103 protein-coding genes, 2 pseudogenes, 1 riboswitch and 1 other annotated feature (2 of these 107 only partly in view) are annotated in these 112606 nt (G+C 71.2%); of the genes and pseudogenes, 43 read left to right on the top strand and 62 right to left on the bottom strand.

Features of this window, described 5'->3' with window-relative positions; genetic code table 11:
• From ABC766_RS17960 to ABC766_RS17945, 4 genes are all read left to right on the top strand, one after another.
• Positions 1-2288 carry the 3' portion of a putative bifunctional diguanylate cyclase/phosphodiesterase gene (locus tag ABC766_RS17960; RefSeq protein WP_345819158.1) on the top strand. It extends 172 nt beyond the left edge of the window, so only the last 2288 of its 2460 coding nucleotides appear in the window; the start codon falls outside the window, past its left edge; the stop codon is at positions 2286-2288.
• 115 nt (positions 2289-2403) lie between these two features.
• Positions 2404-3345, top strand: a complete 942-nt coding sequence (locus ABC766_RS17955; protein ID WP_043352342.1) for an NAD(P)-dependent oxidoreductase — start codon at positions 2404-2406, stop codon at positions 3343-3345.
• A 98-nt stretch (positions 3346-3443) separates the two neighbouring features.
• The gene (locus tag ABC766_RS17950; RefSeq protein WP_043759524.1) at positions 3444-4652 is read left to right on the top strand and encodes a molybdopterin-dependent oxidoreductase; all 1209 of its coding nucleotides are present in this window, start codon (positions 3444-3446) and stop codon (positions 4650-4652) included.
• Between the two features lie 23 nt (positions 4653-4675).
• Positions 4676-4993, top strand: coding sequence for a sulfite:cytochrome C oxidoreductase subunit B (locus ABC766_RS17945; RefSeq protein WP_043386636.1), 318 nt, complete (start codon positions 4676-4678; stop codon positions 4991-4993).
• Positions 4994-5036: 43 nt separating this feature from the next.
• On the opposite strand, the gene ABC766_RS17940 is transcribed toward ABC766_RS17945, so the two are convergent.
• The 6 genes from ABC766_RS17940 to ABC766_RS17915 form a co-directional block, all read right to left on the bottom strand.
• Positions 5037-5276 (bottom strand): hypothetical protein, encoded by a 240-nt coding sequence (locus tag ABC766_RS17940; protein WP_043386634.1) that lies wholly within the window; start codon positions 5274-5276, stop codon positions 5037-5039.
• A 112-nt stretch (positions 5277-5388) separates the two neighbouring features.
• Complete coding sequence (locus ABC766_RS17935; RefSeq protein ID WP_236961944.1) at positions 5389-6798, bottom strand: adenylate/guanylate cyclase domain-containing protein; 1410 nt, start codon at positions 6796-6798, stop codon at positions 5389-5391.
• A 1-nt stretch (position 6799) separates the two neighbouring features.
• The gene (locus ABC766_RS17930; protein ID WP_075380983.1) at positions 6800-8197 is read right to left on the bottom strand and encodes a TAXI family TRAP transporter solute-binding subunit; all 1398 of its coding nucleotides are present in this window, start codon (positions 8195-8197) and stop codon (positions 6800-6802) included.
• Positions 8198-8209: 12 nt separating this feature from the next.
• The gene (locus ABC766_RS17925; RefSeq protein WP_342142130.1) at positions 8210-9145 is read right to left on the bottom strand and encodes a DMT family transporter; all 936 of its coding nucleotides are present in this window, start codon (positions 9143-9145) and stop codon (positions 8210-8212) included.
• Positions 9146-9175: 30 nt separating this feature from the next.
• Entirely contained in the window at positions 9176-10444 is a 1269-nt protein-coding gene (locus ABC766_RS17920; protein WP_342142132.1) for an arsenic transporter, read from the bottom strand.
• A gap of 67 nt (positions 10445-10511) precedes the next feature.
• Positions 10512-11735, bottom strand: coding sequence for a metallophosphoesterase family protein (locus tag ABC766_RS17915; RefSeq protein WP_043352327.1), 1224 nt, complete (start codon positions 11733-11735; stop codon positions 10512-10514).
• 782 nt (positions 11736-12517) lie between these two features.
• On the opposite strand from ABC766_RS17915, the gene ABC766_RS17910 reads away from it, so the two are divergent.
• From ABC766_RS17910 to ABC766_RS17885, 6 genes are all read left to right on the top strand, one after another.
• Positions 12518-13318: a MetQ/NlpA family ABC transporter substrate-binding protein gene (locus ABC766_RS17910; RefSeq protein WP_342142133.1), complete on the top strand. Its 801-nt coding sequence runs from the start codon at positions 12518-12520 to the stop codon at positions 13316-13318.
• The gene (locus tag ABC766_RS17905) at positions 13318-14487 is read left to right on the top strand and encodes a methionine ABC transporter ATP-binding protein (protein ID WP_342142145.1); all 1170 of its coding nucleotides are present in this window, start codon (positions 13318-13320) and stop codon (positions 14485-14487) included. Before ABC766_RS17910 ends, ABC766_RS17905 begins: the two co-directional genes overlap by 1 nt.
• Before the next feature lie 90 nt (positions 14488-14577).
• Positions 14578-15231, top strand: a complete 654-nt coding sequence (locus tag ABC766_RS17900) for a methionine ABC transporter permease (RefSeq protein WP_043352323.1) — start codon at positions 14578-14580, stop codon at positions 15229-15231.
• 89 nt (positions 15232-15320) lie between these two features.
• Positions 15321-16565 carry an SfnB family sulfur acquisition oxidoreductase gene (locus tag ABC766_RS17895; RefSeq protein WP_342142135.1) on the top strand — a complete coding sequence of 415 codons (1245 nt, stop codon included), beginning with the start codon at positions 15321-15323 and terminating at the stop codon, positions 16563-16565.
• 10 nt (positions 16566-16575) lie between these two features.
• Entirely contained in the window at positions 16576-17814 is a 1239-nt protein-coding gene (locus tag ABC766_RS17890; protein WP_345819157.1) for an SfnB family sulfur acquisition oxidoreductase, read from the top strand.
• The gene (locus tag ABC766_RS17885) at positions 17814-19193 is read left to right on the top strand and encodes an LLM class flavin-dependent oxidoreductase (RefSeq protein WP_043759531.1); all 1380 of its coding nucleotides are present in this window, start codon (positions 17814-17816) and stop codon (positions 19191-19193) included. The genes ABC766_RS17890 and ABC766_RS17885 overlap by 1 nt, the downstream gene beginning before the upstream one ends.
• Here the strand turns inward: ABC766_RS17885 and ABC766_RS17880 are convergent.
• Positions 19181-20395 carry a transporter substrate-binding domain-containing protein gene (locus tag ABC766_RS17880; protein ID WP_043347999.1) on the bottom strand — a complete coding sequence of 405 codons (1215 nt, stop codon included), beginning with the start codon at positions 20393-20395 and terminating at the stop codon, positions 19181-19183. The genes ABC766_RS17885 and ABC766_RS17880 overlap by 13 nt on opposite strands.
• Before the next feature lies 1 nt (position 20396).
• A complete protein-coding gene (locus tag ABC766_RS17875; RefSeq protein WP_236952740.1) occupies positions 20397-21419 on the bottom strand; it encodes a helix-turn-helix domain-containing protein in 1023 nt (340 codons plus the stop codon).
• A 412-nt stretch (positions 21420-21831) separates the two neighbouring features.
• Between ABC766_RS17875 and ABC766_RS17870 the strand changes: the two genes are divergently transcribed.
• Entirely contained in the window at positions 21832-26310 is a 4479-nt protein-coding gene (locus tag ABC766_RS17870) for a S8 family serine peptidase (RefSeq protein ID WP_345819156.1), read from the top strand.
• A 46-nt stretch (positions 26311-26356) separates the two neighbouring features.
• The gene (locus ABC766_RS17865; protein WP_342142137.1) at positions 26357-26554 is read left to right on the top strand and encodes a hypothetical protein; all 198 of its coding nucleotides are present in this window, start codon (positions 26357-26359) and stop codon (positions 26552-26554) included.
• Positions 26555-26743: 189 nt separating this feature from the next.
• Here the strand turns inward: ABC766_RS17865 and ABC766_RS17860 are convergent, their stop codons facing one another.
• The 3 genes from ABC766_RS17860 to ABC766_RS17850 all read right to left on the bottom strand — a co-directional run bounded on the left by ABC766_RS17860 (position 26744) and on the right by ABC766_RS17850 (position 29498).
• Positions 26744-27109 (bottom strand): hypothetical protein, encoded by a 366-nt coding sequence (locus ABC766_RS17860; protein WP_075380990.1) that lies wholly within the window; start codon positions 27107-27109, stop codon positions 26744-26746.
• On the bottom strand, positions 27106-28596 hold the full coding sequence (locus tag ABC766_RS17855) for a sensor histidine kinase (protein ID WP_342142138.1): 1491 nt from the start codon (positions 28594-28596) through the stop codon (positions 27106-27108). The genes ABC766_RS17860 and ABC766_RS17855 overlap by 4 nt, the downstream gene beginning before the upstream one ends.
• Positions 28597-28928: 332 nt before the next feature.
• The gene (locus ABC766_RS17850) at positions 28929-29498 is read right to left on the bottom strand and encodes a DUF3016 domain-containing protein (protein ID WP_342142139.1); all 570 of its coding nucleotides are present in this window, start codon (positions 29496-29498) and stop codon (positions 28929-28931) included.
• Between the two features lie 206 nt (positions 29499-29704).
• Between ABC766_RS17850 and ABC766_RS17845 the strand changes: the two genes are divergently transcribed.
• A complete protein-coding gene (locus ABC766_RS17845; protein WP_257787387.1) occupies positions 29705-29833 on the top strand; it encodes a hypothetical protein in 129 nt (42 codons plus the stop codon).
• Positions 29834-29842: 9 nt separating this feature from the next.
• On the opposite strand, the gene ABC766_RS17840 is transcribed toward ABC766_RS17845, so the two are convergent.
• The 6 genes from ABC766_RS17840 to ABC766_RS17815 form a co-directional block, all read right to left on the bottom strand.
• A complete protein-coding gene (locus ABC766_RS17840; RefSeq protein WP_043348032.1) occupies positions 29843-30121 on the bottom strand; it encodes a hypothetical protein in 279 nt (92 codons plus the stop codon).
• Positions 30122-30150: 29 nt separating this feature from the next.
• On the bottom strand, positions 30151-30492 hold the full coding sequence (locus ABC766_RS17835; protein ID WP_244538979.1) for a DUF6894 family protein: 342 nt from the start codon (positions 30490-30492) through the stop codon (positions 30151-30153).
• A gap of 306 nt (positions 30493-30798) precedes the next feature.
• Positions 30799-31257: a MucR family transcriptional regulator gene (locus tag ABC766_RS17830; protein ID WP_345819155.1), complete on the bottom strand. Its 459-nt coding sequence runs from the start codon at positions 31255-31257 to the stop codon at positions 30799-30801.
• 617 nt (positions 31258-31874) lie between these two features.
• Complete coding sequence (locus ABC766_RS17825; RefSeq protein ID WP_342142140.1) at positions 31875-32480, bottom strand: PAS domain-containing protein; 606 nt, start codon at positions 32478-32480, stop codon at positions 31875-31877.
• 132 nt (positions 32481-32612) lie between these two features.
• On the bottom strand, positions 32613-32762 hold the full coding sequence (locus ABC766_RS17820) for a hypothetical protein (RefSeq protein WP_164706361.1): 150 nt from the start codon (positions 32760-32762) through the stop codon (positions 32613-32615).
• A gap of 104 nt (positions 32763-32866) precedes the next feature.
• Positions 32867-33361, bottom strand: coding sequence for a GAF domain-containing protein (locus ABC766_RS17815; RefSeq protein WP_345819154.1), 495 nt, complete (start codon positions 33359-33361; stop codon positions 32867-32869).
• 428 nt (positions 33362-33789) lie between these two features.
• Here ABC766_RS17815 and ABC766_RS17810 point away from each other — a divergent pair, with 428 nt between their 5' ends.
• Positions 33790-34626 carry an outer membrane protein gene (locus ABC766_RS17810; RefSeq protein WP_083683604.1) on the top strand — a complete coding sequence of 279 codons (837 nt, stop codon included), beginning with the start codon at positions 33790-33792 and terminating at the stop codon, positions 34624-34626.
• A gap of 120 nt (positions 34627-34746) precedes the next feature.
• On the opposite strand, the gene ABC766_RS17805 is transcribed toward ABC766_RS17810, so the two are convergent.
• From ABC766_RS17805 to ABC766_RS17790, 4 genes are all read right to left on the bottom strand, one after another.
• Complete coding sequence (locus tag ABC766_RS17805) at positions 34747-35160, bottom strand: VOC family protein (RefSeq protein ID WP_287090866.1); 414 nt, start codon at positions 35158-35160, stop codon at positions 34747-34749.
• 332 nt (positions 35161-35492) lie between these two features.
• Positions 35493-36803 (bottom strand): MFS transporter, encoded by a 1311-nt coding sequence (locus tag ABC766_RS17800; RefSeq protein WP_043348042.1) that lies wholly within the window; start codon positions 36801-36803, stop codon positions 35493-35495.
• 539 nt (positions 36804-37342) lie between these two features.
• Positions 37343-38914 carry an ABC transporter substrate-binding protein gene (locus tag ABC766_RS17795; protein WP_043348046.1) on the bottom strand — a complete coding sequence of 524 codons (1572 nt, stop codon included), beginning with the start codon at positions 38912-38914 and terminating at the stop codon, positions 37343-37345.
• A gap of 90 nt (positions 38915-39004) precedes the next feature.
• Positions 39005-39325, bottom strand: a complete 321-nt coding sequence (locus tag ABC766_RS17790) for a hypothetical protein (RefSeq protein WP_345819153.1) — start codon at positions 39323-39325, stop codon at positions 39005-39007.
• 166 nt (positions 39326-39491) lie between these two features.
• Between ABC766_RS17790 and ABC766_RS17785 the strand changes: the two genes are divergently transcribed.
• Positions 39492-40100 carry a PAS domain-containing protein gene (locus tag ABC766_RS17785; protein ID WP_287090867.1) on the top strand — a complete coding sequence of 203 codons (609 nt, stop codon included), beginning with the start codon at positions 39492-39494 and terminating at the stop codon, positions 40098-40100.
• Positions 40101-40597: 497 nt separating this feature from the next.
• A complete protein-coding gene (locus ABC766_RS17780) occupies positions 40598-41128 on the top strand; it encodes a hypothetical protein (protein ID WP_345819152.1) in 531 nt (176 codons plus the stop codon).
• Positions 41129-41402: 274 nt separating this feature from the next.
• Here ABC766_RS17780 and ABC766_RS17775 read toward each other — a convergent pair whose 3' ends face one another.
• Positions 41403-41876: a CYTH domain-containing protein gene (locus ABC766_RS17775; protein WP_345819151.1), complete on the bottom strand. Its 474-nt coding sequence runs from the start codon at positions 41874-41876 to the stop codon at positions 41403-41405.
• A gap of 245 nt (positions 41877-42121) precedes the next feature.
• Between ABC766_RS17775 and ABC766_RS17770 the strand changes: the two genes are divergently transcribed.
• The 6 genes from ABC766_RS17770 (at position 42122) to paoC (ending at position 49678) form a co-directional block, all read left to right on the top strand.
• Complete coding sequence (locus ABC766_RS17770) at positions 42122-42589, top strand: NUDIX hydrolase (protein ID WP_051044698.1); 468 nt, start codon at positions 42122-42124, stop codon at positions 42587-42589.
• Between the two features lie 195 nt (positions 42590-42784).
• Positions 42785-45226 (top strand): bifunctional diguanylate cyclase/phosphodiesterase, encoded by a 2442-nt coding sequence (locus ABC766_RS17765; protein ID WP_345819150.1) that lies wholly within the window; start codon positions 42785-42787, stop codon positions 45224-45226.
• A 140-nt stretch (positions 45227-45366) separates the two neighbouring features.
• Complete coding sequence (locus ABC766_RS17760) at positions 45367-45564, top strand: hypothetical protein (RefSeq protein WP_043353828.1); 198 nt, start codon at positions 45367-45369, stop codon at positions 45562-45564.
• Positions 45565-45917: 353 nt separating this feature from the next.
• On the top strand, positions 45918-46508 hold the full coding sequence (gene paoA, locus ABC766_RS17755; RefSeq protein WP_345819149.1) for an aldehyde dehydrogenase iron-sulfur subunit PaoA: 591 nt from the start codon (positions 45918-45920) through the stop codon (positions 46506-46508).
• Positions 46505-47455: an FAD binding domain-containing protein gene (locus ABC766_RS17750; protein WP_043386121.1), complete on the top strand. Its 951-nt coding sequence runs from the start codon at positions 46505-46507 to the stop codon at positions 47453-47455. The genes paoA and ABC766_RS17750 overlap by 4 nt, the downstream gene beginning before the upstream one ends.
• 3 nt (positions 47456-47458) lie before the next feature.
• Positions 47459-49678, top strand: a complete 2220-nt coding sequence (gene paoC, locus ABC766_RS17745; RefSeq protein WP_345819148.1) for an aldehyde oxidoreductase molybdenum-binding subunit PaoC — start codon at positions 47459-47461, stop codon at positions 49676-49678.
• A 169-nt stretch (positions 49679-49847) separates the two neighbouring features.
• On the opposite strand, the gene ABC766_RS17740 is transcribed toward paoC, so the two are convergent.
• The 8 genes from ABC766_RS17740 to ABC766_RS17705 all read right to left on the bottom strand — a co-directional run bounded on the left by ABC766_RS17740 (position 49848) and on the right by ABC766_RS17705 (position 61012).
• Positions 49848-52454, bottom strand: a complete 2607-nt coding sequence (locus ABC766_RS17740) for a TonB-dependent receptor (RefSeq protein WP_345819147.1) — start codon at positions 52452-52454, stop codon at positions 49848-49850.
• A 290-nt stretch (positions 52455-52744) separates the two neighbouring features.
• Entirely contained in the window at positions 52745-53350 is a 606-nt protein-coding gene (locus tag ABC766_RS17735; RefSeq protein ID WP_043759561.1) for an SOUL family heme-binding protein, read from the bottom strand.
• An 89-nt stretch (positions 53351-53439) separates the two neighbouring features.
• The gene (locus ABC766_RS17730; RefSeq protein ID WP_345819146.1) at positions 53440-54570 is read right to left on the bottom strand and encodes an FAD-binding domain-containing protein; all 1131 of its coding nucleotides are present in this window, start codon (positions 54568-54570) and stop codon (positions 53440-53442) included.
• 200 nt (positions 54571-54770) lie between these two features.
• Positions 54771-56498: a hybrid sensor histidine kinase/response regulator gene (locus tag ABC766_RS17725; RefSeq protein WP_345819145.1), complete on the bottom strand. Its 1728-nt coding sequence runs from the start codon at positions 56496-56498 to the stop codon at positions 54771-54773.
• Positions 56495-56956 carry a response regulator gene (locus ABC766_RS17720; protein WP_287090778.1) on the bottom strand — a complete coding sequence of 154 codons (462 nt, stop codon included), beginning with the start codon at positions 56954-56956 and terminating at the stop codon, positions 56495-56497. Before ABC766_RS17720 ends, ABC766_RS17725 begins: the two co-directional genes overlap by 4 nt.
• Position 56957: 1 nt before the next feature.
• Positions 56958-59213, bottom strand: coding sequence for an ATP-binding protein (locus ABC766_RS17715; protein WP_345819144.1), 2256 nt, complete (start codon positions 59211-59213; stop codon positions 56958-56960).
• 213 nt (positions 59214-59426) lie between these two features.
• Entirely contained in the window at positions 59427-60356 is a 930-nt protein-coding gene (locus ABC766_RS17710; RefSeq protein WP_345819143.1) for an AEC family transporter, read from the bottom strand.
• A 77-nt stretch (positions 60357-60433) separates the two neighbouring features.
• Positions 60434-61012: a peroxidase-related enzyme gene (locus ABC766_RS17705; protein ID WP_179697433.1), complete on the bottom strand. Its 579-nt coding sequence runs from the start codon at positions 61010-61012 to the stop codon at positions 60434-60436.
• A 723-nt stretch (positions 61013-61735) separates the two neighbouring features.
• Here ABC766_RS17705 and ABC766_RS17700 point away from each other — a divergent pair.
• Positions 61736-62608 carry a hypothetical protein gene (locus ABC766_RS17700; protein ID WP_345819142.1) on the top strand — a complete coding sequence of 291 codons (873 nt, stop codon included), beginning with the start codon at positions 61736-61738 and terminating at the stop codon, positions 62606-62608.
• A 12-nt stretch (positions 62609-62620) separates the two neighbouring features.
• On the opposite strand, the gene ABC766_RS17695 is transcribed toward ABC766_RS17700, so the two are convergent.
• Positions 62621-63598, bottom strand: a complete 978-nt coding sequence (locus ABC766_RS17695; RefSeq protein ID WP_345819141.1) for a YiiG family protein — start codon at positions 63596-63598, stop codon at positions 62621-62623.
• A gap of 376 nt (positions 63599-63974) precedes the next feature.
• Between ABC766_RS17695 and ABC766_RS17690 the strand changes: the two genes are divergently transcribed.
• Positions 63975-64571 carry a hypothetical protein gene (locus ABC766_RS17690; protein ID WP_345819140.1) on the top strand — a complete coding sequence of 199 codons (597 nt, stop codon included), beginning with the start codon at positions 63975-63977 and terminating at the stop codon, positions 64569-64571.
• A 19-nt stretch (positions 64572-64590) separates the two neighbouring features.
• On the opposite strand, the gene ABC766_RS17685 is transcribed toward ABC766_RS17690, so the two are convergent.
• The 12 genes from ABC766_RS17685 to rho form a co-directional block, all read right to left on the bottom strand.
• Positions 64591-65751: a glutathionylspermidine synthase family protein gene (locus ABC766_RS17685; RefSeq protein WP_075381003.1), complete on the bottom strand. Its 1161-nt coding sequence runs from the start codon at positions 65749-65751 to the stop codon at positions 64591-64593.
• Positions 65751-66452, bottom strand: a complete 702-nt coding sequence (locus ABC766_RS17680; protein WP_236961928.1) for a DUF1190 domain-containing protein — start codon at positions 66450-66452, stop codon at positions 65751-65753. Before ABC766_RS17680 ends, ABC766_RS17685 begins: the two co-directional genes overlap by 1 nt.
• A gap of 7 nt (positions 66453-66459) precedes the next feature.
• Positions 66460-66858, bottom strand: a complete 399-nt coding sequence (locus ABC766_RS17675; protein WP_345819139.1) for a DUF350 domain-containing protein — start codon at positions 66856-66858, stop codon at positions 66460-66462.
• Positions 66859-67078: 220 nt separating this feature from the next.
• On the bottom strand, positions 67079-67975 hold the full coding sequence (locus ABC766_RS17670; protein ID WP_043353860.1) for a TIGR01459 family HAD-type hydrolase: 897 nt from the start codon (positions 67973-67975) through the stop codon (positions 67079-67081).
• A 127-nt stretch (positions 67976-68102) separates the two neighbouring features.
• On the bottom strand, positions 68103-69332 hold the full coding sequence (locus ABC766_RS17665) for an extracellular catalytic domain type 1 short-chain-length polyhydroxyalkanoate depolymerase (protein ID WP_051044910.1): 1230 nt from the start codon (positions 69330-69332) through the stop codon (positions 68103-68105).
• Positions 69333-69533: 201 nt separating this feature from the next.
• Positions 69534-70256, bottom strand: coding sequence for a DNA polymerase III subunit epsilon (dnaQ, locus tag ABC766_RS17660; RefSeq protein WP_345819138.1), 723 nt, complete (start codon positions 70254-70256; stop codon positions 69534-69536).
• A 71-nt stretch (positions 70257-70327) separates the two neighbouring features.
• Positions 70328-70543 (bottom strand): hypothetical protein, encoded by a 216-nt coding sequence (locus ABC766_RS17655; protein ID WP_287090772.1) that lies wholly within the window; start codon positions 70541-70543, stop codon positions 70328-70330.
• Positions 70544-70609: 66 nt separating this feature from the next.
• Positions 70610-71248 carry a dephospho-CoA kinase gene (gene coaE / locus ABC766_RS17650; RefSeq protein WP_345819137.1) on the bottom strand — a complete coding sequence of 213 codons (639 nt, stop codon included), beginning with the start codon at positions 71246-71248 and terminating at the stop codon, positions 70610-70612.
• Positions 71245-72093 carry a shikimate dehydrogenase gene (locus tag ABC766_RS17645; protein WP_345819136.1) on the bottom strand — a complete coding sequence of 283 codons (849 nt, stop codon included), beginning with the start codon at positions 72091-72093 and terminating at the stop codon, positions 71245-71247. The genes coaE and ABC766_RS17645 overlap by 4 nt, the downstream gene beginning before the upstream one ends.
• Entirely contained in the window at positions 72090-73076 is a 987-nt protein-coding gene (locus ABC766_RS17640) for a cation diffusion facilitator family transporter (protein WP_345819135.1), read from the bottom strand. The genes ABC766_RS17645 and ABC766_RS17640 overlap by 4 nt, the downstream gene beginning before the upstream one ends.
• 12 nt (positions 73077-73088) lie before the next feature.
• Positions 73089-73700: a Maf family nucleotide pyrophosphatase gene (locus ABC766_RS17635; protein WP_043386158.1), complete on the bottom strand. Its 612-nt coding sequence runs from the start codon at positions 73698-73700 to the stop codon at positions 73089-73091.
• A 378-nt stretch (positions 73701-74078) separates the two neighbouring features.
• Positions 74079-75428, bottom strand: coding sequence for a transcription termination factor Rho (gene rho, locus ABC766_RS17630; protein WP_043386160.1), 1350 nt, complete (start codon positions 75426-75428; stop codon positions 74079-74081).
• Positions 75429-75834: 406 nt separating this feature from the next.
• Here rho and ABC766_RS17625 point away from each other — a divergent pair, with 406 nt between their 5' ends.
• The 5 genes from ABC766_RS17625 (at position 75835) to hisG (ending at position 80637) form a co-directional block, all read left to right on the top strand.
• Positions 75835-76338 carry a DUF3429 domain-containing protein gene (locus tag ABC766_RS17625; RefSeq protein ID WP_043353871.1) on the top strand — a complete coding sequence of 168 codons (504 nt, stop codon included), beginning with the start codon at positions 75835-75837 and terminating at the stop codon, positions 76336-76338.
• 147 nt (positions 76339-76485) lie between these two features.
• A complete protein-coding gene (hisS, locus tag ABC766_RS17620; protein WP_182592664.1) occupies positions 76486-78033 on the top strand; it encodes a histidine--tRNA ligase in 1548 nt (515 codons plus the stop codon).
• A gap of 78 nt (positions 78034-78111) precedes the next feature.
• Positions 78112-78354, top strand: a complete 243-nt coding sequence (locus ABC766_RS17615) for a hypothetical protein (RefSeq protein ID WP_043353874.1) — start codon at positions 78112-78114, stop codon at positions 78352-78354.
• A 151-nt stretch (positions 78355-78505) separates the two neighbouring features.
• Positions 78506-79648 carry an ATP phosphoribosyltransferase regulatory subunit gene (locus ABC766_RS17610; protein WP_043386166.1) on the top strand — a complete coding sequence of 381 codons (1143 nt, stop codon included), beginning with the start codon at positions 78506-78508 and terminating at the stop codon, positions 79646-79648.
• Positions 79645-80637 carry an ATP phosphoribosyltransferase gene (gene hisG, locus ABC766_RS17605; protein ID WP_043386169.1) on the top strand — a complete coding sequence of 331 codons (993 nt, stop codon included), beginning with the start codon at positions 79645-79647 and terminating at the stop codon, positions 80635-80637. Before ABC766_RS17610 ends, hisG begins: the two co-directional genes overlap by 4 nt.
• A gap of 46 nt (positions 80638-80683) precedes the next feature.
• On the opposite strand, the gene ABC766_RS17600 is transcribed toward hisG, so the two are convergent.
• The 3 genes from ABC766_RS17600 to ABC766_RS17590 form a co-directional block, all read right to left on the bottom strand.
• On the bottom strand, positions 80684-81037 hold the full coding sequence (locus ABC766_RS17600; RefSeq protein WP_043386172.1) for a lysozyme inhibitor LprI family protein: 354 nt from the start codon (positions 81035-81037) through the stop codon (positions 80684-80686).
• Between the two features lie 67 nt (positions 81038-81104).
• The gene (gene hemJ, locus ABC766_RS17595) at positions 81105-81536 is read right to left on the bottom strand and encodes a protoporphyrinogen oxidase HemJ (RefSeq protein ID WP_043346260.1); all 432 of its coding nucleotides are present in this window, start codon (positions 81534-81536) and stop codon (positions 81105-81107) included.
• 10 nt (positions 81537-81546) lie between these two features.
• A complete protein-coding gene (locus ABC766_RS17590; RefSeq protein WP_043346262.1) occupies positions 81547-82698 on the bottom strand; it encodes a uroporphyrinogen decarboxylase in 1152 nt (383 codons plus the stop codon).
• A 463-nt stretch (positions 82699-83161) separates the two neighbouring features.
• On the opposite strand from ABC766_RS17590, the gene ABC766_RS17585 reads away from it, so the two are divergent.
• Positions 83162-83992 (top strand): pyruvate, water dikinase regulatory protein, encoded by an 831-nt coding sequence (locus ABC766_RS17585; protein WP_043346269.1) that lies wholly within the window; start codon positions 83162-83164, stop codon positions 83990-83992.
• Between the two features lie 116 nt (positions 83993-84108).
• Here the strand turns inward: ABC766_RS17585 and crcB are convergent, their stop codons facing one another.
• The 10 genes from crcB to ABC766_RS17535 all read right to left on the bottom strand — a co-directional run bounded on the left by crcB (position 84109) and on the right by ABC766_RS17535 (position 92994).
• Complete coding sequence (crcB, locus tag ABC766_RS17580; RefSeq protein ID WP_091955375.1) at positions 84109-84498, bottom strand: fluoride efflux transporter CrcB; 390 nt, start codon at positions 84496-84498, stop codon at positions 84109-84111.
• An 83-nt stretch (positions 84499-84581) separates the two neighbouring features.
• A riboswitch (Fluoride riboswitch) is annotated at positions 84582-84652 on the bottom strand.
• Between the two features lie 182 nt (positions 84653-84834).
• Positions 84835-85344, bottom strand: coding sequence for a hypothetical protein (locus tag ABC766_RS17575; protein WP_043346263.1), 510 nt, complete (start codon positions 85342-85344; stop codon positions 84835-84837).
• A gap of 179 nt (positions 85345-85523) precedes the next feature.
• Positions 85524-85955, bottom strand: a complete 432-nt coding sequence (locus ABC766_RS17570) for an EF-hand domain-containing protein (protein ID WP_345819134.1) — start codon at positions 85953-85955, stop codon at positions 85524-85526.
• Positions 85956-86046: 91 nt separating this feature from the next.
• Entirely contained in the window at positions 86047-87342 is a 1296-nt protein-coding gene (locus ABC766_RS17565) for a hypothetical protein (RefSeq protein WP_427902245.1), read from the bottom strand.
• Positions 87336-88256: a tetratricopeptide repeat protein gene (locus tag ABC766_RS17560; RefSeq protein ID WP_345819133.1), complete on the bottom strand. Its 921-nt coding sequence runs from the start codon at positions 88254-88256 to the stop codon at positions 87336-87338. Before ABC766_RS17560 ends, ABC766_RS17565 begins: the two co-directional genes overlap by 7 nt.
• Positions 88256-89185, bottom strand: a complete 930-nt coding sequence (locus ABC766_RS17555) for a VWA domain-containing protein (protein ID WP_345819132.1) — start codon at positions 89183-89185, stop codon at positions 88256-88258. The genes ABC766_RS17560 and ABC766_RS17555 overlap by 1 nt, the downstream gene beginning before the upstream one ends.
• Positions 89186-89357: 172 nt before the next feature.
• Positions 89358-90395 (bottom strand): VWA domain-containing protein, encoded by a 1038-nt coding sequence (locus ABC766_RS17550; RefSeq protein ID WP_170861886.1) that lies wholly within the window; start codon positions 90393-90395, stop codon positions 89358-89360.
• On the bottom strand, positions 90392-90865 hold the full coding sequence (locus ABC766_RS17545) for a DUF4381 family protein (protein WP_345819131.1): 474 nt from the start codon (positions 90863-90865) through the stop codon (positions 90392-90394). Before ABC766_RS17545 ends, ABC766_RS17550 begins: the two co-directional genes overlap by 4 nt.
• 24 nt (positions 90866-90889) lie before the next feature.
• Positions 90890-91759: a DUF58 domain-containing protein gene (locus tag ABC766_RS17540; RefSeq protein ID WP_342142175.1), complete on the bottom strand. Its 870-nt coding sequence runs from the start codon at positions 91757-91759 to the stop codon at positions 90890-90892.
• Between the two features lie 233 nt (positions 91760-91992).
• On the bottom strand, positions 91993-92994 hold the full coding sequence (locus ABC766_RS17535) for an AAA family ATPase (protein ID WP_051976195.1): 1002 nt from the start codon (positions 92992-92994) through the stop codon (positions 91993-91995).
• Positions 92995-93245: 251 nt separating this feature from the next.
• On the opposite strand from ABC766_RS17535, the gene ABC766_RS17530 reads away from it, so the two are divergent.
• Positions 93246-93956: an MgtC/SapB family protein gene (locus ABC766_RS17530; protein ID WP_043346286.1), complete on the top strand. Its 711-nt coding sequence runs from the start codon at positions 93246-93248 to the stop codon at positions 93954-93956.
• A gap of 204 nt (positions 93957-94160) precedes the next feature.
• Positions 94161-94216 (top strand) — a sequence feature (sul1 is cis-regulatory element that is thought to sense ions involved in sulfur or methionine metabolism; They are found in Alphaproteobacteria).
• 114 nt (positions 94217-94330) lie between these two features.
• Positions 94331-95812: a SulP family inorganic anion transporter gene (locus ABC766_RS17525; RefSeq protein WP_342142176.1), complete on the top strand. Its 1482-nt coding sequence runs from the start codon at positions 94331-94333 to the stop codon at positions 95810-95812.
• Between the two features lie 245 nt (positions 95813-96057).
• Here ABC766_RS17525 and ABC766_RS17520 read toward each other — a convergent pair whose 3' ends face one another.
• Positions 96058-96435: an ArsR/SmtB family transcription factor gene (locus tag ABC766_RS17520; RefSeq protein WP_043755533.1), complete on the bottom strand. Its 378-nt coding sequence runs from the start codon at positions 96433-96435 to the stop codon at positions 96058-96060.
• Positions 96436-96541: 106 nt separating this feature from the next.
• On the opposite strand from ABC766_RS17520, the gene ABC766_RS17515 reads away from it, so the two are divergent.
• Complete coding sequence (locus ABC766_RS17515) at positions 96542-97288, top strand: glucose 1-dehydrogenase (protein WP_278306182.1); 747 nt, start codon at positions 96542-96544, stop codon at positions 97286-97288.
• A 497-nt stretch (positions 97289-97785) separates the two neighbouring features.
• Positions 97786-97944 (top strand): hypothetical protein, encoded by a 159-nt coding sequence (locus ABC766_RS17510; RefSeq protein ID WP_158498469.1) that lies wholly within the window; start codon positions 97786-97788, stop codon positions 97942-97944.
• A 29-nt stretch (positions 97945-97973) separates the two neighbouring features.
• Here ABC766_RS17510 and ABC766_RS17505 read toward each other — a convergent pair whose 3' ends face one another.
• Positions 97974-99353 (bottom strand): HD-GYP domain-containing protein, encoded by a 1380-nt coding sequence (locus tag ABC766_RS17505; protein ID WP_345819130.1) that lies wholly within the window; start codon positions 99351-99353, stop codon positions 97974-97976.
• Positions 99354-99539: 186 nt separating this feature from the next.
• On the opposite strand from ABC766_RS17505, the pseudogene ABC766_RS17500 reads away from it, so the two are divergent.
• Positions 99540-99875: pseudogene (locus ABC766_RS17500) on the top strand (IS110 family transposase); the annotation flags it as partial.
• A gap of 218 nt (positions 99876-100093) precedes the next feature.
• Here the strand turns inward: ABC766_RS17500 and ABC766_RS17495 are convergent.
• Positions 100094-100174, bottom strand: a pseudogene (locus tag ABC766_RS17495) (IS6 family transposase); the annotation flags it as partial.
• 323 nt (positions 100175-100497) lie between these two features.
• Between ABC766_RS17495 and motA the strand changes: the two are divergent.
• The 4 genes from motA (at position 100498) to ABC766_RS17475 (ending at position 104711) form a co-directional block, all read left to right on the top strand.
• Positions 100498-101361: a flagellar motor stator protein MotA gene (gene motA, locus ABC766_RS17490; protein ID WP_043346294.1), complete on the top strand. Its 864-nt coding sequence runs from the start codon at positions 100498-100500 to the stop codon at positions 101359-101361.
• Positions 101362-101383: 22 nt separating this feature from the next.
• A complete protein-coding gene (locus tag ABC766_RS17485) occupies positions 101384-102244 on the top strand; it encodes a flagellar motor protein MotB (RefSeq protein WP_043346296.1) in 861 nt (286 codons plus the stop codon).
• 705 nt (positions 102245-102949) lie between these two features.
• Positions 102950-103765, top strand: a complete 816-nt coding sequence (locus tag ABC766_RS17480) for a DUF3658 domain-containing protein (protein ID WP_345819129.1) — start codon at positions 102950-102952, stop codon at positions 103763-103765.
• A 259-nt stretch (positions 103766-104024) separates the two neighbouring features.
• Positions 104025-104711, top strand: a complete 687-nt coding sequence (locus tag ABC766_RS17475) for an SDR family oxidoreductase (protein ID WP_043346306.1) — start codon at positions 104025-104027, stop codon at positions 104709-104711.
• A gap of 21 nt (positions 104712-104732) precedes the next feature.
• Here ABC766_RS17475 and ABC766_RS17470 read toward each other — a convergent pair whose 3' ends face one another.
• Positions 104733-105065 (bottom strand): hypothetical protein, encoded by a 333-nt coding sequence (locus ABC766_RS17470; RefSeq protein WP_236952744.1) that lies wholly within the window; start codon positions 105063-105065, stop codon positions 104733-104735.
• A gap of 316 nt (positions 105066-105381) precedes the next feature.
• Between ABC766_RS17470 and ABC766_RS17465 the strand changes: the two genes are divergently transcribed.
• The 4 genes from ABC766_RS17465 (at position 105382) to rnhA (ending at position 109014) form a co-directional block, all read left to right on the top strand.
• On the top strand, positions 105382-106227 hold the full coding sequence (locus ABC766_RS17465) for a C40 family peptidase (protein ID WP_345819128.1): 846 nt from the start codon (positions 105382-105384) through the stop codon (positions 106225-106227).
• Positions 106228-106451: 224 nt separating this feature from the next.
• Complete coding sequence (gene ispH / locus ABC766_RS17460) at positions 106452-107453, top strand: 4-hydroxy-3-methylbut-2-enyl diphosphate reductase (RefSeq protein WP_043346311.1); 1002 nt, start codon at positions 106452-106454, stop codon at positions 107451-107453.
• 102 nt (positions 107454-107555) lie between these two features.
• Positions 107556-108521, top strand: a complete 966-nt coding sequence (locus ABC766_RS17455; protein ID WP_043759606.1) for a homoserine kinase — start codon at positions 107556-107558, stop codon at positions 108519-108521.
• Between the two features lie 7 nt (positions 108522-108528).
• The gene (rnhA, locus tag ABC766_RS17450; RefSeq protein WP_345819127.1) at positions 108529-109014 is read left to right on the top strand and encodes a ribonuclease HI; all 486 of its coding nucleotides are present in this window, start codon (positions 108529-108531) and stop codon (positions 109012-109014) included.
• A gap of 430 nt (positions 109015-109444) precedes the next feature.
• Here the strand turns inward: rnhA and zwf are convergent, their stop codons facing one another.
• Together zwf and ABC766_RS17440 are read right to left on the bottom strand one after the other, a co-directional pair.
• Complete coding sequence (gene zwf, locus ABC766_RS17445; RefSeq protein ID WP_043346314.1) at positions 109445-110971, bottom strand: glucose-6-phosphate dehydrogenase; 1527 nt, start codon at positions 110969-110971, stop codon at positions 109445-109447.
• Positions 110972-111263: 292 nt separating this feature from the next.
• On the bottom strand, positions 111264-112606 hold the 3' portion of the coding sequence (locus tag ABC766_RS17440) for an efflux transporter outer membrane subunit (protein ID WP_425285095.1). The gene runs 208 nt beyond the window's last position; the window shows 1343 of its 1551 coding nt (coding positions 209-1551); the start codon falls outside the window, past its right edge; its stop codon occupies positions 111264-111266.

The following is a 112606-nucleotide window of genomic DNA, read 5'->3' as shown; positions in this document are numbered from 1 at the left end:
CGCTGAAGCTCGCCACCTACTCGGCGGTGACGCACCTGATCATCGCGCTGGCCGTCACGTACTTTTTCTGGGGCTCGGCCTCGCACACCTATCTTCTCGGCCTGCTCGCCGTGGTCGCGGCGCTGATCACGGCAACGACCTACACGACCTGGCTCTACTGGCGCGCCTATGCCGGCACCGCGTCCGAACGCAGCGTCCGGTGGGGCTGCCGGATCTCGGCAGGGCTGGCCTTCGCCCTGGGCCTCGCCTGGGCGACCATGCCGGTCGTGCTGTTCACCCCCTGCAGCAGCGAGGAGCGGCTGCTCGTCGTCGCCATCGTGGCGGGCCTGATCTCGGACGCCTACGTGGTCGGGCCGCTCCTGTCGGTCTCGTACCTGTTCGCGGTCCCGGTCATCGTCGGCAGCTTCGTCGGGCTCGCCCGGTCCGGGGAGCCGATCGCGCTCAGCATCGGTTTCCTGCTCGCCGTCTACGCGGTGTTCGTGGTGACGAGCGTGCGCCGCATGAGCCGCCTGTCCTGCCAGCGCATCCTGGACCGGGTGCGCGTCGAGGATCAGAGCGAGACGATCGGTCTGCTGCTCAACGCCTTCGAGGCGAATGCCAGCGACTGGCTCTGGGAGACGGACGAGACCGGGCAGTTCCAGCACGTCTCCACCCGGATGGCGGATGTCCTGGCCCGCCCGGTGGAGACGCTCCAGCACGCCCGGTTCCAGGCCCTGCTCGCCGGGCGGGGGGAGGCGCCGATCGAGGCCGATCAGAGCGCCGACCTGCTGGAGCGCCTCCGCGGGGGCACCTCCTTCCACCAGCTCCTGATCGCCGTCGACACGCCGGCCGGCCGGCGCTGGCTCCGGCTCAGCGGCAAGCCCTTCCTCGACCAGGGAGGGCGCTTCGCAGGCTTCCGGGGCGTCGGCTCGGACATGACGGAGGCCCGCCGGACGGAAGCGCACATCGCCTTCCTGGCGACGCGGGACCCGATGACGGGCCTGTCGAACCGGGTCATGTTCCACGCGGTCGCATCGGAGGCCTGCGCGGCAGCGGTCGCGCAGGGGCCGGCCCCGGTGGTCAGCCTGCTCTACCTCGACCTCGACGGCTTCAAGACCGTCAACGACAGCATCGGCCACGCCGCCGGCGATGCCCTGCTGGGGCAGGTCGGCGATCGCCTGCGCGCCCTGCTCCCGGCCGACGCGCAGGCGTTCCGCCTCGGGGGCGACGAGTTCGCGATCCTGCAGCGCGGCCGGGATGCCGCGGCGGCGCAGGCCCTGGCCGAAGCCATCATCGGGGCCCTGCGCGAGCCCTACCTCATCGACGGCGTCCGGGCGGAGATCGGCGTCAGTATCGGGATCGCCTGCGCGCCCGCGGACGCGACCGATCCCGAGGATCTGCTCCGGAAGGCGGATCTCGCGCTCTACAGCGCCAAGGAGGCCGGCAAGGGGCGCTGGCGGGACTTCGACAGCGGCCTGGAAGTGCGCGTGCAGCGCCGGCGCGAACTCGACGAGGCGATGCGCCACGCCCTCGCCGACGGTGAGATGACGTTGCACTACCAGCCGCTCGTGAGCCTGCAGGACGGCCACGTGGTGGGCTGCGAGGCGCTGCTGCGCTGGACCCGGCCGGGCCTCGGTCCCGTTTCGCCCGCCGAGCTGATCCCGATCGCCGAGGGAACGGGCTTCGTGGTCACGATCGGGCGCTGGGCCCTGCGGCGGGCCTGCACGGAGGCGCTGACCTGGCCGGCAAGCCTGCGCGTCGCCGTCAACATCTCGTCGGTCCATTTCCGCCGGCCCGACTTCTTCGCCGACGTCGCGGCGGTCCTGGCCGAGACCGGCCTGGCGGCGAACCGCCTCGAGATCGAGATCACCGAGTCGATCTTCCTGGCCAACACGCCGCACGTGCTGGACAATCTCCGCTCCCTGCGGGCGCTCGGGGTGCGGATCGCCCTCGACGATTTCGGGACGGGGTATTCCTCCTTGAGCTACCTGACGCAGTTCCCGGTCGACAAGATCAAGATCGACCGCGCCTTCGTCCGCGACCTGAGCAGCCGCCCCGAATGCCTGACGGTGATCGCGGCCATCATGGTCATCGCCCGCGACCTGGGCATCGACGTCACGGTCGAGGGCGTCGAGACCGAGCAGCAGGCCGAACTGCTCCGGCTGCGGCGCTGCGACAGCGCGCAGGGCTTCCTCTACAGCCCGGCCCGGCCGCCCGGGGAGATCCCCGGCCTGATCGAGCGCATACGGATCGCGTGCGCGCCGCGCACGGCCGCTCCGGCGGAGCAGACCGTCCGCGCGGTCGCCTGAAGGAGCGCCGGAATCGTCCCGGCCGCGTCGCGGGCGGGGACGGATGCGTGTTGCCACGCGCCCGGGAACGGCTCTAGCGGGGGGCGACCACGCGGAACCGGGGAACAGGCGCGCCATGCCCAAGGTCGTCATCAGCGAATTCATGGACCCTGCGGCGATCGCCGCCGACCTGTCGGGCTTCGACACCCTGTACGATCCCGGACTCGTCGACCGGCCCGAGGCACTCGCCGCCGCCGTGGCGGAGGCCGACGCCCTGATCGTGCGCAACCGGACGCAGGTCCGCGGCGCGCTGCTCGCAGGTGCCCGACGCCTCCGGATCGTCGGGCGTCTCGGGGTCGGCCTCGACAACATCGACGTTCCGGCCTGCCGGGCGCGGGGGATCACGGTCCAGCCGGCGACGGGCGCCAATGACGGCGCGGTCGCCGAGTACGTCGTCGCCACCGCGCTGCTGCTGCTGCGCGGGGCCTATGGGGCGAGCGAGGCGGTCGCGGCGGGGACGTGGCCGCGCAACGCCCTGATGGGGCGCGAGATCGCCGGCAAGCGCCTCGGGCTCGTGGGCTTCGGATCGATCGCCCGGGAGACCGCCCGCCGCGCCGCTGCCCTCGGCATGGCGATCGCGGCCCATGACCCGTTCCTGGCCGCCGAGGATCCGGCCTGGACGCCCCCATACGGTCCGGTGCGGCGCCGGGATCTGGAGGCGCTGATCGCGGAGAGCGACGTGCTCTCCCTGCACGTCCCGCTCACCGCGGAGACCCGCGGCCTGATCGACGCGACCGCCCTCGCCCGGATGCCCGCGGGCGCCGTGCTGATCAACGCCGCCCGGGGCGGCATCGTCGACGAGGCCGCGGTGGCGGCCGCCCTGCGGTCCGGGCATCTCGGCGGCGCGGCCCTCGACGTGTTCGACCGCGAGCCCCTCGACGCCGCGGCCGGCGCCCCGTTCGCGGGCGTGCCGAACCTGATCCTCACGCCCCACATCGCCGGGGTGACGCAGGAATCGAACGTCCGGGTCTCGGCCGTCATCGCCGCGGCGGTGCGCCGGCATCTCACGCAGGGCTGAACGCGGGGGGATCTGGGCCTTTCGCCCGGCGCAGGCTATCCCATGGATCCGGCGCCGCGCGACCGAGGCTGTCGGGGCAGACCGGGAGGGAGCAGGGGATGACCGATCCGGCACGACGGGCCTTCCTGAAGAGCGCCGCGCTCGGTGCCCTGGCGGCGGGAAGCGGCCTGCGGCCCGCCTGGGCCGGAGAGGACGCGCAGCTGCCCTTCGGCAACGGCGAGCGTCCGCTCGTCGCCTATCCGGGCAAGCGGCCGCTGCTGCAGACCACCGCCCGGCCGCCCCAGCTGGAGACGCCGTTCGCGGTCTTCGACGAGGGCGCGATCACGCCGAACGACGCCTTCTTCGTCCGCTACCACCTCGCCGACATCCCCCTGGAGATCGACCCGGAGGCGTTCCGGCTGACCGTGGGCGGCCATGTGGAGCGACCCGTCGCGCTGTCGCTGTCGGAGCTGAAGGCGCTGCCGGGCCGGACCGAGATCGTGGCGGTCAACCAGTGCTCGGGCAATTCCCGCGGCTTCTTCGAGCCCCGGATGGCCGGCGGCCAGCTCGGCAACGGCGCCATGGGCTGCGCGCGGTGGACGGGGGTGCCGTTGAGAAGCGTGCTGGACCGGGCCGGCGTGAAGGCCGGGGCCGTACAGGTCGCCTTCAACGGGCTCGACCGGCCTGTGCTGCCCGAGACGCCGGACTTCGCCAAGGCGCTCACCCTCGACCAGGCCGGCGACGGCGCGGTGCTGCTCGCCTGGGGCATGAACGGCGAGGACCTGCCCTGGCTCAACGGCTACCCGCTCCGCCTCGTGGTGCCGGGTTATTACGGCACCTACTGGGTCAAGCACCTCGATACCGTCACGGTGCTGGACAAGCCCTTCGAGGGCTTCTTCATGAAGACCGCCTACCGCATCCCCGACAATCCCTGCGCCTGCACCGAGCCCGGCCAGGCGGCCGCCGCCACGGTGCCGATCGGGCGCCTCAACGTGCGGTCGTTCCTCACGAATCTGGCCGACGGCGCGCGCGTGACCGCCGGGCCGGTCTCACTGCGGGGCATCGCCTTCGACGGCGGCTCCGGCATCCGGACGGTCGCGGTCTCCACCGACGACGGCGCCACCTGGACCGAGGCCGCGCTCGGCCGGGATCTCGGCCCCTACGCGTTCCGGCCCTGGTCGCTCACGGCCGCGCTCACGCCGGGCGCCCACGCGATCCGGGTCCGGGCCACCGCCAACGACGGCAGCAGCCAGCCGACGGCGTCCCGCTGGAACCCGTCCGGCTACATGCGCAACGGCGTCGAGACCACCCGGGTGCAGGCGGCGTGAGCGCGAACGGGAGGACGAACGGGATGCGTATGCTTCTGCTCGGCGCGATGATCGGGGGCCTCACGGCCGGCTCGGCCTGGGCCGCGCCACGGACCTACGCGGTTCCGGACCCGACCGCGCAGCTGCGGCCGCCGAAGGCGGACAGCCTAGCTGCGGGCTACGAGGCGGCCCAGGCCAATTGCCAGACCTGCCACTCGGTGGACTACATCGCCACGCAGCCGCCCGGCCGCGGGAAGGCGTTCTGGGATGCCGAGGTGTCCAAGATGATCAAGGCCTACCACGCCCCGATCGAACAGGCCGATGCCGGCGCGATCGCCGCCTATCTGGCCGATACGTACTGAGAGGCCTGGAACGACGCCCCGGCCGGAAACCCGATCCGGGGTGTCAGCGCAGGGCGAGGGCCTGTGCGGCGTGCGTGGCGACGGCCTGAACGGCCGGAAGATCGTACGCGTAGACGCGACCGGCCAGGATCGCCAGGGCCAGCGTCCAGAACACCGCACCGCCGACGCGACGGGCCGTGCGGTCGCCGGCCGCGGTGGCCGGGCAGGCGCGGGCGACGCCGTCGGCGACGGGCTCGCCGAACGGATCGAAGGCCGGCGACTGGTTTTCGGAGGCGCTGCGCATGATGGCGAATGTCGCGCTCGGCCTGTCCCTTCGCAATGGACGCGTCTTTCGTATTTCTCTGTCCGGGGAGATGCTTGTTCTCTATCCGCCATCGGCGGCAAACAGGTTCTTCTCAGACCGCCGTTCCTGCCGCCGGAAGCGGCACATCTTCGTCTCCACAGGGCGCCGGCGCGGCCGGCCCCGGGCCGGCAGGGGTATGATAGGCCATGCGCTCCCGGCGTCCCCGCAGGGGCTCGCGGCTGACCTCGCGCCACGCCTCAACCGGGGCCCCGGCGGCGCGCCGCGCGGCCTCGGAGACCAGGATCGGGACACCGTGGAGCTTGGTCGCCTGTTCCAGGCGGGCGGCGACGTTGACCGCATCGCCCAGCACCGTGAACTCGTAGCGCGCCTCCTCGCCGATGATCCCGCAGAACACCTCGCCGTAATGGACGCCCACGCCGATGCGCACGGTCCCCGTGGGCCCGGCTCTGTCGGTCCAGCGGGCGATCACCGCGACGAGATCCTGGGCGAAGGCGAGGGCACGGGCGGCATCGTCGGACCTGGGCTCGGGCAGGCCGAACACCACCAGGGCACCGTCGCCGATGAACTTGTCGACCACCCCGCCCCGGAGGCGGGCGAGGCGCGTCACCCGCCGCCGGAAGGCGGACAGGAACTCGGAGAGCCGGTGCGGATCCAGGTTCTCGGCCAGAGTGGTCGAGCCGCGCATGTCGACGAACACGATGGCGGCCTGCTGGCGGCGGCCGGCCTTCAGGCTCCCGTCGCCGTCGGCGAGCCGCAGGACCAGCTCCTGCGGCAGGAACCGCGACAGCCGGTTGCGGCGGGTCGCCTCCCGCAGGGCCGAGACGGCGAACAGCACGAACAGGACGGCGAGGGCACCGACCATGATCCAGAGGGCGAGGGCGATCCGGGACACCGTCGCCTGCCGCCGCTCCATCCTGTCCGCCTCGTACGTCTCCATGCGGCGCACGCGGTCGCGGATCGCGTCCATCACCTGCTTGCCGCGTCCGTCCGCCACCGAGGTGTGGGCCGCGGCGCTGTCGCCGCCGCGCATCAGGGCGACGCTGGCACCGAGTTCGTCGAGCTTCTCGCGGATCAGGGCGGCCAGGGTGTCGAGTTCGGCCCTCTGGTCGGCGTCATCCTGGACGAGGTCGCGCAGCCAATCGAGCTGGCGGTCGACGTTCAGCCGGCCCTCGGTGAAGGGCAGCAGGAAGGCCTCGTCGCCGGTGAGCAGGTAGCCGCGCTGGCCGGTCTCGGCGTCCTGCACCGCCGACAGCACCCGGGCGAGGCGCCCGTCCACCGCCACGGTGTGGCGCACGGCGTCGATGCCGCGCTGCTGGTAGACGAAGGCGCCGAGCGCGATGGCGGTCATCACCAGGATCGTGGCGAAGCCCACCGTCATCCAGGTCACGGTGCGCGAGCGCAGGGATCGCTGCACCCGCGCCTCGACGCGGTCACGGACGGAGGCGACGTCCGGCGCGGCCTCGCTCCGGTCCGGCGCGGGCACGGTGGCGGGACCGGACATGTCAGGCCCCGCCCGCGCCGTGCAGCCGGACGGACCGCCCGATCCGCCCCCCGCCCTCGACCGCCTGCGTCCGGCAATCCGCGATGGTCGCCCGCGCGGTGTCGATGGCGACGGACGCCGCCGACAGGATCCGGGTGTCCGGCTCCCGCTCCCGGGCGTAGCGCACCACGTCCATGGCCAGCGCGTCGACCTCGACGGTGAGCGCCTCGATCGCCGCCGGGTCGCGCAGCGCCCGGGCCTGCCCGGCGATCTCCAGGAGCCGGTCCATGATCTCGTCGATGCGCTCCCGGCGCAGGCTGGCGAGTCGCTTCCGGATCCAGGCGAGCACCGAGACGAGGCCGCCCGCCAGCGCGCCCAGGAGGTAGAGGGTGTCGCCGTAGCGCTCGATGAAGCCGTGCTGGTCGCGCTCGTAATAGTCGATCGCGCCGGGATGGATCGGGATCCGGGCGCTGGTGGCGGCCACGGTCGTGTCGTAGGCCGGGGCCTGGACGTACTCGGCGGCGTCGGTGGAAAGCGCGGCGGCGCTGCGCTTCTCGAAGAGCTGCTGGGTCACGTCGGCCGCCACCACGCGGCTCAGGGAGGCCCGGGCCATCAGCCGGTACGAGGCGCCCACCGTCTTCACGTCGTCGGCCGGCAGCTTCGGGCGGCCGCCGAACAGGCCGCCCGGGACGGTGACCGCCTGGAGCCGCGGGAAGCGCTCGATCACCGCGCCGTCATCCTCAACGGCGACGAACGCCACCTTGCCGCCGCGGGCGACGCCCTGCACGGCCGAGACCAGGGCCAGCGCCTTGGGCGCCGAGGGGGCGATGATGCTGACGAAGGCGTCGATCCGCCTCTCGCGGAAGGCGCCGGCCACCGCCTCCTGATCGACCGGGACCAGCAGGACCGTCGAGTCCCGGGCCGGGCCGGCAGCCTCCTCCAGGGTGAGGCCGTAATAGCCGAGGAGGTTCCGGAGCAGCCAGAGATCGGCGTCCCGGTGCGCCGCGATGCCGAGACGCTTGCCGGCGAGCTTCGGGAAGCTCGTGATCCCGGCCTGCTCGGGCGAGGCGATGACCATCGCCTGGTCGCGCAGGATCGCCAGGGTCAGCCCGTTCGTCGGCAGCAGCACGTCGGGGCGGACCACCGCGAGGTCGGCCCGGCCGTCCTGCAGGGCGGCGGCGCTCTCGCGCACGTCGTCGAAGGACAGGATCTTCAGGCGGACATTCTCGTGGGCGGCCTCGAGCGCGTCCGCGTAGGCCTTGATCAGGCCGGGCTCGGTGCCGTCGCGGGGCGCGACCGCGATGGTCAGGACCGTCGCCTGGAGCAGGACCCACGCCGCGATCCCGCCCGCGCCCAGGAGGGCGGCGCCCGCCAGGAGAAGCATTTCCCGGCGCAGCAACCAGGCGGGCAGGCTCCACATCGGTCCGGATGCTCAGAACAGCGAGATCAGCACGATGCCGGCCACCATCACGGCGGCGCCGATCAGGCGCGGCGGGCCGGCCTTGACCTGCTTCATGCCGAACCAGCCGAAATGGTCCAGGGCCACCGAGGTCAGGAGGTTGGCGGTGATCAGCAGGCCGTTGAACGCCCCGGCCCCGACCTTGTCGACGAAGAGCAGCCCGGCGAACACCGCCACCGCCCCGGTGATCCCGGCGAGCGGCATCCACCAGCGAACGCCCGCGATGTCGTCCCGGGTCGGCAGCGGCGACGGCCGCAGCAGGAATATCAGGGCGAACACGAACACCACGGGCACGAACGACACCGTGGCGGCGAGCCAGGGGTTCTCCAGGGCGCCGCGGAGCTGCGCGTTCCAGACCACGCCGATCGCCATCAGGGCGCCGGCCACGAGGATGAACGGGTAGAGCAGCTTGCCCGACATCCCGTGCCCCTCGCCGTGGCCCTCGCCGCCGTCGCTCCTGCCCCCCGAGCGCGCGATGAAGATCACGCCCACGGCCATCAGCAGGCCGCCGAGCCAGGGCATCGGCTTGAAGCCCGCGGCCTGCAGGCCGAACAGGCCGAGCGCGTCCATCGCCAGGGAGGTGAGGATGTTGGCGGTGAGGGTCAGGCCGTTGAACGGCCCGGCGCCGACCTTGTCGATGAAAGCCAGCCCCCCGAACACCGCCACCGCGCCGGCCAGGCCGCCGAGGGGCGCGTACCAGGGCATCTTGCTCAAGCTGTCGAGGCTCGGCAGCGGCGTCGGCATCGTGAAGAACAGGGTCGTGAACACGAAGACGATCGGCAGGAACGACACCGTCGCGGCGAGCCACGGATTGACCATGCGGCCCCGCAGCTGCGCGTTCATGGCGTTGCCGATGGCCTGCAGCGCGCCCGCCACCAGGATGAAGGGATAGAGGAGGGCAGCCGTCACGCGCGGACCTTCGGGTTGGCGGGGGGAGGATCAGACGAGGAGCAGGCCGGCGAGCGCCAGCGCGAGGGCCGGCGGCATCACCAGCAGGCCGAGCTTGAGGAAGGTCCAGGCGCCGACATCCTGGCCCTCGCGCCGGATGGCGGTGAGCCAGAGGATCGTGGCGAGCGAGCCCGTCACCGACAGGTTCGGCCCGAGATCGACGCCGATCAGGATCGCGCCCGCGACCTTCTCGGGGACGTGGGCGGCCTGCACGGCGGCGCCCGCGATCAGGCCGGCCGGCAGGTTGTTGACGAGGTTGCACAGCACCGCGACCAGGCCGCCCGCCCCCCAGGCGGTGGCCTCCGGAGCGGCGTGGGCGTAGCCCTTGAGGAGGTCCGCCAGCATCGCCAGGACGCCGGTCTTCTCCAGCGCCTCCACCAGCACGAACAGGCCGGCCACCAACGGCAGCACGCTCCACGACACGTCCTTGGCCACCTCGACGAGGCCGCCGCGCTTGAGCAGCAGCACGACGATCGTGGTGGCGAGCCCGGCCACGAAGGTCGGCAGGCCGAGGTCGAGGCCGAGCGCCGAGGCGGCGATCAGCACGCCGCCGGTGGCCACGATGCCGATCCCCGCCACGAGGCCGGTGCGGGACAGCGACACGGCCTCGACGTCGGTGGCGACCTGCTGCCCGCGCAGGGTCTTCGCCTGGGTCAGCCGCAGCACCGCGTAGGTCGTCGCGATGGCCAGCAGCGAGGGCAGGGCGAACAGGCCGAGCCAGCGCACCAGCGGCGGCATGTGCTCGGCGAAGACCACGAGGTTCGCCGGGTTCGAGATCGGCAGCACGAAGCTCGCCGCGTTGGCGATGAAGGCGCAGATGAACAGGTAGGGGAGGGGGTTCTCCACCTTGGCGGCCTTGGTGGCCGCGTAGACGGCGGGCGTCAGCACCACCGCGCAGGCGTCGTTCGACAGGAACACCGTGACCACGGTGCCGACGAGATAGACCAGGGTGAACAGCCGCGTCGCCGAGCCCTTGGCGGCGCGCACGGCGATCGAGGCGAGCCAGTCGAACAGGCCCTCCTTCCGGGCTACCTCCGACATCAGCATCATGCCGACGAGGAACAGGTAGACGTCGGTCCCCTTCAGCACGCCGTCCCAGGCGGTGGCGGGGGCGAGCAGGCCGAGGGCCACGAGGGCGCCGGCGCCGAGCACGGCCCAGATCGCCTCCGGCCACGCGAACGGCCGCAGGATGACGCCGAGGGTGGCGAGCGCGGCGATCGCCCAGGTCGCGATATTGGGGGTCAGCGTCAGCGCGCCCATCGGGTCCGGTGGTCCTCTGGTGGAGTGGATCGTGCGGTGCGGTGTGCCGCGATTCGGGTGAGGCCGGCTACCAGGGCCGGCCGTTGCGGTTCGGGCCGAGCTGGTCGCCCCGAAGCCCCTTCTGCGGCCAGGCGGGAAGCCGGGTGGCGTCGCTGCCGGGGCGATCGGGCGCGGGCGGCGGGACGAAGCTCCGGCCCACGGGCTCGATCACCTCGGTATCGGCCTGCCCCGTGCCGTCCGTGACCGTGACCGCGAGGCGGCGGGCGCCCTCCGGCCAGGGAATGCGGGCATGGACGGTGCGCGGCCCGTCCGGCACCATCGCGTGGGGCCGCCCGTCATCGACGCGCACGCAGCAGCACCAGTCGCCCTGCGGCCTGTCCGACAGCACGAGGGCGCGCACGGAGATCCGGCCGTCCGCCATGGCGAGGGGCGCCGTGGCGAGGCGCCGGTCGGCGGGGCTCGTGATCATCACGAAGGGCAGCGCCCGGTCGAGGGGCTTGAACCGCCAGCTCGTGACCGGCCCGTCGATCGCCGCGACCGCGTAGCCCACCGAGCCGTCCTCGTTCTGGCCGACGGAGCGGGCCGCCGCGTAGAGGGTGCGCCCGTCCGGGGCGAGCTCGTTGTAGTGGGTGTGGCCCATCTCGACGAGGCGCACGCCGTGGTGGCGGATCAGGCCGGCCAGCGCCGCCTTCTCGTCGGGCACGCAGAGATCGTCCGGGTAGGTGTGGGTGAAGACCGCGCAGGGCCGGCCCTCCTCGTCGGCCCGGGCCAGCTCCTCGGCGAGCCAGGCGAGCTGGCAGGGGCCGAGCCGGAAGTCGAGGCCGAACCCCTTCCGGCCGTAGCCGGGGCTGACCATGTCGAGGAACAGGCAGCGCACGCCCGCGAACGTCTCGGCGAAGTAGTAATGCGTGACGGGGGCCGGGTCGTGCGGGCGCGGCAGGTCGTGGCGCCGCGCCGCGTGGCCGCCGCCGCGGGGGCTGCCCGCCACCGCGGCGAACAGGGCGTCGAAATCCGTCATCGTGCCGTGCTGGCGGTCGTGGTCGCCGGCGATCAGGCGCACCGGCAAGTCCGGGTGCCGGTGCAGGGCCTCGCGCAGGACCGCGTATTGCTCCGCCCGCCCGTCCTCGGCGAGATCGCCCGGGAGGTAGGCGAAGTCGAGGAGGCCGTGTCCGTGCAGCCCGTCCACCTCCGCGAGGATCGCCCGCAGGTCGGCGGCATGGGGGTCGGAACTCCGCTCCAGATGGAGATCGCCGACATGCGCGAAGGCGAAGACACCGTGATCTGCGGTCATGGCGCGCCCACGGGGCCGGACACGGCCGCGTGGGCCGCGCGCGCTCTGTCGTTCCCCTGCGCCATCATGCTCCCCGGACAGGCCAGCCCGCCCCGGCCGGGGATCGGCCGCGGTGGTCGCGACCGGCCCGACGTTTCGGACACGGCCGGGTTCCGGATTCGGGATGATGCCCGCGGTGGCGGGAGCCTACATTTTCGTGAGTCAGGGCCGTACGCGCCGTCGAGCCGGGAAAGTGTCGCGAAAACAGACACTCGATGTCTTCTCGCGCGACAGATCTGCGGGGATCGCCGTCGGCCGGGGACGCGGACGTCGGGCGCGGTCCCCAGGCTGTGCCGGCGTCGCCTGGGTGCCGCCCAACGGGGCACGGAATCCTCCCGCGCAGGCTCATCCCCCGGATCCAGGGCTATCGGTCGCGGCCTGTTCGCGGACGAACGCGGTCTTGGATGAGCCACGGTTCGTGCTCGATGACCGGTACGGTCCCGATCCGACGGGCACTGGTCCGGTCTCGTCCGAGACGAGGCTCGAGAGGCGCCGTACGGGATGCACGCAGCATCCGCATCCCCCTGACCGGGCCTTCCGGAGATCTTTCATGTCGCCAAACGATCATCTTTGGAATTTCGGATCGCGTTGAGCTGATCTAGACTTTCTCAAGAAGCTCATCCGGACAAGATTGTGCCTGTCGAATCGAGGGATCGCCCGCGCCTGCGCGTCGGATGTCGACCGTTGTCTCGCGGCTCCACATCCGGAATTGCCCGATCATTGCCCCGCCGGAGTCCTGCCCGATGAAGATCCTGCGTCTCCTCGCCGTCGCGGCGCTCTGCCTCGGCGCATCCTCCGCCGGGGCAGAGGCCCTCCGGATCGGCGTCGTGCCCGGGGCCTACGGCGATGCCGTCACGGTGGCGGCCCGGGAGGCCAAGGCGGAGGGCCTCGACGTGAAGGTGGTCGAGTTCAGCGACTGGACGACGCCCAACGTCGCGCTCGATGCCGGCGACATCGACGTGAACTTCTTCCAGCACCGCCCCTTCATGGAGAACGCGGCCAAGCAGAAGGGCTACGCGTTCGACATCGTCGGGCAGGGGATCCTGTCCAATATCGGCCTGTACTCCCTGAAGCATAAGCGCCTCGACGAGATCCCGGTGGGCGGGTCGGTGGCGCTCGCCAACGATCCGGTGAACCAGGGCCGCGGCCTGCTGCTCCTCCAGAAGGCCGGGCTGGTCAGGCTGAAGGACGGTGTCGGCTTCCTCGGCACCCTCGACGACATCGTCGAGAACCCGAAGACGCTGCGATTCACCGAGATCGAGGGACCGCAGCTCGCGCGGATCACCGGCGATGTCGATCTCGCGCAGGGCTATCCGCATTTCATCGTGGCGGCCGGAAGCTTCGACCCGACCAGCGGGCTGATCTATTCCGGCATCGAGGACAAGCTGTTCACGGTCAGCTTCGTCACCAAGACGGCCCGCAAGGACGACCCGGCGATCCGGAAGTTCGTGACCCTGTTTCAGAATTCAGACGCCGTGAAGCGGCAGATCCGCAAGTCCTTCGCCGACAGCGACAAGCTCTACCTGCTGGCGTGGCAGAACTGATGGTCGGCCTCGTCTTCGACAGCCTGCACACTCCGGGCACGCCGGTCGCGACCGGACGGCGGAGTCCGGGCGCCGCGGCCACCGCCCCAGGTCCGGCCGCAGGTCCGGCCGCAGCGCCCGGCCGGAGACCCGGCACGGTACGGTTCGAGGCGGTCTCCAAGACCTATCCGTCCGCCGCCGGACCGGTCCGCGCGCTCGACAGCGTCGACCTCGCCATTCCGGCGGGGGCGATCTTCGGCATCATCGGCCGCTCGGGGGCGGGCAAGTCGAGCCTCCTGCGCATGGTCAACCGGCTGGAGGCGCCCACCTCCGGCCGGGTTCTGGTCGACGGCGCCCCCGTCGATGCCCTCGACACCGACGGGCTCGTGGCCCTGCGCCGGCGCGTCGGCATGATCTTCCAGCACTTCAACCTGCTGGCGGCCAAGACCGTCCGGCAGAACGTGGCGCTGCCGCTGACGGTCGCGGGCGTCCCCAGAAGCGCGATCGGCCCGCGGGTCGCGGAGGCGCTGCGCCTCGTCGGCCTGGAGGACAAGGCCGACACCTACCCGTCGCGGCTCTCCGGCGGCCAGAAGCAGCGGGTCGGCATCGCCCGGGCCCTCGTGAGCGATCCGGAGATCCTGCTCTGCGACGAGGCGACCTCCGCCCTCGACCCGGAAACCACGCTGGCGATCCTCGACCTGCTGCGCGACATCAACCGGCGCCTGGGGATCACCATCATCCTGATCACCCACGAGATGCAGGTGATCCGCGAGATCTGCAGCGACGTGGTGGTGCTGGAACGGGGCCGGGTGGTCGAGACCGGGCCGGTCTGGCGCGTCTTCGGGGCGCCCGAGCACCCGACCACGCAGGCGCTGCTCGAACCGCTGACCCGCGGCCTGCCGCCGGATCTGGCGGACCGGCTGCAGCCGCTGCCGACACCCGGCGGATCCGCGATCCTGCGGATCACCTGGGCCGGGCAGGGGACGCCGGATCTCTCGGGCCTCGCCATGGCGGCCGGCACGCCGGTGCGCCTGCTCCAGGCCGGCATCGAGCGGATCCAGGGCCACGCGGTCGGCCGGATGCTGGTCGCCGTCCCGGGCGCGGATCCGGACGTGGAGGCGCGCCTGCGGGCGCTCGGCGGGGCCGTCGAGAGGCTCGGCTACGTCGCCCCGGAAGCGGAGGCGGGGTGAGGCGACGATGGGCCGCCTTCCCCGCGGACCCCGGCAGAGACTCCGCCGCGCAAGCGGTTCCCCCTCGAACCCACCGACCCGGAGCCCCGCATGACCCCGCAGATGATCGACCGCCTCTGGCAGGCCTTCCTCGACACCGGGCTCATGGTCGGGGTCTCGGCCGGGATCGCCGTGCTGGCCGGCCTGCCCCTGGCGCTGTTCCTCGTCATTTCCGGGCCCGGCGGCATCGTCCCGGCACCGGCGGCCAACCGGGTGGTCGGGGCCGTGGTCAACGGCTTCCGGGCCGTGCCGTTCATCGTGCTGCTGGTGGCGCTGATCCCGTTCACCCGGCTGGTGGCCGGCACCACCATCGGCGTCTGGGCGGCCATCGTGCCGCTCGCGGTGAGCGCCACCCCGTTCTTCGCCCGGATCGCCGAGGTCTCGCTGCGGGAGGTGGATGCCGGCCTGATCGAGGCCGCCCAGTCCATCGGCTGCCGACGCCGGCACATCCTCGCCCACGTGCTCCTGCCCGAGGCGCTGCCGGGGATCGTCGCGGGCTTCACCATCACGGTGGTGTCGATGATCGGCGCCTCCGCGATGGCCGGGGCGGTGGGCGCGGGCGGCCTCGGCGACGTCGCCATCCGGTACGGCTACCAGCGCTTCGACACCACCGTGATGATGGTGGTGATCGCGATCCTGATCGCCCTCGTGTGCGTGGTCCAGTTCGCGGGCGACACCGCGGTGCGGCGGCTCCGGGCCCGCTGACGGCCCCGCGCCCCGGCACGAGGCGGCCCGCACCCGAGGCCGCATCCCTGAGGCTGAACCCGTAAGCCTGCACCCATGAGCCTGCACCCATGAGCCTGGACATGGACGAATCCGTCGCCGACGGGGCGGCCGAGCCGATGCCCCCGCCGCCGTCGCCCCCGCACCGGATCGGATCCGACGCCGAGGCGATCGCGGCCGCACAGGCCGTGGCCCGGATCTTCGCGGCGGGCGCGGCCGAGCGCGACCGCGACCGGCGCCTGCCCTGGGGGGAGATCGCGGCCTTCACCGACAGCGGGCTCGGCGGCCTCACGGTGCCGCGGGCCCATGGCGGCGCGGAAGTCTCGTACGCGACGCTGGCCGAGGTGTTCACGATCCTGGCCGCCGCCGACGGCTCGGCGGCGCAGATCCCCCAGAACCAGTTCGGCGTCCTGGCGCTGGTCGCGGTCGCCGCCAGCCCCGCCCAGCAGGCGCGGATCTACCGCGACGTCCTCGCCGGCCACCGGATCGGCAATGCCGGCCCCGCCCGCAACGGCAAGGCGATCACCCGCGTGGAGACGCGGCTGACATCCGGGCCGGCGGGCCCGCGCCTGAGCGGCCACCGCTTCTATTCCACCGGCGCGCTCTTCGCCCACTGGATCCCGACCCGCGCGGTCGGCCCCGACGGAGGACCGCTCCTGGTCTTCGTGCGCCGGGACGCCCCGGGCGTGCGGGTCGTGGACGACTGGCAGGGCTTCGGCCAGCGCACCACGGCGAGCGGCAGCGTGATCTTCGAGAACGCCCCCGTCGAGGCGGATCTGACGATCGACCTCGCGCCCCTCGCCGGGCGCCCGGGCCTGTTCGGGCCGATCTCCCAGCTGATCCACGCGGCGATCGATGCCGGCCTCGCCCGGGGCGCGGTCGCCGCCGCCCTCGACTTCCTGCGCACCCGGACGCGGCCCTATCCCTTCACCGCCGAGACCGTCGCGGAGGATCCCCACATCCTCGGCGAGATCGGACGGCTCACGGTCGACCTCCACGCCGCCGAGGCGGTCCTGGCCCGGGCCGGCCGGACCCTGGACCGGATCGCCGCGGCCCCCGTCACCGCCCAGAGCGCGGCCGAGGCCTCGGTGGCGGTGGCGCAGGCGAAGATCCTCACCACCGAGGTCGCCCTGGAGGCCTCCGAGCGGCTGCTCGAACTCGCCGGCGCTTCGGCGACCCGCGACGGGTACAATCTCGGCCGGTTCTGGCGGGATGCCCGGGTCCATACCCTGCACGACCCCGTGCGCTGGAAGTACCACCTCCTCGGCAACCACGCCTTGAACGGCGTGCTGCCGGCCCGCCACCAGTGGAACTGAGGATCGGGCCATGCCGCTCCAGTCCCACGAGACCGCCTTCACGCAGGCGCCCGCACCGCCGCGCCCGGTGCCGGTGATCGCCGACGCCGCGGCGGCGCTGGCCATCGCCGACGCGCTGGCGGCCGCGTTCGCGGAGGCCGCGGTCGCGCGCGATCTCGAGCGGCGCCTGCCGGTCGCCGAGGTCGAGCGCTTCAGCGAATCCGGCCTCTGGGCGATCACGGTGCCGAAGGCCTATGGCGGCCCCGGCCTCGACAGCGCCACGGTCGCGCAGGTGATCGCCCGGATCGCCGCGGCGGACGGGTCCCTCGGCCAGATCCCGCAGAACCATTTCTACGCCCTGGAGGTGCTCCGCAACGGCGGCACCGAGGCCCAGAAGCGCGACCTCTACGGCCGCGTCCTGGCGGGCGAGCGCTTCGGCAACGCGCTGGCCGAGATCGGCGCGCGGGACCACACCCGCCGCACCCGGCTCGTGCGCGATCCGGCCGGCTGGTTCGTCGAGGGCCGCAAGTATTACTGCACCGGCTCGCTCTTCGCCCACCGCATCCCGACGCTGGTCGAGGCCGAGGAGGCGGGCCGCACGGCCACCTACCTGGTCTTCATCCCCCGGGACGCGCCGGGCGTGACCCTGGTGGACGATTGGGACGGGTTCGGCCAGCGGGTCACCGGCTCGGGCTCGGTCCTGTTCGAGCGGGTCGCCGTGGAGCCCCGCTGGGTGGTGCCGTTCCAGGCCTCGCTGGAGCGGCCCACCGCCATCGGCCCCTTCGCGCAGATCCTGCACGCCGGGATCGATCTCGGCATCGGCGAAGGCGCCTTCGCGGCGACGCTGCCCTTCGTGCGGGACCGCGCCCGGCCCTGGATCGATTCCGGCGTCACCCGAGCGAGCGAGGATCCCCTGACCCTCCACGCGCTGGGCGACGTCCAGGTCCGCCTCGCGGCGGCCGACGCCCTGCTGACGCGGGCCGGCCGCTTCGTGGACGCCGCGCAGGACGCCCCCGATGCGGACAACGTCGCGGCGGCCTCCGTGGCGGTGGCGGAGGCCCGGGCGGCGAGCCACCGGGCCGGGCTGCTGGCGTCCAACAGGCTCCTCGAACTCGGCGGCACCTCCGCCACCGACCGGGCCGAGGCGCTGGACCGCTACTGGCGCAACGTCCGCACCCACACCCTGCACGATCCGGTGCGCTGGAAGTACCACTGGATCGGCGCCTACCACCTCGACGGCCGGCTGCCGCCCCGGCACGGAGCGCTCTGATGGCCGCCCAGAAGAAGCAGATCCTGTTGAACGCCTTCAACATGGCCTGCGTGGGCCACATCAATCACGGGCTCTGGACGCACCCGCGCGACCGCTCGTCGGCCTACAACACGCTGGGCTACTGGACCGACCAGGCGAAGCTCCTGGAGCGCGGCCTGTTCGACGGCCTGTTCATCGCCGACATCATCGGCGTCTACGACGTCTACGGCGACGGCATCGACGTGACCGCCCGGGAGGCCGTGCAGCTCCCGGTCAACGACCCGACCGTGATGATCGCCGCCATGGCGGCGGTGACCGAACATCTCGGCTTCGGGGTGACGATCAACGTCCACCAGGAGGCGCCCTACACCTTCGCCCGGCGCCTCTCGACCCTCGACCACCTGACCGGCGGCCGGATCGGCTGGAACATCGTCACCGGCTACCTCGACAGCGCCCACCGCGCCCAGAGCGGCGGCACGTTGCCGGCACACGACCGGCGCTACGACTACGCCGACGAGTATCTGGAGGTTCTCTACCGGCTCTGGGAGGGCAGCTGGGACGACGCCGCCGTGCGCCGCGACCGGGCGGCCCGGGTGTTCAGCGATCCGGCCCATATCCGCAAGGTCGCCCACCGGGGCGAGTTCTTCGCGGTCGACGGCTACCACCTGTCCGAGCCGTCGCCCCAGCGCACGCCCGTCCTCTACCAGGCGGGCGCCTCGGGCCGCGGCCGCGCCTTCGCGGGCCGCCACGCCGAGTGCGTGTTCATCTCGGCCCGCGACACGGCCACCGCCCGCGAGTCCGTCCGCGCCATCCGGGCCGAGGCGGTCGCGGCCGGCCGCAATCCCGACGACGTGAAAGTCTTCGTCGGCCTCGCGGTGATCCCCGGCCGGACCCGGGCGGAGGCCGAGGCCAAGCGGGACGAATACCTGTCCTACGCGAGCCCGGAGGCGGGGCTCGCGCATTTCTCCGCCTCCACGGGGATCGACTTCGCCCGCTACGGCCTCGACGAGGCGATCCCCTACGCGCCGGGCAACGCCATCCAGTCGGCCACGGCGGCGGCGGCCAAGCGCGGGCTGACGAAGCGCGACCTCCTGGCCGAATTGCAGCTCGGCGGCCGCTACCCGGTGCTCACCGGCGACGCGGTCGCCATCGCCGACGAGCTCCAGGCCTGGATCGAGGAGGGCGAGGTCGACGGCTTCAACCTCAGCCGGATCGTCGTGCCGGAGAGCTTTTCCGACTTCATCGACCTCGTGATCCCGGAACTGCAGGATCGCGGCCTCTACAAGACCGCCTATGCCGAGGGTTCGCTGCGGGCGAAGCTCTTCGGCCAGGGCGACCGGCTGCCCGCGCGCCACCCGGCCGAGGCCCACCGCCACCGCGGCGCGCCTCAGCGATCCTGAGCCTCGCCGCTCTCGGAGCCGAACCAGCGGCTGTAGATCTCGTCGTAGCGGCCATCCTCCCTGAGGCCGAGGAGGGCTTGGTTGACGCGCTTGCGCCGGGGGTCGTTCGCCGCGAACAGGATGCCGTAGGCCTGCCGGTTGAAGGCCGGCCCGATCAGGCGCAGCGGCGCGTGGCCGGGCTGCGTCGCGTAGTAGCTCAGGGCGGGGGCATCGTAGACCACCGCGGCGACCGTGCCGGCCTGCAGGGCCGCGCAGGCCTCCTCCAGGCTCGCGAACCCCACCGGCGTGGCGAAGTGGTCCGCCAGATAGGCGACCGACGTGGTGTGGGCGACCGTGCCCACCCGCTTGCCCGGCAGGTCCTGCGGGCCGTTGATCGCGCCGCGCAGGCGCTCCACCGTCGCCGTGCTGGTCAGGCCGGCGGTGAACCACGCCACCAGGGCGATGCAGGTGAACAGCCAGACCACCGTGATGGCCCGCGCGAGGGGGCTGCGCGGCATCTCCTCCGCCTGCGCGGCGAGGCTGCTCAGCGCCCACCAGAGGACATGGGCGAAGCCGTGCGCCGGCCGGGCCCGCGCCGCCATGCCGCCGGGATGGCGGCGTTCGAGCCACCAGATCAGCGCCGCCACCGCGAGGATGAGGGCGGCGAGCCCCAGGAGGACCTGCAGGAAGGTGGCGTCGCTCAGGAGCGCCCGGAGGGCCCGGCCGGTGGCCGAGCCGGTCGCGTCCGGCGCCGCCGGGACGGCGATGCGCAGGCCGGTCTCCAGCATCGTGACCGAGAAGTCGAACCGCCGCTCGCGCTCCGCGGTGATCGACACCGCCGCGATGGCGAGGTCCGCGCGCCCGTCCGAGACCGCCCCGAACAGCGCCGGCAGGTCGTCGACGCGGACGAAGGCGGTCCGGACGCCCAGCTCCCGGGCGATGGCGTTCCAGAGATCGATGCTGAACCCGCGCAGCCGGCCCTCCGCCTCCATGACCAGGGGCGGCACCGGATGCGTCGCGACCCGCCACGTCTCGGGATCGTTCGTGCGGAGCGCGAGGGACGGCCCCTCCGACACGCCCTCGGATGCCGCCCGAGCCGTGTCCCGGGTCTCGGCGCGCAAAGGGTCCGCGGCCACCGGCACGGCGGCCGCGAGGCAGAGGCAGAACGCCACGACGCCCGCAGGCGCGACGGCGCGCCGTCGACCGGTGGACGGGCGCGGCATGTCAGAGGCTCTCGATCCAGTTGCGCAGGACGGCCCCGGGCGCGGGGTCGGGGTGGGCGTCCAGGCGCTGGGACGCATCGCTGGGGATGAAGCCGAACCGGCGCTTGAACGCCCGCCGGAAGGTCCGCTCGTCCGAGAAGCCGACCGCGAAGGCGACCTGCGAGATGCGCAGGGGCTTGGACGCATCGTCGCGCACGAGCATCCGCATCGCCGCCATCAGGCGCCGGTCGCGGATATACGCCACGATGCCGTTGGGGGCGAACAGGCGGTACAGGGTCGAGCGCGACAGGCCGAGCCGCGCCGCGACCAGGGCGGGCGTCAGCTTCGGGTTGCCGAGTTCCGCCTCGACGAGGCGGCGGACGCGGATCCGGACGTCCTGGTTCTGGGACGGGCGCCCCTCCTCCTGGCCGCGCAGCCAGCTGGCGCAGAGCTGGGTGATCGCCGTCGAGGCCGCCAGGGCCTCGCGCCGGTCGAGGAGGTCGCCGCAGGCGACGACGTTGGCGACGAAATTGTGGACCAGCCGCCCGAACGGGTCGCCGTCATGGTCGAGGGGGCGGCCGTGCAGGGCGTCCGGGTGGCAGCCCTGCTTCTCCAGAAGCGCGCGGGGGATCACGACGTTGGTGGCGTCGACCGCGCCCGCGACGATGCGCACGGGCTGGGCGAGATCGAAGACGATGCACTGGACCTCGTTCACCGGGCCGGTGCCGTGATCGGTCTCCACGCGGCTCTGCCCCCGGCGGTAGAACTGCAGCAGGATGTGATCGAGGCCCTGCTGGCCGATCATCTCCCGCGTCCGCACGAGGGTGTGCGCCGGCGCCACCACGTCGCCGACCAGCAGGTCGCCGAGATGGTAGCTGCGCATCGCGATCGGGATGGTGAGATCGGTCTCCGGGCGGAAGCTCACGTCGAAGATGGGCGCGAGATGGTCCTGCCAGGCCCGGCCGAGCGCCTCCGGATCACCGGGCGGCTCGAACCGCAGGCAGGCGACCTCGCCGCCCGGGGCGTCGCCGCCGGCGGGTGCCACGTCCGGGTCCCGGTTTCTATCCTCGGAAGACATACGTGGAGCCTGACACCTGCTGTTAGCGCGACCGATGAAGAACGAGGGCCTGCCCCAAGGTGACGCGTGGCAACGCGGTCGGGTCGTCCCGCACGTTAGCCGCGTCCATCCGGACAGTCCTCCTATCTCCCGCCGACCCGAGCAGCTGTACACTGTCGTTTGTCGCTGCGGCGTGCGATTCGACGCAGGTGTCGCCCGACCGGGCCGCAGCGGGCCCAGCATCGGAGGATTCTGACCTGCGCGCCGGTGGGATGGTTCCTTCCGTCTCAGAAAGGGGGATCCCCGTTTCAGAATGTTGCGCGCGGCGCAGAGTGTGGCTGCAATGTGATAGTTCGTTAAAGCCGCATTTTCTAACCCCCGCGCAAAGTCTGTGACAGGCATGACGGGGGTCAGTCCGATGGTCCAACAGTATAGCGACGTCGAGCATGCGACCGGATCCTGTGATCCGAGCAGGAGCACGGGCGCCGGAACGCGACGGTGCGGCCCCGTCCGGATGGGATTGCTGGTCGGCAGCTCGCTCGCCACGCTCGCGCTGGCTCTGGGACCTGTGGCGGCGCAGACCGTGCCGGCGCGCTCGCCCTCGACTTTCGGACTGACAGCGGCTGATTTCTCGAACTGGTCGGCTTACCAAGGTGATTGGGGGCTCGCCGCGATCAATGCCGCGACGGCTTACGCGCATGGCTATACGGGGCTCGGCGTCTCGGTGGCAGTTGTCGATAGCGGCATCGACCCCAATCACCCGAAATTTGCTGGGCGGATATCGTCTGCCTCTCGGAACTTTTGGCTCACCGATCCCCCTGGAGCGATCCGCAGCACTCTTCTCGTCGACCTCAACAGTCATGGGACGCACGTTTCAGGAACGATCGGGGCATCTGCAGCCGGCGGCGAGATGATGGGCGTCGCTTTTGAAAGCACGCTGCTCTCACTGAATGCGATTATGGGCCCGGCCGAGGCCAATTTTATCAAGCAGAGATTGGGCCTCAACGAAATCTCGACCGATGCCAATGCCGCGGTTGATTTCGCGGCAGCCAATGGGGCGCGAGTTCTCAATGGCAGCTATGGCCCCTCCTTGCCGACCAAGCTCATTCTCGATGATAACGGCAATGTAATATCTAATCCTTATTACGTTCAGCTGAAAATACAATCATACGAATACGGCGACGCACTGGCGGAGTACAGCGCCCTCAAACGTGCCGCAGACAAAGGTATGCTGCTAGTCTTTGCGGCTGGCAATGAGCGTGAAGATCAGGAAAAAGTCGCCGTCAATCCGACCGGCGTTGCGTTCTATCCTTTCATACATCCAAGCAACGCAAACATCGGCGTCTATCAGCTCAATGATGGTCAAAATCGGCCGATCGATCAGTCGAAGGTCGATTTTTCAGACTTGTCAGGCTACATCGTTTCAGTCGTCGCAACTGACAAAAACAATCAAATCGGATCTTTCAGCAATCTATGCGGCGTGACAGCAGCTTGGTGTATAGCCGCCCCCGGCGTGGGTATCTACTCGACCGTTCCAGGCGGCGGATACGGGTTAAAAAATGGTACATCGATGGCAGCGCCGCATGTCTCCGGTGCCGCAGCCGTGCTGATGCAGGCGTTCCCGTTCCTGACGGCGCCGCAGATCGCCCAGACGATGTTCACCACCGCCACCCACCTCGGCGACGGACCGGCCAACGCCCCGAACGCCACCTTCGGCTGGGGCCTGCTCAACCTCGGCAAGGCGATCGACGGTCCGGGCCAGTTCACCTCGACCTGGACGGTCAACACCACCTATAACGGCCAAGCCTATTACGGCCGCTTCGCCAACGACATCTCGGGCGTCGGCGGCCTGATCAAGACCGGGCTCGGCACCCTCGAACTCGCCGGCACCAACAGCTATGCCGGCGGCACCGCCGTCTACGGCGGCACCCTCGCCGTCTCTCGCGACGCCAACCTCGGCGCCGCCGGCACCGGCCTGACCCTCGGCGGCGGCACCCTCGAGGTCCTGGCCGACGGATTCGCCACCGCCCGCCCGCTCACCCTCTCCGGCCCCGGCACCCTGCAGATCGACGGCGGCACGTCCACCTTCGCGGGTCCGATCGCCGACGGCAGCCAGCCGGGCGTGCTCGTCAAGACCGGACCCGGCACCGCCATCCTGTCGGCCGCCAACACCGTCACCGGCGGCGCCCTGGTCGGCGCCGGCACCCTGACCCTGACCGCCACCGGCAGCCTCGCCGCACCGGTCCGCATCGGCCCCGCGGCGAGCCTCCTCAATGCCGGTCTGGTCTCCGGCGGCGTCGGCAATCTCGGCGTCCTGGGCAACAGCGGCACCATCGCGGGCGGCCTCGCCAATGCCGGGCTGGCCCTCAACACCGGCACGATCACCGGCGGGGTGGCCAACACCGGCAGCCTGGCCAACAGCGGCGCCCTCGCGGGCGGCCTGACCAACACCGGCACAGCCCTCAACACCGGCGCCATCGCGGGCGGCGTGGCCAACACCGGCAGCCTCGCCAGCAGCGGCACCATCGCGGGCGGCCTGACCAACACCGGCACCGTGCTGGCCAGCGCCGGCCGCATCGACGGCGCCATCGCGAACAACGCCGGGCTGCTCGCCGTCTCCGGCAACGTCGCCAGCGACGGCACCCTCGCCAACGCCGCCGGCGCGACCCTCGCCGTCACCGCAGGCGGCCGCTACAGCCTCGCCGGGCCGCTCGCCAATGCCGGCATCGTCGTCCTCGCCCAGACCGCCAGCCTCACCGCGCCGGCCGGCTTCGGCAATGCCGGCCTCGTCGCCAGCGACGGCACCCTCACCACCGACCTGACCAATACCGGCCTTGCCCGCCTGTCCGGGCAGCTCAACGGCGCGCTGACCAACACCGGGCTGATCCAGGTCACCGGGCCGCTGGCCGGCCTCACCACCCTGACCAATGCCGGCGCCCTCGACCTCGGCAGTGGCGCCCTCACGGTGGCGAGCCTGTCCGGCCCCGCCTCCGCCGTCCTGGGCAACGGCGCCCTCACGGTCGCCGGCCTGGCCTCCACCACCTATGCCGGCGCCATCCTGGAGACCGCCAGCCCCACCAGCCTGACCCAGGCCGGCACGGGCACGCTCACGCTCACCGGCACCGGCCGCTTCTCCGGCCCGACCACGATCCAGGCCGGCACGCTCGCGCTCAACGGCCTCTGGGCCTCGCCCGTGACGGTGGCCGCCGCCGGCACCCTGCGCGGCATCGGCACGATCGCCGCCCCGGTCACGGTGGCCGGCGCCCTGCGGCCGGGCAACTCCCCCGGCACCCTCACGGTGCTCGGCCCGGTGGCCTTCGCCCCCGGCAGCCGTCTCGGCCTCGACATCGACGGACCCGGCACCGGCACGGGTGCCGGCAGCTACGCCCGGCTCCTGGCGCTGGGGGCCACCGGCACGGTGTCGGCGGGGGGCACCCTCGTGCCGGAGCTGCGCGGCCTCACCGGCAACGCCACCAACGCCTTCACCCCGGCCCTCGGCCAGCGCTTCGGCGTCCTCACCGCTCAAGGGGGGCTGTCGGGCTCGTTCACCGGCCTCGCCCAGCCGACGACGGGGCTTCCGGCCGGCACGCGCTTCGACGCCCTCTACGCCGCCACCGGCCTCGACCTCGTGGTCACGCCGGCGGCCTACGGCAACCTCGCCGGGCTGGGCCTCTCCCAAACCGGCAACGCCCAGGCCGTGGGCGCGGCGCTGGACGTCGCCCGCCCGGCCGCCGGCACCCGGCCGGACGCGGCCCGGGCGCGGGTCTACGATCCGCTCTACGCGGCCAGCCCGGCCACCCTGCCGGGCGGCCTGGCCAGCCTGTCGGGCCAGAGCTACGGCGACGCGGTGATGACCGATCTCTCCGCGCGCCGGCTGATCGCCGACGCGATCGACCGGCACCAGCGCGGGCTGGGCGGCGGGACGGCGGCGTTCGGCGCGGGCGATCCGGGCCTGGGCCCGAACCGCACGGCGCTGCAGGTGCGCGGCGCCGCCGGGGTGCCGGACCAGCCGCTGGCGGTGGGCGAGGGCCGGGTCTGGGCGGACGCGCTGTACGGGTTCGGCGACCGGGCCGGCGATCGGGCGGCCTCGGGCGCCGGTTACGGCGCGGGCGGCCTGCTCGTGGGCGTCGACCGGCAGGTCGGGGCGGAGACGCAGGTGGGCGGGGCGTTCAGCTACCTGCGCGAGACCGGCACGTCGCGGGGGGCGGGGCTCGGCCGGTTCACCACGGACAGCTACGGCGGCAGCCTGTACGCGCAGACGCGTCTGGGGCCGGTGGTGCTGCGCGGGACGGCGGGGGTGTCGTACGCGGACGGGCGGATCGACCGGACGGTGGCCTTGGGCACGGCGGTGTCGCAGGCGAGCGGTCTGGCCTCGGGCTGGAACGGCGGGGTGGCGGGCTTTGCCGGGTACGCGCTGGCCGTGGATCTGCCGGTCGAGGTCGTGCCGGAGGTGGGGTTCAGCTACGACCGGCTGACGCGCGGCCGGGTGGCCGAGCGGGGCGGCCTGGGCGGCCAGGGGTTCGGGGGCCAAGGGTTGGGCGGCCAGGGATTCGCGGTGGCCGATCTCGACGCGGCGCGCAGCCTCGTGGGCGGCCGCGTGGCGAGCGTGGCCTTCGCGGGCGTGCCGGACCTGCGGCTGGAGGGTCGGGCCTATTGGGCGCACGAGCTGGCCGACACTTACGCGGTGGTCCGCTCCGGCCTGTTCGGGGCGCAGTTTGCCGCCCGCACCAGCGCCCTCGGCCGGGACGGAGCGGTCCTGGGGGTGAGCCTGACCGGGCCGGTGGCGGACGGCGTGCGGTTGACCCTGGGCTACACCGGTGACGTGCGTCCGGGCGCCACCGCCCAGGTCTTCGCCGCAGGCCTCCAGGCCGCATGGTGAGGCACGCCGACCGCACGCAGGCCGGCGCCGTGCTCCGGAGGGAGGCATGCAGGACCGCAGAGAATCGGGCGATCCGTCGATCGAGGCCAAGCCGGCATCGCACCGGCCCGGCCGGTTGCGGCGGCTGGTCGATCTGCTCGAAGGGATCGAGCTGCTGGTCCAGGCGGTTCGGCTGGTCGGATGGCTCCTGAGAGGATTGTGGCTGGCCGCCGGGGCCCTCGTGCGCGCCTTCGGGGATCGATGAGCCGCACGGCGGCCCCACCATCCCCGCCGATGCATGGCCGCTCCGTCCGAAGCCCGTCTCGTGTCGGTGGGACAGTAACGGCGCTCCGATGCAGAGCGGCGCGCAGGCGGAGATGTTTCACGGGAAACACCCGCCCGATTGGCCGAAGCCCCGACAACCGCGTCCGGCGCGGGCGCGGGACCCGGTGCTTCAGCCGAACAGCGCGCGCGCCACGATCTGCGGGTCGAGAGGTTTCTGGCAGAGGGCCACGGCTCCGTGGAGGGACGGCACCGCGACCGGATCGTAGCCGGTCGCGAACAGGAACGGCACACCCCGCGCGTACAGCGCGTCGGCGACGGGATAGACGAGCTCGTCCTGCAGGTTGATGTCGAGCACCGCGGCGTCGATCGCGGCCGTGCGGGCGATCAGCGCCAGCGCCTCGCCGACACTGGGCACCGGTCCCAGCACCTCGGCACCGCCCGCCTCGAAGCCGGACTTGAGATCGATGGCGATGAAGTAGTCATCCTCGACCAGCAGGACCCGCCTGCCGGCCAGCGTGCGTGGAGTCGGGGTCATGCGGGGCTGCCTGCGGCTTCTCCGTCGGGGAGGGGAATGTTGATCGCGCAATAGAGCGCGGTGTCGCCGAGTTCGTAGCTGGTGGTCGCCTTGAGGGCATAGGGGAGGGCGTGCTCGATCAGTTCCCGCCCGTATCCGCCCCGCGGCGGCGCGTCCGCCGAATCCGGTCGACGGACGAGACCGTCCTCCACCCATTCCACCAGCAGCCGGCCGCCGCCATCGTCCGCCCGGTAGGTCCGCCACGTCACCGTCAGGCGCCCCTCCTCGCTGGTGAGCGCGCCGTATTTCAGCGCGTTGGTGGCGAGTTCGTGCAGGGCCAGCGCGAAGGTCTGCACCGTCGCCTTGCGCAACCGCACCACGGGGCCGTGGAGCCGGATGCGCGCCTGCATGGCCGGAGCGTCGAGGGCGGCGAGTTCCGTCTCGATCAGGGCGCGGAGCGTGATCGGCTCCTGATCCGAGCGGGAGAGGAGGCCCTGGACCCGGGAGAGGGCGGACAGGCGGTCGTTGAAGCGCTCCCGGAACGTCTCGCCGGGCCCGGTCTGAGCCATCGTCTGCTGGGCGATGGAGCGCACGACGCCGAGCAGGTTCCGGGTCCGGTGCTGCAGCTCGGCGACCATGACCTGCTGCCGCTCCTGAAACTGGCGCAGATCGTCGATGTCGGTCGAGGTTCCGAGCCACTCGACGATCCGGCCCTGCGCGTCGCGGACCGGGGCGGCCCGGGTCTGGAACCAGCAGAAGCGCTGCTCGGCCGCGTTGCGGAGCCGGTGCTCGAAGGAGAGGTGGCCGCTCACCGGAGCCTCACGCCAAGCGGTCTCGGCTGCCGCGTAATCGTCCGCATGGACCGCGTCCAGCCAGCCCCAGCCCCGGCTCGTCGCCTCGGTCTGACCCGTATAGGCGTGCCATTGCGGGCTGGACCAGATGCAGGCACCGTCGATCGCGGCGCGCCAGACGAGCTGCGGGATGCCCTGGGCGAGGGTGCGGAACAGCTCCTCGCTCTCCCGGAGGCGGCGCTCGGCCAACACCCGCTCGGTGCTTTCGACCACGATGGCGATGACCCCGGCGGGCCGACCATCCGCGCCGAAGACCGGCGAGTAGTCGAGGTTCATCCAGACCGGCTCGGGCTGGCCGTAGCGGTGCAGGGTCAGTTCCTGGTCCTTGTAGGAAAGCGTCCCGCCAGCCAGTCCGACACGCATCACGTTGTCGTTGAAATCGACGATCTCGGGCCAGCCCTCGCGCACCTTGGAGCCGAGCAGCTTGGGATGGCGCGCCCCCGCGAAGACGGAATAGGCATCGTTGTAGATCATGATGCCGTCCTCGCCCCACAGCAGCACGATCGGCACCGGCGATTGCAGCAGGGTGCTGACCGTGAAGATCAGGCTCTGGGGCCAATCCGCCAGGGGCCCCAGCGGCGTCTGCGTCCAATCATAGGTCCGGACCAGGTCCGCGAGTTCGCTGCAACCGGCCGAGAAGATGCAGGCCTCGCTCATGCGGTGACCGACTGAAGAGGCTCGAGCCCGGGCGAGCGCCGCGGGACTGGAGCGGGGATCGTTCCGCGACCGGCCCGGGGGCGGCCCGTCGTGCAGATCACGACCAGGTACTACACAGCCCCGGGGCTTGATAGGGGCGCCCTCATCGTCGAAGCGGCCATCGGCTCCGGGTCTTGCGACCATCCGACGGGTCCGGAAAGCCGGATGTCGCGACATCGCATCGGTCTTCACGCCACCACGCCACAGCGCGCTCCACGAGCGCCACGGCGGATGCCCGCGGCCCTGTCGGATCCGACAGGACGAATGCAGGGACGAACCGCCGGTGACGTGCCCTAGCGGCGGCCCGCCGGCTCCGGAAAGCGCCGGGCGAACCAGTCGCGCAGGAGCTGGCGCTCGTAATACAGGCTGCCGGTGGAGAAACGCGGGTTAGACGTCAGCAGGAAGTTGATATCCGTCACCGTGTCCTCGCCCTGCGCGACGATTCGACCGCCGCGGTGCAGGACATAGGCGAGGCGGATCCGTGGCGGCGTCGCATCCGTCACGACCCGCAGGCCCGTCGGCGTCGCGAAGCCGGGGCGCTCGAAGCCGGCGAGATCGACATCGAGGACGATGATGTCGAGGCGCTCATCCGGGCGGAGCCGCGCCGTGCCGAGATCCCGGAAGATCCGGGTCAGCTCGGCGAGGGTGACCCGGAGCGGCTGCCCGGAGCCGAACCGGTTCTCGGCATCGGTGAACCGATCCGGATCGGCATAGCGCACATGGACCTGTGCCTGGACGATCGGAGCCTCTGCGACCTGAGCCTGGACGACCTGAGCCTGGACTTGGGCGGCGGCTGGTCCGGCCAGGGGCAGCAGAACCGTGACCGCGAACCCGGCCCAGCAGCCGGCGAGACGCCTGCGCATGTCGAACTCCTCCCCGAACCGCTTCCCGACGGCGCGGCGTGGGCCTGCGGGGTGGGACCACCCGAGCGGAGCCACAGAGCCCACGCTCATCCCCGACGGCCGGCTGCGACCGAATGGCCCTGACCCGTTCATAGTCTCGCCGTGTTCCGGGCGCCTCGTACCACTCCCGGCCCGAGGGGCGAGCCGGTCATGGGAGTCCGACGCGCATGATGAACTCTGTTCTGGCGCTTCTTACCGTCGTGGCGGTTTTGGTGGTCACGGCGCTGATCAAGCTGCCGCTGCTGCCGTTCCGCCTCCTGGGCCGTCTCCTGCGCAGCCGCCCGGCGACCGCCTGATCGAGCCGCTCAGGTGGCCGTGTCGATGCAGAATTCCATCCCGCGACCCGGCCCCTGATCGGAATAATCGACGAGCGCCAGTCCGCGCTCGGCCAGGGTCGCCTCCACGGTGTCCCGCTCCTTGCGCACCATCTGGCCGACCGCCAGGGGGGTCAGCCGCGGACTCGCGCGCCGCACCTGATCGACCCCGATGCTCGCCGGCAGGCCCGCCCCTTCGGCAATCCGGGCCAGGGCGAGCCCCAGATCCCGCGCCTTGGTCTCCGCGGCGGATTTCGGCTTGTAGGCCATCTGCTTCTCCTTCTCGGCGGCCGCCCGCCTCAGGCGGCCCGCGTGTCGACGTTCACGTCGGGAAAGGCCCGGATCCAGACGCGCCGCCCCTTGGCGTCGTAGACCTCGACCTGCCAGCCCGACCAATCGAACCGCTCCACGACCCGCTCCATCAGAGCCAGGGCGACGCGCTCGGCATGGGCCCGCATCGGCGCCCCGTCGGGCAACCGGCTGCCGCACAGGTCGGTCACCAGCTCGTGGCCGTCCGTACAGTGGAAACGGTACAGCCGCGTCGGCCTTGAGGCTCTCTCGATCAATCCACAGGGCTCCACGGCGATCCGAGACAGGACGCGTCGGCGGTTGAAACTGCCGATCCGAAGCGCTCTGTTCATGCTCTGTTCTATACAGATTCGAAGCGCGATACACCCTGGTCCCGAGACGAGACCTGCGGAGATTCGTCTCAGGGAAGCCGAGGCGATCGCCTTTGCCGATCACCCGGCGGCCAAGGGCGACGGCGCAGCGCGTCGACCGGCAGCCGGCTGATTGTCCGGGGCTATGGCCGTGGCCGGACGGAGGCGGACGATATCCCCGCGGCTGCCCCCGGCCGATCCGTCGCCGTGACGGACGATTGACGATCCCGGCTCCGTCGGGGGGAACGGGACGCGGCGCCGTCCGGGCGGCGTCACGCCCGCGGGGGATCAGCGCTTCGCGCCGCCGCGACGGGCCATGGCGCCGGGCTGGCCCAGGCCGATCGCCTTGGCGAGGGCGGAGCGCTGCTCGGCATAGCCCGGGGCGACCATCGGGTAGTCGGCCGGAAGGCCGTAGCGGTCCCGGTAGCTGCGCGGATCGAAGCCGTGGCTGGCCAAGTGGCGCTTCAGCGTCTTGTATATCTTGCCGTCGATGAAGCTGACGATCCCGTCCTGCCGGACCGACTTGCGGACCTGGGCCGCGCCCGGCTTCTCGATCTCGGCCTGGGGCGCCGCCCCGGATTCCGGCGTCAGGGTCCCGGCGACGAGCCCACTGACCGCGCCATGCACCCGCGCGATCAGGGCCGGCAACTCCGAGGCCGGAACCGGATTGTTCGACACGTAGGCCGCAACAAGCTCGGCCGTTATAACGGCCAAGGTGTTGGAGGCTTCATCGAAGGTCTCGTTCATGTGCAGATTTCCAAATAGCGGTTTACGTTCAGATCGTTTGGGCTCAACAAGGGTTTAAACAAGGTAAAAATCGAACGAAGACTCATCGAATAGATCCCGATTTTCTCGTGCCCTACGGCCTCCGAGAGGCGATGGCGCCGCGTCGGTCACCGGGATCGCGTGACGACCCGTCTCGTGCCACCGAAGATCGTCCCGGATCATGGATACCCGGGTGGCGGCCAGATTCGGCACCCGTGCGGCGCAGCCGCCCGCTTGCCGGAACCGGCAATGGCATCGCGAACAGGCGCGTCGCCGACGCGACGGTCGGCGGTGGCCCGGCGCGACGGCCCCGGACCGTGCCGGCGATCGCCGTCAGGCGCCCCAGGTTGGCATGCCGCGCGGCGGCTCGGGCGGCCGGGTGTCCTGGCCGCCGCTTTCGGGAGCTTCGTCGGGCCCGGGATCCGCAGGGCCGCAGGATCGGACGCTTTCGCCGGGCCGGCCGAACGGTCCGGCGCACGCGTTCCGAACGCTTCGCGGGCGGCCTCGAGATCCTGTGCCTTGCGTTCCTCCCGGCCAGCCCGGCGGACCCTCCCGGAGGATCGCGTGGGCGGTCCGGTCGGAGTTCACCCGGATCCCGCTCAGCGTCGACCCATCGTCCAGGCCAGGGCGCGGCCGAGGCTCATCAACAATCCGTCGGCCGCGAGGCGGAGTTCCGCCGCCGCATCCTCGCCGAGCGTCTGCCTCAGCGCGATGGCCAGATCGGCCGCACGGCTCAAGGGGTCGTCCGGCGCCGCCGCGCTGGTGAAGACGTAGCGGCCGCCGCCTTCCCGGAGTTCCGTGATGTCGATGATGATGCCACGCGCCCGGACCGGACGCCCCGCGGAATCCGGGACGGTCCGTCCGCGGCTGATCAGCCAGTGCTCGGCTCCGCCCTGCACGACGCGGTACTCGGCCAGCACCAGACCACCCGACCGCACGGCCCGCTGGACCTGGTCCAGCAGCCACGCACGGTCGTCCGGATGGACGGCGGCCAGCGCGTCGGCGCCGCTGATCTCCGTACCGGCGAGGGCCGGATCGCCGGTGAGCAGCCAGGCCGCGCCGGCATCATAGACTATGGTGCCGCGGCGGATGTCCCAGTCCCAGGCGCCGACCACGCCGGATGCATCGAGGGCGGCCTGCAACCGGTCGGACGGCGTATTGAATCCGTCGGTCGCGTCGATCGGCGTCCTCGAAATCTCACTCATGACGCGAATCCTGGCCGCACAACCGGGATGATCTGGCATAGAAATGTGCCGCTTTGCCAGAATCTCGACGGAGATTTCATCAGCGGGTCCGGTCGATCAGGATCGGCACGCCGGGCGGCCCGTCATGCCGCATCATTTCCGCTGGGCGGTGGGGTTGGGTGTCGACGACGTATCCGGCGCGACGGCCGGATTGACGGGCGTGACCGTCGACCACGTGGCCGCGATCGCCACAATGGCGAGCAGCAGAGCGACGAAGATGCCGATGAGGGTGAGGCGCTTCATGAGGAGGGTCTGGGACTTCCGTGCAGGGCGATGAAGGCGGGGAACGGCCTGAGCGACCGATCGATCCCGCCGGGCCGCAGGATCCGAACGGCCGGCACCGACCGTCACGGCCCGCTCGGACGGATCCGATCCAAGGCCGCCGCCGCGTGCCGGGCCAGACCCTCGAGCCGGCGAACGGTCCCGTCGTCGGGGATGACGGAGGCGCACCAATAGGCGCTGAGGGCGGCGACCGGTTCGGGGGAGCCGATCGGAACCACCACGAGACTGCGCATCGAGGTCAGTCGGTAGACCGCGATCGGCACCCGGGGATCGCACTCGATGTCCGGCACGACGATGGTCGCGCCATCGAGCATGGCCCGTCCCGAAACGCAGTCCATCAACGGAAACCGGCGGCCGCGCCACAACGGCTCGATGGCGTCCTCGGCGGCGTAGAATGAGGCGTCGCCCTCGCGCAGCACCACGGCAATCCCATCGGAGCCGGCGATCTCCCGGGCCGTCTCCCGCAGGATCGTCACGATGTCCTCGAGGAAGCGGGCGGTCGCCAGCCGGCACGAGGCCCGAACCAGACCGGCGTCGGCATCCAGGGGACGTTCAGCCATCTGGGACGCGTCGTGGAAGCAGGCCGATCGATCCATGAAGCGCCCTCCGCGACGTCGCCTCGGGGTCGCCTCGGGCGTCTTCTTCGATTGAAGCCTCACTGCGCGCGACGGCGCGGACAACAACTTGGATCAAGCGTTTCGCCGAAGCGGTTCGGCGCGATCGGATCGCCCGCGCGTGGCGAGACGCGGAGAGATGAGCGGGCGGCGCCCGACATATTGGTCATCGCGGCGGGGCGACGCGGCAGATGTCACGAAATAGTTCCCGATCCTTCGATCACGACGCCGAGACGATGTGCTCCAGCGCACCTTCCGGTCCACCGCCTCCGGACCCCCGCCGACGCTGTTGCAACAATGCACTATCGCGTCCGCACATCCTGACGTCCTGTCCGCCCCGCACACATCCCGCCTAACGGGAGACAGAGGACCAGATGATCAAGAAGCTTCTTCTCGCGAGCGCCGCCACGGCCCTCCTGACCGGTGCCGCCTCGGCTGCCGACCTGCCGCGCCGCGCCGCCCCGCCGCCGGTCTTCACCCCCGTCCCGGTCTTCACCTGGACCGGCGCCTATTTCGGTATCAACGCCGGCTACGCCTTCGACGCCAGCGACCGCAACACCGGCAACACCTTCGCCGTGCCGTTCCCCTACGCCGCCCCCGGCACCGTCGCCTCCTTCCGCAACCGCAGCCAGGACGGCTTCTCCGGCGGTGGCCAGATCGGCTACAACTGGCAGCTGACCCCCGGCTCCGGCGTCGTGTTCGGTATCGAGGCCGATGCCCAGTACCTCGACTTCGGCCGTAACCGGAACAACGCCTTCGTCGCCGGCGCGCTGGCCCCCGGCTACTACGTCACCGACCCGCGCGGCCTCTCCAGCCTCGACTTCTTCGGCACCGTCCGCGGCCGCCTCGGCTACGCCTTCGACCGCACCCTCGTGTACGGCACCGGCGGCTTCGCCTACGGCTCCGGCAGCGCCGACCGCTCCTTCGGCGGCTATGCCGGCAACGACAGCTTCCGCACCGGCTGGGCCGTCGGCGGCGGCGTCGAGTACGCGCTCCCCACCGACTCCTTCCTGAACTTCTTCCGCTCCTCGGCCGTGACGCTCAAGGTCGAAGGCCTGTACGTCAACCTCGACCGCAACACCCGCAACCAGGGTGCGTTCGTCATCAACGCCGCCAACAACTTCCCCGTCGTCTACAGCGGCATCGGCCGCCGTTCCGACGAGTTCGCCGTCGTCCGCGCCGGCCTGAACTACAAGTTCGGCTCCTACTAAGACCGCGCCGCGGCGGTCGGATCCCGACCGCCGCGCCAAGCCGAGCTCGCAAGGGGCCGCGTCCGAAAGGACGCGGCCCCTTCGGCGTTGAGGGCCGCCCCGACGCGGCCCGGCGCCGTCTCAGTAGCCCTTCCAGAGGCCCGGGGTGGCCAGCTCCAGCAGGTGCCCGTCCGGGTCGCGGAAGTAGACGCTGACGCCGCCCCTCGGCCAGCGGGTGCGCCCCTCGACGGCCACGCCGGAGGCCGCGAGATGCTCCTCCCAGGACGCGAGGGCGTCCGCGTCGATCGAGAACGCGACATGGGCCGGGCCGCGGCCGTCATGCGGCGGGATGAGCCCGCCCGGCGTCTCGATCGGCTGCAGGGACCCGCCCTCCGGGAAGAGCAGGAGGACGCCGCGGCCGCCGACGTCGAAGGCGCGCATGCGGAAATCCGTGAAGAGGCAGGGCAATCCCATCGTGTTGCGGTAGAAGGCTTCGGCGCGGTCGAGATCCGCGACGTACAGCGCCGTCTCCAGGATGGCGTTGAGCTTGGGCACGGCGATCTCCTGACGGCATCTCGGTCACGGGCGGCCCGGCCGCCGGGCTCGATCGTCCGGCGGGGATGTTCCGCGACGCCGCGCGAGCCGCCGGCGACCGCGTCGGCGGTCACCATCGGCAGAGCCTCGCGGTCGATCCGCCTCGGCCTGACGCGACGGCTCCGCCCGGACGGCGTCCCGCAAGGCGTCGTCCAACGTCATGGGTCCGGCTCCCGGTCATCGGTGCGCCCGGCCGGCGGGCCCCGATCCGGTCCGGATCGGCCCCGTGCCGGGCGATGGCGGCACCAGGGCCAACCGGCCGGTCCCGGACTCGGTTCGCCGCCGCGCCGGGCTCAGACGGTCGACGGGCGCGGCGTACCCCGGTCGGGACGCGGGGCACGGCCCGGCACCAGTGACAGGGCGGCCGAGAGCAAGGCGAAGGCCACCAGGGGCAGAAGGCTCAGGGTGAAGCTGCCGGTCCCGTCCTTGATCGCGCCGATCAGGTAGGGGCCCAGGAAGCCGCCGAGATTTCCGACCGCGTTGATCGCCGCGATGCTCGCCGCCGCCGTGGCGGGCGGCATCTGCTCGGTCGCGAGCGCCCAGAACGGCCCCTTGAGCATGTAGACGCCGACCGCCGCGACCGTCAGCGCCGCCACGACCGGGCCGAGCCCCGAGAGGACCGTCCCGCCCGCGAGCCCCAGCGCCAGGACCAGGAACGACAGCGCGAGGTGCCAGCGCCGCTCGGCGGTCCGGTCGCTGTGCCGGCCCCAGAGGACCATGGCCAAGGACGCGAATCCGTACGGGATGCTGTTCAGGAGCCCGGTCTCGACATTGCCGAGGCCGAAGCTCTTGACGATCTGCGGCGTCCAGAACGACAGCCCGTAGCTGCTCGCCGTCGAGCCGAAATAGATCGCCGCGAAGAGGGCGAGCCGCCGGTCGCGCAGGATCTCCCAGAGCGGCGGCTTCGCGGGCGCGCCGCGGCGGGTGTTGCGCGCCGCCTCGGACCGGAGCTGCCGCTCCAGCCAGTCCCGCTCGGCCGCCGGCAGCCACGCCGCCTCCCGCGGCCCGTCCGGCAGGAACCACAGGACCGCGACGGCCAGGACCACCGCCGGCAGGCCCTCGAGGATGAACAGCCACTGCCAGCCGGCGAGGCCGAACCCCGTCACGTTGAGCAGCGCGCCGGAGATCGGCGAGCCGAGGAAGGACGAGATCGGGATCGAGATCATGAAGATCCCGATGATCCGCGCCCGGTAGGCGGAGGGGAACCAGTAGGTGAGGTAGAGGATCACGCCGGGGAAGAAGCCGGCCTCGGCGAGCCCCAGCAGGAAGCGCAGGGCGATGAACGACCACGGCCCCTGCACCAGCGCCATGGCGGCGGAGATCAGGCCCCAGGTGGCCATGATCCGGGCGATCCAGAGCCGCGCCCCGAAGCGCTCCAGCATCAGGTTGCTGGGGATCTCCATCAGGAAATAGCCGAGGAAGAAGATCCCGGCGCCCCAGCCGAACACGGTCGCCGACAGGCCGACATCGTGGTTCATCTGGATCGCCGCGAAGCCGACATTCACGCGGTCCAGGAAGGACACGAAGTAGGCGAGGATCAGGAACGGCACGAGCCGCCAGCCGATCCTGCGCATCGCCGAGCGTTCCAGGGCGGCGTCGTCCATGGCCTATCCTCGCGCGTGTCGTGGGCTCGGGCCGGGCCCCCGGGGTCCGGATCGATCCAGGTCACGGCTCCAAGTCACGGCTCCAGATCACGGCCGGGCCCGCACGGGGCTCGACGTCGCCGCGGGGCCCCCCGTGATTGGCGGGCCGGGCGTCTCGTCTCGGGCTTCCTCGCGGGCCGGTCATCTCTGGTTGTGACCTGTGCCAACCTCAGCTTAACCCGCGGCCGCCGCGGCTGGGAAGCGCCATCGGGCTTCAACGGATCGGATCTGTCGAAGCCCGACGGCGTATGCGTCCGCCAGGCTGCCGGCCGCGATCGCCTGCAGGCGCGCGCGCCGGGCTGCCGCACCTGCGGGCCGCGAAGCGCCATCCGGCGGCCATCCCGGCCGCGCGACGCTGGGCGACGTCCCGCGATTCCGGGTTGCCGGCGCCGCTCGCCGGGACGGAGACACGGCGGGCGGCTCCCGACGCCGGGGCCTCGGTCTGGTTCGGAGCGACCGCCGTGCAGCAGGTCCGGGTCGGGACGGCGGTCCGCCGCCCGTCACCCCTTCTTCACGTTCCAGAACATCGGCACGCCGTCGAGCACGCCGGTCAGGGACGGCTTGTACGAGGTCTGGTTGAAGTATTGCCCGAGGGGCAGGTAGGGCAGGTCGGTGAAGGCCTGCCGCTGAAGGGCGCCCGCGAGCTGCTTGCGCGCGGCGGTGTCCGGGGCGTCCAGCCACTGGTCCCGCAACGCCTCGATCTTCTCGCTGGTGGGCCAGCCGATCGCGGCGCTCTGCCCGGTCCCGCGCAGGAAGGCGCTGACCGCCGGGTTGGCCTGGTCGAGCCCCGCCCAGAAGGTGCAGAAGGCGCTCCAGCCGCCCTGGGCGATCGGGTCCTTCTTGGCGCGCCGCTGCACCACCGAGCCCCAGTCCATGACCTGATAGTCGACGTTGAAGCCGGCGCGCGTGAGCATGTCGGCCGCCACGTCGGCGAGCGCCTTGAGGCTGGGGAAGTCCGAGGCGCCCATCAGCACCACCTTCTCGCCCTTGTAGCCCGCCGCCGCCAGCGCCGTCTTGGCCGCCTCGTAGTCGCGCTTGCTCGTGAGGACATCGAGGCCGACATCGCTCGCCATCGGCAGGCCGGGGCAGAAGAACCCGGTGGGCACGTGAATCAGCTTGGGATCGGTGCCGGTCACCGCCTGCATGAAGTCGGTCTGGTCGACGACCTTCAGCAGCACCTGCCGGATGGCCGGGTTGTCGAAGGGCGGCTGAAGCTGGTTCATCCGCAGGCAGCCGATCAGGCCGGTCGGGTCGGTGATCCGCGTCGTGAGCCCGCCCAGGGTCGGAACGAGATCGGCCGGCGGCTGCTCCCACCAATCCATCTCGCCGGTCTGCATGGCCGAGGCGGCGGTGGCCTGGTCGGGAATGACGTGCCACTCGACCCGGTCGACGAAGACGCGCTTCGGACCCGAGGTCCATTGCGGCTCGCCGCCCTCGCGGGGGACGTAGCCGGCAAAGCGCTCGTAGACCACCCGGGCGCCGACGACGCGCTCGTCCGCCTTGAAGCGGAAGGGGCCGCTGCCGACCATCTCGGTCACCTGCGTGAACGGGTCGGTCTTGGCGAGCCGCTCCGGCATGATGGCGCAGATCGAGGATCCGACCTTACCGAGGGCCTCCGGCAGGAGTGCGAAGGGCTTTTTCAGCCGGAACTGGATCGTCCGGTCATCGGGGGCCGAGAGTTCGTCCGTGTAGGCCATGAGCGTCTGGCCCATGGCGTCGCGCTTGCCCCAGCGGGCGATGCTCGCCACGCAGTCGCGGGCGAGCACGGGGCTGCCGTCGTGGAAGGTGAGCCCGGGCCGCAGGGTCAGGCGCCAGAGCTTGTCGTCGTTCTCCACCGTGTGGCCCGCCACCATCTGCGGCTGGGCGGCATAGCGCGCATCGGTGCCGTAGAGCGTGTCGAACACGGCGAGCCCGTGATTGCGGGTCACGTAGGCGGTCGTCCAGATCGGATCGAGCACCGTCAGGTCGGCCTGCGGGATGAATTTGAGCGTCCGCGCGGCACTGCCCTGCGCCAAGGCCGGGGCCGCGAGGGCGGCGCCCGACAGGGCCATGAAGGATCGTCTGTTCAGCATGCCGACTCGCCCGAGCGTTGCAACCCGGCAAAGGTTAGCACGTGGCGGGCCAAGCGCGTGACGGGCGAAGCGGATCAGGGGCGAAGCGCGTCACGGGTGAGCCGATGCGCGTCGCTCCGCGAGATTCTGCACGAGGTCCAGGAGACGATGGCGAAGCTCGGGATCCTCGATCCGCCGGAAGGCGGACAGGAGAGCCTCCGCCTCGTCGGCACGCCGTTCGGCACCGCCATCCTCCCGTTCGGCGTCGCGCGGGCCGTACAGGGTGGCTGCCGGAATCGCCAGGGCTTCGGCGATCCGCTGCAGGAGGCGCCCCGTCGCCGATTCGGGCGGACGGGCCCGGTGATCGAACGGGTTGTCCTCCGGCGCCGCATCCCCGGGGGATCCGCCCGGATCAGGTGCTTTGGGTCCCATCGGCGGTCAAGCTTCGGCACGCGGCTGGCGAGAGCATTCATAATACAGAAGAATGCCGACACGCGAGTGCCCAGCAAGCAACAGTTGCATGATTGCGCTAAGAATCCCTTGAGGTTGTGACAGACATCCTAATAAGAGGTGGTCGGGGACGAATACGAACACCGCCATGCCCAAGACTAAGCCGCACGCCGGCCGGAACCGTTCCAGGGCGTTCCCGATCGCGGGCGAGACCGCGGACATGATCGGACACTGGGACTGGGATGCCGCCACGGACCGCGTACGGGTCGATGCCTTCGCGGCTCGCCTCTTCACGGTCGATCCGGCCGAGGCCGAAGCGGGTCTGCCGCTGGCGTTCTATGACGGGATCACCCATCCCGACGACCGCGAACGGGTCATCGGCCTGATCCGCCGCAGCGCCGCGGAGGGGAGCCCGTACATCGCCGAGTACCGGGTGATCTCCATCGACGGCCGGACGCACTGGGTTCTGGCCCGCGGCCGCATCTTCGGCGACCATACGGGCCGGCCGGCCGGCGGTCGCGGAATCCTGGTGGACGTCACGCGGCTGCGCGCGAGCGAGGGCCTCTCCGATGAGGTCACGCCCGGTGCCGGGGAGACGCCGCTGGACCGGGCGGTCGAGCATGCCATCGCCGCGCAGGACGCGATCGTCGCCGCCGGGGATCCGGTGCTGAAGGCCCAGGCGGACGCGCTGCTGATGGCGCTGGGACGGCGGCTGGCACAGCGGCACATGGTGGAGCAGCGACGGCGCCTGAACTGACGTCGGCGATCGATCGCCGATCATCACGCGCGACGATCGGCCATGAGCAAGTTCTCGCCGAGGTGATGACTTTGTCGGCGACGATCGAGGGCGCCCTGCAGGCTGCCGAGGGCGTCGCGTCCGGCACCGCCGCGGTGACGATCACGGATGGCAGCGTCCGGGTGCGGGCGCCGGCCGAGCTCCGCGCCGGCGCAGGCCGCCCGATCCGGAAGGACCCTGGTCCTCGCCGCCGCCGCTCCCGCACGCGGGCCGGCCGCACGCGCCCGGCCGGGTGGCGCCCGTCCTGCGGCAGCACGCAACACCTTCCTGAATGGCCCCGGTGAACACGACTTCCATTTCTCGGCTCACCGCTTGGATATGACGGCAGCCGATTTCAACTACAAAGAAATTTGATCAGTACGCGCCCGTCTTTCTGGACAACGGCCGAGATCAGGCTTAACCTGGATATGTTCGTGCCGCCGATGTGCGGGCTCGAATGCTTCCAAGGATCGTCTTACATGAAGCGCCGCAGCGCGCGACCGTTCATGGTCGAAGTCAAGCAGACCCGTCCGGCCCGCACATCGCTGACTGCCACTGAAGCGCGCTCCCGCCCGGACAAGACTCTATGGCCGGAACTGGCGCAGGCCGCGATGGAGCCGCCGGCATCCGTGCCTCAGGCGGCGCCGGTCCAACGCCCGGAACGGAAGGCGCCGGAGACACCGGCTCGCCGGGTTCTGCCGAGCCTCGTCCCCATGTTCGAGATTCCGGACGAGCCGGTGGCCGAACCGGCGGACGAGGCCGTGCCGGCACCTCGGGTGCGGCGGCCGCGCCGTACCCGGGCTCCCGCGTCCGAGCAGGACATCGCCCCCCAGGTGCAGGCGGCACCGCCGCGTCCGGCCGCAGAGCCGCCCCTGCCCGTCGCGGAGGCGCCCCCCCTGGCGGCCGCGTCCGGTCAAGGTCCGTCGCCGCGATCGACGGCCGGGCGGCGAACGAAGGACCTGCGGCTCGGGGAACGCTGGAAGCGGCGCCTTCCGCCGGCCCTGCGCTGACCCAGGCTGCGCTGACCGGTTCTGGCGCCTTCGCCCGGATCCGTCAGGGACTGCACGGTCCGAAGGTCTCGAGCCATCCGCGCAGACAGGCTTCGCAAGCCGGCCCGGCGCCCTCGGCCGGCGGGCTCCATCCGGTCCAAAACCGGCTCGATCCGTCAGCCCCGGGAGCGGCACGCCGGGCGGCTCGTCCCGCGTCCCGGCAATCCGGCGCTTGGCGGCGTCCCATCGGAACGCCGCCTGTCCAACCCGATGGATCCGGCGGGGGCGCAGACGGTCAAGCCGCCTGCCGCTCCGGCACCAGTCCCGCGGCCAGGCGCGAGTTGCGGTAGCGCGCGTCGCCGGTGACCTCGCCCTCGACCCAGGGGGGCAGCACCACCGGCTGGTCCTCGCGCTCCAGCTCGATCTCGGCCAGGATCAGGCCCGAGAGCCCCCCGCCGAACACGTCGACGTCCCACGTCGCTCCGGCATGGACGACCCGGTAGCGGGTCTTCTCCAGCCGCCGGTCGGGCGGCACCGTGGCGAGGAGCGCCGCGCCTTCCTCGGGCGGGATGGCGAATTCGATCTCGTCCCGGCAGGCGCCCCGGCGCGGGCTCTTCCACGTGATGAGCGTGCGCGCCCCGGCGCGGCGGATCCGGATCGTGTTGGCGGCGTCGGTGAAGAGATAGCCCTGAACGAAGTGCGTCCCCTCCCGGCACAGTGCCAGAACCGACGGGTTCGCGATGAACTTGCGCTCGATCTCGACCGGCATACCGTGCCTCGTGGACATGTGACGCAGGAGCTTTCGCGGAGGAGCCGGCCCGAGACAAGCGGGCTGCCGGGGATGAGCACAGCGCTGCGGGCATGGCTCGGTGCCGATTCGCACGGGCTGAATTGGTATCGTATTAAACTTATGTAAAAGCGCGAGGAGTCTTGGCCTTGCAAAAGCAACATCAGAAACCCCGCCCCCCAACATCCCCGAGGTCGGCGCTGAAGACGTCATCCAAGCGGCCGAACGTGAAGAAGCTGCTCCGGAAGGCGCATGTCAAACCGCTGAAGCCGCTCAAGCAGGTGGCGGCCCTGCCGTTCCGCGTCGACGCGGAGGGCCGGATCGAGATCCTGCTGATCACCTCGCGGGATACGGGCCGCTGGATCATTCCGAAGGGCTGGCCGATGTCCGGCCGGAAGGCCCATCAGGCGGCCGAACGGGAGGCCTTCGAGGAGGCGGGTCTCAAAGGGCAGATCGCGGCGAGCCCGGTCGGTCGGTACCACTATCAGAAGCGCTTCGATCACGGCCGGGCGTTCCCCTGCATGGTCCGCGTCTACCCGCTGCGGGTCGAAGCCCAGCATGCGCGCTGGCCGGAGCAGGATCAGCGCACGCTGCGATGGTTCCCCCCCGAAGAGGCGGCGCGCCTCGTCCACGAGGACGAACTCCAGGAGCTGCTGGCGGACTTCGCGGTGCGGCCGGTTGAAAGCCACGGTTGAAGGCCGGCGCGGCCCGTCCGTCGCCGCGACCCGGGCCAGGCCATGGGGCAAAGAGGTTGCGCTGAAGGGGTAGCACAATCGGGCCGGAAACGCCCGCCCGCGGGTGCCGTCCCGTCCGCGACCGCAGTTTATGCAACTTCTGATTAGTATCCGCAGGTTACGGTTCCGGCCATCGCAGATGGGCGGGGCACCTCGATGTATCGCGCGTTCGCTTGCCTGACCGAGGAACACACCGGCTGGGTGGTGGCGCTGGCGGCCTGCATCTGCTGGATCTCCTGCGCGGTCGCCCTCAAGCTCGAGCAGCGCGTCCAGGCTCACAGGCACGGGCCGATCTGGCTCCTGGCCTCGGGCTTCTCGATCGGAGCTGGGATCTGGAGCACGCACTTCATCGGCATGCTCGGCTACGATCCCGGGGTGGTGCTCGGCTACGAGCCGCGCACGACCCTGCTCTCCCTGCTGGTCGCCATCGCGGCCGCCACCGCGGCCTTCCTGCTCGCCCGGGCCACGCCGTCGCGCTGGGGGGGGGCCGGGGCCGGCCTCGTGCTGGGGATCGGCATCGCCGGCATGCATTTCCTCGGCATCGCCGGCGTGCGGCTGCCCGGGCATTTCACCTGGGACCCGGCCCTGGCCGTCACGGCGATCGCGGCGGGCTGCCTGCTCTCGGCGGTGGGGATGGCCATCCATGTCGGGCCCTCCGGCCCGCGGGCCCGGTTCGCGGCCGCGACCGTCCTGACCCTCGCCATCGCGGTCCTGCACTTCCTGGCCATGGCGGCCGCCCGGGTGGTGCCGGATCCCGCCCTGGCGATCCCGCAGCTCGGTCTCGCCCGCGGCGTGCTGGCCGGCGGCATCGCCGCCATGATGGCGGTGATCCTGGCCTTCGCGGCGCTGACGCTGATGCTGGACCACCTGCGCCGGATCAACGTCGCCCTGGCCCGACAGAGCCACATGCTGCGGGAGAAGACCCTGCTGCTCGACGCCACCCTCGACAGCATGGACCAGGGTCTGATCATGGTCGACGCGGGCGGTGCGGTGCGCGTGTGCAACGAGCGGGCGCTGGCGCTCCTCGATCTGCCCCGGGCGATGATGCAGGCGCAGCCGAGCTACCGGGCGGTGCTGCGCCATGAGGCAAGCCGCCGCGAGCGCCGACTCACGGACCGCTCCTCCCGGGCCTGGATCGAGCGCGGCGAGGCCGGGCAGACGCAGGTCCACGAGCGGGCGCGGCCGAACGGCCTCGTGCTGGAGATCCGCACCGTGCCGCTGGCGGATGGCGGCTTCGTCCGGACCTTCACCGACATCACGGAGCGGAAGGCCTCCGAGGCCGAGGTGGCCCGCCTGGCGCGCCACGACGTGCTCACCGGCCTTCCGAACCGGGCGCTCTTCCACGAGACCCTCGCGCGCAGCCTCGCCGACATCGCCCTGCGCGGGGGCGCCTGCGCGATCCTCTACCTCGACCTCGACGGCTTCAAGAGCGTGAACGACAGCCTCGGCCACCAAGCGGGGGACGAACTCCTGCGCCGCGTGGCGGCCGGCCTGCGGCGCGCCGCGGGGGACGGGGCGGTGGCCCGGCTCGGAGGCGACGAGTTCGCCGTGCTCTCGGACGGGGGCGTCGCGGAGACCGCCGCCCTGGCCGAGCGCCTCATCGCCCTGTTCGACAGCCCGTTCAGCGTGGCCGGGCACCGGGTCGGCGTCGGCCTGAGCATCGGCATCGCGCTGGCGCCCGAGCACGGAATGGATGCAGAGCCCCTCTACCGCCGCGCCGACCTCGCCCTCTACCGGGCGAAGGCCGAGGGCCGCGGCACGTACCGGATCTTCACCCCCGCCATGGACGAGGAGGCCGAGGAGCGGCGGATGCTCGAACGCGACCTGCGGCAGGCTCTCGACGACGATACCCTGAGCCTGCACTATCAGCCGCAGGTGGACGGCTATACGGGGGCGCTCGTCGGGTTCGAGGCGCTGCTGCGCTGGACGCACCCGGTCCGCGGCAGCGTGGCGCCGAGCGTCTTCGTGCCGCTCGCCGAGGAAACCGGCCTGATCGTGGTGCTCGGCGACTGGGTGCTGCGCGAGGCCTGCCGCGAGGCGGCGCAATGGGCGCAGCCCCTGAAGGTCGCCGTCAATCTCTCGCCGCGCCAGTTCCAGAAGCCCGATCTGCCCGAGTCCGTCCTGGCCATCCTGGCAGAGACCGGCCTGTCGCCGGACCGCCTGGAGCTGGAGGTCACCGAGAGCATCATCATCAACGACATGGCGCGGGCCGTGGGCATCCTCCGGCGCCTGAAGGGCTACGGCATCCGGATCAGCATGGACGATTTCGGAACCGGCTACGCGTCGCTCGCCACCCTCCAGGCCTTCCCGTTCGACAAGCTGAAGATCGACCGCTCCTTCGTGGCGCAGCTCGGGACCGGACCGCAGGCTGCCGTGATCGTGCGCGCCGTGCTCAGCCTCGGCCGCAGCCTCGGCATGGGCGTGGTCGCGGAGGGCGTCGAGACCCACGCGCAGATGAAGTTCCTCACGGAGGAGGCCTGCGGCGAGATGCAGGGCTACCTGTTCGGCAAGCCGCGCCCGATCGCCGACTACGCCGCGGCGGTCGGCGCTCCCGCGGTGGCGGTCGCCGCCGGATCGGGCCTCGCCGCGGCCGGGTGAGGGCCGTCGCCGGCCTTACCCGATGGGGAACCCGCCGGATCCGTCCGACGTTGGGCCAGCAGATTGGATCACTTCTAAGGTCCACGCTCTCCGTTCCCCGCCAGGGCGGCCCCGGCCGCCGGCATCACAGGAGCCTGACCATGAACGCCAAGTGCGAGACCTGCCGGTTCTTCGACGAGCACAAGGGCAACGGCGCCGTCGCCCAGAACGATGCCGGCCTGTGCCGCTTCAACCCGCCGGTCAGCCAGCCCGCGCCCGAGTCCAAGGGATTGTGGCCGATTGTCGGTGCCCAGGACTGGTGCGGCCACTACACCCCCGAGATGACGGCGGCCGAGTAAAAATCTGCGCAGGGCGGACGATAGGGCCGGCCTTCGGGTCGGCCCTTTCGTTTGGCGTCAACGTCCCCGGCCGAAGCCGGGCGCCACCCGCAGCGCCGCACCGCGGTCGGCGCGCATGCGTCTCGTGATCGGTCGGGCCCGCGGCCTCCGACCGCGGGGCCCGCGATTTTCGGGTCGATGATCCCGTCGACCCCTGACCATCGGGGACGTGGGCGCTACCTTGGAGCCAATCCAGGGTGTCGGTGTTTCCCCGGGTGTCCCGCCTTCGATGGGCCGACGCGCGTCGGCGGCGGCGGCCCGGAGACCGGGACGCGCCGTCCCTGCCCTTGTGATCTGAACCGGAGAGAAACTTGATGGTGGGAGCTACCGCCGCCGCGCCCCAGGACCGGGGTGCCGGGACTTCACAGACCACCGCACGGACCGACGCGCCGGTCCTCGCCACCGTCACCTTCACGGTGAACGGCGAGCGGCGCACGCTGGACCTCGACACCCGCACCAGCCTGCTCGACGCGGCACGCGAGCACCTGCACCTGACCGGCTCCAAGAAGGGCTGCGACCATGGCCAGTGCGGCGCCTGCACGATGATCGTCGACGGGCGGCGCATCAATGCCTGCCTGACGCTCGCGATCATGCACCAGGGCGCCGAGATCACCACGATCGAGGGGCTCGGCCAGCCGGACCAGCTCCATCCGATTCAGGCGGCCTTCGTGAAGCACGACGGCTACCAGTGCGGCTACTGCACGCCGGGCCAGATCTGCTCGGGCGTGGCGGTCCTCGAGGAGATCAAGGCCGGCATCCCGAGCCACGTCACGGTCGATCTCGATGCCGCGCCCCGGGTCACCGAAGCCGAGATCCGCGAGCGCATGAGCGGCAACATCTGCCGCTGCGGCGCCTATTCCAACATCGTCGAGGCGATGACCGAAGTCGCCGGGGGGCAGGCATGAAGTCCTTCACCTACGAGCGCCCGAGCACGCCCGCTCAAGCCGCCGCCGCCGTCGCCGGGACGCCCGACGCCAAGTTCATCGCCGGCGGCACCAACCTCCTCGACCTGATGAAGCTGCAGATCGAGACCCCGCGCCACCTCGTGGACGTGAACGGCCTCGGCCTCGACACGGTGGAGCCGACCGCGGAGGGCGGCCTGCGCATCGGCGCCCTGGTGCGCAACACCGACCTCGCGGCCCATCCGCGGGTGCGCAAGGATTACGGGGTCCTGAGCCGGGCGCTGCTGGCCGGCGCCTCGGGCCAGCTGCGCAACAAGGCGACCACCGCCGGCAACCTGCTCCAGCGGACCCGCTGCCCGTATTTCTACGACACGGCCCAGGCCTGCAATAAGCGCCGGCCCGGCTCGGGCTGCTCGGCCCTCGACGGGGTCAACCGGCAGCTCGCGGTGATCGGCGGCAGCGACGCCTGCATCGCCACGCATCCCGGCGACATGGCGGTGGCCATGCGGGTGCTCGACGCCACCGTCGAGACGGTCGATGCCGCGGGCACGGAGCGCCGGATCCCGATCGCCGAGTTCCACCGCCTGCCCGGCGACGCCCCCGAACGGGATACGAACCTCGAGCCCGGCGAACTCATCACCGCGGTGACTCTGCCGAAGCCGGTGGCGGGCACGCATATCTACCGCAAGGTCCGCGACCGCGCCTCCTACGCCTACGCGCTGGTCTCGGTGGCCGCCATCCTCGGCAAGGACGGGACGGGCCACGTCGCCTTCGGCGGCGTCGCCGCCAAGCCCTGGCGGGACGCGGCGGCCGAGGCCGACCTGCCGAAGGGCGCAAAGGCCGTGACCGACCGGGTCTTCGCCGACGCCAAGCCCACCCCCGAGAACGCCTACAAGCTGAAGCTCGCCGAGCGGACCCTCGGCGCCGCGCTCAACCAAGCGAGGGCCTGAGCCATGAAGTTCGACACCCCCGCCGGCCCGAACCCGATCGACCGGCTCAAGGTCGTGGGCCAGCCCACCGACCGGATCGACGGCAAGTACAAGACCACCGGCACCGCCCCCTACGCCTACGAGCGCCACGACGCGGCGCCCGAGGCCACCTACGGCTACGTGCTCGGCTCGGCCATCGCCAAGGGCCGCGTCCGCAGCATCGACACCGCTTCGGCCCGGCAGGCCCCCGGCGTCATCGGTATCGTCACCACCCTCGACACGCCCCGGATCGAGCGCGGCGTGATGAACGTCGCCTACCTGTTCGGCGGCGACGTGATCCAGCACTACCACCAGGCGATCGCCGTGGTGGTGGCCGAAACCTTCGAGCAGGCCCGGGCGGCCTCCTTCCTGGTCGCGGTCGAGTACGCCCCGGAAGCCGGCGCCTTCGACCTCGCGGCGGCGGCGAAGACCGCCGAGCCGGTCCCGGCCGAGAGCGGCGAGGGCAGCGGCGGCGACGGCGAGGAGCGCGTCGGCGATTTCGAGGGGGCCTTCGCGCAGGCGCCCGTGACCCTCGACGCGGCCTACACGACCGCCGACGAGAGCCACGCCATGATGGAGCCGCACGCCACGACGGCGGCCTGGGACGGCGACCGGGTGACGCTCTGGACCGCCAACCAGATGATCGGCTGGGGCCACGGCAGCCTCGCCAAGATGCTCGGCCTGCCGAAGGACAAGGTCCGGCTCGACGCCCCCTATGTCGGCGGCGGCTTCGGCGGCAAGCTGTTCGTGCGCGCCGACGCGGTGCTGGCGGCGCTGGCCGCCAAGGCGACGGGGCGGCCCGTGAAGGTCGCGCTCACGCGCCCGCTCATCGCCAACAACACCACGCACCGGCCGGCCACGATCCAGCGGGTCCGGATCGGCGCCACGCAGGACGGCACCATCACGGCGATCGCGCATGAGAGCACTTCCGGCAACCTGCCGGACGGCGATCCCGAGACGGCGGTGAACCAGACCAAGTTCCTCTACGCGGGGAAGAACCGCCTCACCGCCATGAAGCTCGCCCACCTGGACCTGCCCGAGGGCAACGCCATGCGGGCGCCAGGCGAGGCCCCGGGCCTCGCCGTGCTCGAGGTCGCCATGGACGAGATGGCCGAGAAGCTCGGCCTCGACCCGGTGGAGTTCCGCATCCGCAACGACACGCAGGTCGTCCCGACCCAGCCGGACCTAAGCTTCTCCCACCGCGACCTCGTCGGCTGCCTCAAGCTCGGCGCCGAGAAGTTCGGATGGGCCAAGCGCAACCCGAAGCCCGGCCAGGTCCGGGACGGGCAATGGCTCGTTGGCCTCGGCATGGCGGCGGCGTTCCGCGACAACATGGTGATGAAGTCGGGCGCCCGGGTGCGGCTGGACGGCAACGGCACGGTCACGGTCGAGACCGACATGACCGATATCGGCACCGGCAGCTACACGATCATCGCCCAGACCGCCGCCGAGATGATGGGCGTGCCCCTCGACAAGGTGGCGGTGCGGCTCGGCGACTCGGACTTCCCGGTCTCCTCGGGCTCGGGCGGCCAGTTCGGCGCCAACTCGTCGACGGCGGGCGTCTATGCGGCCTGCGTGAAGCTGCGGGAGTCCGTGGCGCAGAAGCTCGGCTTCAACGCCACCGACGCGGTGTTCGAGGAGGGCGAGGTCCGCGCCGGCAACCGCGCGATCCAGCTCGCCCAGGCTGCCGCGGACGGGGAGCTGGTCGCGGAGGACACGATCGAGTTCGGCAAGGTCTCGAAAGAGCAGCAGGTCTCGACCTTCGGGGCGCATTTCGTCGAGGTCGCCGTGGACGTCTACACCGCCGAGGTCCGGGTCCGGCGGATGCTGGCGGTCTGCGCGGCCGGTCGCATCCTCAACCCGAAATCGGCCCGCAGCCAGGTGATCGGCGGGATGGTCATGGGCACCGGGGCGGCCCTGATGGAGGAGCTGGCCGTCGACACCAAGCGCGGCTTCTTCGCCAACCACGACCTCGCCGGATACGAGGTGCCGGTCCATGCCGACATCCCGCATCAGGAGGTGATCTTCCTCGACGAGGTCGACCCGCGGTCCTCGCCCATGAAGGCGAAGGGCGTGGGCGAGCTCGGGATCTCGGGGATCGCCGCCGCGGTGGCGAACGCGATCTACAACGCCACCGGCATCCGCGTGCGCGACTACCCGATCACCCTCGACAAGCTCCTGGACCGCATGCCGGACGCGGCCTGACCGGGGAACGGGGACGTCCGGCGGACGTCCCCGGCTGGATCGACGCTGAGGAGGCCGGCCCGGCCCGCACCAGCACGGGCGGGCCGTCCGCGTCGCAGGCGCGCGCGGTGAAGGCGTTCACCCCGGCCGCGTCGCGCTCACGGGTGCCGTCAGGGTCCCGCGGGCGGGATCAGTACTTCCGAATGATCGGCTCCGGCGCCATCGGGACCGGATCTTCCCCGAACCGGTAAGTCAGGCCGGCATAGACCGAGAGCGGCTGCGCCAGCGTCGTGGTCCGGGGATCGTTGATCGACAGGTTGCCGGCGACCGCCCCCGTCTCGGCGAAGGTGCCGAAGGTGGCGTAGCGGTTGTTCGTCAGGTTGGTGATCAGCCCGAAGATCTCCAGGTTCTTGGTGACCTGATACTTCGTCGTCAGGTTCATCACGTAGTAGGCCGGCAACTTGCGGTTCAGGTTCGATTCGTCGCCGCGGAAATAGGACGACGAGAAGGCCGAGACGTTGAGGCCGAAGCGCCAGTTCGGGGTGATGTTGTACTCGAAGCCCGCCTTGATCTGGTGATCGGGGATGAGCGGGATCTTGTCGCCCGGCCGCACCCGGATGCCGCCGTTCGGGATCACGTCGCCGCCCACGGCACCGCCGGTCGCCCCCGTGCTGGCCAGGGGGTTGTTGGGCGACGAGAGGGTCGCGTTGAACTGGAAGGTCGCGTCGACCAGGGCGTAGTTGGCGTAGACCAGCAGGTCGGGGGTGACGGCGTATTCGGCGCCGACCTCGATGCCCTGGCGCCGGGTCGCCGGGACGTTGATGTAGTAGGCCCTGGCGGCATTGCCGGCGACGGCGACCTGATAGAGGTCGTTGCTCAGGTCGGTGCGGTAGACGCCGGCCTTGTAGGTCAGGGCGCCGCCCGACAGGAAGCTCGGGATCACCCCGCGGAAGCCGGCCTCGTAGGTCCGGCCGGTGACCTGCTTGAGCGGCGGATCGGCCACCAGCGAGTTGGGCAGCAGGCAGGGCTGGGTCGGGCTGGAGCAGGACAGTTCCAGCGGGGTCGGGGCACGGTTCGATTCCGAATAGCTGCCGTAGAGGTTGACCGCCGGGTCGAACTGGTAGGTCAGGCCCGCGAGCGGGTTGACCTTGGTGTATTCGTGCACGCCGGTCACGTCCGGCGAGAAGCCGGTCTGGTCGCGCGTCTGGATGCGGGCGTAGTTGAGGCGGAAGCCGCCGGTCAGCGACAGCCGGTCGGTGAGGTCCAGCGTGTCGGTGGCGTAGAGGCCGAGATACAGCGTCGAGCCGGTCACCGAGCTGGGCGCGAGGCCGATCGCCCCGAGGGTGCGGATGTCCGGCGTGCCGAGCCCCGGGATGGTGCCGTAATACGGGTTGTTCGGGTCGACGGTGATCGACAGGTTCGGATTGATCACGCCCAGCTGGCTGGACGACTTGAACGCGAAGGTTGAGGCGTCGACGCTGCCGCCGACCACGAAGGCGTTATTCAGGCCGAAGATCCGGTCGCGGTTAGCCGCCTGCAGCGAGCCACCATACGACTCGGCCTCGGTCAGGGTCGTGTCGATCGTGCCGTAGGGGATGTTCCGCAGGAACGGGATCGTCTGGTTGTTCAGGCCCAGGATCGCGAACTGGTTGGCGTAGGCCCGGCGGGCCGCCACCTGACTGGTGGGCGGCGCGTTCACGTTGAACGCGTCGTCCTGGTAGCAGAGCGAGCCCCGGAAGCTGCTGCGGCTGCTGCAATTCTCGAAGTTGCCCTGGTTGCCGTCGACGTAATTCTCGCTGAAGCGCCGGTAATAGGCGTTGCCGGCGAGATCCCAGGTCGGCGAGATGTCCACCCGGCCGGTCAGCTGGATCGTGCCGACCTGCGTCGTCTGGGTCTGCGGGTAGGTGAAGATCGCCCGCGGGTCGCGGTGGGTGAAGTCCACTGGGGTCGCGGCGGCGGCGCCGTAGAAGCTGCGGGCGGCGAGCCCGATCAGGTGGAACTCCGAGTCCTGGGAGCGGTAGCCGAGATCCGCGTAGAGGCGGCCGATCGTGCTCGGGCTCTGGTAGCGCCAGCCGCGGTCGTTCAGGCCGTCGCCGGTGAAGTAGACGCTCCAGGGGCCGGAGACCTTGCCGTATTCGAGGTAGCCGGCGGTGCGCGCGTCCGAGCCGCCCCAGGCCGAGATCTCGGTGCCCTGCCAGGTGAAGCCGTTCTTCATCTGGATGTTGACCGCGCCGCCGATGGCGTTGAGGCCGAAGACCGGGTTGCCGGTGACGACGTCGATCCGCTGGATCGCCTGCGGGGGGATCAGGTCGAAATTGACGACGTCGCCGAAGGCTTCGTTGATGCGCACGCCGTTCTGATAGACGGCGAGCCCCTGCGGCACGCCCTGCACGGACGAGGCGGTGAAGCCGCGATAGCTGAGATCGACCCGGTTCGAATTGCCCTGCGAATCGTTGAGGTTCACGCCGGGCGTCTGCCGCGCCAGCGTGGCGATCACGTTGTCGGAGCCCCGGTCGATCTCGATCTGCCGCGCCGTGACGGTCTCGACGGTGCTGGGGATCTTGTTGAGCGGCTGCTCCGAGCCCCGCAGGCGCACCCCGCCGGCCGGAGCCGGCAGCGTCGGCGCGGTCTGGGCGAGGGTATCGAGGGTCTGGGCGCCGCTGGAATTGCCGCCGCCCGCACCCACCGGCGACGTCGAGACGACGCTGATCTCACCGAGGGTGACGGCTTGTTGAGCCTGCGCGACACCGGGCAACAGGGCCACGGACGCGATCAAGCTGCCACGTAGGGCGTGCATATCTTCCCCCAACCTGAATTCAAGGCTCGCGCCGCTTCCCGTCGGCTGCGTGAGCGTCACTGATCTCGGGTCGGGTTCGGGTCGCAATTCACGTTTTGTTTAATCCCTGCCCGTGCCGGAAAAGACCATCGAATGACGCACAGTGTTGCGCAGATATAACATCCTCGAACGATCGTCCGGGATCTTCGGGCATATTTGGAAGTAACTTCCGGGAATATTACGCAATTGGGAAGTTCGGCGACGGGCCATCGGGATGCCGGCCGGGACCGGCCCCCGTCACCGCCTCCGGCTCACGGGGAGGCCAGCCGGACGGCCACCTCGTTCCTGCGCAGGAACGGGATCGCGAAGGGGGGATCGTATCCCATGACGAACGGCGCGCCCTCGGTTCTCCGTCCCGCCGCCGCCAGCACGTCGGCGAGGATGCGCGCCTGCGCGGCCCGCGCCTCCGGGGTGAGACGGCCGGAGAAGCGCAACGCCGCGATCCGTTCGGCCGGGATCTCGACCAGCCGGATCCCCGGCTCGGTCGGCGCGGGCGCCCCGGCCGCCGCCACCGCGCGCGGCAGGAAGAAGCGCATCGTGCCGGCCCCGTCCTGCTCCACCGGGACCGTCATGGCGATGCGCCGCCCGCCGGTCTCCACCGGCGCGGTCATGGCGATGCGGTCGCCCCCCCGGTTCGCACCGGTGATGTAGCGGAACAGCCGGCCGAAGGCCTCGCCGTCGCCCTGGCCGCGGGAATCGGTCTCGACCGCCAGGCGCGGCGCGTAGGACCGGATCTCGACCCCGCGGTCGAGACGCTCGACCACCGTGTAGGCGGGCTGCTCGTAGAGCGCCCGTACGCCGAAGATCCCGAGCACCGATTCCACGAGGGTGACGAGCACGTAGAGGACCCTGTCCATGGCGGAACCTCCGGATGCGGGCGCGGGCGTCGCCCCGCGGTCCCGGGAACATGGCCGTCGGGGGCGCCTGCCGCCGACCCTCTGCGGCGTCAGGCCTCCATCAGGCCGGGGATGGCGCTGCGCAGGCGGAAGAAGCCGCGGTTCGCGAGGGGCCAAGCCCCCGAATCCCAGGGGCGGCGGACCCGGAGGCAATCCCGCGGCAGCACCTCCGCCGAGGGGCCTGCCGGCGCCCAGGCCGTCACCACGGGCAGGTCGCCGGCCCAGCCGTCCTGCACGGGCATGGCCGGGCAGCCGAACTGCGCCTGCGCCCGGGTCAGGGCATCCGCCAGCGCCGCCGCGTCGGCCGCGCGGACCCGGTCGACCGCCCCCTCCGTGTGGGCGAGAAGGCCGCCGACGCGGATTACGCGGGCCGGTCCGAGGGGAAGGCTCTCGGGATGAAGGTCGTCGAGGTGCAGCAGCAGGGCGACCGCCCCGTCCGGCGGGGTGTCGGCCGGGGCGAGGGGCACCTCCCGCGGGGGCATGTCCTCCTCCAGCGGCGCGGCCCCCTCGTCGAGCCCGGCGGGATCGTGGCGGCCCTCCGTGTACTGCCGGATGTTGTCGCGCCGGGCGCGGTAGGGCTTGCCCCGGGTGTGGAGGCCCGCGACCCACCGCCACGACAGGGTGTTGCTGGCCGGATCGCCGTCGAGCAGGTGGCGCAGGAACAGGTCGGCGCCCAGCTCCCAGGGCAGGCGCAGGGTGAAGATCCAGATCGAGGCGAACCACATGCGGGCATGGTTGTGCAGCCAGCCCTCCTCGGCGAGCTGACCGGCCCAGGCGTCGAAGCCGTCGAGGCCCGTGCGCCCCGCGGCGGCTCGCTCGTAGGTCCGGCGCAGGCCGGGCTCGGCGGCAAGGCGCGTCCGTGCGGCCGCCAGACCCTCCCGATAGCCGGTCCAGGCGCCGGGATGGGTTTCGAGATGGCCCTTGAAGTAGGTCCGCCAGAACACCTCGGAGACGAAACGCTCCGCGCCTGAGATGCCGAAGGCGCTCTGCGCGGCCCGGGCGACCTCCTCCTCGGTGAGCAGCCGGCGGCGCAGGTAGGGCGACAGAACCGACGTCGTCGGCGTCGCACCGGGGCCGCGATCCGTGTTCCGGGACGCCGCGTAGGCGGCGCCGGGACCGGTCAGGAATGTCGCCAGGGCCTCGAGGCCGGCGGCGCGGGTCATGGGGCGCGAAGGGGGCATGACCCTGATCTAGGCCCCGTGCCGCGATTGGCAGCTGCGCGAAAGCGCGGATCCCCCATCTCGGCCCGGGCGTGGGTGTAGCCGGAGGCCGGCACCACCGGCAGGGCCAGACACCCCGCTCCGGTCGCAGCGCCGGCTGCCGGGGGCGGCCTTTCGCCGGCGCGGGCCGTCCGATGGCCACGGCCCGGGTCGAGGACGCCTCAGGCGCTCCTGTCGCGGCCCGAGATCAGGCGGAGCTGCGCCGGCGGGCGGGCCGCCAGGGCGGCGGCGACCTTGCCCTCGAGTTCGCCGACCCGGAACGGCTTCAGCACGATCGCGTCGCTGCCGACGGCCCCGGCCTTCGTCAGGGCGGTGGTGTCGGCAAAGCCGGTGACGAACAGCACCGGCAGCGTCGGCCAGCGCTTCCGGATCTCCAGAGCCGTCTCGGCTCCGTTCATGCCGGGCATGGCGAAATCCATCACGACGAGGTCGACGCCCGGATCCGCTTCGAGGGCCGCCAGGGCCTGGAGGCCGGAGGCCGCCTCGCGCACCGCGTAGCCGGCCTCGGTCAGGCGGGTCGTCGTCACCTCGCGCACCTCGGCGTCGTCGTCGACCACCAGGAGCCGGGGGCCGCTTCCGGGCGGATGCATCCGCGCGGCCTCGGCCGCGGCGGCATTGCGGGGTGCGTCCCCCTTCGCCTCCGCGGCCCGGGGCAGGTAGACCTTGATCGAGGTGCCCTCGCCGGCGACCGTGTCGATGCGGATGCCGCCGCCGGACTGCTTGACGAAGCCGTAGACCTGGGCGAGCCCGAGACCCGATCCCTTGCCGACCTCCTTGGTGGTGAAGAACGGCTCGAACACCCGGGCCAACACGTCCGGCGTCATCCCGGTGCCGGTGTCGCTCACCGCCACCATGACGTAGGCGCCGGGCGCCGGCTGTTCGGGCCGCGTCGGCGCCCCGGTGACGCTGACATTGGCGGTCTCGATGGCGAGCCGGCCGCCCACCGCCATCGCGTCGCGGGCGTTGATGGCGAGGTTGAGGATCACGAGCTCGATCTGGGTGGCGTCGACCAGGGCCGGCCACAGATCGGGCTGGAGCGCGGTCTCGATGCGAACCGCGCCGCCGATCGAACTCTGCAGCAGGTCGCGCATCGAGGCGACCGTCTGGTTCAGGCTGACCGGGGTGGGTTCCAGGCGCTGGCGCCGGGAGAAGGCGAGGAGCTGTGCCGTGAGCCGGGCGGCGCGCTCGGCGGCCCCGCGCATCATGTCGAGGCGGCGCTTCGAGCGGGCGTCGCAGACGGCGCGCTCCAGGAACTCGATGTTGCCGGCAATCACCGTGAGCAGGTTGTTGAAGTCGTGCGCGACGCCACTCGTGAGCTGCCCGACCGCGTCCAGGCGCTGGGCGAGCCGCAGGGCGTCCTCCGCCCGCTCCCGCTCCACGATCTGGGCCTGCAGGGCGGCGTTGGCCGCAGCGAGTTCCCGGGTGCGCTCGGCGATGCGCGCCTCCAGGGTCTCGTTGAGCGCCTGCAGGGCGGCCTCGGCTTCGCGCTTCTCGGCGCGCGCCCGCGCCTCGGCCAGCGCCCGGACGATGGTGCGCGGCATCCGGTCGAGGCGCTGCTTGACGACGTAGTCGGTGGCGCCGTTCTTCAGGGCCTCGACGGCCACGTCCTCGCCCAGCGTGCCCGAGCAGAAGATGAACGGGGTGTCCGGGCATTGCGCCCGGGCGATGCCGAGGGCGCTCACCCCGTCGAAGGTCGGCAGGACGTAGTCCGCCAGGATCAGGTCGTGCCGGCGGGGCACCGCCGCGCGGGCGAAGGCGTCGCGCGTCATCACCCGCTCGATCTCGACCGGATGCCCGAGCGTCTCCAGCTCGGCCTCGATCAGCTCGGCGTCGAGATCGCTGTCCTCCAGATGCAGGATGCGCAGCGGGCCCGCGGAACGTCCGATCACGCGTTCGATGGCCAGCCTCCCCGGTATGGCGGCGGCTCGTTGAGGAGGGCCCAGAACACCCCGATCTCCTTGATCGCGGCGAAGAACTCCTCGAAGCCCACGGGCTTCACCACGAAGGCGTTCACCCCGAGGTCGTAGGAGCGCACCAGGTCGGTCTCCTCGCGGGACGAGGTCAGCATGACCACGGGCGTCTTGCGGGTGACCGGGTCGCCCTTGATCTTGGCGAGCACCTCCAGGCCGTCGACCTTGGGAAGCTTCAGGTCGAGCAGGACCACGGCGGGATCCTGGGCCTGCCGCTTCTCGTGGGCGCCGCGACGGTAGATGAAGTCGAGGGCCTCGGCGCCGTCGCGGCAGATGACGATCTCGTTGGCGAGCTGGCTCGATTCGAGGGCCGCGAGCGTCAGCTCGATGTCGTTCGGATTATCCTCGACCAGAAGGATGGGTTTCAGTCCTGCCATCTCAGTGCGCCTCCTCCCGGATGGGCAGGGTGAAGTAGAATGTGGCGCCCCGGCCGAGCGTTCCCTCGGCCCAGGTCCGCCCGCCGTGGCGCTCGACGATGCGCCGGACGTTGGCGAGACCGATGCCGGTGCCCTCGAACTCCTCGACCCGGTGCAGCCGCTGGAAGACACCGAACAGCTTGTCGACATAGGCCATGTCGAAGCCGGCGCCGTTGTCGCGGACGTAGTAGACCGCCTCCCCGTCCCGAGGCGGCAGGCTGCCCACGACGATCACCGCCTCCTGGGTGTCGCGGGTGTACTTCACGGCGTTCGACAGCAGGTTCTCGAGGACGAGCCGCAGCATCACCGGATCGGCATAGGCGCGGCCGAGCGGGGCGATCTCCCAGCGGATGGTCCGGTCGGGGGTGACGTCGCGCAGGACCTTGCGGCGGACTTCCTCGACCAGGGCGTTCATGTCGCCCCAGACCTTGTTCAGGGCGTGCCGGCCCATCTGCGAGAAGCTCAGGAGGCTGTCGACCAGGGTTCCGGCCGAGAAGGCCGCCTCGATGATCGTCTCCACGTAGTGCCGGCCCTTGTCGGACAGTTGGGCCCCCTCGCGGGTCTTGAGCAGGTTCGCGTAGCCGACGATGTGGCGGAAGGGCGCGCGCAGGTCGTGGCTGACCGAGTAGGAGAAGGCCTCCAGCTCCTTGTTCGTGCGCTGCAGTTCCTCGCTCATGGCGGCGAGCTCCTCCGCCCGGCGCAGCACGATGCCGAGCACCGAGGTACGCAGGTCCTTGGCGGCCTCCACCTCCGGAGCGGACCAGGGCAGGGAGCGGCCCTTCACGGTCTCCTTCCAGATCTCGAACGACTTGCGCGGATGCAGCCGGTCCGGGCCGCCGTCCGGGTCGGGCTCGACGGCCTTCACGGGATTGCCGCCCCACTTCACCGTCCGCACGACCTCGGGTCTGAACCAGAGGATGTAACTCGCGTATTTCTTCGAGACCGAGACCGCCAGGAGACCGCTCGCCCGCCCGGCGAAGGCCGCGGCCGCCGGAAACGCCTCCGACAGGGCTTCGGAGACGAAGACCTCCTCGGCATCGTCGCGCTCGGACAGCCACCGGTAGAGGGCGCGGACCTCGCGCTCGGTCGGCGTCGCCCCGAGCAGCCGGCAGCGGTCCGCCGTCACCACCGCGGCGCCGGTCGCGTCCACCAGGGCCAGGACGTCGTCGGGATGGTTGAGCAGGCCGTCGACGAAGCTGTCCTCCTCGGCCATGAAGCCGAGGAGGCGCGCCTGCACGGCGCCCAGGGCCAGACGCCTCTCGGACTGGGCGCCGCGCTCGCGGGCCGAGAGCTGCAGCGCGAAGATCTGGGTGAGCACGTCGCAGGCGTTGCGCGCCTGGAGGGGCACGCGCTTGGGCGCGCGGTTGTGGCAGGAGATCAGGCCCCAGAGCGCGCCGTCGACGAGGATCGACACCGACATGGACGCCATCGTGCCCATGTTGCGCATGTACTCGACATGGACCGGCGAGACCGAGCGCAGCACGGACTGGCTGAGGTCCAGGGGCCGGCCGGACGGCGTGGTGGCCGGCCGGATCGGCACGGGGACGTAGCCGGCATCGGGGATGATGCGCAGGCGGTTCCGGCGGTAGAGTTCGCGCGCCTGGACGGGGATGTCGGAGGCGGGGAAGCGCAGGTCGAGGTAGGAGGGCAGGACGCCGTTCCCGGCCTCGGCCAGCACCGTCCCGTGCCAGTCGCGGTCGAACCGGTAGACCAGGGCGCGGTCGAGACCGGTGATCTGGCGGATGTCCTCGGCGACGAACCGGCAGAGGTCCTCGACGGTTCTGGCGGTGTGCAGGCGTTCGACGAAGGCGCGCAGGCGCGGGGTGAGCAGGTCGACGCCGATGTCGGCGGCGGCCGCGTCGATCTCCTCCAGTTCCACCACCACAAGGTCATCGACCCGGTGGGCCGCCACCTCGTAGGCTTGGCGCCCGCTGCCGGTCTCCAGCGTGACGGTGCGAAGATAGAGGGCCCCGTCCTGGGTCTCCGCCGCCGCCAGATGGTGCCGGACGACGGCCGCAAGGTCGGGCAGAGCCGCGTCGAGGATGGTCCCGACCGCCGCCGCCGCCGGGGCGTTGGCGCTCGCCTGGACGATGGCGAGGGACCGGGCGTCGAGCCCGAGCAGGAATCCGTGCGGCTGGACGCTGCCGACGATATGGATGGGCTCGCGATCGCACGCAGTCACATCAAGACGCTGAGCCGCGCCGCTTCGTAGGTTCAAGCCGGGGTTCGCCTCCTCACCGGGTCGGCCGCAAAACTTAAGGCGTGTTAACAGCCGAACCGTGCCGCTCCTATAGGGCTAAAGGATTGGCACAGGCGGCTTAACCGTCCGCGCGGGAGGCTGGTGCCGGGTGGCCGAAGGGCACGGCGACCGGATCCGCCATGCGCGCGCGACGCCAGGTCGCACGACGGGGCCGGGCGGCGCGCCGGGAGCCTAGAGCGGAACCCAGGCGGCGAGGGCGATCAGGACCAGGGGCATCGCCACCAGGGCCAGCACGGTCTGCGCCGCCGTGATCCCCGCCATCAGCGGGGCATCCCCGCCGAGCTGCCGGGCCAGGATGTAGGCGGAGGAGGCGGTGGGCAGGACCTGGAAGAGCAGGGCGGTGGTCAGCGCCGGGCCGTGCAGCCCGAGGCACAGGGCCGCCAGAACCGTCGCCGCCGGCATGGCGATGAACTTCATCGTCGAGGCGGCGAGCACGGGCCCCGCCCAGTGCCGGGCGGTGCCGAAGTCGAGCGCCGCGCCGACGCAGAGCAGGCCGAGGGGCAGCGACGCGGCCCCGAGGGCCCGCAGGGCCGGTTCCAGCCCCGGCGGAATACCGAGGCCGAGGCCCTGGACCAGGATTCCGCCGAGCGAGGACACCACCAGCGGGTTGGTGGCCAGTTGCCGGGCGATGCCGCGCGGCGTCAGCCGCACCGTGCCGTGCCGGGCGAAGACCAGCACGCAGAGGATGTTGACGGTGGGCACGATCGCCGCGTTGCAGATGGCCGCCAGCGCGATGCCCTGCGGCCCGAACAATCCGGCGGCCAGCGTCACCCCGACATAGTTGTTGAAGCGGACACTGCCCTGGAACACCGAGGTGAAGGCCGGTCCGTCGAGCCTCAGGCACGGCCTCAGGACGATCACGAGGACCGCGACGGCGAAGGTCGACAGGATCAGCGTCAGCGCGAGGGCGCCGACCGGCACGGCCTCGATCCGCGCCGTCGCGAGGCCGTGGAAGAACAGGCTCGGCAGCAGCACGAAGTAGCCCAGCCGCTCGGCCTGCGGCCAGAAGCCCTCAGCCAGGAAACCACGCCGCCGCAGGGCCAGTCCCAGCGCGGTCAGGATCACGATCGGCAACAGGGCGAGCAGCACCGCGCCGGTCACGGGAGAGGGTCCAAGGCGGTGTCGCTTTCAGCTGCGCCGGTCAGGTGCGCCGCGGCGCTGGCGGGACGGCCATGCCGTCAGCCGCGCCCCAGCGTGTAGAATTCCGGGTTGGGCCGCAGGCTGGTCACGTTCGCCAGCCGGTTCGACAGGCCGAAGAAGGCCGCGATGGCGGCGATATCCCAGGCATCCGCGTCGTCGAAGCCGTGCGCCCCGAGCGTTTCGAACGCGGCCTCCCCCACGAGATGCGCGGACTGGCTGACCAGCATGGCGAAATCGAGCATCGCCTTCTGCCGATCGGTGAGGTCGGCCTTGCGGTAGTTGATCGCGACCTGATCGGCGATCAGCGGGTCCTTGGCGCGGATCCGGAGGATCGCACCGTGGGCGATCACGCAGTACTGGCACTGGTTCATGGCCGAGGTCGCCACGACGATCATCTCGCGCTCGGCCTTGGTCAGGTTGCCCGGCTTGTCCATGAGGGCGTCGTGATACGCGAAGAAGGCTCGGAATTCCTCCGGGCGATGGGCGAGCACCAGGAACACGTTCGGGACGAAGCCGGACTTTTCCTGCACCGCCTCGATCCGCGCGCGGATGTCGGCCGGCAGATCCTCCAGGCGGGGGATCGGGAAGCGGCCGATCGGGGCGTGTGCGGCTGACATGGGCGCGCTCCTCGCGGATCGAGCCGGCGCCCGAGGCCGCCGGCCGTCCTGCGCAGGCGATAGACCGAACGGTCTCCTCAGCGCAATCGATCGCGGCCGCGCGCACCGGACCGGCCGCTTCCGATCGAGACCGGGTGAAACGTGGGTCCCGGGATCGGTCTCGCAGGGATGCCGTCGTGTGACGATCGCGGGATGCTGTGCGGCGCTCCCGCTCGTCGGGGCTGCCGGCATGCATCATCGCGAAGATCCGGCCGACGGCACGATCGTGCGAGGCAGCCTTGACCGGGCGGCAAGGAGCGGCAGCCCGTGCCCCTCGATCATCGACAGTTCGTTGAGCGATGCCTTTCTGTTTTGGCAAATAGATTTGTGGACGAAACCGTCCGACAGATCATGGAGAACGATCTCCGGGAATCAATGTCCGGTGGTTTCGCCGCGTGCCCCTGTATCGCGCGCCCGGGTCGGGGGACGACATCCGCCAGGCCGGGCACACGGGTCCGCAGGCGACGCCGACGGCAGCGTTTTCACTCCGCCTCGACCCTGCGCGGGCTTCACGGTCGGCCTCAACTCTGCCCGAAAGCTTTCGTTCGGTCCGCCGACGATCCGGTGACCCGGGCTCCCGACCCTGGCCCGTTCCGGAATGTGGCGGCGCGCTGGAGGGAGGATGTTGTGCTGCGACGGAAGACGCCTCCGCCGAAGCGATCACGGCCGGCAGGCGGCGGATCGATGCCCGGTCCCGCCCGGACTTCCGGTCAGGCCTCGCCGAGAGCGGCGTTCGCGGAGCGCCCCACCTTCCGGCCGCGGCGATGGCGGGCCGCGTGCCCCGTGCTGGCGCTCGGCTTCGGCCTGAGCGCGGGCGCGTCCGCCGCGCAGGCGGCTCCGGATTGCGCCGGGAGCCGGAGCCGGGTCGAGACGCTGATCTGTGCCGACCCCGCTCTGACGAGGCTGGACGACGAACTCAGGCGCCTGTTCGACAGGATCAGCGGGGAGACCCGGGGGATCGACGGAGAGACCGGCCGGGCGATCGACACATTCGGTGCGGACCACGCACGCTGGCGCACGCGGATCCGCGATGCCTGCCCGGATGCCGCCTGCCTGACGCGGGTCTATACCGCGCGGATCGCGCAGGTCCGGCGCGACTGGAGCGGGGCGCTGTCGGACACACCCGCGCTCCGGCACGTGGTCAATGCCCGTTTCGGCTTCTCCATCGACGTTCCCGCCGACCTCGTCGCGGAGCCGCCGCCCGACAACGGCGACGGGCAGGCCTTCCATTCGGCCGACGGCCATCTGCACCTGACGGTGTCGGGCCTGAACGACGGGCTCGACCAGGATCTCGACGCCGTCGTGGCCGCGGACCGGAAGACCTGCCTGCGGCAACCGCCCGAATACGGGGCGCGCAAGCCCGGCTGGATCGTGTTCTCCTGCACGACCGCCGACGGCATCCTGTACCGGAAAACCCTCCGGGCGGGCGGGCGCGGCGGCGCCTTCGTTACCCTGCGCATCCGCTATCCCGCGGCCGAGCGGGCGCGCTGGCAGGCGGCCGTCACCACGGCCGCGACCTCGCTGCGGTTGACGGAACCGGGCCGGGACAGCCGCTGACGGCGCCCCCGATCACCGCGAGAAGGTCGTGGCCGTCTGCGCGGTCGAGACCATCGTGTTGTAGTCGTTCACGATCCAGGTCACGTCGCGCCCGGCGCCGCGGCGGGCATCCCCCTTGGCCTTGGCGAGCTTGGCGTCGAATTCGCGCAGCTTGCCGAGCAATGCGCGCGGCCGGCTCTCGAACACGTGGAAGGCGTTCGGGTTGGCGGCGCTGTACCCGTCCAGGTCCTTCACGGCGACGGCGTAGCGCCCGAGCGCGGCCTCGAAGGCCGCCATGTCGACGACCGGCTTGGCGTCGGTGGGCAGCAGGTCCATGACCTTGCGCGCCTCGGTCATCACGTTCGCGACGTGCCAGCGCGCCTTGCGGCCCTCCCGGGCCTCGATGGCGGCGAGTTCCAGCGCGTCGCTCTTCTCCTTCTCGACCCGCAGCGCGGCGTCGACCTGGGCACGCGCCGCCAGGAAGGCCGGCCCCGCGACGGCGAGCTTGGCGTGGAGCGCCTTGCCCTGCTCCATCTTGTCCGCGCGGTAATCCTGCCGCTCGTAATAGCCCTCCGCCTCGGTGATCGTCGGCGCGAGGGCCTGGTAGGCGGCGATGTAGCGCGTCATGGCGCCGTCGAGGTTCGGCATCGCGGGCGGCTGCGCCGTCGCGGCCTCCGCCTTCGCGATCTCGCCGCGGACATCGTAGAGCCCGTAGAGGCCGTAGATGATCCGCTCGCGGCCGGTCGGGCCGGTCTTCATGTTGACCCAGCTCTGATAGCGGCTGAGCGATTCCTGCGCCCGCAGGGTGCGGTTGAGGAGCCCGACATAGGCGTTGAGCTTGCGGATCGTCTCCTGCGCGGGATCGACATCGGGCTTGGACGCCTGACCCGCCGGGGCGGGGGCGGAGGCGGAGGCGGGGGCGGAGGCAGGGGCCTGTGCGCGAGCCGAGGCGGCGGCGAGCAGCGTCGTCAGAACCAGCCACGTGGTCGCTGTCAGGGTCCTCGTTCTCATGGGCGCGGGGGATCCTCCGGATTCGTTCAACCCGTGTAACCGGCGCCCGGCGTGAAGACCAGATGCGATAACCGGTGTCATCCGTCCAGTAGAGACCCTGTCACGGACAACGGCATTGCATTGCGCAAAATCGAAGATTGCATGATTGATCATGGATGTGGAGACGATGGTCTCGCCGGACGCGACCGATTCAGCCTTCGGACGCACAGCGCCGCTTGAACCGGGCGGCGCATGCGGATGTCAGGATTTGCGCCGGGGCGGGCCACGACAGGCCGGACGTTGCCCGACATACCGCGCGCGGACGGGCCATCGACGAACCCGGATCGGTGCGGTCCCGTCTCGTCCCGCGGAGGCGGATCGGATAGAGGATCGGACGATGCTCGACGGCCATCCCCGCATCCTGGCTGACCTGCGTGCCCGGCTGGCCGAGCCGCAGCGCGTCTATCACGGCCAGGCGCATATCGACGCGCTCCTGGAGGCGTTTCGCGCCCACCGCGCGACCGTCCGGAATCCCGACGCGGTGGAACTGGCGATCTGGTTCCACGACGCCGTCTACCAGCCGGGCGCCCCGGACAACGAGCGCCGCAGCGCCGCGCTCCTGCGGGTGCTGCTGGAGGGCGCGGTCCCGGCACCCACGCTGGCGGCGGCCGAGACGATGATCCTGGCGACCGAGCGGCACGCCGTCCCGGACGGTCTCCCGGCCGCGCTCGCCGCGGACGTCGCGCTCTTCCTCGATCTGGACATGGCGATCCTCGGGGCGGGCCGAGCCGCCTATGACGGCTACGCCGCGGGCGTGGCGCGGGAATTCGTCCCGGTCGTGGGCGAGGCCGCCTACCGGCAGGGGCGCGCGGCCTTCCTGCGGGGGGCCCTCGCATCCGGCCGGCCGCTGTTCGTCACCGACCGGGCCCGGGCGGAGCTGGAGGGGCCGGCGCGGTCGAACATGCGGCGGGAACTCGCGGCGCTGGGCCGGTGACCGGCGACCCGGGCCGCGGTCACGGCGCGATGAGGTGCGGGACGAACCGGGCCCGGTCGGTGGTGATGAGGCCGTCCGACTCGCGCAGGCACAGGCCGGCGGGTCGATCGCCGACCATCCAGCTGCCGACCAGCGCGCGGCGGCCCTCGAAATCGGGCAACGCGGCCAGGGCCTGCCGCACGAAGCCTTCGCCGCCATAGGGGCCCTCGTCGCGCGCCGCGACGGCGCCGTCGCGCACGATCAGCACGTTGGCGCCCTCGCGCCCGTAGAGGGGCTTCCTCACGAAGCTCCGGCCCAGCGCGGCCTTGGCCGGGTCCTCCTCGAAGTAGGTCGGCAGCAGGTTGGGATGGCCCGGCGCCATCGCCCAGAGATGCGCCAGCATCCCCTTGTTGGAGAGCACCGCCTTCCAGGGCGGCTCCAGGAAGCGGGTCGATGCCGTGCCGACCGCGCGGCCGAACGGGTCGGCGAACATCCATTCCCACGGGTAGAGCTTGAACAGGCAGCCGATCGGGGCACCGGCCGCGTCCACGAAGCGCCCGTCCTCGGCGAGCCCGATCGCCTCGACCGGCAGGAAGGGGGCGGCGCGGCCGGCCTGGAGCGCGCAATCCTGGAGATAGGCCAGCGTGCCGCGATCCTCCGGCGCGTCGGGGAAGCCCGCGAAGGCGACGCCCTCCGGGGGCGCCACGGCGGCGAAGCGCGCCACCAGCGCCTCGTGCAGGGTGTTGAACTGGTCGGCGCCGGCGGGAAGGCGTCCCCGGGCCAGCCCGTCCTCCAGCCACAGCCACTGGAAGACCGCGCTCTCGTAGAGCGCTGTCGGCGTGTCGGCGTTGTATTCGAGGAGCTTCGCCGGCCCGGTTCCCCCGTAGCTGAAGTCGAAGCGCCCATACAGGCTGGGGTCGCGCCGCTCCCAGCTCGCCCGGATCGCGTCCCAGGCATGCTCGGGGATCCGCAGCGCGGCGAGAATCGCTTCGTCGCGGACCGCCCGGTCCACGAAGGCGAGGCAGAGCTCGTGCAGCGCGGCGCTCGGCGCCTCGATGGCGTCCTCGATCTCCGCGAGGCTGAAGGCGTAGTAGGCGGTCTCGTCCCAGTAGGGGGCGCCGTCGAACGTGTGGAAGGCGAAGCCGGCCCGCGCGGCGTGGAGCCGCCAGTCGGGCCGCTCCGGGATCGCCACCCGGCGCATCAGCCGCCTCCGAAACCGCCCGTGCGGCCGCCCGAGCCTCCGGAGAACGCCGTCGCCCGCCCGGTGCCGCCGAAGCCGCCGCGGCTGATCGTGCGCGGGGTCGTGCTCGTGGTGCGGGCGACCGAGGCGGGGACATGGACCCGAGAGACGCCGCCCGCATAGGCGACCCGGCCGCCCGTGCCGGTGCAGTAGCCGCCCCCATGTCCGGCCGTCCCCGCCTCCGCCGCGTCGCGCTCCTCTTCGGGGGCGTGCGGGTAGAGCGGCTGGACCGGCAGGTCCTGCGCGTCCGTCCGCCCCATCAGGAAGGCGGCCATCACCGGCAGGTAGCGGCCGCGCGCGGCCTCCGTGACCGGCCCGCCCGGCGTGCAGCCGCCGGTCCCGTGGTGGCGCTGGCAATCGGCCTCGGTCTCGTAGCGCGGCGCCGTCGCCGCGTAGGCCTCCTGCGCGGTCTTGTAGGCGGCGATGCAGGCCTCGGCGCTGCGCAGCTGCTGGGCGATGCAGGCGCCGAGCGTCCCGTAGACGAGCGCCTCCTCCTCCCGCTGGGACGGGTCGAGGCCGCCGAGGGCCAGGGCGGCCGCGCCGGCGCCCGCGACCAGAACCAGCGACACGGCGGCCGAGCGCTTGGAGCGGCGGGCGGCGGCGAAACCGGTTTCGGGCGCGCCGACGGCTGCGGGAGCGGGGGCGGGGGCGGTCTCCGTCACCGGCCGCTCAATAGGTCATCGCGGCGGCGTTCACGACGCCGCCCGCCAGCGAGGCCGCGCCGAGGAGGAGCGCGGCGGCGGCGCGATCCTCCTCGATGCGCCGCGACAGGTCCGGCACCGCAAGGCGCACGAGCCAGTAGATCGCGATCTGGATCACGAGGGCGATCAGGCCCCAGATCAGGCAGTCGAGCAGGGACCGCGCATTGTAGATCGCCACCGCCAGCGGCAGGGTGAAGCCGAGCAGGCTTCCGCCCAGCGCGATGGCCGCAGCCGTCACGTCCCGGTGGATCAGCGCGACCTCGTTATGCGCGGTGGCGAGGGTGTAGATCAGCAGGTAGAGGCCGATCAGTCCGGTCGCGGTGCCGAGATAGAGCAGGAAGTCCGGCAGTCCGGAGACCAGGGTCACGCAAGACCCGCCGTCTCACCGGCCCCGATCGTCGAAAGCACCGCAGCCGGACAGGTCTCCCGGTCGAATCGCATGACGAGCGAAGCGAATGTCGGGGCTGATTGTTGGACGCGGGATCGATTCACGCCCGTAAATCCACGCAATTTCCCGCGCGGTGTCAAGCTTGTCGCGGATTTCAGAGAGTTGGACTGACGGCAATACGCCGAGGTCCGGAAGGGCGCTACCAGACCAGCCGCTCGATCACCCCGTCCGGATGCACCGCCTGCCGGCCGAGCCACTCGGCCACGTCGCCCAGGCGGTGATGCGCGGCCGTGACGCCGAGTTCCTCCGCGTGGATGCCCCGGGCCACCAGCACGCTGGCGATGCCGAAGCCGCGGGCGCCCGCGATGTCGGTGCGGATCGCGTCGCCGATCGCCAGGACCCGCGCCGGATCCACCGGGGCCCCGGTGAGGGCCGCCCCCTTGGCGAGGGCCGCCTCGTAGACCGGGCGGTGCGGCTTGCCGGCATAGACCACGGGGCCGCCGATCTCCGCATAGGCCGCCGCGAGCAGGCCCGCGCAGGGGATCAGGCGGTTGCCGCTCTCCACGACGAGGTCGGGATTGGCGCAGATCATGGTCAGCCCGCGGGCGGCCAGACGCTCCAGCTCCGGCCGGTAATCGTCCGGGGTCTCGCTGCGGTCGTCGAACAGGCCGGTGCAGACGACGAGGTCGGCCTCCGATTCCGGGACGAGGCTGAGGTCGAGCCCCTGGAAGATGCCGAGGTCGCGCTCCGGTCCGAGATGCCGGATCCGGGCGCCCGGGCGCGCGGCGATCAGGTCGTGGGTGAGGTCGCCCGAGGTCAGGATCGCGTCGTAGGCCTCCCGCGGCACGCCGAACCGGTCGAGGATGCGGCCGACGCCGTCGCCGGGCCGGGGCGCGTTCGAGACGAGGACGACCCGGCGGGGCCGCGCCCCCGGACGGCCACGGAAGCGGATCAGCGCCTCGCCGGCGGCCTCGTGGGCCTTCTGGCCGTCATGCAGCACGCCCCAGACGTCGCAGAGGATCAGGTCGTACCGGTCGGCGACCTCGGCGAGACCCTGGAGGGTCGGGATCGGCGCGGGGGTGGCGGTCGCGGTCATGGAAGGTCCTGGAAGGTCCTGGATTCAAAAGGTCCGGGACCTTTTGTGGGTGCAGGGCAAAGCCCTGCGATACAGCAGGGCCGCGCCCTGACAACCCGCCAGAGTGCGCGGCCCTTGGGGAAACCCCTTACGGGCGCCGGGCCGGTCCCAGCCGGTGCTCGGCGAAGAAGTCGAGCATCGCCCGGGACGCGTCGGGCCCCTCGGGGTCCGTGTAGCTGCCGTCGGGGCGACCCCCGGACCAGGCATGGCCGGCGCCGCGCACCCGCCAATCCTCGACCACGACCCGGCCCGCCTCGTCCCGGTAGCGGGTGCGGGTGAAGGGGTGGCCGCGGCCCTCGAAGGTCTCGGACCGGGCGATCAGACCGGCGACGTGCGCCTGGGCCAGAACCTGATCGGCGTTGCGCACGCTCACCGTGCCGTCGTCCTCGCCGTGGAAGATGATCGTCGGCACGCGGGTGGCCGGGGCCGGGCTGCCGAAAGCCGTGGCGGTGCCGAGGCCCGGGGCGCCGACCTGCATGGCCATCAGCGCCGAGCCCAGATCCCGGGCGCAGCCGGCCGCGAGGCCGGAATGCACGCCGACGGCGGCGAAGAGGTCGGGATAGGCGCGGGCGATGTTCAGGGCGGCGGCGCCCCCCGCCGACAGGCCGGCGATGTAGACCCGGGCCCGGTCGATCGGGTGCTCCGCCATGATGGCGCGGGCGAGGCCCGCGATGATCGCCGGCTCGCCCGTGCCCCGGCCCTGGTCCCGGGGCTCGTACCAGTTCCAGCAGCGCTGGGCATGGGCCTGACGGCTCTGGGCCGGGTAGGCCACGAACACGCCGGCGCGCTCGGCGAGGGTGTTCATGCCGGTGCCGGCGGCGAAATCGTCCGGATTCTGCGTGCAGCCATGCAGCATCACGATCAGCGGCGCGGCTGCGTCCGGATGGCTCGGGATGAACAGCTTGTACTCGCGGGTGCCGGCGGGCTCGGCATGGGTCAGGGCGACGAAGCGGCCCCCGGTCCCGCCCCCCCGGTCGGCGGGCGGCGGAGCGGGGTGCCGCAGCGGGTTGCCCAGGCCCTTCAGCACCGGCGCAAGGCCGCGCACGACCTGCCCCACCACCTCGCGCATCCGCGTCCCGGATTCCGCTGCGGGAATCTGCGGCACGGCCGACGGATCGGCGTGGTGCGGGGAAGAGTCTGTCGACGCGTGTTCAGCGGGTGCGGCCCTCTGGCCGGCAAGGCTGCGCTGGATCAGGGCGGTCGCCTCCTCGAGCCGGCCGAGGCCGGTCAGACGGGTGGCCTCGATCATGTCGGCGAAGGGCGACAGGCCGGTCTTGTCGTCGCGCTGTCCGTCGCGACTGCCGAAATTCTCGGTCATGCGTGCGCGCCTCACTGCCTCAATGTCTCTGTCACGGCCGGACCCGATGCGCCTGCGCCACCGCACGGGCATCGCATGAGCCGACCCTCACCATCCTGCGAGATGATGTGTCGAGGATGTTTTGTGCATTGCAATAAACGCCCCTGTGCAATGCGACAACCGTCGGCGCCGCGCAGCAGGCTTAGGGATCAGACCGCCGGATCAGACGGGATCGTCCGCCCCGATATAGTCGGCCCAGATCGCGGCAGGACCGAGGCTCGCGCGGAAGCCGTCGTGGCGGGCGCGCTCCGCATCGGTAAGACGGCTCCGGTAGGGACGGGGCGCCATGGGGGCCACGGCCTGGACGGAAGATCCGGCCACCGGGGCGGCTTGCTCCGCGTCCAAGAGCCCGAGGCTGGTCTGCTTGCCCCCGAGGAGCTCGACATAGACCTCGGCCAGGATCTGCGCGTCGAGGAGCGCGCCGTGCTTGGTGCGCCGGGTGTTGTCGATGCCGTAGCGGCTGCAGAGGGCGTCGAGGTTGTTGGCCGCGCCCGGATGCTTGCGCCGGGCCATCGGCAGGGTGTCGACCACGTCCTCCAGCCGGATCGGGGGCGGGGCGTTCGCGCCGAGCCGGGCGTATTCCATGTTGAGGAAGCCGACGTCGAAGGGCGCGTTGTGGATGACGAGGCGTCCGTCGGCCAGGAAGGCCAGCAGCTCGCCGACGATCTCCGCGAAGACCGGCTTGTCGGACAGGAACGCGTCGGACAGGCCGTGGACATTGAACGCCCCCTCGGAGACCGCCCGCTGCGGGTTGCAATAGCGGTGGAAGCTCCGGCCGGTGGGGATGTGGTTGAGGAGTTCCACCGCGCCGATCTCGATCAGCCGGTCGCCTCCCTTCGCCTCCGTGCCGGTGGTCTCGGTGTCGAGGACGATCTCGCGCAGCATGGGTCTCGCGACTCGCGGGGTGGGGGCGGACCCTAGCCAGATAAGGCGGAGGGGTTAAGCTCCCGTGCGCCTCAGCGGGACGTGTTGCGGTAGACGCAGACGGGTCCCCGGTCCTCGTAGCCGCCCGGACAGGCGGTGACGCAGGCGCCGGCCGCGAACTTCTTCGGCGGGGGGCAGCTGGCGGCGTACTGGGCCTGCGCGGGCATGGCCGCCAGCAGCACGAGAAGGGTCGCGGCCCCGAAGCCGCCGGACCGGACCGGATCCATCCCGCCGGAGTGCCGTGCCATCACGTCCATCCTGCCGTTCGTGTTCCCCCCGGAACGCAACCGCAGATATTCATCCGCGCGGGCGTGTCATCCGGTGCCGTGGTGCGGCTCCGCACGATGCGCCGTGAGGCGCTCGACGATCCGCGCCACCTCGGCCTCGGCGGCGGGAAAACCCCGGCTCGTGTCGATGACGAAATCCGCCCGGGCGCGCTTCTCGGCGTCGGGCATCTGCTTGGCCAGGATCGCCGCGAAGGCCGCCTCGGTCATGCCGGGGCGGGCGAGCACCCGGGCGCGCTGGATCTCGGGCGGGGCGCTCACCACCACGACCGCGTCGCAGCGGCCCGCGCCGCCGGTCTCGTAGAGGAGCGGGATGTCGAGGACGACCAGCGGCGCCGCCGCGTGCCGCGCCAGGAAGTCCGTGCTGGTCGCCCGGACCAGGGGATGGACGATGGCCTCCAGCGCCGCCATCCGGTCGGGCGCGTCGAGCACCGCGGCGCGCAGCCGCGTCCGGTCGACGCCGCCGTCGCCGTCGAGCACGCCGGGAAAGGCCGCGCCGATCGCCGCGGCGGCCGCGCCTCCGGGCCCGTAGAGGGCGTGGACGGCGGCGTCGGCGTCGTGAACCGGGACGCCGCGGTCGGTGAACATCCGGGCGGTGGCGGACTTGCCCATGCCGATCGAGCCGGTGAGCCCGAGGATGACGGGTCCGGATCCGGCCTTCGGGGTCATCCGGCGAGATCCGCCACGATCCGGTCGCGCAGCGCCGGGGTGACGGCGGGGCGCGGGCCGAACCACGCCGCGAAGCCCGGCACCGCCTGGTGCAGCAGCATGCCGAGCCCGTCCACGGCCGCGAGCCCCCGGCGGCGCGCCGCCGCGAGGAGCTCCGTCTCCAGGGGTGCGTAGACGATGTCGGCCACGGCCGCCTCCGCCGGCAGGGGCGACAGGTCGATGGCGAGGGGCGGCTGGCCCTTCATGCCGAGGGACGTGGTGTTGACCAGGAGGCCGGTCCCGGCGAGCGCCGCCGGCAGGTCGTCCCAGGCGAGCGCCGCGCCGATGCCCGGCGCGAGCGCCGCCACCGCCTCGGCCCGGGCCGCGGTGCGGTTGGCGACCCAGATGCGCCGCAGGCCCCGCTCGGCCAGCCCGACCACGATCGCCCGCGCGGCGCCGCCGGCGCCGAGCACCAGGGCGGTGCCGCCCGCCCGCGCCGGCCAGGCTGCGCCTAAGGTGTGGTCGAGATGGGCGCAGAAGCCCGGCGCGTCGGTGTTGTCGCCGCGGATCCGCCCGTCGGGCTCGACCACCAGGGTGTTCACCGCGCCGATCGCCTTGGCCCGCGGCGTCAGGGTGTCGGCCAGCGCGAAGGCCGCCTCCTTGTGGGGGATCGTGACGTTGCCGCCCCGGAAGCCCGAATCCGGCAGGGCGCGGATGAAGTCCGGAAACGCCGCCGGCGGCACGTCGAGCCGCTCGTAGGAGCCCGGGATCCCGTGCGCGGCGAGCCAGTAACCGTGGATCAGCGGCGAGCGCGAATGGGCGATCGGGTGGCCGACCACGAAGGCGCGGGGATTCGCGACGCTCATGCCGCGCAATCCTGCGCGAGGCGGCAGGCCGGGCCGCCGGCCTCCTCGATCTGCAAAGTTGCGTGGCCGATGCCGAACCGGGTGCGCAGGCCCTCGGCGGTCTCGTTGAGGAAGCCGTTGCCGGGGTAGCGGTGAGCCTGATGCCCCTCCGCCATCACGAGATGGACGGTCAGGGCGATGCTGGTGGTGCTCATGGGCCAGATATGCAGGTCGTGCAGGCCGGCAACGCCGGGCCGTCCGAGGAGGAAGCCGGTCACGGCATCGGGGGAGATCTGCGGCGGCACGGCGTCGAGGGACATCGCCACGCTGTCGCGCAGCAGGCCCCAGGTCGCCCAGACGACCAGAGCCGCGATGACGAGGCTGACCGCCGGGTCGAGCCAGGCGAAGCCGGTGAGCTGGATCACGAGGCCCGCGATCACGACCCCGGCCGAGACGGCGGCGTCGGCCGCCATGTGGAGGAACGCCCCGCGGACGTTGATGTCGCCCTTGGCGCCGCTGACGAAGAGCCACGCGGTGAGGCCGTTGACCAGGATTCCCACCGCGGCCACCACCATCACGGTCGTGCCCGCGACCGGCTCCGGATGGACCAGCCGGACCAGCGCCTCCCAGATCACCGCCCCCATGGCGATCAGCAGGACCACGGCGTTGAACAGGGCGGCCAGGATCGAGGAGCCGCGATAGCCGTAGGTGAAGCGCGCGGTGGCGCGGCGGCGCACCAGCAGGGCGGCGATCCAGGCCGCCGCGAGGCCCAGAACGTCCGAGAGGTTGTGGCCGGCATCGGCCACCAGGGACATGGAGTTGCTGAGATAGCCGTAGGCCGCCTCGATCACCACGAAGGCGGTGTTGAGGACGATGCCGATGGCGAAGGCCGTGCCGAAATCCTTCGGCACGTGCGCGTGGCCGCCGTGGCCGCCATGGGCATGGCCTCCGTGAGCGTGGCCTCCATGAGCGTGGCCGTCGTGGGAATGGTCATGCCCGGCCAAGGGGAGGCTCCCTCAAAAATCCAGAACCCCGGCCCCGCGCAGGCGGGCGAGGAGCGGCAGCAGCGGCAGGCCCAGCACGGTGCTGTGGTCGCCCACGACCGATTCGAACAGGTGGATCCCAGGCCCTTCGAGCTGGTAGCCGCCGACGCTCGACCGCACCCGCGCCTCGCCGGCACAGCCCACATAGGCCGCGATGGCCCTTTCATCGAGGGGGCGCAGGGTCAGCCGGGCGGTCTCCACGAAGGCGTCCTGCACCGCCCCGGCCAGGACCACGGCGGAATGCAGGGCGTGGGTGCGGCCGGACAGACGGGCGAGCTGGGCCCGGGCGGCCTGCGCATCGGCCGGCTTGTGGAACACGGTGCCGTCGAGATCGAGCACCTGATCGGCGCCGATGACGATCCGGCCGGGATGGCGCGCCGCCACCGATTCCGCCTTGGCGCGAGCGAGCACCAGGGCGAGGTCGGGCGGGGACAGGCCGGCGCACCCCGCTTCCAGGGCGCGCTCGTCGACATCCGGGGCGGCGGTCTCGACCGGCAGGGCGGCGCTCTCCAGAAGGAGGCGCCGGGTCGGGCTGGTCGAGGCGAGGAGGAGCGGATCCGGACCGGTCCAGGGCGAGCGGAGCATCGCGCCAGTGTCACGGATCCGGGGATCGGTGCAAGCCGGGGATCGCCCGGGCTGCGACGAGCCCCGCCGCCGGGATGGACCGGCCGGCGGGGCTGTCGCGGCGCCGATACGCAACCTGGCGCCCGAAGAGGACCTTGGCAGGGAGGGGTTAGGAGACAGTCAACGGCCGCATCGCGGAGCCGGTCGCTTCCGTGCCGCGGCGGGACAGAGGCACACCGGGGCACACCGGCCCTCCCCCTCATCCTGAGGTGCCGTAGCGCAGCGGAGGCCTCGAAGGAGGCCTCCGGATGCCCTGCGATCCCTGGAGCCCTCCTCCGAGGCGGCTGCGCCGCACCCGAGGAGGAAGCGACGGGTTGGGATGCCCGTTGAACCGGCGCCTCAGGTGTTCATCGAGTCGAAGAAGTCGCTGTTGCTCTTGGTCTGGCGCAGCTTGTCGAGCAGGAACTCGATCGCGTCGGTGACGCCCATCGGGTTGAGGATGCGGCGCAGCACGTAGGTCTTCTTGAGCGAATCCGGCGGGACCAGGAGCTCCTCCTTGCGGGTGCCCGAGCGGGTGATGTCGATCGCCGGGAAGATGCGCTTGTCGGAGACCTTGCGGTCCAGGATGATCTCGGAGTTGCCGGTGCCCTTGAACTCCTCGAAGATCACCTCGTCCATGCGCGAGCCGGTGTCGATGAGCGCGGTGGCGATGATCGAGAGCGAGCCGCCCTCCTCGATGTTGCGGGCCGCGCCGAAGAAGCGCTTGGGCCGCTGCAGGGCGTTGGCGTCGACACCGCCGGTCAGCACCTTGCCGGAGGACGGCACCACGGTGTTGTAGGCGCGACCGAGGCGGGTGATCGAGTCGAGCAGGATCACGACGTCGCGCCCGTGCTCCACGAGGCGCTTGGCCTTCTCGATCACCATCTCGGCGACCTGCACGTGGCGGGTGGCCGGCTCGTCGAAGGTCGAGGCGATGACCTCGCCCTTCACCGAGCGCTGCATGTCGGTGACCTCCTCGGGCCGCTCGTCGATGAGCAGCACGATCAGGTAGCACTCGGGGTGATTGAGGGTGATCGACTGCGCGATGTTCTGCATCAGCACGGTCTTACCCGTGCGCGGCGGCGCCACGATCAGGGCGCGCTGGCCCTTTCCGATCGGCGCCACGATGTCGATGATCCGCGGGGAGAAATCCTTCTTGGTCGGGTTGTCCAGCTCGAGCTTGAACCGCTTGGTCGGGAAGAGCGGCGTCAGGTTGTCGAAGTGGACCTTGTGCTTGATCTTCTCCGGGTTCTCGAAGTTGATCGTGTTGACCTTGAGGAGCGCGAAGTAGCGCTCGCCGTCCTTGGGGCCGCGGATCGGGCCCTCGACGGTGTCGCCGGTGCGCAGGCCGAAGCGGCGGATCTGGGTCGGCGAGATGTAGATGTCGTCGGGGCCGGGCAGGTAGTTCGAGTCGGAGGAGCGCAGGAAGCCGAAGCCGTCCTGCAGCACCTCGACGGTGCCCGAGCCGATGATCTCGACCTCCTTGGCAGCGAGCTGCTTCAGGATGGCGAACATCAGCTCCTGCTTGCGCATGGTCGAGGCGTTCTCGACCTCGACCTCCTCGGCGAAGGCCGTCAGGTCGGTGGGCGTCTTCGACTTGAGGTCTTGGAGCTTGACCTCGCGGACGCCCTCGAGGGCGGCGGGCATGGTGGGCGCATCGGCCGGCTCCGCGGTCTCGATGTCGGCGAGGGCGTCGGGGTTTGGCGTCATGGGGTGTCTTGCAACCGACGGAAGAGGTGGGAGGGCCGGTTCAGTGCCAGGCACCCGGGGGATGGGCGCCGAAGAGCGGGCCGCGCTGCGGCGAGGGGCCCGGGGTCAGATTGGCGAAACCGATGAGGCAGGACCCTCGCGGCTCACGGGCGCGCTGCGGCGCAGACCTTGTGATGAGGGCGCAGTAGAGATAACGCCTTTTTCGCCCGCACTCAAGGGCCCGGCGCGGGATGCCGGCGCGGGGACCGCAAAGGCCCGGCCGCAAGGGCCTCGCCGGGACGCCGAGCCGGCGCTAGAGAGGCAAGCCCGCAGACGGGGTCATCGGAACCGGGCCGGCGCGCGGCCGTTCCCCGTCCCGGTGCTGCAGCGCAGCAGACCGTCCAACCGAGAGTCCCCCCTGACCGCCATGCGCGACGACGCTACCGGACGCACCCTCACCACGCGCGAGCCGCGCCGGATCCCCTGGCTCGACCTCGTCTTCGGCTTCGGCCCCATGGTGCCGATCGCCGTCGGGGCCGCGGTGGCGTGGTGGCTGAACGGCCAGCCCCTCGATTATCTGGTGGCGCTGTTCACCCTGCTTTATGCGGCCTCGATCCTGCTGTTCCTGGCCGGGGTGCGCCGGGGCGTCAGCTTCCGGACCGAGGGCGGCCCGCAGGTGTCGCAGCTCGTGACGATGCTGATCCTGTACGGTCTCGGGCTGGCCAGCCTGTTCACGGCGGTGATGGGCAAGGCCGTGCCGGCGCTGGCGATGCTGATCCTCGGCTACGCCGCCATCGGGATCCTCGACCCGATCGCGGCGCGCGCCGGCGAGGTGCCGCTGGCGCATGCCCGCCTGCGTCCGCTGCAGATGCCGATCGCCGTGGTGAGCCTCGCGGCCCTGCTCTGGCTCAAGCTGACGGCGCCGTACTGAGTCCCGCCAATCGAAGCCCCGCCAACCGAATTCCCCTTTCGCGCGGCATGCTTTAGAGCCCGGCCAAGGGTTCTCCGCCCGGCGGAGACGATTCAAGATCCGATGCCGGACCCGGGCTCCGGGTCCGCGAGAAGCGAACGCGCGCACATGTCCAAGGCCGACACCCCCAAGGCCGAGAAGGCCGAGACCTTGAAGCCCCGCCTGCCGCGCGGCTTCGTCGACCGGCGCGCCGGTGAGATCGCCGCGCAGGGGCGGATGCTGGAGACGATCCGCAAGAGCTTCGAGCTCTACGGCTTCGAGGCCCTGGAGACGCCCTTCGTCGAGTACACCGAGGCGCTCGGCAAGTTCCTGCCCGACCTCGACCGTCCGAACGCGGGCGTGTTCTCGTTCCAGGACGACGACGAGGCGTGGTTGTCGCTCCGCTACGACCTGACGGCGCCGCTCGCGCGCTTCGTCGCCGAGAACTACGACGCCCTGCCCAAGCCGTATCGCAGCTACCGGGCCGGCTACGTGTTCCGCAACGAGAAGCCGGGGCCGGGCCGTTTCCGCCAGTTCATGCAGTTCGACGCCGACATCGTGGGCGCCGGCAGCGTCGCGGCCGATGCCGAGACCTGCATGCTGATGGCCGACACGCTGAACCGCCTCGGGCTCGGCGGCCAGTACGTGGTCAAGGTCAACAACCGGAAGGTGCTCGACGGCGTCATGGAGGCGATCGGGCTCGCCGGTCCCGACAAGGCCGGCCAGCGCCTGACGGTCCTGCGGGCGATCGACAAGCTCGACCGGCTCGGCGTCGACGGGGTGCGCGACCTCCTCGGCGCCGGCCGCAAGGACGAGAGCGGCGACTTCACCAAGGGCGCGGGCCTCGACGCGACGGCGATCGGCCGGATCCTCGCCTACGTGTCGTTCCAGGCCGATGCCGGGGACGGCGCCGACAAGATGGCGTTCTGGGAGAAGTTCTTCGCCGGCTGGCACGACGCGGTCGGCGAGTCCGAGACCGGCCGGGAGGGCATCGCCGAATTGCACGCGATCATGCGCCTCTGCGCCGCCGCCGGCTACGGTCACGACGTGATCCGCGCCGATCCGAGCGTGGTGCGCGGCCTCGAATACTATACCGGCCCGGTCTACGAGGCCGAGCTGACGTTTCCGGTGACCAACGAGGACGGCCAGACCGTCCGCTTCGGCTCGGTGGCGGGCGGCGGGCGCTACGACGGGCTCGTCGGGCGGTTCCGGTCCGAGCCGGTCCCGGCCACCGGCTTCTCGATCGGCGTCTCGCGGCTGTTCTCGGCGCTCCAGCTCGTGAACAGCCCGCTGCTCGCCGGCGCCGAGGCGCCCGGGCCGGTGGTGGTGCTGGTCCTCGACCGGGAGAACATGGCCGATTACCAGCGGCTGGTGGCGCTCCTGCGCGCCGACGGCATCCGGGCGGAGCTCTACCTCGGCGCCGCCGGCATGAAGGCGCAGATGAAATACGCCGACCGCCGGCGCGCACCCGTGGCGGTGATCCAGGGCTCGAACGAGCGTCTGGCCGGCGAGGTCCAGATCAAGGACCTGATCGCGGGTGCCCAGGCGGCCGAATCCATCGCCAGCAACGCCGAGTGGAAGGCGGCGCGGCCCGCGCAGATCTCGTGTCCGGAGGCCGATCTGGTGGCGCAGGTCCGCGCCGTGCTGGCCCGGCATTTCACGGCTTCGGAGACCTGAGGCGCGCAGGTCGAACGCGGCGGCTCCGGCGGCGTTATCCTCGGTCGGTTCCGTGGAGGGGTCGGGGGAGATGTCGGGATGCGCGCGAAGATCCTCATCCTGTCGGCCGGCCTGATCTGCGCCGGGACAGGCCCCGTCTGGGCCGCCCGGCCGGTCCTCGACCGGTTGCCGAGCGCCGTCGCCCAGGCCACCCCCGGGACCGGCAGCGCCCCCGTCCTGAGCGCCGGGATCGCCGGAGCGCCGGCCCTGACCGTGATCGCCCGCCGCAAGCCGGTCCGGCGCCCCCGCGGGGCGCGTCTCGGCGGCGGCCGGCCGCTCTGACCGGCTGCTCCGAGCGGGTGAAGTCTGTGGCGCCGTAGCGCGTATCGGTCCGCGGTACGGGGACCTGCGCAGTCCTGCGCACCGCACCGCCCTGCGACGTGTCGCCAAGTCCGGCCACGGTTGCTACAGAGCGCCCGCGAGGATGGATCCGATGACACGACCGGAGGCAGGCGAGACGGGGGCGGGGGACGCGGCGCGCACGCGGCTGCTCGCGCATCTGGCGGCGGCGGGCTATCGGCCCGTGACGCCGCCGGTGCTGCAGCCGCTGGAGCCGTTCCTCGAATTGTCGGGCGAGGACATCCGCCGGCGGATCTTCGTCACGCAGGATGCGGGCGGCGCCGAGCTGTGCCTGCGGCCGGAATTCACGATTCCCGTCTGTCGCCTCCACCGGGCGGAGGCCGACGGGCAGGTGGCCGATTACAGCTATTGCGGTCCGGTCTTCCGCCTCGCCGCCGACGAGCCCGACGAGTTCTTCCAGGCCGGCATCGAGTCGATCGGGCGCACCGACACGCCGGCCGCCGACGCCGAGGTGCTGGGTCTCGCCCTCGAGGGCCTCGCCCTGTTCGGCCGGACCGATCCGGCGGTGCGGCTCGGCGACATGGGGCTGACCGTGGCGCTCCTCGACGGCCTCGCGGTCCCGCCCGCCGCCAAGCGCCGGACGCTCCGGGCGCTGGCCGCCGGGCGCTCGCTGGACGTGGTCACCAACGGCGCCGAGGGGACCCGCCCGGAGGATCCCCATGCGGGCCTGCTGGCGGCGATCCAGGGCCAGGACCCGCGGGGCGTGCGCGCCTTCGTGGAGGACGTGCTGGCGATCGCCGGGATCTCGGCGGTAGGCGGGCGCAGCGCCGGCGAGATCGCCGAGCGCTTCCTCGCCAAGGCCTCCGCGCAGGCCCATGGCGGGGCCGGGCTCAACGCCGAGAACCGTGCGCTCCTCGACCGCTACCGGGCCATCGCCGGCCATCCGGATGCCGCCGCCCGCGACCTGCGGGCGCTGGTGGCCGACGCGGGCATCCGCCACGACGCCCTCGCGGCCGCTCTCGACCTGTTCGAGGAGCGCACCGGCTTCATCGCGGCCCGCGGGCTGCCGATCGAGCGGTTCCGCTTCCAGGGCGGCTTCGCCCGCAACCTCGACTATTATACCGGCTTCATCTTCGAGGTGACCGAAGGGCAGGGCCCGATCCTGGTCGGCGGCGGCCGTTACGACGGCCTGCTCGGCCATCTCGGCAGCCCGGCGCCCCTGCCCGCGGTGGGCTGCACCTTCTGGATCGCGCGCGTGGCGGGAGCCGGCCGATGAGTGCTTCGGACGCGACCGCCATGCCGCTGATCCTCGCCGTGCCATCCAAGGGCCGCCTGCAGGAGAACGCCAGCGCGTTCTTCGGCCGGGCCGGTCTGAAGCTCGCCCAGGGCGCCGGCGCCCGCGACTACCGGGGCAAGCTGCTCGGCGTCCCCGACGTCGAGGTGCGCTACCTCTCGGCCTCCGAGATCGCCGCGCAGCTCGCCTCGGGCGCCGCCCATCTCGGCGTCACCGGCGAGGACCTGATCCGCGAGACCCTGCCGGACGTGCGCGGCCAAGTGGAGCTGCTGACGCCGCTGGGCTTCGGCAACGCCACCGTGGTGGTCGCCGTGCCCCAGGCCTGGATCGACGTGCGCGACATGTCCGACCTCGACGAGGTCGCCGCCGGCATGCGCACCCGCCACGGGCGGCGCCTGCGGGTCGCCACCAAATACGTGAACCTGACCCGCCGGTTCTTCGCCGAGAAGGGCGTCGCCGATTACCGGATCGTCGAGAGCCTCGGCGCCACCGAGGGGGCGCCGGCGGCGGGCTCGGCCGAGATCGTGGTCGACATCACCACGACGGGGGCGACGCTCTCCGCCAACGCCCTGAAGGTGCTGGACGACGGCATCATCCTGCGTTCGGAGGCGAATCTCGTCGCCTCGCTGAAGGCGCCCTGGGGCGAGGGCCAGCGGGCGGCGCTCCGCACCGTGCTCGGCCGCATCGCCGCCGAGGAACGCGCCCGGACCACCCGGGAGGTGCGGGCCGCCCTGCCGGAGAGCGGCACCATCGACCTCGCCACCCTGGCGGGCCTGCACGAGGCAGAGCTGCCCTACGGCGCCCCGAAGGGCCCGGAGGGCGAGATCGTCCTGCGCTGTCCTGAGGGCGCGGTGTTCGACCTCGCCGGCGCCCTGGTCGAGGCGGGGGCGCGGGCCGTGACGGTGCGGCGGGTCGACTATGCCTTCGCGGCCGAGAACCCGCTGGCGGAGCGGCTGCTGGCGCGGCTCTGAGGAGGGCGGACCCTCGTGGTGGTGTCCTTGCGGAGCACCGCGACGGCTACGGGCCCTGCTTGGCGAATTCGGACAGTACCCCGCGCAGCACCTTGAGCCGCCCGTCGTAGGCGGCTGTCAGGCAGGCGACGTCGCCGCTGCAGGCGCGCCGCTCCGTCAGCCACGCCTCCTGATCGTCGCGCAGCTTGGCCTGGCCGCCCATGGGCAGCACGCTCTTCAGGATCTCGAACCGGGTCGCCATCTCGACGTCCCGGTCGTTGAGCGGGAGATGGGCACAGATCGCCTTCTCGTCCGGAGCCTCGGCCCTGTCGCACGGGAAGCTCGCGGCCCGGGCAGCCGGGGCGGCGATCGGAGCCGCGAGGGCGGCGAGGGCCAGGGCGAGGACGAGCGGCTTCGGCATGGCCAGGCAACGGCCCGGCGGCGGAAAGGCTCCGCGCAGCGCGGCGGCCGGGTGAATCGACCCGGGATCAGAAGCCCGGCTTGACGATCGCCAGGATGACGATGCCGATCATGAGAAGCGTCGGCACCTCGTTGAGCACCCGGTAGAACCGATGACCGCGGGTGTTCCGGTCGGCGGCGAAATCCTTGACCATCCGGGCGAGCCAGCCATGGATACCGGTCATCGCCAGCACCAGCGCGAACTTCGCCTGGAGCCAGGGGCTCGCATAGAAGCCGCTCATCCAGGCGAGCGCCACCCCGAACAGCCAGGTGGCGATCAGGGCCGGGTTCATGATCGCCTTGAGCAGGCGGCGCTCCATCACCTTGAAGGTCGCGCTCTGCGCCTCCGAACCCGGCGGCAGGCTCGCATGGTAGACGAACAGCCGCGGCAGGTAGAGCATGCCCGCCATCCAGGCGATCAGGCTGATGACGTGGCCGGCCTTGATCCAGTCGTACAGCACGGGCGCAGCCTCAACCCTGGCCGCGGAGCCGGGCGAGCATCCGCTCGACATGGGCCACCGGCGTCTGGGGCGTGATGCCGTGGCCGAGGTTGAAGATGTGCGGCCGGCCAGCGGTCGCCTCCAGGACGGCATCCACCGCCGCGTCGAGGGCCGCGCCGCCCTCGATCAGCGTCTCGGGATGGAGGTTGCCCTGCGTCACCGTGGTGGCCGGCACCGTCGCCCGCAGGGCCTTCAGGTCCACCCCCCAGTCGACGCCGACGGCATCGGCGCCGGTCTCCGGCACCACCCGGGCATGGCCGTCGAGGCCCGAGCCGCGGGCGAACACGATGATCTTGGCGCCCGGCACCCGGGCGCGGACGCCCGCCACCATCCGGGCGATCGGCTGCAGGGACCAGCGGGTGAGGGCGTCCGCCGCGGGCGCGCCCGGCAGGGCGCTCTCCGCCACGTCGCCGACGGGCTCGACGGTGCCGTCGGAGGTCGGCACGGCGAGGGGCAGCGTGCCGGCATGGGACTCGAAGATCTGCACGGCGTCGGCGCCGGCCTCGAGCTGGCGCACGAGGTAATCGGTCTGCACCGTGACGAGGCGGTCGATCAGCGCGTCCACCAGCGCCGTGTCGCCCTCGGCCAGCGCCCGCGCGGGGGCAAGGTCCGGGGTGCCGCGACCGCCGATCATGTAGCTCGCCACCGTCCAGGGGGCGCCGCAGAAGCCGAGCAGCGTGGTCTCGCCGGGCAGTTCCGCGCGCAGCCGCGTCACCGTCTCGAAGACCGGTGCGAGATGGGTCATCACCGCCGGGTCGCCGGCCTCGCGCAGCTTCGAAAAGGCCTCCCGGCCGTCGAGGGGATCGAGGCGCGGCCCCTCGCCCTCCACGAAGCGCACGTCCTGACCGAGCGCATGAGGCACGACCAGGATGTCCGAGAACAGGATCGCGGCATCGAAGCCGAACCGCCGGATCGGCTGGAGCGTCACCTCGACGGCGAAGTCCGGGCTGTAGCAGAGGTCGAGGAACGAGCCGGCCTCGGCCCGGGTCGCCCGGTATTCCGGCAGGTAGCGGCCGGCCTGCCGCATCATCCAGGCGGGGGGCGGCCCGATCGCCTCCCCGTCGAGGACGCGCAGCACCTTCCGCTCGGACTTGCGCTCCGTCCCCGTCATCGTCGTTCCCATCCCGTATCCGTCATCCCGCATGCCCGTCGGCGGGCCTCCTGTCGAGTCGAGGCGCGCCGATCCCCACACAGGCCCCTTCGAAAAGAAAAGAGAGAATCTAGGACTCTGTTTTTTCTCTTGGGGGGCCGAATCACGGGGGCACAAAAGCGTCCACAGGCGGTCCCCGGTGCCGCGCCGTTAACGAGGCTTTAAAGGATTTGCTCCATCTTGCGAGAACGACCAGATCCGACAGCGCCTTGGCAACGCCGAGTCGTGTGCGGACCCCGGATGTGTCCCGGATTCTCCCAGTGAGGCGGAATCCATGCGCCCCGATCGTCTGCCTGTGAACGGCGGAGTCGATAGCGCGCACCGGTATCGCCCTGGACCGGCCCGGCGGGGCATCCTATCCACACTCATCGACTCCCCTGGCGGCCGGCGGTGGACAACGTGGGCGCCGCGAAAGGCGACCGCAGAGGCGATCGGAATGGGCCGCAGCTACTTCCACCTCCACCTCGTCTCCGACTCCACCGGCGAGACGCTGATCAATGTCGGGCGCGCGGCGGCCGCGCAGTACGAGGGCGTGTCGGCGATCGAGCACGTCTATCCGCTGGTGCGCTCGGCCGCGCAGCTCGACCGGGTGATCTCGGAGATCCGGGCGGCGCCGGGTCTTGTCCTCTACACCCTGGTGGGGGGCGACCTCGGCGAGCGGCTGGAGGAGGTCGCCCGGGAGACCGGCTCGCCCTGCCTGTCGGTGCTGCGGCCGGTCCACGACCTGCTGCGCGCCTATCTCGGCGCCGAGACCACGGCCCGGCCCGGCGCCCAGCACATGCTGAACGCCGAGTACTTCAAGCGCATCGACGCGATGAACTTCACCCTGGCCCACGACGACGGCAACCTGCCGGAGGATCTCGAGGACGCGGACGTCATCCTGCTCGGCGTCAGCCGGACCTCGAAGACGCCGACCTCGATCTACCTCGCCAATCGCGGCCTCAAGACCACCAACCTGCCGCTGGTGCCGGGCATGCCGCTGCCGCCGGCGATCGAGCGCGCCCGCAAGCCCCTGGTGGTCGGGCTGTTCGCCTCGCCGGAGCGGATCGTGCAGATCCGCCAGAACCGGCTCTCCAGCCTCAACGCCGACGAATCGTCCCTCTACGTCGATCGCTCGGCGGTGGCGGACGAGATCACCGCCTCCCGCCGGCTGTTCACCCGGAACCGCTGGCCGACCATCGACGTGACGCGCCGCTCCATCGAGGAGACCGCGGCGGCGATCGTCGACCTCTACCGCGACCACCGGCTGAAGTTCATCGCGGATTGAGAGGGGTTTCCGAAGGGCTCAGCCCTTTGGCGGGGTTCGGGGGCGGAGCCCCTGAACGACCCGGGCTCCGCCCCGGAGCCGCAAAAGCTCGCAGCCCTTTTGAAGCCGGGACGGCCTCAGCTGCCGCTCAGGACCGCCCGCACCAGGGTGAGGCCCGCCACCAGCCCGATCAGACCGGTCGCCACCGAGGCCCCAACGTAGAGGGCGGCGGCGGCGGTCTCGCCCCGGTGGTACAGGCTGATCGCGTCCAGGGAGAAGGTCGAGAAGGTGGTGAAGCCGCCGAGCACGCCCGTGGTCAGGAACAGCCGTGCCGGGTGACCCGCCGCGCCGCGCAGGGCGAAGCCCTCGGCGAGCACGCCCATCAGGAACGAGCCCAGCACGTTGATGATCAGCGTGGCCAGGGGGAAGCCGAGGCCCGGCAGCAGCCGGGCGACCGCCACGTTGATCCCATGGCGGCACCCGCCCCCGAGCCCGGCTCCGACAACGACGATGAGGGTGTTGATCATGCCGGCCCTTCCTGTTCGGTCGGGCAGCCACGTCCTGTCGCGGCTTCGGCGCACGGCCCCACCGCGGACGGCTGAGGCGCGCCCGTGCGGTAGGAGCCATCAGCCCGGCCTCCGAGTCGGGCGGTTGTCGGGGCGCTCCATCCCCATCGGGACAGGCTTAGCGCAGGATGCCGGGAAGGGGAATCCGGTTTTCCGGCTCCCGCGCTGGTGGGTCGGGGGGGCGCGGCGGGGTCACAGATCGGTTCGGATCAGCGCGGGTCCCCTCCCGTGCGGGAGAGCGGACCCGCGCCCTGTCATGAACCCACCGCGCTGGATCGATCGGCGAAGCCGCAAGGCTCAGCGAGCGTAGGCGAAGTGGCTGCGCTGCTCGATCTGGGCGGCATAGAAATCCTCGACCACCTCGCGGACCACCTCGGCCAGCTCGTCGCCCCGGTGCTCGTCGAGCTGGATGTCGCTGCCGACGGTCCGGCCGATGGCGCAGCTCGCAGCCCCCGGCACGAGGCGCTCGTTGTAGCGCTGGTTCAGGCCCGAGACCGAGATGTAGTTGCTGCCGCCGAGTTCCGGACCGTACTTGATCTTGATCTTCTGCTCGGTGTCGGTCCCGCGCAGCCGCGCGCAGAGGCTGATGAAGTTGTCCTGATCGATCTTGGCCTCGAGGCCGGTGATGCTGCCGTGGACGTTGTCCTCCTCGTTGAGCACCTCGGCCATGAGGTTCAGGACGCCGACCACCGGCTCCAGCGCCCGGGCGCCTTCCTCCAGGAGTTTCTTGCGGAAGTCGTTGCTGCGGGCATCCGCCTCCTGCAGCCGCGCGCGGAACCTGTCCTTGACCTCGTTGGCGCGTGCCATCGCGCTCCTCCCTGGTGGTTCATCCGATGCTTTGCCGCCCGGATGACCGAAACCTACGAGGCCAATTCAGATGACGCAAGATAGTGCAAAATATTGATGCCTGCCCAGAACTTGAGCCGTTGCACAGGAATAATACTTGCTCATGGACTGTGCAACGGCGGAGTCTCCGGGATACGCGCCTATTTCAGGAGCTGCAGCAGGCTGCCTCCGGCCGGGGTCTTGAGTTCCTTGGCGTCGAGCGTGCCGTCCTTGTCGGGATCGGCCGCCTTGAAGCGCTGCTCGACCAGGGCGAGGTATTCCTTGCGGTCGAGGGTGCCGTCGTTGTCGGTGTCGGCGGCCTTCAGGTCCGTCTTGCTGACCCGGCCCTTCAGCTCCTTGGCGTCGACGGTCCCGTCCTTGTCGGTCTCGGCGGCGTCGAAGACCTTGCCGGCCGCGGCCTGGGCCTCGGCCAGATCGATCGTGCCGTCCTTGTCGGTGTCGACCATCTTCAGCGTGCGCTCGGTGCCGGAGGACCGGGCGAAGGCCGCCGACGGCAGCGCGGTGGGGACGACCAGGCCGAGGACGAGCATCGCGGCCAGCGCACATGCGGGTCTGTTCAGGATCGCGGGCATGAACGAAATCTCCGGTGGCGATCAGCGCCGGCAGCCCAAGCCGCCATGCGGCGCGCCGTTCCCGGAGGCGCGTTCACAAGCCGACGATCAGTCAGCGGGCCGGACCGTCGAGGGGGGCGAGCCGGTCCGGTTCCCGGGCCGCGGCGGCGACCGGTTCGGACCGGGACAGGGCGTTGGCCAATGCCCTCAGGTCCGGGACCGGCGCGCCCGATGCGCCGAACACCGACCGGTCGAGAGCCGCGAAGGATGCGACAAGACCGGGCCGCGCCCGCCAGATGCGAGCCAGATCCGGCGCTTCCCGCATCGCCGTGTCCAGGACCGCGCGGAACCCGGCGGGATCTCCGGAACGGGCCGCCGCCTGCAGCGCGCGCCGGGTCGGGCGGGACAGGCGCAAGGAGGGCCGGCCCAGGCCGAAGCCGATCAGCGCCAAGCCCAACCCGAAGGCGGCCAGCGCCGAGGCGGCGACCACGAGCGGCGAGGGGATCGCGGGGGGCGCCCGGTCGGTCTCCCGGTCGGGCAGGCCGCCGCCGATCTGCCGGGCCGGGATCTCGGTCTCGCGCATGGTGCGGGTGTTGGTGTCGAACCACGGGATCGCGATGGCGTCGAGGGGGATGATCTCCGGCACGCCGGGCTTCACGTCCCACTGGTAGGTGGCCCGCGCCACGGGGCCCGAGGGGGTCAGCAGGGTCTCGCGGGTGACGGGGCCCGCGAAGGTGATGATGCCGCGGGTGCGCATGACCGGCCGGGGCGGCAGGCCCTCCGCGACCATGCCCTGCGCCTCCAGGGTGACGATCCGGCGGGTGGTCTCGCCGACCTTGATGGTCTCGGGATCCGGGCTCCAGGAATCGGTGATCGCCACGTCCTTGGCCGGCAGCCACCAGGGCTCCTTGGCGTCGGGGCCGCCGCTGGGCTCGGTCCATTGTGCGACCGGGAAGGGGATCGGCTTCGAGCGCACCTCGACCACCCGCCGCTCGCCGACATCGTTGACGGTGAGCTTGTGGGTGAACGGCTCGATGGTGAACTGCCCGGCATGGTGCGGGAAGACCGCCACGGTGCGGTCGAACGCGATGGCGCTCTGGCCGTCGGGAAGCTTGGTCTTGCTCCAGTGATCCCGGCCGAGCTGCGTCCAGGAGAAGTTGGCAAGGGAGGGCTGCACCACCTCCTCGAGCAGGATCGGCTGCTTGTAGACCCCGTGGATCTTCAAGAGCACCATCTCGCGGGAGAAAGGCGCGCTGTTGCCGTTCAGTTCGGCGGTCACCGTCAGGGTGAGGTCGCCCGGCTCGATCTCGGCGCGGGCGGGGAGGGGAGCGAGGAGGGGAGCGAGGAGGGGAGCGAGGAGGAGGAGCGCGCGGGCGCGCCTCTCGAAGATCCCAGAAAAACTCACCACGGGTTGCTCCCGGCGGGAATCGCGGTGCCGGCCTCGACCCGGCGGGTCTGCTCGGCGCGCAGGCGCAGCTTGAGATAACGGCCGGGATCGTCCGGCAGGGTCTGGAGCCAGAGCCGGTCCGGTCGGATCTCGTGGGCCTCGAAGCTCTTGGTCACCCGGCGGACCTCGCGCTCGGGCGCCTCGGCCACCATGGCGGAACCGCCCCCGGTCCGGCCCCGGCCCGCCGCGTCGCCGGCCGAGCCCCGGGCCTGGCCCTTGCCGGTGTCGATCGATTGCTGCTCGGCCTTGCCCCGGCGGGACACCTTGCTGTTGCCGGGCAGCGACGCGCTGGCGTTCGATTCCTTGTTGCCGGCGAGCCCCTCGCCGCTGGAGGCGGCGTTGATGTCGTTGTTCTGGTCCTGGTTGGCGGTGTTGTTGTAGCGGGCGCCGTACTGGGCGGTGCCGTTGGCGATGCCGCCGCCGGGCCCGCGATCGATCACCTCGGCCCGCATCCGGGCGATCAGCGAGCGGTTGGCCTGGGCGTCGGCGTCGCGGGGGTTGAAGCGCAGGGCCTCGTCGTAGGCCGCCAGCGCGCCCTCGAGGTCGCCCGCCTTCGCGAGCGTGTTGCCGAGATTGTAGCTCGCCCGGCGCCCGCCGGTGCGGAACAGCGCGATCGCGTCCGCGTAGCGGCCGGCCTCGTAGAGCGCGGCGGCGCGCCAGGCCGGATCGACGAAGACGTCCGCGGCCAGCCCCGGCAGGCCGAGGCCCATCAGCAGGCGCCCGAAGCCGGTCCGGGGCTGCGAGACGGCGAGCAGCGCCAGGAGGCCGATCCCCGCCAGCGCCAGGCCGGCGATCCGGGCGCGGCGGCGCCAGCGCGGCGGCAGGCCGGCGCGGAGCGGGACGGCGAAGCCCGTGTCGGGGAGGGTGAGCCGCATCAGGCGCTCCTGCGGAACAGGACCAGGACCGGCAGGGCCGCCAGCAGCAGCAGCCAGCGCCCGAGATCCGCATAGGCCAGGACGCCGTAGCCGCCCGCCGCGAGGTGCTGACTGAGCCCGGCGCCGACCGCGTCGAGCACCGGGCCGGGGGTCGCGATGTCGGCGACGGTGCCGCCGCCGGCCCGGACGAGGGCGTCGAGGGCGGCCCGGTCGGGCTTCGGCGCGCCGGGCGGCAGCGGCTTGTCGGCGGGGACGAACAGCGCCTGGAGCCGCCAGCCGTGCTCGGCGATGGCGCGGGCCTCGCGGATGGCGGCCTCGCCGATGCCGTCGCCGTCGCTGATCAGCACCACGTCGGCCGCCACGACGTTGGCCTCCGCCAGGGTGCGGCGGGCCAGCGCCAGCCCGCGCTCGGGATGGGTGCCGCGGTCCGGCACCGTGTCGGCATCGAGGGCGAACAGGGTGGTGCCGAGGCTGTCGCGGTCGGTGGTGGGGGAGGCGGCGAGGTAGGCGTCGCCCGCGTAGACCACGAGGGCGACCGCCCGGGTGCCGGCGGCCTCGGCGACGGCGGCGGCGGCCTGCCGGACGCCCTGGAGGTTGCCGCCCTCCGTGACCGAGCGGGACAGGTCGACGACGATCACGGTCTCGTCGAGGTTGCGGAAGGTCCGCCCGTCCGCCCGCTCCACCGCGGGGCCGGTGAGCGCGAGGGCGATCAGGCCGGCCGCCAGGGCGGCGGCGAGGTTCGCCTGCCGCCGGCCGCCCAGCACCGCGCCGGTGCGGGCGAGATGGGCCATCAGCGCAGGATCCACCGCCCGGGCCCAGTCGCCCAACGGCGCCGAGCGCCACGCGGCGCGGAGCGCCAGCAGGACGACCACCGGGATCGCCAGGAACCACCAGGGGCGCAGCAGCGCGAAGGTGTCGAGAAAGCTCATCGGGCGGCGTCTCCCACCCGGATCCCCTCATCCCGAGGTGACCGCGCAGCGGGCCTCGAAGGAGGGCTCCAGGGCGCGCGCGGCCGGCGGGAGGGCTCCTTCGAGGCCTCCGCTGTGCTCGGGCACCTCTGGATGAGGGCGTGTGCCGGACAGGCGGCGAACCGTGGATCCATCACGCCCCCCTCCGGCTGGCCAGCAGGGCGGCGGCGGCCAGCAGCGCCAGGGCGGCCGGCCAGGGCCAGAGGTCCCGGCGCAGGGGCAGGGGCGGAGCCAGGGCGCGGCCACCCTCAAGCCGGTCGATGGCGTCGGCGACGCGGACCAGATCCTCGGTGGTGCGCACCCGGAACGCCTCGCCGCCGCTCGCCTGCGCCATGTCGCGCAGGGTCTCGGTGTCGACCACGTCCTGCTCGCCATCGGCATCGGCCATGTCGCGGGGCCCCAGCGCGATGGTGTAGATCTTGATGCCCAGCGTCTTGGCGAGGTCCGCCACGTCCTTGGGGGCGGTCTGGCCGGCATTGTTGGCGCCGTCCGAGAGCAGGATCACGGCTTTCGCGGCCTTGGCGCCGGACTGCCTCCCGGAGGCGGCCTCGCCGTCCGCATCCCGCGGGTCCAGGCGGCGCAGGGCGAGGCCGAGGCCGTCGCCGATCCCGGTGGAGCGGCCGCTGATGCCGATCGTCGCCTCGTCGAGGGCGCGGGCGACCGCGGCAGTGTCGAAGCTCAGGGCCGCCGCCACGTAGGCCTGGTCGGCGAAGATCACGAGGCCGATCCGGTCTCCGGCCCGGCGGCGGATGAAGTCGGTGCCGACGCGCTTGACCGCGGTGAGCCGGTTCACGGTCTCGCCGTCGAGGGCGAAGTCGCGCCGCTCCATCGAGCCCGACAGGTCCATGGCGATCATGATCTCGCGGCCCGAGGCCGGGAGCGCGGCCGCCGGCATGACGAGGCGCGGACCCGACAGGGCCGCCACCAGGGCGATCCAGAGCGTCCAGGTCAGCAGGGCCCGCCGCCGCCCCCGGGCCGCGAGGTCGGCGCCGGAGCGCGCCCCGCCCACCAGCGTGCCGGGCACGCGCAGGGCGCCGCTGCCGCCCTCGGGCTCGGCCGGGATCAGGCGGGCGGCCAGCAGGGGCAGGGGGAGGGCCAGGAGCGCCCAGGGCGCGGCGCAGTCGAAGGCCGACAGGAGGGCGCTGAGCCATGCGGGCAGGAACGCGCTCATGCCCGCAGCCGTCCGATCAGGCGGCCGAGTTCGGCGTCCAGGGCGTCGAGGTCGGGATCCTGCCGCCGGTACAGCCCGTCGGTGAGCACCCGGCCGGCGCCCCGGGTGAAGAAATCGGTCCTGAACAGCGCGTCCAGGCGGGCGGCCCAGTCGGCGCCCGTCGCCTGGGCCTCGGTCTCGCCGCCGAGGGTCCGGCCGAGACGGCGCAGGAGCCGGGCCTGGGCGACGAGGCGCGCCTCCGGATCGAGGTTCCGGCTTCGGGCGAGTTCGGCCAGCGCCGCCCGGCGGATACCGGCCCGCGCCCGGCCGCGCCCGTAGCGGACGAGCCCCACCAGCAGGGCGGCGAGGAAGCCCAGAGCCGCCGCGGCGACGACCTCGCCCTGCAGGGCGCCGGCGGCGCCGCCGGGCAGGTGCAGGCCCCGGAGCTGATCGAGGGACAGGGGAATCTCGGCGGGCGTGACGGGGTTCATCGGATCGGGCCGCCGTGTCGGACCTCACAGCACCGCATCGAGGCGCTCCATGAGCGGCGCATAGGCCTCCGGGCCGGTTTCGACGTCGAGGCGCACGCCCGCGATGCCGCGCCGGGCATAGTCGGCGAGCCGGGCCTCGGCGGATTCGCCCGCCGGCCCGGCCGCCGTCGGCAGCGCGGTCCCGCGGCGGCCATCCGCGAGGGCGAAGGGGTAGTAGCCCGGCGGCCGGGCGCGCTCGAAGGCGTCGCTCACCAGGATCAGCCGGATGGCGATCCGCTCGGCGAGCAGCGTCAGGAGCTCGTCGAAGCCCGGGCCGGGATCGTCGAGGGCGCTGGCGATGACGAGGTGGCCGCCGGCCGGCAGCAGGCTGCGGGCGAGGGCGAGGGTCGCCTCGAGCGGCGGCTCCGCGTGGGCCCGCGAACCGGATTCGGCCCCGAGGGCGTCGGCATGGGCCTGGGCGAGGGCGCCGGTCACCGCGATCATGGCGCGCTCGCCGCCCGCCGGCCGCAGCACGGTCGGCGCGCCGGCCGAGGCCACCGCGAGGCCGACCCGGCCGCCATCGGCCGCGACCCGCCAGCCGAGCAGCGCCAGGGCCTCGGCGGCCGCCACCGAGCGCAGGGCCCGGCGGGTGCCGAACAGCATGGAGGGCCGGAAATCGGCGAGCAGCACCACGGCGCGGTCGCGCTCGTCGTGGTGGGTGCGGACATGCAGCTGCCCGGTGCGGGCCGTGGCGTTGCGGTCGATGAAGCGGCGGTCGTCGCCCTCGGACCAGAGGCGGACATCCTCCGGCTCGGAGCCGCGGCCGCGGCGCCGGGTGACGATGCCGCCGGGCAGCCCTGCCAGGGTCCGGGTGGCGGGCGCGGAACCCCGCCGGGCGAGGTGGCGCAGGCCCATCAGCGCCTCGCCCGAGAGGTGGATGCCCGCGGCGCTTCCCGTTCCTCGCCCCTTTGCGGGGGCCCCGGCCGTCAGGCCGGGTCGGGCGAGGGGAGCGACGCTTCCGGACGGGTCGCGACGGGCGCCATTTCCCGATCCGTCGCGCTGCCCCGCTCCCCCGCTGCCGCGCAGGGTCTCCTCCCCCGCAGAGGGGGGCGGGGAAGCACGTCCCGGAATCCGGAGCCCGAACACCGTCAGAGCGCCCGCACCCGCTGCACCAGTTCGCCGACGAGGCCGCGCGCCGTCTTGCCCTCGGCGGCCGCCCGCCAGGTCAGGCCGATGCGGTGGGACAGGGCGTCCCGGGCGAGGTCCGTGACGTCCTCGGGGATGACGTGGTCGCGGCCCCGCAGCCAGGCCCGGGCCTTGCCGGCCATCATCAGCGCCAGGGTGCCCCGCGGCGAGGCCGGGTGCTCGATCATGGCGCGCAGGTCCGGGGCCGCCGCATCGGTGCGGGTCGCCGCCACCAGCCGCACGAGATAGTCCTTGAGGGCCGGCGACACGTAGGTGGAGAGCGCCGCCTCCCGGGCCGCGCGCACGTCCGCCAGCGACAACCGCATGGTCATGGCGTCGACGTGGTGGGTGATCTCGCCCTCCACGAGGTCGAGGATCGCCCGCTCCGTGGTCTCGTCTGGCATGTCGACCACGACGTGCAGCAGGAAGCGGTCGAGCTGCGCCTCCGGCAGCGGGAAGGTGCCGGCATGCTCGATCGGGTTCTGGGTCGCCACGACCATGAACGGATCGGACAGGCGGTGGGTGGTCCCTGAGACCGTCACCTGCCCCTCGGCCATGGATTCGAGGAGCGCCGACTGCACCTTCGGCGGCGCGCGGTTGACCTCGTCGACCAGCACGAGGGCGTGGAACAGGGGCCCCGGCAGGAACTCGAAGGTGCCGCTGTCCTGGCGCCAGACGGTGGTGCCGGTGAGATCGGCCGGCATCAGGTCCGGGGTGCACTGGATGCGCGCGAAGGAGCCGTCGAGCCCGTCGGCGAGCCGCTTGACCGCGCGGGTCTTGGCCAGCCCCGGCGCGCCCTCGATCAGCAGGTGGCCGCCGGTGAGTAGCCCGATCAGCAGGCGCTCGACGAGGCCGGCGCTGCCGATCAGGCCGCGCTCCAGCCCCTCGCGGAGCGCCATGACGCGGCCGTGCAGGGCGTCGTCGGGAACGGTGTCGGGCCGACGCTCGGCGAGGGCGCCGCTCATACGCGGACGCATCCTGTGCGGCAGGATCTTGCGCTGCGGGATCTTGCGCGGACCCCGTCCGCCGCTCGGGCCGTGTGCTGCATCCTGCACGTCTCCTCGACCGGGTCCCGAATTCTTAAGGGATCCTCAGGCTCTTGCCGGTGTGCCCGCTGCCCGGTGCGGCCGTCAATCCCGGTTCGGATACGCTTACGGATCCGGGCCGGGCCATGGTGTCACGGTTTCGTCACCTCCCCGCTCCCATGAGACCGCGGATGATCAGCTACACCGCCCTCCCCGAAGAACTGAAATCCGCCATCGGCCTGCTCGTGGCCTTCGTGCTCGGCACGATCATCGGGGCCGAACGCCAGTACCGGCAACGCACCGCGGGCCTGCGGACGGCCGTGCTGGTCGCGGTGGGAGCGAGCGCCTTCGTGGATCTCGGCATGCGGCTCACCGGCCCGGACGGGGGCGTCCGCACGGTGGCCTATGTGATCTCCGGCATCGGCTTCCTCGGCGCCGGCGTGATCATGAAGGAGGGCATGAACGTCCGCGGCCTCAACACGGCCGCGACCCTGTGGTGCTCGGCGGCCGTTGGGGCGTTCTGCGGTGCGGACCTGCCCCTGGAGGCCGTGTTCGTGATGGTGACGGTTCTGGCCTGCAACACCGCGCTCCGGCCGCTGGTGAATGCCATCAACCGCGCGCCGATTCGCGAATCCGCCACCGAGGCGACCTACGAGGTCCAGGTCACCACGGCGCCCGGCGAGGCCGGTCCGGCGCAGGATCTGCTGGTGGAGCGCCTGGAGGCGGCGAACTACCCGGTCGGCAGCGTCGAGGTGGAGGAGCGGGGCGAGACCGCGGTGGATGTGGTGGCGACCCTGACGGCCAGCGCCGTGAAGGCCGAGGAGCTCGACGCCGTCACGGCCGAACTGGCCCGCGCCCCGGGCATTCGTCACGCCACGTGGTCGGTCCAGACCGCCGACTGATCTGTTTTCGGCTCAAAGCTCGGTCCGTTCGACAGGAGCGGCGGCTGGTTCCGACCTTCCTCGGCCGTACAATGCGGGTTGAGTAGGCCCGGTAAGCAGACGTGCAAAAGCTGGTACGCCGAAGCCGGTCTTGCGGCGGGGACGCACTGGGTATCGTTCGGATGTTGCAACGCACCAGTCTGGTGATGTACGAGGGGCCATACGACAGGACCCGGTGAAAGCCCGGGTGGCTCTTCCGGCCGCCGATCCGCCGGACCACGCAATCGACGGCGACCGTGTCGCGGACCTCCAAGGAGGCCGACCCGCCGTGTTGCGCCTCCCGCACGGGTTCGCGGACGTCGCGCGTGCGGGACGACGAAAGTCTCCCACCCATCATGAATCTCGTACACCTCCGGAGCGAATGGGCTCCGAACGTCACGCGTGAACTGCTGGCCGGTGCGGTGGTCGCCCTGGCCCTGATCCCCGAGGCCATCGCCTTCTCGATCATCGCCGGTGTCGATCCCAAGGTCGGCCTCTACGCCTCCTTCTGTATCGCCGTGGTCACCGCATTCGCCGGCGGCCGCCCGGCGATGATCTCCGCCGCCACCGGCGCCATGGCGCTCCTCATGGTCGGCCTCGTGAAGGACCACGGCGTCGGCTACCTGTTCGCCGCCACCATCCTCACCGGGCTCCTGCAGATCGTCGCCGGGGCCCTGCGCCTGGGCAACCTGATGCGGTTCGTCTCGCGGTCGGTGGTCACCGGTTTCGTCAACGCCTTGGCGATCCTGATCTTCCTGGCGCAGATGCCCGAGCTCCTCGGCCAAGGCACCACGGTCTACGTCATGACCGCCGTTGGCCTCGGCATCATCTACGGGCTGCCGTACCTGACCAAGGCCGTGCCATCACCGCTGGTGACCATCGTCCTGCTCACCGCCGTCTCGATGTACCTCGGCCTCGGCATCCACAGGGTCGGCGACATGGGGGCGCTCCCGAGCGAGCTGCCGTGGGTGGCCCTGCCACAGGTGCCGTTCACCCTCGACACGCTGTGGATCATCCTTCCGGTCTCGCTGACCTTGACCATGGTCGGTTTGCTGGAGAGCTTGATGACCGCGGCCATCGTCGACGAGATGACCGACACGACTTCGAACAAGAACCGTGAATGCGCCGGCCAGGGCGTCGCCAACATCGCTTCCGGGTTCCTCGGCGGCATGGCCGGCTGCGCCATGATCGGGCAATCGGTCATCAACGTCTCCTCCGGCGGCCGCGGGCGCCTCTCGACCCTGTTCTCCGGTGTGTTCCTGCTGTTCCTCATCGTGGTGCTCGGGCCTTACGTGGCGCAGATCCCGATGGCGTCGCTCGTGGCCGTGATGATCATGGTCTCCATCAACACCTTCCAGTGGAAATCCCTGCGCACGCTGGTCACCCATCCGAAGGCGTCGAGCGTGGTCATGCTCGGCACTGTCGCTGTGGTGGTCGCCACTCACGACCTCGCCAAGGGCGTGCTGTTCGGCGTGGTCTTGAGTGGGTTGTTCTTCGCCCACAAGGTCACGAAGTTCTTCGCCGTCCGGTCTTCCCGTGGCGAGGGCGACGTGCGGACCTACCGGATAACCGGGCAGATTTTCTTCGCCACGGCGGAAGCCTTCCACGCCGCCTTCGACTTCCGCGAGGAAGGGCTGACGGGCGTGGTGATCGACCTGCAGGCGGCACACTTCTGGGACATCTCGGCTATCAACGCTCTTGACCGGGTTGTCCTGAAGCTCCGCCACCATGGCATCACGGTCGACGTCGTCGGCATGAACGAGGCGACGGCAACCATGGTCGAGCGTATCGGCACTCACGATAAGCCCGGGGCGACGTTCGCCGTCGGCGGTCACTGATCCAACGGCAGGCCATCCTCGAATCGCGCTGGTGGTGCCGAGGATGGCCGATTCCCGGTAAACCCACTCAGAAGCAGTCAGGCTGCTTTTCATCCCCAGCGGTCATTTAGGGGTGCTTGTCGACGGGACTGGAACTGGCCGAAAGCAACCGGTCCGCTTCGGAGCATGCCCGCCGAAAAGCGGACGGCCTCCTATCGACCCAAGTCGGTCGCCGTCGGTGGATTGGAGCATTCTCGGATGCAGACCTAGGTCGCGTCTTTATCGAGAGTGGGTGTCTCCGCAGCACGCAAGTCGTGGCGCTGGTCTAATGCGTAGGCATTGATGATCCCTGCCAGCAGACCGGGAAAGCGTGCCTCCACCTCGATCCAGCGGGAATGGTTGCGCACTTCGACGCCGTGACGTTCGCTGCGGATCAAACCGGCCTCGCGCAGAACCTTGAAGTGGTTGGACAGCGAGGATTTCGGGATGACCCGGTCCCCAACTGCCGAGACTGCCGAGCAGGCCTCGACACAGCCCGCCTGCATGATCTTGGCGAAGATGGCCGCGCGGCTCGGATCGGCGAGCGCGTGCAGGATCGCCGCTGGACGCACGTCCTCGATAGCGGGGTGAAACAGGGGTCTCATATTTCGTCCATATGGGATCTTGAACGACGCTCCATTAGTTCCGAAGTTCCGAACTATGGGTCTAAGGCTGCCATTCCGGAGCCGGTCCCAGTCGGAGATAGCACACATGTCGAAGCTTGAGGGCAAGGTCGCCGTCGTGACCGGAGCATCCAAAGGCATCGGTGCGGGGATCGCCAAGGCGTTGGCCCAGGATGGCGCCGCTGTGGTGGTGAACTACGCGTCCAGCAGGGCCGGGGCTGACGCCGTCGTGGCGGCCATAACCTCGGCCGGCGGCAGGGCCATCGCGGTCCAGGGCGACGTGTCCAAAGCGTCCGAGGCGCAGGGTGTGATCGAGGCGGCGGTGCGGGAGTTCGGGCGGCTCGACGTGCTGGTCAACAACTCCGGCATCTACGAGTTCGCGGCGATCGAAGAGGTCACAGAGGAACACTATCGCCGCCAGTTCGACGTCAACGTGCTCGGCATTCTGCTGTCGACCCGGGCGGCCGTGAAGCATCTCGGCGAAGGCGCGAGCATCGTGAACATCTCTTCGGCGATCACGCACGTGCATACGCCGGCGGCGGCGGTCTATGCGGGCACGAAGGGCGCGGTGAACGCGATCTCGGGCGTCCTCGCCAATGAGTTGGCCCCGCGCAAGATACGCGTGAACGTGGTCAGCCCCGGCTACGTGGTGACCGAAGGGACGCACACGGCCGGCATCTCCGGCTCGGAGATGGAAGCCGGGATGGTCGCACAGACACCTCTCGGCCGCGCCGGCCACCCGGATGACATCGCGGGCGTCGTGACGTTCCTCGCGTCCGATGACGCGCGCTGGCTTACCGGCGAGAACATCACCGCCAGCGGCGGTATTCGCTGAAACACAACGACTAGACCTGCGCGCACGGGCCAGACAGGGGCTGCGCGCAGGAGCGCAACGCAGGACGAGCGTTGTCGAACTAGGTCAACCCTTCGAAGCGTCTGCTTTGCTGTCTCTCGCACCGGAAGCAGACCCTCGGCTGTCCACCCCCAGCGGTCATTTAGGGGCGACTATCGACGGGACTGGAACTGGCCGAAAGCGGCCGGTCCGCTTCGGCGCAGGCCCGCCGGAAAGCGGATGGCCTCCTATCGACCCGACGTCGCCCGTGAGGCCGGATCGTGCGGTCCCCGAAAGCGGACGAAGGCGCGCTCCTTCCGGCGGGGCCAGCGTGATGAGGAACGCTACAACCAGAAAGTAAAACGAGGTTGTATTAAATACAACGGACGTTCCTATCGAAATGTATCGACGCGTCATGCTCTCTGGGCTCGCAAAGCGGGCGACGTCCCCGGATGGCAGCCGCCCGCCCTCACGCCCCTCTCCGCCAGGAATCTCGGACCATGATCACCCGCGCCCTCGACGCACTGTGCCTCAGTGCCCTGGGTTCGACGGCCCTGGGATGGGCGGTGCGCACGGTCGTCATCGTGGCATCCCGGACTGTCGCGCCCCGCAGCGAGGCTGCCGGCGGCCGGCCCGGCCCGATGGCGCCGGCCCGGTAGGCAAGAGGATCGGTGAGCGGCGACGCGGCTCAGGCCGCCCGGGCGAGATCCCCTTCGATCGCGGCGAGCGCCCGCTCCAGCGCCGCGAAGCAGGCCGGATCGAACGCTGTGCCGACATCCGCCCGCATGATGCCGAGCGCCTTCTCAAGCGGCATGGCGGCCCGGTAGGGTCGGTCGGCGGTCAGCGCGTCGAACACGTCGGCGACCGAGACGATCCGGATCTCGGGTACGATCGCATCGCCCTTCAGCCCCCGTGGATAGCCCTTGCCGTCCAGCCGCTCATGATGGCCGCCGCCGATACAGGCCATCTCGTGAAACACCGCCACGCGGGCCAGGATGGTCTCCGACAGGGCGGCATGATTGCGCATGTCCTGCCACTCGGCATCGTCCAGCTTGCCGTTCTTGTCGAGGATCGCGTTCGAGACCCCGAGTTTGCCAATGTCGTGCAGGAGCGCGGCCCGCTTGAGCCAGCGGCGGCGTTCCGCAGTAAAGCCGAGTTCGGCCGCGATCATATCGGCGTAGACCGCGACCCGCTCGGAGTGGCCGGAGGTGAAGGGGCTCTTGGCATCGATGATCTGGGCGAACGCGCGGGCGATGTCGTCGAGGTAGTCCTCGTCCACCGCGAACGGGCTGACCGGTGCCAGGGCGAACACCGCCGCCTCGACCTCATCCGAACCCAGAACCTCCCAGAAGCCGGGTTCGGCCGCGACCGCTTCGAAGCAGGCGACGACCTGCGGGTCGAACCATGTGCCAGAGCGCGCCCGCACCTCGGCGATCGCGGCCGAAGGGCCAGCTGCGGCGTGGAAGACGTCGACCACCTGCGCGAGCAGCGCCACACGGGCGTAGAGCGGGATCGCAGCGCCCGTGAGGCGGTCCGGCCGGCCGCTGCCATTCCAGTGCTCGTCCAGCGCGTGGATGGCGTCGCAGACGCTCGTCGAAAAGCGGAGCTGCCGGGCGATCGCGGCACCGCGCTGGCAGCGGGTCTGTATGAGCTCGTCGGCGATCGCTCCGCCGTTCTGCAAGATATTGAGCACCACGCGGAACCGTTCGGCCAAGCCTGCCTTCAGGCCCGTGTGAGCGAAGACAAACCCCAGCACCTTCGGCAAGCTGTCGCTCACCGTCTTGAAGTCACGTTTGAAGCTGAGGTCGTCGGATAGATAGAGCTCACAGATTCGCGCGGCGTTGCTTGAGCAGCCGAGATCCTTCAGCATGATCGTATGGTAGAGTTCCCATAGCTGAAGGTCGGGCAGGCCCATCGCGCGGCCGATGTGGAAGCCGATCCATGTCGCACGAATGCAATGCCCCACGGGCTGGCCTTCCGTCAGATCCAGGGCATGGCTCAAGGCACCCAGGATTTCCGACAGGTGTACGGTCTGTGTCTCTGCGTCACCGCTCGCCACGATTCGCATTGGTATAGCCCAAACTCGTGCCTTATAGGCCGAAGGACTATCTCCCAAAAATAATGAAACCGTTCATCGACGGTCGTTCCCATGCGTTCTCATCTCGGCCGGGGACCGCCGCAAAACCACCCTGAGCGTTGGGGTGGACATCCCCCGACGGCATCGCTGTGCCAGAGCGGCGGTGTTGCGACACTCCTGCAGGCGGCATCCCCGGGTGGGGTGAGCACCGGCGGGATCGATCCGGTCGAGTCGGTTTTCCAGGGGCACCGCTCGGATGCGAGAGGCACAGCCGTGGGTCGCACGATGCTGCGGCGTGATCCGGGGCGGGCGTTCGTCGCGACACCTCCCCGATGCATGGGCGCGATGGAGATCTGCGCCGGTGCTCGTCACTGGGCATGCGGGATAGACTTGGCCGGTCACGACACGCGGCTCATCCCTCCGGCATGCGTGAAGCCGTTCGCGAAGCGGCAGAAGAGCGCCATGGCCGACGCGGAGGCGATCTGCGGCGCGGCGCCCGACGCTGCGGTTCGCACGGGGATCCCGACAAAGCTGGGGCGAGGTCGGCCGGCATGCTGTCGCGCCAGCCGCGCATGCGGGTCGCCGTCGCCCTGGCGGACATGATGGTGCTGATCGTCTGGGCGTTGATGGCCCACGGGGCGCCTGCGGAACTCCGGCCACGGCGTAACCGCCATGCCGCGAGGCGGGAGGGATGCGGGGACGGTCGTCCATCGCCCCGCCGTCACGCCTTTCGCCGCGGGAAGTCCGAAGCAGCGGGCCAGCATCGGGTGCCGCTCGCGCACGGTCCATGCACCGGCAAAGCCGAAGCCCTTCACCGGCAAAGCCGAAGCCCTTGCGCAGCCCCAGCATGCCGTCCGAGCCGCAGATCATGCGCGGGCTCTGGGGATGGAGCGGCGGGGATGGAGCGGCAGGCTCGGCGGCTAGGCCCAACGACCCGCGAACCCGCGCGTTCGCGTGTGCGACACGCCTGCACCCGTCACGCCGGGTCAAACCCGCTCGACCCCACGCTGGGACCGACCGTCCCATAATCCTCCGGCGGCCGCTCTAAACGCAGCATTAACCTTGTTCAGTGATTTGCTGGATCCTTGAAAGCTTCGCGGGGGCCGTACCTGCCGCCGCGCAAGGATGGCAAATCATGCGGCTGATCGTCGGCACACTGATCGTCTTCGTCTGCGTGTTCGGCAGCTACGCGGCGATGGGTGCCCACTTGGCAGTCCTTTGGCAGCCGTTCGAGTTTGTCATTATCCTCGGTGCAGCCATCGGTGCCTTCGTCATCGGCAACACAGGGCCGGTGCTCAAGGCCGTGCCCGCCATGCTGGGCACACTGATGAAGGGCCCCAAATACACGCAGAACTCCTATGTCGAACTGCTGGGGATGCAGTATTCACTGTTCAAACTCGCGAAGCAGAAGGGTTCAATGGCGCTCGAGCCGCACATTGAAAACCCGGGCGAGTCGACGCTGTTCAACGCCTTTCCGACCTTTGCAGCGAATCATCACGCGGTCGAGTTTGTCTGCGACTACATGCGCATGGTGTCGCTGGGTGCCAACAACGTCCATGAGATCGACGCTCTCATGGATCAGGAACTGGAGACGCACCACCAGGAGCAGGAGCGGGTCGTGTCTGCCATGCAGGCGCTCGCCGACGGAACACCGGCGCTCGGCATCGTCGCCGCCGTGCTCGGCGTGATCAAGACGATGGGGGCGATCAAGGAGCCGCCGGAGGTGCTGGGGCATCTGATCGGCGGCGCGCTCGTCGGCACCTTCTTTGGCGTCTTCGTCGCCTACGGCTTCTTCGGGCCCATGGCGCAGTCGCTCAAGAGCCTCTTCGAGGCCGAATCCAAATACTACCTTTCCCTCAAGGCGGGCCTGCTCGCCCACATCGGCGGCCAGCCGCCGGTCATGGCGATAGAATTTGCCCGCAAGTCTCTGATGAGCGACGTCCGCCCGACCTTCAGCGAAGTGGAAGCGGCAACCGCCGCTCTGCCCGCCCAGATCTGACCCGCTATCCGGCAGGGATTCGATGACCACGATCATCATCAAGAAGGTCAAGAAGGCCGCTCACGCCCACCACGGCGGGGCCTGGAAGATCGCCTATGCGGACTTCGTGACCGCCATGATGGCGTTCTTTCTGCTGATGTGGCTGATCAGCATGACGACGCAGGAGCAGAAGATCGGTTTGGCGGAATACTTCTCGCCGGCGGCTTTGAGCCCTGCAACCAGTGGCGCGGGCGGGATCCTGTACGGCACCGCCCTGGACACGTCAGGCAACAAGCCGTCCACGCCCCGCGACGCGGAGCGGGGTTCTGCCGAGCGGGAGGACAGAGTGCGCCCGACCAGTCCGGGCCGCACCAGCGATCTCGATGCCAGCCGACCGGCCGCCAGCACGGAGGTGAACTACAGCGCCATAGCCAGCCTCCGGCAGGCGCTCCAGACGATGCCCGACATCGCCGAGCTGTCGAAGAACATCGTGATCGAGCAGACCAAGGAGGGCGTGAACGTGTCCCTCGTGGACCAGGACGGCCGCGCCATGTTCCGCGAGGGCTCTGTCGACCCCTACGAGCGCACCCGTCGCGTGCTGGAGGCGCTCGCGCCCGCCCTGCGCCGGCTGCCCAACAGCCTGTCGATAACCGGCCACACGGCCGCCGCACGCCCGGGCTCGGCGCGGACCGCCGAACCCTGGAATCTCACCGCCGGGCGTGCGCTCGCCGTGCGCGAGATCCTGTCGGGTGCCGGGGTTCCCAACGACCACTTCTCGTCCGTGGTGGGACGCGCCGACACCGAGCCGGTTTTCCCCGACAATCCCTACATCGCGCCGAACCGACGGGTGACGATCACTCTGCTCAATGCGAGCCCGCCGGTGCCCCCGAACCTGCTTCGTTGACGACGAGGCGCCGCGCCGCCTCGGACGACAACGGCGAATCGCCGTCGAGGCCGCCCATCGGATCATCGTGGCGCATCACGCGCTTTGCACAGGACCACAGGCTACACCGTCGCTTCTGGCGCGCGTGCGGAGACGGAGCGGGCGGCCTACGAACAGGCCCGGCGTGTCTGCGCCGCGCGCCTTGCGTCAGCGCCCTCAGCGGAGCCACAGGATCCACCCCCAGGGGAGGGGGTCGGCCTGTCGGGATGGCTTTCGAGGCGCGGGAACGAATGGAGGTCGCGGTCCGGCCACGGGCCTCAAGCCGCACGGGGCGAGAGACCGTCGAGAAATCAACCCCAGAGACCTGAGCGGCGTCCGCTTCCCCCACCTCGATTCCCGAAAGCGGACCGGCGGCAAACCACCCATCTGAGACGCTCGGAGGTTATCGGCGCCAGCAGGGCATGGCCGAAAGAGGAACGACCGCTTTGGAGAAGGCTGGCCAGAGAAGCGGACGGCCTCTTATCGACCCAACATGGTCGCCCAGACGCGTCTCCCCTTTGCCCGAAACCGGACGCGAGACCGACGCTTGGCGACGAGGGCTCACGAGACCCGGGGTGCTGTCACCGAACGTTACACAGAAGCCCAGCAGGGTCACACCGCAGCTACGTCGCGTGGTGACAAAGCTTCCAGCCGCCCTGACCACTATGCGGCGATGGAGGATCACAGATGCCCGATGAGGCCGAAGTCATCCACGTGGCGTGGGGTGCAAGCAGGGCGGACACCATCCGTGACGCTCTTCGGTCACAGGGCGACGAAGCGCGGGTCATCGCGCTCTCGGGCGACCTGAATTTCGGCCCCATCAATCCGCCGGACCCAGATGTTCGACACGCGTGGCTCAGAGCCGTCCTGCGACCCGATCCCTACGCCGACCAGCGCGAGGCAGAGGAGCCATGGATGGAAGCCACGTCGACCCGCGTGCATCCCGTCTATTGGGTTTGCATGAGCGACGCGACCGAGCACGCCAGTTTCCTCGAATTTGCGTTCCGCATGAATGGCCGCCCCTTCGACATCATCGACGCCACAGCCCTCGACTTCGTCACGCGTGACGGCGTCCGAAGGCCCTGGTCGCTCGGGATCATGCGTCGCGAGGACATCATCGCGTCCCGCCTGAGGGACAGGCGACGTGTCTTCTCTCGCTCCGAGTGCAATGCTGCCGCAGCGAGGTGGGCAGCATTGAGGAGCGAGGATGCACCGCTGCGCATCGTGCGCAATGGCCGCTTGGTATCGGCACCGCTGACACACTACGACGCCGTGCTCATCGCTCAGGCCGCGACAGACTGGGAGGTCGCGGCGAGGGTGATCGGTCGCACCTTGCACCACCTCGCCGTTGAGGTTGATCCGCCGGGTCAGGGCGTCAGCGATATCGTGCTGTTCGGTCGTATTCAGGCCCTCGGGGATGCGGGAAACCTTGAGATCAAGGGACCGGGACCGGGGATGCGCGATTACGAGATCAGGAAGCCCACCGCCGGTTTAATAGCCTGAGGTGTCAGATGAGGGGCGGCTACCCGGCATCCGCATACCGAGGCTCTTGTAGCGGGTCTGGATGGTAGATTGAGCGGACGTCTCGTTCTGCGCCGCTGATCCTCCAAAGGAGACCGGCGGAAAACCACCCGACCCGGACATTCGTCCGGTCACGCGGATCACGTGCGAACCCCGGGCTCGGCCCGTTCGAGACCGAACCCCGGTCACGCAACCTCCGCGGCCGATCGAACCTTATCCGGCCGAGACCCGGAGACCGACCATGACCCAATCGCAGAAGCACGCGCTGATCGTCGGGGCCTCGCGGGGCCTGGGGCTCGGCCTCGTCGAGACATTCCTGGCCCGCGGCTGGCGCGTCACCGCCACCCAGCGCAGGCCGTCCCCCGCCCTCGCCGGCCTCGGCTCGGAGGCCCTGCGCGTCGAGACCGCCGACATCGACGACGATCCCGGCGTCACCGCCCTGCACGACCGGCTGGCCTCCGAGCGCTTCGACCTGATCTTCGTGGTGGCCGGTGTCGCCACCCTGGCGCACGACCCGGCGCACGCGGTGCCCCGGGATGTCGCCGCGCAGGTCTACCTCACCAACGCGATCAGTCCGATCCGCTTCGCCGAGGCCTTCCTGGATCGCCTCGTCCCTGGCGGCAGCATCGCGCTGATGAGTTCGATCCTCGGCAGCGTCGGCCTGAACGAGACCGGTGGCTGGGAGACCTACCGGGCCAGCAAGGCGGCGCTGAACACCCTGGCGCGCAGCTTCGAGATCCGGCACCGGGCGGAGAACGTCTCCGTGCTGATCCTGCATCCGGGCTGGGTGCGCACCGAGATGGGCGGGGCGGAGGCCGACATCGACGTGGCGACCAGCGTCACAGGCCTCGCCGACGTGATCGGGGCGCAGCTCGGCCGGCCGGGCGCCCACTACCTCGACTACCGGGGCGAGACGCTGGCGTGGTGACGCGGTCGTCCTGACGGCCGCTCAGCGGCGCGGGTCGAGGGGTCGGCTGCGCCGCTCGATCACCACGGTCGGGCGGGTGCGGCGCTCGACCACCACGGTGCGGGGTGCCCGGCTCGGGCTCGCATGGGTCAGGATCCGCTCGGGGACCCGCTCCGGCTTGGCCTTCTTGGCCGCCAGGACGTGCGGGCGGACCTCGTCGGCCGGCAGGCCCATCAGGCCGGCGGCGATCTCGACCTGCTGCTCGACATCGTCGGCGAGGTCCTGCGCGGCGGCGACCGCCTCGTTCACCGTCGGCGGCTCGCGGCGGACGCGGATCGGCGGCAGGTCGGCGAAGCTCTTCTGTGTCTTCTTCACGGGGCGACTCGCGGTCTTCATAACTTCGAACATAGCGCCTTCCGCGCGGGTTGTGCAGTGCATCAAAAACGTGTGATGGGCGCCTTGGGCACATGTCTCGCGGATCCGGAACGGAGATGTGACGCGCCCCGGGGCATCCGGTGCCTCATCGGCCGGGCATCCGAGCATTCCGGCGGCGGAATCCGGGCCGTCCAGGCCCCTGTACCGCTCGGCGCGGCATAGTGGCGCAGAGGAGCGTCCGGAAGCGTCGCTCCGGCGCGACCGCGCTGACCCGCTCGTCAGCCCGGCAGGGTCGGATTCATGGTAGGATCTGCGCATGAGCGAACCCCTCGATCCCCGGCTGACTCCGGCCCGGCCGCATGTCGCCGATCTCCGCCTGCGGGACCGCGTCACGGCGGCGCGGTACGTCGCCGGTACGCCGCGGCGCGTGACCGCGCTGTCCGCGCCGCTGCGCCGCGAGCCCGATCCCGGCGCGGGGCTCGACACCGAGGCGCTCCTCGGCGACGCGGTCGATCTCTACGACGCGGCCGAGGGCTTCGCCTTCGTGCAGCTCGCCCGCGACGGCTATGTCGGTTACCTGCCCGCCGACAGCCTGGGCCCGGCCGATCCGGAGCCGACGCACCGCGTCACGGCCCTGCGCACCTTCCTGTATCCCGAACCGGACCTGAAACGGCCGGTCCTCGGGCATCTCAGCCTCGGCGCCCGCCTCGTGGCGACCGGTGAGTCGGGCGCGTATCTGGAGACCCGCGGCGGCTATGTGTTCGCCCGGCATTGCGCCTCCGTGGAGAGCCGCGAACCGGATTACGTGGCCACGGCCATGCGGCTGGCCGGGACCCCCTATCTCTGGGGTGGGCGCACCAGTCTCGGGCTCGACTGCTCCGGTCTGGTGCAGCTCTGCCTGGACATGGCGGGGCTGCCCTGCCCCCGCGACGCCGACATGCAGGAGAGGGCCCTCGGGCAGGCATTGCCCCTCGACCTCGCGCACCTGCGCCGGGGCGATCTCGTGTTCTGGCGCGGCCATGTCGGGCTGATGCGCGATCCCGAGACGCTGATCCACGCCAACGGCCACCACATGGCGGTGGCGGCGGAGCCGCTGGCGGAGGCGGTCGCCCGCATCGAGGCGCACAGCTTCGGCGCCGTGACGGGCATCCGGCGGCTTTAGCCGGCTGTGCCGGCGCCCTGCGCATAGACGAGACGGGTGTCGCTCACGAAAACCGTCTGTCCCCCACCGCGGACGGCGCAGCGGCCCTGCGTGACGCTCTGCGAACGGCGCGGGTCCAATTCCCGCGGCAATCGTGCTACAGAGCGGCTCCGCTTCCCTCTTCCCGCCCGGTTCCTGGGCCAGTCCTGTTGACAGGACCGCCCCGCCCTCGCCACATCCCCCTCATGACCGTCGAAATCGCGACCACCGAGCCCGTTCCGGGCACCGCCGGCAAGCCGCCGCTGGAAATCCTGCTCTGCGCCCCCCGCGGCTTCTGCGCCGGCGTGGTGCGGGCCATCGATGTCGTGGAACGGGCTCTCGCCATCTACGGGCCGCCCGTCTACGTCCGTCACGAGATCGTGCACAACAAGTACGTGGTCGAGAGCCTGAAGCGGAAGGGCGCCGTGTTCGTCCGCGAACTCGACGAGGTGCCGGACGGCGGCGCCCCGGTGATCTTCTCCGCCCATGGCGTGGCGAAGACCGTGCCGGCCAACGCCGATTCGCGCGGGCTCACCACCATCGACGCCACTTGCCCCCTGGTGACCAAGGTCCACCGCGAGGCCGAGATCCATCACAAGCGCGGCCGCCACGTGCTGCTGGTCGGCCATTCCGGGCATCCGGAGGTGGTGGGGACCATGGGCCAGCTGCCCAAGGGCTCGATCACCCTGGTTGAGGATCTCGACCAGATCGCGGCGCTCACCCCGGACAATCCCGACAACCTCGCCTGGGTCACCCAGACGACCCTGTCGGTGGACGACACAAGGCACATCGTCGACGCCTTGAAGAAGAAGTTCCCGACCATCACCGGGCCGCACAAGGACGACATCTGCTACGCCACCACGAATCGCCAGGAGGCGGTGAAGCAGGTGGCCCCGCTGGTGGACGCCCTGATCGTCGTCGGCTCGTCGAACTCCTCGAACTCGCAGCGCCTGCGCGAGGTCGCCGAACGCGTCGGCTGCCCGATCACCCGTCTGGTGCTCCGCGCCGAGGAGATCGACTGGCCGGCCTTCGAGGGCATCCGCAAGCTCGGCCTGACCGCCGGCGCCTCGGCGCCCGAGGTGCTGGTGGAGGAGATCATCGACGCGTTCGCGGCCCGCTACGACGTGATCGTCGACACGGTCTCGACGGTGATCGAGGACATGGTCTTCCCGCTGCCGCGGGAGCTGCGCAGCGAGGCCGCCGAGTAGGCGGTCCAGGCCGACACGCGGGCCTGAGGCTCGGCATGCTCTATGCGGGGGCGCTTCGGCGCCCCTTGCCATGTTGACCTTCCGAAATCAGAGCGCGAACACGTGGCCGTCTACACCGAGGTATCCGACGCGGCGCTCGCCGACTTCCTGTCCGCCTACGCGATCGGCAGCCTGCTCTCCTTCAAGGGCATCGCCGAGGGGGTCGAAAACTCGAATTTCTTCCTGCACACCACCCAGGGCTCCTACATCCTGACCCTCTACGAGAAGCGGGTCCGGGAACAGGACCTGCCGTTCTTCATCGGGCTGATGGAGCACCTCTCGGCCCGCGGCCTCGCCTGCCCGCAGCCCGTGCGGGACCGGGCCGGCCAGGCCCTCGGACAGCTCTGCGGCCGCCCCGCCGCCATCGTGAGCTTCCTGGAGGGCGTCTCGGTCAAGACGCCGGGCGTCGAGCATTGCCGGGCGCTCGGCCGGGCGCTGGCCGAGCTGCACGCCGCCGGCCGGGACTTCCCGATGGTGCGGGAGAACAACCTCTCGGTATCCGCGTGGCGGCCGCTCTTCGCGCAGGCCGAGGACCAGGCCGATTCGGTCGAGCCCGGTCTCGCGGCGCGCACCCGGTCCGACCTCGCCGTCCTCGAGGCACACTGGCCGCGGAATCTGCCAAGCGGCGTGATCCACGCGGACCTGTTCACCGACAACGTCTTCTTCATCGGCGATGCCCTGTCGGGCCTGATCGACTTCTACTTCGCCTGCACGGACGCCTTCGCGTACGACCTCGCGGTCTGCCTCAACGCGTGGTGCTTCGAGGCCGACGGCACCTTCCACCGGGACATGGCGGCCGGGCTGATCGCCGGCTACGAGGCGGTGCGGCCGCTCGAATCCGCCGAGGTCGCGGCCCTGCCGATCCTGTGCCGGGGCGCCGCGCTCCGCTTCATGCTCACCCGGCTGGTGGACTGGCTGAACGTGCCCCCGGGCGCCCTGGTGAAGCCGAAGGATCCGCGGGAATTCGATCGCCGGCTCACTTTCCACCGGCAGGCCCAGGACGCGCGAGATTACGGGCGGCCGCGCTGAGGGCCCGGTGAGCGCCGACGCGACCGGGCCGGGCGGCCAGGCCGCGGCCGAGCCGAAGCGCGTCACGATCTACACGGACGGCGCCTGCTCAGGGAATCCCGGGCCCGGCGGCTGGGGCGCGATCCTGATCTTCGGCGACACCCGGAAGGAGCTCTCGGGGGGCGAGGCCCACACCACCAACAACCGCATGGAGATCCTGGCGGCGATCGAAGCGCTGGAGGCCCTGAAGCGCCCCTGCCGCGTCGACCTGTTCACGGACTCCCAGTACCTGCGCCAGGGCATCACCAGCTGGATCCACGCCTGGAAGGCCCGGGGCTGGCACACCGCCGACAAGAAGCCGGTGAAGAACGAGGATCTGTGGCGGCGGATCGACGCCGCTCGCGAGCGGCACGACGTGGCGTGGCACTGGGTGAAGGGCCATGCCGGCGACCCGCTCAACAACCGGGTCGACGCGCTCGCCGTCGCCGCGATGCTGCCGTTCAAGCGCCGCTGAAACCGGATCCGGGTTCAGCGCTCCGCGACCACGACCGCGCCCTCGTTTCCCGCTCGGCGGCCACGGCGGAGCGCCGTGCAGGACGCGCATGGCCGCGTCGGCCACATCGTGCGCGATGATGGAACGACGGTGCACGACCGGCTCCCGCCCGCTGGGCAGACGGCCGGGTCGATCGAGCGCGGGACGATCCCTCCAGCAGGCCGCTCTTCGCCAACCGCTCGTCGAGGGCGATGGCGGGAGCCGGGTTGTCGAACGCCGTCAGATCGTCGATGGCGTCGCGGTCCGGAAAGCGCCTGTCGACGATGACGCGCCCCCCGCCCGAGGCAACCCTCTCGACGCCGGAAGGCTGTCGCATCCTCACGAATGGGGAAGGCTATGGGGAAGGCTATCGTACGGCCGCCCGGCGGAGAACCGATCAGGCGGCCCCTTCTCAGTCGGTCTCGCCGTCGAGACCCAGCCAGTGGCGGCCGTCGCGAGCCAGGAGTGCGTCGGCTTCCTTCGGGCCGGCACTGCCCGCCGGATAGAAGGTCACCTCTCCCTGCGGCCAGCCCTTGAGCAGCGGATCGACCGCCGCCCAGCCGGCCTCGATGTTGTCGGCGCGCTGGAACAGCGTCGCGTCGCCGGTCATGCAATCGTAGAGCAGCGTCTCGTAGCCGACATTCGGCCGGTCGGCGAAGAAGTCCTTGTAGCGGAAGCCGGACCGGACCCGGCCGATCGCCATCTGCGGCCCCGGTACCTTGACGTTGAATTCGGTGCTGACCCCGTGATCGGGATCGATCTGGATCCGCATCACGGTGGGCGCGAGATCGGCGGTGGGCGTGTCCTCGAACATCTTGAACGGCGCCGGCTTGAACAGCACCGCGATCTCGGTGCGCCGCCCGGTCATGCGCTTGCCGGTGCGGACGTAGAACGGCACCCCGGCCCAGCGCCAGTTCTCGATGTTGAGCTTCAGGGCGATGTAGGTCTCGGTGACCGAGTCCTTCGCCACGTGCGGCTCGTCCCGGTAGGCGGGCACGTCGCGCCCCTCCGAGGTGCCGGCCGTGTACTGGCCGCGCACCGCATCCTCGGGCGGGATCGGCTTCACGGCCTCGGCGAGCTTGGCCTTCTCGGTGCGCACGGCCTCCGCGTCGAAGGAGTTCGGCGGCTCCATGGCGACCATGCAGAGGAGCTGGAACATGTGGTTCGGCACCATGTCGCGCAGCGCCCCGGTCGGCTCGTAGAAGCCGCCGCGCTCCTCGACGCCCACCGTCTCGGCCGCCGTGATCTGGATGCTGTCGATGTATTCCCGCCGCCAGACCGGCTCCAGCAGCCCGTTGGCAAAGCGGAACGCCATGATCGACTGCACGGTCTCCTTACCCAGGAAGTGGTCGATCCGGTAGAACTGGCTCTCGTCGCCCTGTTTGAGGATCCGGGCATTGAGCGCCCGGGCCGATTCGAGATCGGAGCCGAACGGCTTCTCGATCACCACGCGGCGGAAGCCGTCGCCCTCCTGCTTGAGCAGCCCGGCCTGACCGAGCCCGTCCACGATGGTCCCGAAGAAGCGGGCCGCCACCGCGCAGTAGAACACCGCGCTGCCGGTGACCCTCTGCTTCACGGCCGCGTAGGTCTCGGGCTTCTCGAAATCGCCCTTGAGGTAGTGGAGCCGGTCTCGGATGAAGCCCCAGCTCTTCGGGTCGATGTGGTCGGCGTGGAACTCCGAGGTCGGGTCCTTGCTGAACGCCTCCAGGGTCTGGGTGAGGTTGTCGCGCAGGGATTCGTCAGTGCCGTCGTTGTGGTCGATGCCGAGGATCGAGAAGCCTTCGGCCAGGAGCCCCGCGCCCGCGAGATTGTAGAGCGAGGGCATCAGCAGGCGCTTCGTCAGGTCGCCACCGGCCCCGAAGATCACCAGCGTACAGGGCGGTGCCGGCTGCGTGCCGCAGGCTGCCGTATCCTTGAGGGCTGTCGTCGGCTCGGCCATCCCTGACTCCCGTCTGGCTGCAGTGCGGCAAACCGGCCTGACAACCCGCTACGGCGAGGCCCGTTCCGGCGCCTATGGGGCTATGCTGCGCCGGGTCCAGGATCAAGGAACCCCGCATGCATACCCGGTTCCTCGAACCCTGAGCCCACAGCCACGTCTTCCGGGGCGACCGACACCGTCACGCCCTTCGACGCCGCCGGACCCTGGGCCGCTTTGCGACGTCGCGCCGATGCGGAGGGTTGCATCACCGGACGGCCTCGACCGGAAGCCGGCCGCCCGCGCCCGCAAATCCCTACTCGTCGGGGCGCACCGCCTGCCCGCCCCGGTCGATCGGCAGGCTCGGACCCTTCAGCTCGGAATCGCTCGGCAGCGAGCGCACGTCCCACCCGCCGCCGAGGGCGCGGATCAGCGTGACCGCCGCAGTGAAGCGGCTCAGCCGCACCTGGAGGGCGTTGACCTCGTTGTTCACGAGCAGGCTCTGCGCGGTCACCACCGTGGTGAAGTTCTGGGTGCCGGCCCGGTACTCGTTGAGGGTGATCTCCACGGCCTTGCGCGACAGGTCCACGGCGGTGTCCTGCGCCTTCTGCTGCTGGCCGAGGATACGCAGGGCCGCCATCTGGTTCTCGACCTCGGCGAAGGCGGCCAGCACCACCTGCCGGTAGCCGGCCACGGCAGAATCGTAGCCGGCCTCGGCCGAGCGCAGGGCCGCCGTGCGGGCGCCGCCGTCGAACAACACCTCGCTGCCGGAGGCCGCCACAGACCAGACCTGGTTGGCGGCCGAGAGCAGGCCGTTGCGGGTCGCCCCCGAGATGCCGCCCTGGGCCGAGATGGTCACGGTGGGGAAGAAGGCCGCCACCGCAACGCCGATGCGCTCGCTCTGCGCCTGGACGAGGCGCTCGGCCTGGGCCACGTCCGGGCGCCGTTCCAGGAGGTCGCCGGGGATGCCCACCGGCACGCCGGGTGGATTGCGCGGGATTCCGGCCACCGGGATCGATACCTCCGAGGGCGGGCGCCCGATCAGGGTGGCGATGGCGTTGACGTACTGCACGCGGGTCAGGCGAACCGCGATGGCCTGGGCCTCGATGGTCTGGACCTGGGTCTGCGCGGTGATCACGTCGGACCGGGCCGCGACGCCCGCGGCGTACTGGTTCTCGGTGATCGCCAAGGTCTTCTTGAAATTCTCGACGTTCTCCTCGAGCACCTTCTGGAGCGAATCCGCGTAGCGCACCGTCAGGTAGTCGGCGGCGATCTCCGCCTGGATGCTCAAGCGGGTCAGCGCGAGGGTGGCGGCGTCGGATTGCGCCAGGGCCGCCTCGCTCTCGATGGTCCGGCGCGTGCCGCCGAACAGGTCGAGCTCCCAGCTCGCCTGGCCGAGCAGCGCCACGTTGGTGCGTGTGGTGGTGCCGCTGCCGGTCCGGGTGATGCTCGGCGCGCCGATCACCGTCGGATACAGGGCGGCCTGCGCGGAGGCGACGAGGGCCCGGGCCTGCCGGTAATTCGCCACCGCCTGCCGGAGGGACTGGTTGTCGACGTCGACGAGGCGGATCAGCCGGTCGAGATTCGGATCCCGAAAGACCCGCCACCAGTCGCCGCGCTCCACGGCGTCGTTGGGCCGGGCCTCGCGCCAGCCGTTCT

Source organism: Methylobacterium fujisawaense (assembly GCF_039619325.1).
GTDB lineage: Bacteria > Pseudomonadota > Alphaproteobacteria > Rhizobiales > Beijerinckiaceae > Methylobacterium > Methylobacterium fujisawaense.
Note: the sequence above shows the minus strand (reverse complement) of the source record. Positions and strands in the feature narration are given on the sequence as shown.

Excerpts from the sequence above, each read along its gene's own strand:
- ABC766_RS17635 (WP_043386158.1), bottom strand. The coding sequence starts at position 73,700 with ATGCTCCGCTCGCCCTGGACCGGTCCGGATCCGCTCCTCCTCGCCTCG.
- ABC766_RS17820 (WP_164706361.1), bottom strand. The coding sequence starts at position 32,762 with ATGAAGCGCCTCACCCTCATCGGCATCTTCGTCGCTCTGCTGCTCGCC.
- ABC766_RS17905 (WP_342142145.1), top strand. The coding sequence starts at position 13,318 with ATGGTCGGCCTCGTCTTCGACAGCCTGCACACTCCGGGCACGCCGGTC.
- motA (WP_043346294.1), top strand. The coding sequence starts at position 100,498 with ATGCGGCTGATCGTCGGCACACTGATCGTCTTCGTCTGCGTGTTCGGC.
- ABC766_RS17735 (WP_043759561.1), bottom strand. The coding sequence starts at position 53,350 with ATGGACAGGGTCCTCTACGTGCTCGTCACCCTCGTGGAATCGGTGCTC.
- ABC766_RS17945 (WP_043386636.1), top strand. The coding sequence starts at position 4,676 with ATGCGTATGCTTCTGCTCGGCGCGATGATCGGGGGCCTCACGGCCGGC.
- paoA (WP_345819149.1), top strand. The coding sequence starts at position 45,918 with ATGGTGGGAGCTACCGCCGCCGCGCCCCAGGACCGGGGTGCCGGGACT.
- crcB (WP_091955375.1), bottom strand. The coding sequence starts at position 84,498 with ATGATCAACACCCTCATCGTCGTTGTCGGAGCCGGGCTCGGGGGCGGG.
- ABC766_RS17600 (WP_043386172.1), bottom strand. The coding sequence starts at position 81,037 with ATGCCGAAGCCGCTCGTCCTCGCCCTGGCCCTCGCCGCCCTCGCGGCT.
- ABC766_RS17705 (WP_179697433.1), bottom strand. The coding sequence starts at position 61,012 with ATGTCAGCCGCACACGCCCCGATCGGCCGCTTCCCGATCCCCCGCCTG.
- ABC766_RS17625 (WP_043353871.1), top strand. The coding sequence starts at position 75,835 with ATGCGCGACGACGCTACCGGACGCACCCTCACCACGCGCGAGCCGCGC.
- zwf (WP_043346314.1), bottom strand. The coding sequence starts at position 110,971 with ATGGCCGAGCCGACGACAGCCCTCAAGGATACGGCAGCCTGCGGCACG.
- ABC766_RS17465 (WP_345819128.1), top strand. The coding sequence starts at position 105,382 with ATGAGCGAACCCCTCGATCCCCGGCTGACTCCGGCCCGGCCGCATGTC.
- ABC766_RS17865 (WP_342142137.1), top strand. The coding sequence starts at position 26,357 with ATGCAGGACCGCAGAGAATCGGGCGATCCGTCGATCGAGGCCAAGCCG.
- ABC766_RS17760 (WP_043353828.1), top strand. The coding sequence starts at position 45,367 with ATGAACGCCAAGTGCGAGACCTGCCGGTTCTTCGACGAGCACAAGGGC.
- ABC766_RS17540 (WP_342142175.1), bottom strand. The coding sequence starts at position 91,759 with ATGGGCCTGCGCCACCTCGCCCGGCGGGGTTCCGCGCCCGCCACCCGG.
- ABC766_RS17750 (WP_043386121.1), top strand. The coding sequence starts at position 46,505 with ATGAAGTCCTTCACCTACGAGCGCCCGAGCACGCCCGCTCAAGCCGCC.
- ABC766_RS17585 (WP_043346269.1), top strand. The coding sequence starts at position 83,162 with ATGGGCCGCAGCTACTTCCACCTCCACCTCGTCTCCGACTCCACCGGC.
- ABC766_RS17525 (WP_342142176.1), top strand. The coding sequence starts at position 94,331 with ATGAATCTCGTACACCTCCGGAGCGAATGGGCTCCGAACGTCACGCGT.
- paoC (WP_345819148.1), top strand. The coding sequence starts at position 47,459 with ATGAAGTTCGACACCCCCGCCGGCCCGAACCCGATCGACCGGCTCAAG.
- ABC766_RS17740 (WP_345819147.1), bottom strand. The coding sequence starts at position 52,454 with ATGCACGCCCTACGTGGCAGCTTGATCGCGTCCGTGGCCCTGTTGCCC.
- ABC766_RS17515 (WP_278306182.1), top strand. The coding sequence starts at position 96,542 with ATGTCGAAGCTTGAGGGCAAGGTCGCCGTCGTGACCGGAGCATCCAAA.
- ABC766_RS17685 (WP_075381003.1), bottom strand. The coding sequence starts at position 65,751 with ATGCGCCGGGTGGCGATCCCGGAGCGGCCCGACTGGCGGCTCCACGCC.
- ABC766_RS17695 (WP_345819141.1), bottom strand. The coding sequence starts at position 63,598 with ATGAGAACGAGGACCCTGACAGCGACCACGTGGCTGGTTCTGACGACG.
- ABC766_RS17575 (WP_043346263.1), bottom strand. The coding sequence starts at position 85,344 with ATGGCACGCGCCAACGAGGTCAAGGACAGGTTCCGCGCGCGGCTGCAG.
- ABC766_RS17535 (WP_051976195.1), bottom strand. The coding sequence starts at position 92,994 with ATGAGCGGCGCCCTCGCCGAGCGTCGGCCCGACACCGTTCCCGACGAC.
- ABC766_RS17485 (WP_043346296.1), top strand. The coding sequence starts at position 101,384 with ATGACCACGATCATCATCAAGAAGGTCAAGAAGGCCGCTCACGCCCAC.
- ABC766_RS17570 (WP_345819134.1), bottom strand. The coding sequence starts at position 85,955 with ATGCCCGCGATCCTGAACAGACCCGCATGTGCGCTGGCCGCGATGCTC.
- ABC766_RS17690 (WP_345819140.1), top strand. The coding sequence starts at position 63,975 with ATGCTCGACGGCCATCCCCGCATCCTGGCTGACCTGCGTGCCCGGCTG.
- ABC766_RS17850 (WP_342142139.1), bottom strand. The coding sequence starts at position 29,498 with ATGCGCAGGCGTCTCGCCGGCTGCTGGGCCGGGTTCGCGGTCACGGTT.
- ABC766_RS17530 (WP_043346286.1), top strand. The coding sequence starts at position 93,246 with ATGATCAGCTACACCGCCCTCCCCGAAGAACTGAAATCCGCCATCGGC.
- ABC766_RS17505 (WP_345819130.1), bottom strand. The coding sequence starts at position 99,353 with ATGCGAATCGTGGCGAGCGGTGACGCAGAGACACAGACCGTACACCTG.
- ABC766_RS17545 (WP_345819131.1), bottom strand. The coding sequence starts at position 90,865 with ATGAACCCCGTCACGCCCGCCGAGATTCCCCTGTCCCTCGATCAGCTC.
- ABC766_RS17890 (WP_345819157.1), top strand. The coding sequence starts at position 16,576 with ATGCCGCTCCAGTCCCACGAGACCGCCTTCACGCAGGCGCCCGCACCG.
- ABC766_RS17475 (WP_043346306.1), top strand. The coding sequence starts at position 104,025 with ATGACCCAATCGCAGAAGCACGCGCTGATCGTCGGGGCCTCGCGGGGC.
- ABC766_RS17720 (WP_287090778.1), bottom strand. The coding sequence starts at position 56,956 with ATGGCAGGACTGAAACCCATCCTTCTGGTCGAGGATAATCCGAACGAC.
- ABC766_RS17930 (WP_075380983.1), bottom strand. The coding sequence starts at position 8,197 with ATGTGGAGCCTGCCCGCCTGGTTGCTGCGCCGGGAAATGCTTCTCCTG.
- ispH (WP_043346311.1), top strand. The coding sequence starts at position 106,452 with ATGACCGTCGAAATCGCGACCACCGAGCCCGTTCCGGGCACCGCCGGC.
- ABC766_RS17950 (WP_043759524.1), top strand. The coding sequence starts at position 3,444 with ATGACCGATCCGGCACGACGGGCCTTCCTGAAGAGCGCCGCGCTCGGT.
- ABC766_RS17900 (WP_043352323.1), top strand. The coding sequence starts at position 14,578 with ATGACCCCGCAGATGATCGACCGCCTCTGGCAGGCCTTCCTCGACACC.
- ABC766_RS17645 (WP_345819136.1), bottom strand. The coding sequence starts at position 72,093 with ATGAGCGTCGCGAATCCCCGCGCCTTCGTGGTCGGCCACCCGATCGCC.
- ABC766_RS17955 (WP_043352342.1), top strand. The coding sequence starts at position 2,404 with ATGCCCAAGGTCGTCATCAGCGAATTCATGGACCCTGCGGCGATCGCC.
- ABC766_RS17845 (WP_257787387.1), top strand. The coding sequence starts at position 29,705 with ATGATGAACTCTGTTCTGGCGCTTCTTACCGTCGTGGCGGTTTTGGTG.
- ABC766_RS17795 (WP_043348046.1), bottom strand. The coding sequence starts at position 38,914 with ATGCTGAACAGACGATCCTTCATGGCCCTGTCGGGCGCCGCCCTCGCG.
- ABC766_RS17830 (WP_345819155.1), bottom strand. The coding sequence starts at position 31,257 with ATGAACGAGACCTTCGATGAAGCCTCCAACACCTTGGCCGTTATAACG.
- ABC766_RS17655 (WP_287090772.1), bottom strand. The coding sequence starts at position 70,543 with ATGGCACGGCACTCCGGCGGGATGGATCCGGTCCGGTCCGGCGGCTTC.
- ABC766_RS17780 (WP_345819152.1), top strand. The coding sequence starts at position 40,598 with ATGAAGCGCCGCAGCGCGCGACCGTTCATGGTCGAAGTCAAGCAGACC.
- ABC766_RS17785 (WP_287090867.1), top strand. The coding sequence starts at position 39,492 with ATGCCCAAGACTAAGCCGCACGCCGGCCGGAACCGTTCCAGGGCGTTC.
- ABC766_RS17590 (WP_043346262.1), bottom strand. The coding sequence starts at position 82,698 with ATGGGAACGACGATGACGGGGACGGAGCGCAAGTCCGAGCGGAAGGTG.
- ABC766_RS17610 (WP_043386166.1), top strand. The coding sequence starts at position 78,506 with ATGACACGACCGGAGGCAGGCGAGACGGGGGCGGGGGACGCGGCGCGC.
- ABC766_RS17835 (WP_244538979.1), bottom strand. The coding sequence starts at position 30,492 with ATGAACAGAGCGCTTCGGATCGGCAGTTTCAACCGCCGACGCGTCCTG.
- ABC766_RS17935 (WP_236961944.1), bottom strand. The coding sequence starts at position 6,798 with ATGTCCGGTCCCGCCACCGTGCCCGCGCCGGACCGGAGCGAGGCCGCG.
- ABC766_RS17730 (WP_345819146.1), bottom strand. The coding sequence starts at position 54,570 with ATGCCCCCTTCGCGCCCCATGACCCGCGCCGCCGGCCTCGAGGCCCTG.
- ABC766_RS17880 (WP_043347999.1), bottom strand. The coding sequence starts at position 20,395 with ATGCCGCGCCCGTCCACCGGTCGACGGCGCGCCGTCGCGCCTGCGGGC.
- dnaQ (WP_345819138.1), bottom strand. The coding sequence starts at position 70,256 with ATGCTGCGCGAGATCGTCCTCGACACCGAGACCACCGGCACGGAGGCG.
- ABC766_RS17855 (WP_342142138.1), bottom strand. The coding sequence starts at position 28,596 with ATGAGCGAGGCCTGCATCTTCTCGGCCGGTTGCAGCGAACTCGCGGAC.
- ABC766_RS17700 (WP_345819142.1), top strand. The coding sequence starts at position 61,736 with ATGCCCGGTCCCGCCCGGACTTCCGGTCAGGCCTCGCCGAGAGCGGCG.
- ABC766_RS17940 (WP_043386634.1), bottom strand. The coding sequence starts at position 5,276 with ATGCGCAGCGCCTCCGAAAACCAGTCGCCGGCCTTCGATCCGTTCGGC.
- ABC766_RS17550 (WP_170861886.1), bottom strand. The coding sequence starts at position 90,395 with ATGAGCGCGTTCCTGCCCGCATGGCTCAGCGCCCTCCTGTCGGCCTTC.
- ABC766_RS17840 (WP_043348032.1), bottom strand. The coding sequence starts at position 30,121 with ATGGCCTACAAGCCGAAATCCGCCGCGGAGACCAAGGCGCGGGATCTG.
- ABC766_RS17815 (WP_345819154.1), bottom strand. The coding sequence starts at position 33,361 with ATGGCTGAACGTCCCCTGGATGCCGACGCCGGTCTGGTTCGGGCCTCG.
- ABC766_RS17800 (WP_043348042.1), bottom strand. The coding sequence starts at position 36,803 with ATGGACGACGCCGCCCTGGAACGCTCGGCGATGCGCAGGATCGGCTGG.
- ABC766_RS17510 (WP_158498469.1), top strand. The coding sequence starts at position 97,786 with ATGATCACCCGCGCCCTCGACGCACTGTGCCTCAGTGCCCTGGGTTCG.
- ABC766_RS17480 (WP_345819129.1), top strand. The coding sequence starts at position 102,950 with ATGCCCGATGAGGCCGAAGTCATCCACGTGGCGTGGGGTGCAAGCAGG.
- ABC766_RS17615 (WP_043353874.1), top strand. The coding sequence starts at position 78,112 with ATGCGCGCGAAGATCCTCATCCTGTCGGCCGGCCTGATCTGCGCCGGG.
- ABC766_RS17870 (WP_345819156.1), top strand. The coding sequence starts at position 21,832 with ATGACGGGGGTCAGTCCGATGGTCCAACAGTATAGCGACGTCGAGCAT.
- ABC766_RS17520 (WP_043755533.1), bottom strand. The coding sequence starts at position 96,435 with ATGAGACCCCTGTTTCACCCCGCTATCGAGGACGTGCGTCCAGCGGCG.
- ABC766_RS17920 (WP_342142132.1), bottom strand. The coding sequence starts at position 10,444 with ATGGGCGCGCTGACGCTGACCCCCAATATCGCGACCTGGGCGATCGCC.
- ABC766_RS17555 (WP_345819132.1), bottom strand. The coding sequence starts at position 89,185 with ATGAGCTTTCTCGACACCTTCGCGCTGCTGCGCCCCTGGTGGTTCCTG.
- ABC766_RS17895 (WP_342142135.1), top strand. The coding sequence starts at position 15,321 with ATGAGCCTGGACATGGACGAATCCGTCGCCGACGGGGCGGCCGAGCCG.
- ABC766_RS17860 (WP_075380990.1), bottom strand. The coding sequence starts at position 27,109 with ATGACCCCGACTCCACGCACGCTGGCCGGCAGGCGGGTCCTGCTGGTC.
- ABC766_RS17665 (WP_051044910.1), bottom strand. The coding sequence starts at position 69,332 with ATGACCGAGAATTTCGGCAGTCGCGACGGACAGCGCGACGACAAGACC.
- hisS (WP_182592664.1), top strand. The coding sequence starts at position 76,486 with ATGTCCAAGGCCGACACCCCCAAGGCCGAGAAGGCCGAGACCTTGAAG.
- ABC766_RS17825 (WP_342142140.1), bottom strand. The coding sequence starts at position 32,480 with ATGAGTGAGATTTCGAGGACGCCGATCGACGCGACCGACGGATTCAAT.
- ABC766_RS17670 (WP_043353860.1), bottom strand. The coding sequence starts at position 67,975 with ATGACCGCGACCGCCACCCCCGCGCCGATCCCGACCCTCCAGGGTCTC.
- rho (WP_043386160.1), bottom strand. The coding sequence starts at position 75,428 with ATGACGCCAAACCCCGACGCCCTCGCCGACATCGAGACCGCGGAGCCG.
- ABC766_RS17915 (WP_043352327.1), bottom strand. The coding sequence starts at position 11,735 with ATGACCGCAGATCACGGTGTCTTCGCCTTCGCGCATGTCGGCGATCTC.
- ABC766_RS17790 (WP_345819153.1), bottom strand. The coding sequence starts at position 39,325 with ATGGGACCCAAAGCACCTGATCCGGGCGGATCCCCCGGGGATGCGGCG.
- ABC766_RS17775 (WP_345819151.1), bottom strand. The coding sequence starts at position 41,876 with ATGCCGGTCGAGATCGAGCGCAAGTTCATCGCGAACCCGTCGGTTCTG.
- coaE (WP_345819137.1), bottom strand. The coding sequence starts at position 71,248 with ATGACCCCGAAGGCCGGATCCGGACCCGTCATCCTCGGGCTCACCGGC.
- ABC766_RS17560 (WP_345819133.1), bottom strand. The coding sequence starts at position 88,256 with ATGCGGCTCACCCTCCCCGACACGGGCTTCGCCGTCCCGCTCCGCGCC.
- ABC766_RS17810 (WP_083683604.1), top strand. The coding sequence starts at position 33,790 with ATGATCAAGAAGCTTCTTCTCGCGAGCGCCGCCACGGCCCTCCTGACC.
- ABC766_RS17885 (WP_043759531.1), top strand. The coding sequence starts at position 17,814 with ATGGCCGCCCAGAAGAAGCAGATCCTGTTGAACGCCTTCAACATGGCC.
- ABC766_RS17910 (WP_342142133.1), top strand. The coding sequence starts at position 12,518 with ATGAAGATCCTGCGTCTCCTCGCCGTCGCGGCGCTCTGCCTCGGCGCA.
- ABC766_RS17765 (WP_345819150.1), top strand. The coding sequence starts at position 42,785 with ATGTATCGCGCGTTCGCTTGCCTGACCGAGGAACACACCGGCTGGGTG.
- hisG (WP_043386169.1), top strand. The coding sequence starts at position 79,645 with ATGAGTGCTTCGGACGCGACCGCCATGCCGCTGATCCTCGCCGTGCCA.